Origin of the sequence: Moraxella osloensis, assembly GCF_001553955.1 — a bacterium.
Taxonomy (GTDB): domain Bacteria; phylum Pseudomonadota; class Gammaproteobacteria; order Pseudomonadales; family Moraxellaceae; genus Faucicola; species Faucicola osloensis.
Genome location: NZ_CP014234.1, coordinates 922,745 through 1,036,058, shown reverse-complemented (window position 1 = coordinate 1,036,058; position 113,314 = coordinate 922,745). Strand labels below are relative to the sequence as shown.

At 44.3% G+C, this 113,314-nt stretch carries 119 protein-coding genes and 1 tRNA gene (2 of these 120 cut by a window edge); 78 read left to right on the top strand and 42 right to left on the bottom strand.

Going from position 1 to position 113,314, the window contains the following annotated elements:
• Window positions 1–487: the 3' portion of an IS1 family transposase gene (locus AXE82_RS04595; RefSeq protein ID WP_004282341.1), read on the top strand. It extends 215 nt beyond the left edge of the window; only the last 487 of its 702 coding nucleotides appear in the window; the start codon falls outside the window, past its left edge; it ends in the stop codon at window positions 485–487.
• Window positions 488–628: 141 nt separating this feature from the next.
• Here the strand turns inward: AXE82_RS04595 and mutM are convergent, their stop codons facing one another.
• Complete coding sequence (gene mutM / locus AXE82_RS04590) at window positions 629–1,519, bottom strand: bifunctional DNA-formamidopyrimidine glycosylase/DNA-(apurinic or apyrimidinic site) lyase (RefSeq protein ID WP_062331962.1); 891 nt, start codon at window positions 1,517–1,519, stop codon at window positions 629–631.
• 26 nt (window positions 1,520–1,545) lie between these two features.
• The gene (locus tag AXE82_RS04585) at window positions 1,546–3,894 is read right to left on the bottom strand and encodes a RelA/SpoT family protein (RefSeq protein WP_406946757.1); all 2,349 of its coding nucleotides are present in this window, start codon (window positions 3,892–3,894) and stop codon (window positions 1,546–1,548) included.
• 634 nt (window positions 3,895–4,528) lie between these two features.
• Here AXE82_RS04585 and AXE82_RS04580 point away from each other — a divergent pair.
• Window positions 4,529–5,713: a DUF1615 family protein gene (locus AXE82_RS04580; protein WP_062334776.1), complete on the top strand. Its 1,185-nt coding sequence runs from the start codon at window positions 4,529–4,531 to the stop codon at window positions 5,711–5,713.
• Here AXE82_RS04580 and rlmD read toward each other — a convergent pair.
• A complete protein-coding gene (rlmD, locus tag AXE82_RS04575; protein WP_062331954.1) occupies window positions 5,710–7,221 on the bottom strand; it encodes a 23S rRNA (uracil(1939)-C(5))-methyltransferase RlmD in 1,512 nt (503 codons plus the stop codon). The two genes, AXE82_RS04580 and rlmD, sit on opposite strands and share 4 nt — an antisense overlap.
• 297 nt (window positions 7,222–7,518) lie before the next feature.
• On the opposite strand from rlmD, the gene AXE82_RS04570 reads away from it, so the two are divergent.
• Complete coding sequence (locus AXE82_RS04570) at window positions 7,519–9,066, top strand: CYTH and CHAD domain-containing protein (RefSeq protein WP_062331951.1); 1,548 nt, start codon at window positions 7,519–7,521, stop codon at window positions 9,064–9,066.
• A 277-nt stretch (window positions 9,067–9,343) separates the two neighbouring features.
• On the opposite strand, the gene AXE82_RS04565 is transcribed toward AXE82_RS04570, so the two are convergent.
• The 7 genes from AXE82_RS04565 to gatC all read right to left on the bottom strand — a co-directional run bounded on the left by AXE82_RS04565 (window position 9,344) and on the right by gatC (window position 14,708).
• Complete coding sequence (locus AXE82_RS04565; RefSeq protein ID WP_062331949.1) at window positions 9,344–9,952, bottom strand: nitroreductase family protein; 609 nt, start codon at window positions 9,950–9,952, stop codon at window positions 9,344–9,346.
• A 202-nt stretch (window positions 9,953–10,154) separates the two neighbouring features.
• Complete coding sequence (locus AXE82_RS04560) at window positions 10,155–10,652, bottom strand: L,D-transpeptidase (protein WP_062331946.1); 498 nt, start codon at window positions 10,650–10,652, stop codon at window positions 10,155–10,157.
• 98 nt (window positions 10,653–10,750) lie between these two features.
• Window positions 10,751–11,026, bottom strand: a complete 276-nt coding sequence (locus AXE82_RS04555; RefSeq protein ID WP_062331943.1) for a hypothetical protein — start codon at window positions 11,024–11,026, stop codon at window positions 10,751–10,753.
• A 176-nt stretch (window positions 11,027–11,202) separates the two neighbouring features.
• Window positions 11,203–11,279: transfer RNA gene (locus AXE82_RS04550), tRNA-Pro, on the bottom strand.
• 46 nt (window positions 11,280–11,325) lie between these two features.
• Window positions 11,326–12,840, bottom strand: a complete 1,515-nt coding sequence (gatB, locus tag AXE82_RS04545) for an Asp-tRNA(Asn)/Glu-tRNA(Gln) amidotransferase subunit GatB (protein WP_062331939.1) — start codon at window positions 12,838–12,840, stop codon at window positions 11,326–11,328.
• Window positions 12,841–12,851: 11 nt separating this feature from the next.
• Window positions 12,852–14,348 carry an Asp-tRNA(Asn)/Glu-tRNA(Gln) amidotransferase subunit GatA gene (gatA, locus tag AXE82_RS04540; RefSeq protein ID WP_062331936.1) on the bottom strand — a complete coding sequence of 499 codons (1,497 nt, stop codon included), beginning with the start codon at window positions 14,346–14,348 and terminating at the stop codon, window positions 12,852–12,854.
• Between the two features lie 57 nt (window positions 14,349–14,405).
• Window positions 14,406–14,708: an Asp-tRNA(Asn)/Glu-tRNA(Gln) amidotransferase subunit GatC gene (gene gatC, locus AXE82_RS04535; protein WP_007115516.1), complete on the bottom strand. Its 303-nt coding sequence runs from the start codon at window positions 14,706–14,708 to the stop codon at window positions 14,406–14,408.
• Window positions 14,709–15,342: 634 nt separating this feature from the next.
• Here gatC and AXE82_RS04530 point away from each other — a divergent pair.
• From AXE82_RS04530 to AXE82_RS04515, 4 genes are all read left to right on the top strand, one after another.
• Window positions 15,343–16,374, top strand: coding sequence for a rod shape-determining protein (locus tag AXE82_RS04530; RefSeq protein WP_062331933.1), 1,032 nt, complete (start codon window positions 15,343–15,345; stop codon window positions 16,372–16,374).
• A gap of 165 nt (window positions 16,375–16,539) precedes the next feature.
• The gene (gene mreC / locus AXE82_RS04525; protein WP_062331931.1) at window positions 16,540–17,367 is read left to right on the top strand and encodes a rod shape-determining protein MreC; all 828 of its coding nucleotides are present in this window, start codon (window positions 16,540–16,542) and stop codon (window positions 17,365–17,367) included.
• 11 nt (window positions 17,368–17,378) lie between these two features.
• Complete coding sequence (mreD, locus tag AXE82_RS04520; protein WP_062331927.1) at window positions 17,379–17,864, top strand: rod shape-determining protein MreD; 486 nt, start codon at window positions 17,379–17,381, stop codon at window positions 17,862–17,864.
• 18 nt (window positions 17,865–17,882) lie between these two features.
• Window positions 17,883–18,512 (top strand): Maf family protein, encoded by a 630-nt coding sequence (locus AXE82_RS04515; RefSeq protein ID WP_062331924.1) that lies wholly within the window; start codon window positions 17,883–17,885, stop codon window positions 18,510–18,512.
• A gap of 60 nt (window positions 18,513–18,572) precedes the next feature.
• On the opposite strand, the gene AXE82_RS04510 is transcribed toward AXE82_RS04515, so the two are convergent.
• Together AXE82_RS04510 and rpsU are read right to left on the bottom strand one after the other, a co-directional pair.
• The gene (locus AXE82_RS04510; protein ID WP_062331921.1) at window positions 18,573–19,019 is read right to left on the bottom strand and encodes a GatB/YqeY domain-containing protein; all 447 of its coding nucleotides are present in this window, start codon (window positions 19,017–19,019) and stop codon (window positions 18,573–18,575) included.
• Between the two features lie 130 nt (window positions 19,020–19,149).
• On the bottom strand, window positions 19,150–19,365 hold the full coding sequence (rpsU, locus tag AXE82_RS04505) for a 30S ribosomal protein S21 (RefSeq protein WP_007115522.1): 216 nt from the start codon (window positions 19,363–19,365) through the stop codon (window positions 19,150–19,152).
• Window positions 19,366–19,902: 537 nt separating this feature from the next.
• Between rpsU and AXE82_RS04500 the strand changes: the two genes are divergently transcribed.
• The 7 genes from AXE82_RS04500 (at window position 19,903) to AXE82_RS04465 (ending at window position 27,758) form a co-directional block, all read left to right on the top strand.
• Window positions 19,903–20,403 (top strand): c-type cytochrome, encoded by a 501-nt coding sequence (locus tag AXE82_RS04500; protein WP_062331918.1) that lies wholly within the window; start codon window positions 19,903–19,905, stop codon window positions 20,401–20,403.
• Window positions 20,404–20,654: 251 nt separating this feature from the next.
• A complete protein-coding gene (ybaK, locus tag AXE82_RS04490) occupies window positions 20,655–21,125 on the top strand; it encodes a Cys-tRNA(Pro) deacylase (protein ID WP_062331912.1) in 471 nt (156 codons plus the stop codon).
• Window positions 21,126–21,136: 11 nt separating this feature from the next.
• The gene (locus AXE82_RS04485; RefSeq protein ID WP_062331908.1) at window positions 21,137–21,508 is read left to right on the top strand and encodes a 5-carboxymethyl-2-hydroxymuconate Delta-isomerase; all 372 of its coding nucleotides are present in this window, start codon (window positions 21,137–21,139) and stop codon (window positions 21,506–21,508) included.
• A 306-nt stretch (window positions 21,509–21,814) separates the two neighbouring features.
• On the top strand, window positions 21,815–23,971 hold the full coding sequence (gene fadB, locus AXE82_RS04480) for a fatty acid oxidation complex subunit alpha FadB (RefSeq protein ID WP_062331905.1): 2,157 nt from the start codon (window positions 21,815–21,817) through the stop codon (window positions 23,969–23,971).
• A 30-nt stretch (window positions 23,972–24,001) separates the two neighbouring features.
• The gene (fadA, locus tag AXE82_RS04475; protein ID WP_062331903.1) at window positions 24,002–25,174 is read left to right on the top strand and encodes an acetyl-CoA C-acyltransferase FadA; all 1,173 of its coding nucleotides are present in this window, start codon (window positions 24,002–24,004) and stop codon (window positions 25,172–25,174) included.
• Between the two features lie 213 nt (window positions 25,175–25,387).
• Complete coding sequence (paeA, locus tag AXE82_RS04470; RefSeq protein ID WP_062331900.1) at window positions 25,388–26,710, top strand: polyamine export protein PaeA; 1,323 nt, start codon at window positions 25,388–25,390, stop codon at window positions 26,708–26,710.
• A 136-nt stretch (window positions 26,711–26,846) separates the two neighbouring features.
• Entirely contained in the window at window positions 26,847–27,758 is a 912-nt protein-coding gene (locus AXE82_RS04465) for a LysR family transcriptional regulator (RefSeq protein ID WP_062331897.1), read from the top strand.
• 121 nt (window positions 27,759–27,879) lie between these two features.
• Here AXE82_RS04465 and AXE82_RS04460 read toward each other — a convergent pair whose 3' ends face one another.
• On the bottom strand, window positions 27,880–28,455 hold the full coding sequence (locus AXE82_RS04460) for a DUF2382 domain-containing protein (RefSeq protein ID WP_062331893.1): 576 nt from the start codon (window positions 28,453–28,455) through the stop codon (window positions 27,880–27,882).
• A gap of 149 nt (window positions 28,456–28,604) precedes the next feature.
• Window positions 28,605–29,438, bottom strand: coding sequence for a DUF2382 domain-containing protein (locus AXE82_RS04455; protein WP_062331891.1), 834 nt, complete (start codon window positions 29,436–29,438; stop codon window positions 28,605–28,607).
• Between the two features lie 480 nt (window positions 29,439–29,918).
• On the opposite strand from AXE82_RS04455, the gene AXE82_RS04450 reads away from it, so the two are divergent.
• Window positions 29,919–30,560 (top strand): DUF1294 domain-containing protein, encoded by a 642-nt coding sequence (locus AXE82_RS04450; RefSeq protein WP_062331888.1) that lies wholly within the window; start codon window positions 29,919–29,921, stop codon window positions 30,558–30,560.
• Window positions 30,561–30,646: 86 nt separating this feature from the next.
• On the opposite strand, the gene AXE82_RS04445 is transcribed toward AXE82_RS04450, so the two are convergent.
• The 3 genes from AXE82_RS04445 to AXE82_RS04435 all read right to left on the bottom strand — a co-directional run bounded on the left by AXE82_RS04445 (window position 30,647) and on the right by AXE82_RS04435 (window position 34,393).
• Complete coding sequence (locus AXE82_RS04445; protein WP_062331887.1) at window positions 30,647–31,825, bottom strand: thiolase family protein; 1,179 nt, start codon at window positions 31,823–31,825, stop codon at window positions 30,647–30,649.
• A 214-nt stretch (window positions 31,826–32,039) separates the two neighbouring features.
• Window positions 32,040–33,377, bottom strand: coding sequence for a homoserine dehydrogenase (locus AXE82_RS04440; RefSeq protein ID WP_062331886.1), 1,338 nt, complete (start codon window positions 33,375–33,377; stop codon window positions 32,040–32,042).
• A gap of 173 nt (window positions 33,378–33,550) precedes the next feature.
• Window positions 33,551–34,393, bottom strand: a complete 843-nt coding sequence (locus AXE82_RS04435; RefSeq protein ID WP_007115537.1) for a DsbC family protein — start codon at window positions 34,391–34,393, stop codon at window positions 33,551–33,553.
• Window positions 34,394–34,809: 416 nt separating this feature from the next.
• Here AXE82_RS04435 and AXE82_RS04430 point away from each other — a divergent pair, with 416 nt between their 5' ends.
• The 3 genes from AXE82_RS04430 to AXE82_RS04420 all read left to right on the top strand — a co-directional run bounded on the left by AXE82_RS04430 (window position 34,810) and on the right by AXE82_RS04420 (window position 36,730).
• Window positions 34,810–35,727: a DUF808 domain-containing protein gene (locus AXE82_RS04430; protein WP_007115538.1), complete on the top strand. Its 918-nt coding sequence runs from the start codon at window positions 34,810–34,812 to the stop codon at window positions 35,725–35,727.
• A gap of 83 nt (window positions 35,728–35,810) precedes the next feature.
• Entirely contained in the window at window positions 35,811–36,191 is a 381-nt protein-coding gene (locus tag AXE82_RS04425) for a helix-turn-helix domain-containing protein (RefSeq protein WP_062331885.1), read from the top strand.
• Between the two features lie 20 nt (window positions 36,192–36,211).
• Window positions 36,212–36,730, top strand: a complete 519-nt coding sequence (locus AXE82_RS04420) for an IS630 family transposase (RefSeq protein WP_062331883.1) — start codon at window positions 36,212–36,214, stop codon at window positions 36,728–36,730.
• Between the two features lie 83 nt (window positions 36,731–36,813).
• Here AXE82_RS04420 and AXE82_RS04415 read toward each other — a convergent pair whose 3' ends face one another.
• A complete protein-coding gene (locus AXE82_RS04415; protein ID WP_062331880.1) occupies window positions 36,814–40,617 on the bottom strand; it encodes an Rne/Rng family ribonuclease in 3,804 nt (1,267 codons plus the stop codon).
• Between the two features lie 161 nt (window positions 40,618–40,778).
• On the opposite strand from AXE82_RS04415, the gene AXE82_RS04410 reads away from it, so the two are divergent.
• The 32 genes from AXE82_RS04410 to rplQ all read left to right on the top strand — a co-directional run bounded on the left by AXE82_RS04410 (window position 40,779) and on the right by rplQ (window position 58,953).
• Window positions 40,779–40,991 carry a hypothetical protein gene (locus AXE82_RS04410; RefSeq protein ID WP_062331877.1) on the top strand — a complete coding sequence of 71 codons (213 nt, stop codon included), beginning with the start codon at window positions 40,779–40,781 and terminating at the stop codon, window positions 40,989–40,991.
• A gap of 471 nt (window positions 40,992–41,462) precedes the next feature.
• Window positions 41,463–42,575, top strand: coding sequence for an RluA family pseudouridine synthase (locus tag AXE82_RS04405; RefSeq protein WP_062331874.1), 1,113 nt, complete (start codon window positions 41,463–41,465; stop codon window positions 42,573–42,575).
• Window positions 42,568–43,215, top strand: a complete 648-nt coding sequence (locus AXE82_RS04400) for an HAD family hydrolase (RefSeq protein ID WP_082741410.1) — start codon at window positions 42,568–42,570, stop codon at window positions 43,213–43,215. The genes AXE82_RS04405 and AXE82_RS04400 overlap by 8 nt, the downstream gene beginning before the upstream one ends.
• A gap of 70 nt (window positions 43,216–43,285) precedes the next feature.
• Window positions 43,286–44,851, top strand: coding sequence for an Rne/Rng family ribonuclease (locus tag AXE82_RS04395; RefSeq protein ID WP_062331871.1), 1,566 nt, complete (start codon window positions 43,286–43,288; stop codon window positions 44,849–44,851).
• Between the two features lie 335 nt (window positions 44,852–45,186).
• Complete coding sequence (gene rpsJ / locus AXE82_RS04390; RefSeq protein ID WP_007115544.1) at window positions 45,187–45,498, top strand: 30S ribosomal protein S10; 312 nt, start codon at window positions 45,187–45,189, stop codon at window positions 45,496–45,498.
• Between the two features lie 68 nt (window positions 45,499–45,566).
• Window positions 45,567–46,205 (top strand): 50S ribosomal protein L3, encoded by a 639-nt coding sequence (rplC, locus tag AXE82_RS04385; RefSeq protein WP_007115545.1) that lies wholly within the window; start codon window positions 45,567–45,569, stop codon window positions 46,203–46,205.
• A 14-nt stretch (window positions 46,206–46,219) separates the two neighbouring features.
• Complete coding sequence (gene rplD / locus AXE82_RS04380; RefSeq protein WP_007115546.1) at window positions 46,220–46,822, top strand: 50S ribosomal protein L4; 603 nt, start codon at window positions 46,220–46,222, stop codon at window positions 46,820–46,822.
• Window positions 46,819–47,142: a 50S ribosomal protein L23 gene (gene rplW / locus AXE82_RS04375; protein WP_007115547.1), complete on the top strand. Its 324-nt coding sequence runs from the start codon at window positions 46,819–46,821 to the stop codon at window positions 47,140–47,142. The genes rplD and rplW overlap by 4 nt, the downstream gene beginning before the upstream one ends.
• A 10-nt stretch (window positions 47,143–47,152) precedes the next feature.
• The gene (rplB, locus tag AXE82_RS04370; protein WP_007115548.1) at window positions 47,153–47,983 is read left to right on the top strand and encodes a 50S ribosomal protein L2; all 831 of its coding nucleotides are present in this window, start codon (window positions 47,153–47,155) and stop codon (window positions 47,981–47,983) included.
• An 11-nt stretch (window positions 47,984–47,994) separates the two neighbouring features.
• Window positions 47,995–48,270: a 30S ribosomal protein S19 gene (rpsS, locus tag AXE82_RS04365; protein ID WP_007115549.1), complete on the top strand. Its 276-nt coding sequence runs from the start codon at window positions 47,995–47,997 to the stop codon at window positions 48,268–48,270.
• A 10-nt stretch (window positions 48,271–48,280) separates the two neighbouring features.
• Entirely contained in the window at window positions 48,281–48,610 is a 330-nt protein-coding gene (gene rplV / locus AXE82_RS04360) for a 50S ribosomal protein L22 (protein WP_007115550.1), read from the top strand.
• A 1-nt stretch (window position 48,611) separates the two neighbouring features.
• Window positions 48,612–49,364 carry a 30S ribosomal protein S3 gene (rpsC, locus tag AXE82_RS04355; RefSeq protein WP_007115551.1) on the top strand — a complete coding sequence of 251 codons (753 nt, stop codon included), beginning with the start codon at window positions 48,612–48,614 and terminating at the stop codon, window positions 49,362–49,364.
• Window positions 49,365–49,369: 5 nt separating this feature from the next.
• The gene (gene rplP / locus AXE82_RS04350; RefSeq protein WP_007115552.1) at window positions 49,370–49,783 is read left to right on the top strand and encodes a 50S ribosomal protein L16; all 414 of its coding nucleotides are present in this window, start codon (window positions 49,370–49,372) and stop codon (window positions 49,781–49,783) included.
• Window positions 49,783–49,989 carry a 50S ribosomal protein L29 gene (gene rpmC, locus AXE82_RS04345; RefSeq protein ID WP_007115553.1) on the top strand — a complete coding sequence of 69 codons (207 nt, stop codon included), beginning with the start codon at window positions 49,783–49,785 and terminating at the stop codon, window positions 49,987–49,989. Before rplP ends, rpmC begins: the two co-directional genes overlap by 1 nt.
• Window positions 49,990–49,991: 2 nt before the next feature.
• A complete protein-coding gene (gene rpsQ, locus AXE82_RS04340) occupies window positions 49,992–50,276 on the top strand; it encodes a 30S ribosomal protein S17 (RefSeq protein ID WP_007115554.1) in 285 nt (94 codons plus the stop codon).
• 116 nt (window positions 50,277–50,392) lie between these two features.
• Window positions 50,393–50,761, top strand: coding sequence for a 50S ribosomal protein L14 (gene rplN, locus AXE82_RS04335; RefSeq protein WP_007115555.1), 369 nt, complete (start codon window positions 50,393–50,395; stop codon window positions 50,759–50,761).
• Between the two features lie 7 nt (window positions 50,762–50,768).
• A complete protein-coding gene (gene rplX, locus AXE82_RS04330; RefSeq protein WP_036593426.1) occupies window positions 50,769–51,086 on the top strand; it encodes a 50S ribosomal protein L24 in 318 nt (105 codons plus the stop codon).
• A 19-nt stretch (window positions 51,087–51,105) separates the two neighbouring features.
• Entirely contained in the window at window positions 51,106–51,645 is a 540-nt protein-coding gene (gene rplE / locus AXE82_RS04325) for a 50S ribosomal protein L5 (protein WP_007115557.1), read from the top strand.
• Between the two features lie 18 nt (window positions 51,646–51,663).
• A complete protein-coding gene (gene rpsN / locus AXE82_RS04320) occupies window positions 51,664–51,969 on the top strand; it encodes a 30S ribosomal protein S14 (RefSeq protein ID WP_007115558.1) in 306 nt (101 codons plus the stop codon).
• An 11-nt stretch (window positions 51,970–51,980) separates the two neighbouring features.
• Window positions 51,981–52,379: a 30S ribosomal protein S8 gene (rpsH, locus tag AXE82_RS04315; protein WP_062331867.1), complete on the top strand. Its 399-nt coding sequence runs from the start codon at window positions 51,981–51,983 to the stop codon at window positions 52,377–52,379.
• 73 nt (window positions 52,380–52,452) lie between these two features.
• Window positions 52,453–52,986, top strand: coding sequence for a 50S ribosomal protein L6 (rplF, locus tag AXE82_RS04310; protein ID WP_036593421.1), 534 nt, complete (start codon window positions 52,453–52,455; stop codon window positions 52,984–52,986).
• 11 nt (window positions 52,987–52,997) lie between these two features.
• Window positions 52,998–53,348, top strand: a complete 351-nt coding sequence (rplR, locus tag AXE82_RS04305; RefSeq protein WP_007115561.1) for a 50S ribosomal protein L18 — start codon at window positions 52,998–53,000, stop codon at window positions 53,346–53,348.
• A gap of 2 nt (window positions 53,349–53,350) precedes the next feature.
• On the top strand, window positions 53,351–53,848 hold the full coding sequence (gene rpsE / locus AXE82_RS04300; protein ID WP_062331864.1) for a 30S ribosomal protein S5: 498 nt from the start codon (window positions 53,351–53,353) through the stop codon (window positions 53,846–53,848).
• 14 nt (window positions 53,849–53,862) lie between these two features.
• Window positions 53,863–54,042: a 50S ribosomal protein L30 gene (gene rpmD / locus AXE82_RS04295; RefSeq protein WP_007115563.1), complete on the top strand. Its 180-nt coding sequence runs from the start codon at window positions 53,863–53,865 to the stop codon at window positions 54,040–54,042.
• On the top strand, window positions 54,042–54,482 hold the full coding sequence (gene rplO / locus AXE82_RS04290) for a 50S ribosomal protein L15 (RefSeq protein ID WP_007115564.1): 441 nt from the start codon (window positions 54,042–54,044) through the stop codon (window positions 54,480–54,482). Before rpmD ends, rplO begins: the two co-directional genes overlap by 1 nt.
• A 6-nt stretch (window positions 54,483–54,488) precedes the next feature.
• Entirely contained in the window at window positions 54,489–55,826 is a 1,338-nt protein-coding gene (gene secY / locus AXE82_RS04285; RefSeq protein WP_062331861.1) for a preprotein translocase subunit SecY, read from the top strand.
• 19 nt (window positions 55,827–55,845) lie between these two features.
• Window positions 55,846–55,962, top strand: a complete 117-nt coding sequence (rpmJ, locus tag AXE82_RS04280) for a 50S ribosomal protein L36 (RefSeq protein ID WP_062331858.1) — start codon at window positions 55,846–55,848, stop codon at window positions 55,960–55,962.
• A 155-nt stretch (window positions 55,963–56,117) separates the two neighbouring features.
• Window positions 56,118–56,474: a 30S ribosomal protein S13 gene (rpsM, locus tag AXE82_RS04275; RefSeq protein WP_007115566.1), complete on the top strand. Its 357-nt coding sequence runs from the start codon at window positions 56,118–56,120 to the stop codon at window positions 56,472–56,474.
• Between the two features lie 20 nt (window positions 56,475–56,494).
• Window positions 56,495–56,884 carry a 30S ribosomal protein S11 gene (rpsK, locus tag AXE82_RS04270; protein WP_007115567.1) on the top strand — a complete coding sequence of 130 codons (390 nt, stop codon included), beginning with the start codon at window positions 56,495–56,497 and terminating at the stop codon, window positions 56,882–56,884.
• 10 nt (window positions 56,885–56,894) lie between these two features.
• Window positions 56,895–57,536 (top strand): 30S ribosomal protein S4, encoded by a 642-nt coding sequence (gene rpsD / locus AXE82_RS04265; protein ID WP_062331855.1) that lies wholly within the window; start codon window positions 56,895–56,897, stop codon window positions 57,534–57,536.
• A gap of 29 nt (window positions 57,537–57,565) precedes the next feature.
• The gene (locus AXE82_RS04260; protein WP_007115569.1) at window positions 57,566–58,573 is read left to right on the top strand and encodes a DNA-directed RNA polymerase subunit alpha; all 1,008 of its coding nucleotides are present in this window, start codon (window positions 57,566–57,568) and stop codon (window positions 58,571–58,573) included.
• Between the two features lie 20 nt (window positions 58,574–58,593).
• Window positions 58,594–58,953, top strand: coding sequence for a 50S ribosomal protein L17 (gene rplQ, locus AXE82_RS04255; protein WP_036593417.1), 360 nt, complete (start codon window positions 58,594–58,596; stop codon window positions 58,951–58,953).
• A 161-nt stretch (window positions 58,954–59,114) separates the two neighbouring features.
• Here rplQ and radC read toward each other — a convergent pair whose 3' ends face one another.
• A complete protein-coding gene (gene radC / locus AXE82_RS04250) occupies window positions 59,115–59,792 on the bottom strand; it encodes a RadC family protein (protein ID WP_062331852.1) in 678 nt (225 codons plus the stop codon).
• A gap of 87 nt (window positions 59,793–59,879) precedes the next feature.
• On the opposite strand from radC, the gene coaBC reads away from it, so the two are divergent.
• Window positions 59,880–61,208 (top strand): bifunctional phosphopantothenoylcysteine decarboxylase/phosphopantothenate--cysteine ligase CoaBC, encoded by a 1,329-nt coding sequence (coaBC, locus tag AXE82_RS04245; protein WP_062331850.1) that lies wholly within the window; start codon window positions 59,880–59,882, stop codon window positions 61,206–61,208.
• A 200-nt stretch (window positions 61,209–61,408) separates the two neighbouring features.
• Here the strand turns inward: coaBC and rsmI are convergent, their stop codons facing one another.
• Window positions 61,409–62,254, bottom strand: a complete 846-nt coding sequence (gene rsmI / locus AXE82_RS04240; RefSeq protein WP_062331842.1) for a 16S rRNA (cytidine(1402)-2'-O)-methyltransferase — start codon at window positions 62,252–62,254, stop codon at window positions 61,409–61,411.
• 66 nt (window positions 62,255–62,320) lie between these two features.
• On the opposite strand from rsmI, the gene AXE82_RS04235 reads away from it, so the two are divergent.
• From AXE82_RS04235 to hisD, 7 genes are all read left to right on the top strand, one after another.
• Window positions 62,321–62,878, top strand: coding sequence for a hypothetical protein (locus AXE82_RS04235; protein ID WP_062331839.1), 558 nt, complete (start codon window positions 62,321–62,323; stop codon window positions 62,876–62,878).
• 7 nt (window positions 62,879–62,885) lie between these two features.
• On the top strand, window positions 62,886–63,290 hold the full coding sequence (locus tag AXE82_RS04230) for a YraN family protein (protein ID WP_062331836.1): 405 nt from the start codon (window positions 62,886–62,888) through the stop codon (window positions 63,288–63,290).
• Between the two features lie 92 nt (window positions 63,291–63,382).
• Window positions 63,383–63,640 (top strand): BolA/IbaG family iron-sulfur metabolism protein, encoded by a 258-nt coding sequence (locus tag AXE82_RS04225; protein ID WP_036594190.1) that lies wholly within the window; start codon window positions 63,383–63,385, stop codon window positions 63,638–63,640.
• A 20-nt stretch (window positions 63,641–63,660) separates the two neighbouring features.
• Window positions 63,661–64,941 carry a UDP-N-acetylglucosamine 1-carboxyvinyltransferase gene (murA, locus tag AXE82_RS04220; protein WP_062331833.1) on the top strand — a complete coding sequence of 427 codons (1,281 nt, stop codon included), beginning with the start codon at window positions 63,661–63,663 and terminating at the stop codon, window positions 64,939–64,941.
• Window positions 64,942–64,954: 13 nt separating this feature from the next.
• Complete coding sequence (hisG, locus tag AXE82_RS04215) at window positions 64,955–65,617, top strand: ATP phosphoribosyltransferase (protein WP_062331830.1); 663 nt, start codon at window positions 64,955–64,957, stop codon at window positions 65,615–65,617.
• A gap of 16 nt (window positions 65,618–65,633) precedes the next feature.
• Window positions 65,634–65,981, top strand: coding sequence for a gamma-glutamylcyclotransferase family protein (locus tag AXE82_RS04210; protein ID WP_082741409.1), 348 nt, complete (start codon window positions 65,634–65,636; stop codon window positions 65,979–65,981).
• 272 nt (window positions 65,982–66,253) lie between these two features.
• Window positions 66,254–67,549, top strand: coding sequence for a histidinol dehydrogenase (gene hisD, locus AXE82_RS04205; protein WP_062331828.1), 1,296 nt, complete (start codon window positions 66,254–66,256; stop codon window positions 67,547–67,549).
• Between the two features lie 74 nt (window positions 67,550–67,623).
• Here the strand turns inward: hisD and AXE82_RS04200 are convergent, their stop codons facing one another.
• Together AXE82_RS04200 and AXE82_RS04195 are read right to left on the bottom strand one after the other, a co-directional pair.
• Window positions 67,624–68,736 (bottom strand): lipase secretion chaperone, encoded by a 1,113-nt coding sequence (locus AXE82_RS04200; protein WP_062331825.1) that lies wholly within the window; start codon window positions 68,734–68,736, stop codon window positions 67,624–67,626.
• Between the two features lie 10 nt (window positions 68,737–68,746).
• Window positions 68,747–69,796 (bottom strand): esterase/lipase family protein, encoded by a 1,050-nt coding sequence (locus tag AXE82_RS04195; protein ID WP_062331823.1) that lies wholly within the window; start codon window positions 69,794–69,796, stop codon window positions 68,747–68,749.
• Window positions 69,797–70,098: 302 nt separating this feature from the next.
• On the opposite strand from AXE82_RS04195, the gene AXE82_RS04190 reads away from it, so the two are divergent.
• Window positions 70,099–71,667 carry a TerC family protein gene (locus AXE82_RS04190; protein ID WP_062331820.1) on the top strand — a complete coding sequence of 523 codons (1,569 nt, stop codon included), beginning with the start codon at window positions 70,099–70,101 and terminating at the stop codon, window positions 71,665–71,667.
• Window positions 71,668–71,737: 70 nt separating this feature from the next.
• On the opposite strand, the gene AXE82_RS04185 is transcribed toward AXE82_RS04190, so the two are convergent.
• From AXE82_RS04185 to AXE82_RS04170, 4 genes are read right to left on the bottom strand one after another with little or no spacing between them, the layout of a single operon-like run.
• A complete protein-coding gene (locus AXE82_RS04185) occupies window positions 71,738–72,211 on the bottom strand; it encodes a hypothetical protein (protein ID WP_062331817.1) in 474 nt (157 codons plus the stop codon).
• 44 nt (window positions 72,212–72,255) lie between these two features.
• On the bottom strand, window positions 72,256–73,002 hold the full coding sequence (locus tag AXE82_RS04180; protein ID WP_062331814.1) for a pantothenate kinase: 747 nt from the start codon (window positions 73,000–73,002) through the stop codon (window positions 72,256–72,258).
• A gap of 26 nt (window positions 73,003–73,028) precedes the next feature.
• Window positions 73,029–74,030: a biotin--[acetyl-CoA-carboxylase] ligase gene (locus tag AXE82_RS04175; protein ID WP_062331811.1), complete on the bottom strand. Its 1,002-nt coding sequence runs from the start codon at window positions 74,028–74,030 to the stop codon at window positions 73,029–73,031.
• A gap of 1 nt (window position 74,031) precedes the next feature.
• Complete coding sequence (locus AXE82_RS04170) at window positions 74,032–75,414, bottom strand: DUF4062 domain-containing protein (protein WP_062331809.1); 1,383 nt, start codon at window positions 75,412–75,414, stop codon at window positions 74,032–74,034.
• A 209-nt stretch (window positions 75,415–75,623) separates the two neighbouring features.
• On the opposite strand from AXE82_RS04170, the gene AXE82_RS04165 reads away from it, so the two are divergent.
• Window positions 75,624–76,436, top strand: coding sequence for a sulfite exporter TauE/SafE family protein (locus AXE82_RS04165; RefSeq protein ID WP_062334770.1), 813 nt, complete (start codon window positions 75,624–75,626; stop codon window positions 76,434–76,436).
• A 41-nt stretch (window positions 76,437–76,477) separates the two neighbouring features.
• Here AXE82_RS04165 and ribA read toward each other — a convergent pair whose 3' ends face one another.
• Window positions 76,478–77,119: a GTP cyclohydrolase II gene (gene ribA, locus AXE82_RS04160; RefSeq protein ID WP_062331806.1), complete on the bottom strand. Its 642-nt coding sequence runs from the start codon at window positions 77,117–77,119 to the stop codon at window positions 76,478–76,480.
• 521 nt (window positions 77,120–77,640) lie between these two features.
• Between ribA and AXE82_RS04155 the strand changes: the two genes are divergently transcribed.
• Entirely contained in the window at window positions 77,641–79,791 is a 2,151-nt protein-coding gene (locus AXE82_RS04155) for a 1-deoxy-D-xylulose-5-phosphate synthase (protein WP_062334768.1), read from the top strand.
• 35 nt (window positions 79,792–79,826) lie between these two features.
• Window positions 79,827–80,660 (top strand): inositol monophosphatase family protein, encoded by an 834-nt coding sequence (locus AXE82_RS04150; protein ID WP_007115595.1) that lies wholly within the window; start codon window positions 79,827–79,829, stop codon window positions 80,658–80,660.
• Between the two features lie 263 nt (window positions 80,661–80,923).
• Here the strand turns inward: AXE82_RS04150 and fdxA are convergent, their stop codons facing one another.
• Window positions 80,924–81,247: a ferredoxin FdxA gene (gene fdxA / locus AXE82_RS04145; RefSeq protein WP_062331803.1), complete on the bottom strand. Its 324-nt coding sequence runs from the start codon at window positions 81,245–81,247 to the stop codon at window positions 80,924–80,926.
• Window positions 81,248–81,319: 72 nt separating this feature from the next.
• Window positions 81,320–84,223, bottom strand: coding sequence for a DNA mismatch repair protein MutS (gene mutS / locus AXE82_RS04140; protein WP_062331800.1), 2,904 nt, complete (start codon window positions 84,221–84,223; stop codon window positions 81,320–81,322).
• Window positions 84,224–84,586: 363 nt separating this feature from the next.
• On the opposite strand from mutS, the gene secA reads away from it, so the two are divergent.
• Window positions 84,587–87,397, top strand: coding sequence for a preprotein translocase subunit SecA (secA, locus tag AXE82_RS04130; protein WP_062331796.1), 2,811 nt, complete (start codon window positions 84,587–84,589; stop codon window positions 87,395–87,397).
• A gap of 115 nt (window positions 87,398–87,512) precedes the next feature.
• Window positions 87,513–87,944 carry a hypothetical protein gene (locus AXE82_RS04125; RefSeq protein ID WP_062331794.1) on the top strand — a complete coding sequence of 144 codons (432 nt, stop codon included), beginning with the start codon at window positions 87,513–87,515 and terminating at the stop codon, window positions 87,942–87,944.
• Between the two features lie 68 nt (window positions 87,945–88,012).
• On the opposite strand, the gene AXE82_RS04120 is transcribed toward AXE82_RS04125, so the two are convergent.
• The 4 genes from AXE82_RS04120 to tsaB form a co-directional block, all read right to left on the bottom strand.
• Window positions 88,013–88,813, bottom strand: a complete 801-nt coding sequence (locus tag AXE82_RS04120; RefSeq protein WP_062331792.1) for a class I SAM-dependent methyltransferase — start codon at window positions 88,811–88,813, stop codon at window positions 88,013–88,015.
• A gap of 6 nt (window positions 88,814–88,819) precedes the next feature.
• Window positions 88,820–89,656 carry an undecaprenyl-diphosphate phosphatase gene (locus AXE82_RS04115; RefSeq protein ID WP_062331789.1) on the bottom strand — a complete coding sequence of 279 codons (837 nt, stop codon included), beginning with the start codon at window positions 89,654–89,656 and terminating at the stop codon, window positions 88,820–88,822.
• Between the two features lie 286 nt (window positions 89,657–89,942).
• Window positions 89,943–90,257, bottom strand: coding sequence for a hypothetical protein (locus AXE82_RS12305; RefSeq protein ID WP_228140544.1), 315 nt, complete (start codon window positions 90,255–90,257; stop codon window positions 89,943–89,945).
• An 11-nt stretch (window positions 90,258–90,268) separates the two neighbouring features.
• Complete coding sequence (tsaB, locus tag AXE82_RS12300; RefSeq protein ID WP_228140543.1) at window positions 90,269–90,613, bottom strand: tRNA (adenosine(37)-N6)-threonylcarbamoyltransferase complex dimerization subunit type 1 TsaB; 345 nt, start codon at window positions 90,611–90,613, stop codon at window positions 90,269–90,271.
• A gap of 313 nt (window positions 90,614–90,926) precedes the next feature.
• Between tsaB and AXE82_RS04105 the strand changes: the two genes are divergently transcribed.
• Together AXE82_RS04105 and ubiA are read left to right on the top strand one after the other, a co-directional pair.
• Window positions 90,927–91,751, top strand: coding sequence for a methyltransferase domain-containing protein (locus tag AXE82_RS04105; RefSeq protein WP_062331785.1), 825 nt, complete (start codon window positions 90,927–90,929; stop codon window positions 91,749–91,751).
• A 108-nt stretch (window positions 91,752–91,859) separates the two neighbouring features.
• Window positions 91,860–92,771, top strand: a complete 912-nt coding sequence (ubiA, locus tag AXE82_RS04100; RefSeq protein ID WP_062331782.1) for a 4-hydroxybenzoate octaprenyltransferase — start codon at window positions 91,860–91,862, stop codon at window positions 92,769–92,771.
• A 68-nt stretch (window positions 92,772–92,839) separates the two neighbouring features.
• Here the strand turns inward: ubiA and purN are convergent, their stop codons facing one another.
• On the bottom strand, window positions 92,840–93,535 hold the full coding sequence (purN, locus tag AXE82_RS04095; protein WP_115304579.1) for a phosphoribosylglycinamide formyltransferase: 696 nt from the start codon (window positions 93,533–93,535) through the stop codon (window positions 92,840–92,842).
• Window positions 93,536–93,694: 159 nt separating this feature from the next.
• Window positions 93,695–94,741, bottom strand: coding sequence for a phosphoribosylformylglycinamidine cyclo-ligase (gene purM, locus AXE82_RS04090; RefSeq protein WP_062331775.1), 1,047 nt, complete (start codon window positions 94,739–94,741; stop codon window positions 93,695–93,697).
• A gap of 315 nt (window positions 94,742–95,056) precedes the next feature.
• On the opposite strand from purM, the gene AXE82_RS04085 reads away from it, so the two are divergent.
• Both AXE82_RS04085 and ttcA read left to right on the top strand, forming a co-directional pair.
• Window positions 95,057–96,283, top strand: coding sequence for an AI-2E family transporter (locus AXE82_RS04085; RefSeq protein ID WP_062331772.1), 1,227 nt, complete (start codon window positions 95,057–95,059; stop codon window positions 96,281–96,283).
• Window positions 96,284–96,667: 384 nt separating this feature from the next.
• Window positions 96,668–97,804 carry a tRNA 2-thiocytidine(32) synthetase TtcA gene (gene ttcA / locus AXE82_RS04080; RefSeq protein WP_197931472.1) on the top strand — a complete coding sequence of 379 codons (1,137 nt, stop codon included), beginning with the start codon at window positions 96,668–96,670 and terminating at the stop codon, window positions 97,802–97,804.
• A gap of 241 nt (window positions 97,805–98,045) precedes the next feature.
• Here ttcA and AXE82_RS04075 read toward each other — a convergent pair whose 3' ends face one another.
• Complete coding sequence (locus AXE82_RS04075) at window positions 98,046–98,693, bottom strand: DUF2799 domain-containing protein (protein WP_062331766.1); 648 nt, start codon at window positions 98,691–98,693, stop codon at window positions 98,046–98,048.
• Window positions 98,694–98,945: 252 nt separating this feature from the next.
• Between AXE82_RS04075 and AXE82_RS04070 the strand changes: the two genes are divergently transcribed.
• From AXE82_RS04070 to topA, 3 genes are read left to right on the top strand one after another with little or no spacing between them, the layout of a single operon-like run.
• A complete protein-coding gene (locus AXE82_RS04070) occupies window positions 98,946–99,701 on the top strand; it encodes a ParA family protein (RefSeq protein ID WP_062331763.1) in 756 nt (251 codons plus the stop codon).
• An 8-nt stretch (window positions 99,702–99,709) separates the two neighbouring features.
• Window positions 99,710–100,210 (top strand): hypothetical protein, encoded by a 501-nt coding sequence (locus tag AXE82_RS04065; RefSeq protein WP_062331760.1) that lies wholly within the window; start codon window positions 99,710–99,712, stop codon window positions 100,208–100,210.
• 47 nt (window positions 100,211–100,257) lie between these two features.
• Window positions 100,258–103,023 (top strand): type I DNA topoisomerase, encoded by a 2,766-nt coding sequence (gene topA / locus AXE82_RS04060; RefSeq protein WP_082741407.1) that lies wholly within the window; start codon window positions 100,258–100,260, stop codon window positions 103,021–103,023.
• Between the two features lie 57 nt (window positions 103,024–103,080).
• On the opposite strand, the gene AXE82_RS04055 is transcribed toward topA, so the two are convergent.
• A complete protein-coding gene (locus AXE82_RS04055; protein ID WP_062331757.1) occupies window positions 103,081–103,302 on the bottom strand; it encodes a dodecin family protein in 222 nt (73 codons plus the stop codon).
• Window positions 103,303–103,535: 233 nt separating this feature from the next.
• A complete protein-coding gene (gene hslO / locus AXE82_RS04050; RefSeq protein ID WP_062331754.1) occupies window positions 103,536–104,471 on the bottom strand; it encodes an Hsp33 family molecular chaperone HslO in 936 nt (311 codons plus the stop codon).
• A 357-nt stretch (window positions 104,472–104,828) separates the two neighbouring features.
• Between hslO and AXE82_RS04045 the strand changes: the two genes are divergently transcribed.
• The 4 genes from AXE82_RS04045 (at window position 104,829) to AXE82_RS04030 (ending at window position 108,308) form a co-directional block, all read left to right on the top strand.
• Window positions 104,829–105,896, top strand: coding sequence for a glutamate/aspartate ABC transporter substrate-binding protein (locus AXE82_RS04045; protein ID WP_062331752.1), 1,068 nt, complete (start codon window positions 104,829–104,831; stop codon window positions 105,894–105,896).
• A gap of 152 nt (window positions 105,897–106,048) precedes the next feature.
• Entirely contained in the window at window positions 106,049–106,795 is a 747-nt protein-coding gene (locus tag AXE82_RS04040; protein ID WP_062331749.1) for an amino acid ABC transporter permease, read from the top strand.
• Entirely contained in the window at window positions 106,792–107,463 is a 672-nt protein-coding gene (locus tag AXE82_RS04035; RefSeq protein WP_050324714.1) for an ABC transporter permease subunit, read from the top strand. Before AXE82_RS04040 ends, AXE82_RS04035 begins: the two co-directional genes overlap by 4 nt.
• 116 nt (window positions 107,464–107,579) lie before the next feature.
• The gene (locus AXE82_RS04030) at window positions 107,580–108,308 is read left to right on the top strand and encodes an amino acid ABC transporter ATP-binding protein (protein WP_147285573.1); all 729 of its coding nucleotides are present in this window, start codon (window positions 107,580–107,582) and stop codon (window positions 108,306–108,308) included.
• A gap of 72 nt (window positions 108,309–108,380) precedes the next feature.
• Here AXE82_RS04030 and AXE82_RS04025 read toward each other — a convergent pair whose 3' ends face one another.
• Together AXE82_RS04025 and AXE82_RS04020 are read right to left on the bottom strand one after the other, a co-directional pair.
• Window positions 108,381–109,739: a WS/DGAT/MGAT family O-acyltransferase gene (locus AXE82_RS04025; RefSeq protein WP_062331744.1), complete on the bottom strand. Its 1,359-nt coding sequence runs from the start codon at window positions 109,737–109,739 to the stop codon at window positions 108,381–108,383.
• Window positions 109,740–109,766: 27 nt separating this feature from the next.
• Complete coding sequence (locus AXE82_RS04020) at window positions 109,767–110,618, bottom strand: thiazole synthase (RefSeq protein ID WP_227713382.1); 852 nt, start codon at window positions 110,616–110,618, stop codon at window positions 109,767–109,769.
• Window positions 110,619–110,791: 173 nt separating this feature from the next.
• Between AXE82_RS04020 and gspE the strand changes: the two genes are divergently transcribed.
• The 3 genes from gspE to AXE82_RS04005 are packed head-to-tail and all read left to right on the top strand — an operon-like array spanning window position 110,792 to window position 112,799.
• Complete coding sequence (gspE, locus tag AXE82_RS04015) at window positions 110,792–112,297, top strand: type II secretion system ATPase GspE (RefSeq protein WP_172460486.1); 1,506 nt, start codon at window positions 110,792–110,794, stop codon at window positions 112,295–112,297.
• A gap of 45 nt (window positions 112,298–112,342) precedes the next feature.
• Entirely contained in the window at window positions 112,343–112,609 is a 267-nt protein-coding gene (locus AXE82_RS04010; RefSeq protein ID WP_062331741.1) for a BrnT family toxin, read from the top strand.
• Window positions 112,599–112,799, top strand: a complete 201-nt coding sequence (locus AXE82_RS04005; protein WP_062331738.1) for a hypothetical protein — start codon at window positions 112,599–112,601, stop codon at window positions 112,797–112,799. Before AXE82_RS04010 ends, AXE82_RS04005 begins: the two co-directional genes overlap by 11 nt.
• 10 nt (window positions 112,800–112,809) lie before the next feature.
• Here AXE82_RS04005 and AXE82_RS04000 read toward each other — a convergent pair whose 3' ends face one another.
• Both AXE82_RS04000 and miaB read right to left on the bottom strand, forming a co-directional pair.
• On the bottom strand, window positions 112,810–113,124 hold the full coding sequence (locus tag AXE82_RS04000) for a hypothetical protein (RefSeq protein ID WP_062331735.1): 315 nt from the start codon (window positions 113,122–113,124) through the stop codon (window positions 112,810–112,812).
• A gap of 4 nt (window positions 113,125–113,128) precedes the next feature.
• Window positions 113,129–113,314: the final stretch of a tRNA (N6-isopentenyl adenosine(37)-C2)-methylthiotransferase MiaB gene (gene miaB, locus AXE82_RS03995; RefSeq protein ID WP_062331733.1), read on the bottom strand. Its footprint extends 1,281 nt past the window's final position; 186 of the gene's 1,467 nt are visible here — the last part of the coding sequence; its start codon lies beyond the right edge, outside the window; its stop codon occupies window positions 113,129–113,131.

The following is a 113,314-nucleotide window of genomic DNA, read 5'->3' as shown; positions in this document are numbered from 1 at the left end:
AGAAATTGAAAGAGTAAGTATCGGTAAAGTTCTACGGACACTTAGCCAATCAAAATATCAACTTCGAGCACAGCAAAGTCATTATGAAACCCTTGAAGTAGATGAGTTTTGGACTTTTGTTGGTCATAAGCAAAATAAACAATGGCTAATTTATGCCTATCATCGAGAAACAGGTGAAATTGTTGCTTATGTATGGGGTAACCGAGATTTAGCCACTGCAAAACGACTTAAATTAAAATTGAAGCAGTTAGGTGTAAGCTATACATGTATATCAAGTGACCATTGGGATAGCTTTGTTACGACCTTTAAAGAATGCAAACAGTTGATTGGTAAATTTTTCACTGTGGGTATAGAAGGCAATAATTGTCGATTACGGCATCGAATCAGGCGAGGCTTTAGGAGAAGCTGCAACTTCTCCAAAAAGCTTGAAAATCATTTCAAAGCCTTTGATTTAGTGTTCTTTTATATCAATAATGGATTCGTTTAATGCCAGCATACTTTTTGAAACACCACCAACAAGTTTTGCTAGGTTGTTGCTGAATAGTTCAGGAACATTACATCAATTTTGCCAAGAATTATCAAGTAAAATTGTCTTTGCCGCAGGTTTTTTTACATTAATGCAGAGCCTTTATTTTCTAAGCGTTTTTTTGAGTGATTTTTTCACTGTTTTTTTGTGGGTTATCAGCGGCTGGCAAGTGGGACAGAACGTGCTGGCACGCTGATTGATTTTGACATTGTCGATGGTAGTGCCACAGCTCGGACAATCAGCGCCTTTATGCCCATATACCAGTAACGTTTGCTGAAAATACCCCGTTTGTCCATCGGCTACGGTAAAATCTTTTAACGTTGAGCCGCCTTTTTCAATCGATGTTTGTAGGACTTGTCGAATATGGGCGACCAAGGTGATGAGCTGTTCGTGGCTGATGAGATGGGCAGGGGTCAACGGATGAATTTTTGATAAAAATAGGCTTTCGGTTGCATAGATATTGCCCACACCGACCACAATCTCTTGCGCCATAATCACCGATTTGATGGGGCGCTCAATCGGTTTTTTGCGATTATGGATATGGTGATACAGATAGTCAGCGCTAAAGTCTTCTGAGAGCGGCTCTACACCCAAATGGGTAATCAGCTTGTCTTCATAGTCATCCAGCCACAGTAACATGCCAAACCGCCGTGGGTCATGATAATGCAGTTGGGTGAGTTTTTTGCCCTTATTAAACGTCAAAATCACATGATCGTGTTTACGCTTGTCAAACCCCACAGGATGCTGCTGTAAGCTACCCGACATCCCCAAGTGGATGAGCAGTTTTTTTTGCGCCGCGCCCCCGTTAAAGGTGAGAATCAGATATTTGGCTCGCCGCTCAATGTTGATAAGTTGATAATCTACCAAACTTACCAAGTCATCAGGCACCGCCCAACGCAATTTGGGCTGAAAGACGCTAACTTTTTCAACGGTTTGATTGAGCAAAGGTTGCAGACTCGTCGCTGTCGTCTGCACTTCAGGCAATTCTGGCATACGCCGTGTGACTCCTATTTAAAGCATTAAGACTTGTTATTGACGATACGACGCGCCAAGATAATACCATGTTGCTGCTCTAGTTTTGCCAAAAGCTTGGACAACTGACTTAGCCCCGTCACTTCTATGGTAAAATTCAACCGCGCGATATCATCATCCCCGCTTAGGGTATCGACTTGGCGGATATTGACATTTTCTTGGTCGATGATTTGGGTCAGGTCTTTAAGCAAGCCACGCCTGTCATACGATTCAAGGTATATTTGTACCAATTGGCTTTTGCCTTTATTGCCATACCAAGCGGCACTAATGGCGCGTTCAGGCTCACGCTCCACCAGTCGCTCGTATTCGACGCAATCACTGCGGTGGACGGATACGCCATTGGACTGGGTGATATAACCCGCAATTGACTCACCTTGCACAGGCGAGCAGCAATTTGCCAAGTGAATAGCAATGTTATCCAAGCCATCGACTTCGATTTTATACGCATCTAGCTTGCCTGTGGCTTTGGGGTGAATACTGGGGATAAGCTCAGTATCAGTGACTTCGGGTTCTAAATCTAGATGACGACTGATATGACCGGTCAAATTATGCAATTCAACGTTGCCATTGACTAGCCCTACCAAAATATCATCACTGTTTTTGGCATTAAAAAATTTGACGTAATCATTTAAATCGATACTGTTAGGGTGTACCGACATGCGCGCCAATTCTTTGTTTAGTATGTGCTTCCCTGTTTCGATATTTTTATCACGGTCTTGCTTATTAAACCATTGGCGCAGTTTGCTGCGAGCGCGACTGGTATTGATATAACCTAACGATGCCACTAGCCAATCACGGTTTGGCTCGCGTGATTGCTTGGTAATAATCTCAACTTGTTCGCCTGTTTTGAGCTGATAGGTCAGCGGCACATAGCGTTTGTTGACGCGAGCAGCTTGGGCGCGATTGCCGACATGGGTATGCACATGATAGGCAAAATCAAGCACGGTTGAGCCTTTGGGCAATTCGATGATATCGCCATCACGACTAAACACATAAATCCGCTCAAATTCCCCAAAATCAACGACTTGTTCTTCTTCATCGAGCTCGCCATGCTCATGCTCAACATGTTTATCTAATACAAATTTTAACGGGTCATGATTGTCAGCATTTTCTTGATTGAGCAATAACTGACGCAGTGAGCTGATTTTTTTGGTCAGATAGTCGTCTTTTTTGTTTTTGGTACCTTCTTTGTAGTTGACGTGTGCACACATGCCAAGTTCAGCTTCATAGTGCATGTCAAAGGTACGAATTTGTACTTCCAGCGATTTGTTCTCAGCAATCACCGCGGTATGTAGCGAGCGATAGCCATTGGTTTTTGGGTTGGTGATATAGTCATCAAACTGTTCGGGAATATAGCGCCACAAACCATGCACCAGCCCCAATACGTGATAACAATCGGCATTGTTATGCACCAGTACCCGCAGTGCGCGGATGTCATATAACTGGTCAAACGACAGTGATTTGAGTTTCATCTTACGATAAATCGAGTAGATGTGTTTGACACGACCGGTGATTTCCCCGTCAATCCCTTGGGCAGCTAACGCCTCGCGCAGTTGTTGGGCAACCCGGTCGATATAGGTTTCGCGCTCGCTACGTTTTTCAGAGAGTAATTTGGCGATTTCTTTGTAGCGGTCAGGCGCAAGATAACGAAACGATAAGTCCTCAAGCTCCCATTTAAGCTGGGCAATACCCATGCGATGCGCTAGCGGCGCGTAAATTGTCATGACCTCACGCGCGACCCGTTGCTGACGCTCAGGACTGGCATACGACAGCTCTCGCATCGCAAAAGTACGCTCAGCCAATTTGATTAGCACCACACGCACATCATTGGTCATTGAGATGAGCATATTATAAATGCCCGATAACTGCTCGCGCTGGTTGTTGTTAAAGTGGTCTTCTAAGCGCTTGTTGTTCTCTATCAAATCCGATAGTCGCCCCAGGGCTAGCGTTTCTTGCACCAGCTCTGCGACTTCATCGCCAAAGGTGGCTTGGATTTGTTTGGGGGTAAAAATTTGGATACGCGCAGCACGGTATAACATCGCAGCAACGAGTGTATCTTCATCTTGGTACAGATAACCCAAAATATCCGCAATCCCAATCCCGGTCAAAAACGCATTAGAGCGGTTGCTTTCGGTACTTAAATCTTGATTTTTGAGCAGTTGACAGGCTTTGGTCAGCTCAGGCAGCTCGGTGAGATGGGCGCGTTTTGCCATCGATGCCAGCCAAGCTTCGGTATCAATGGTATGCTCATCGATGATGTGACTGGCAGGCTCAGAGAGAATGGGCAAGTCAGTATGGGTGAAATGACGCTGGCTGGCAGTGATACTCGCAATCATCGTGGTACTATCATGATCAACGTCTTTTCCATCCAAGAGCGGCAAACTTTCTCGTATTTTTACCATGTCAATTCTACACCTTACTTACCAGATTTCCTCAAAGAGCAAAAAAACTAACCTTGTTCATTTAAAATTATCAACTCACTTTCCCTGTGAATTTTTGTGTGATTAAGTTTGATTTGATACTGCGCTAGCAATAATAAAATATGACAGAGTAGTCGCTATAGCAGCGCGTTTTAGCTATGATAGTGCGTTGGTTTTGGGCGTGTTAAGCCTTAAAATAAATGTTAAACGTTAAAATAAAGTAAATGCCATACTCACTTTATATATCTTAACCGTTTTATATATCATAACCGTTTTGGGGTGCCCATGTTTAGCCATTTAACACTAACTTTATTACGCTTACTCATGTGTTAATTTTATTAAGATGTGTCTATTAGCAAACAATTGCAAGTCAACACGTCGATAAATTTTTTGTATCACTCAAATGAGTGTTAGGCAACGACCCAATCAGCGATTTGAGTGAATCTCAATCCAAATTAAGATAAAACTATCTTGTTCAGTATAGGTGAGTTTAATGAAATTACCATCTCATTTTGTTACAAATGCGACTACTGTAGCGTCAGATTTTACCATGACCCGCGCAATAAGCCTTGCGAACTTTGGTAAAACCCTGTCAATGTTGGCGATAACGCTGACTTTATCGCTTGGATTGACAGGGTGTGATTATTTTCAAACGCAAACCGACGCTAACTTGCCCATTGGTGCCAAACAAATTGCCAAACTGATTCCCAAACGTGGACAAGATAGCAAAAGCTGGGCACAAGACATCAACCAAATATTTGATACCCTAAAAATAGAAAAAAACGCGCAAAATATTTGTACCGCTATCGCCATTATCGACCAAGAGTCTAATTTTAAAGCCAATCCGCCCGTCGCGAATTTAGGGCAATCAAGCCTAAAAGCGATGAATGAGGAGTTGGAAGAAAAATTGGGCTCAACGCTAGCCCCATATTTTCGCACCATGCTAAAAACTGAGCCAACGCCTGATAACAGCTTTGAAAAACAAATCGCTAAAGTCAAAACTGAAGAAGAACTTGACGACATTTATCATCAGATGTTTGCGTATTTTTCAAGCAAATATTATGCCAGCAAGCTGAACAGCGTCACCAAACTGGTGGGCGGGGATATCGAAGAAAAATTAGACCCGATTACCACGTTAGGCTCAATGCAGGTGCAAGTAAGTTATGCGCGTGACCATCGCCGTATAAGTGGCAATAACCTTGAACTGCGTAAAGACTTATATAGCCAATATGGCGGATTGTACTATGGTATCCATCGCTTGCTACTGTACAAAGCCAATTATCAAGACCCGATTTATCGCTTTGCTGACTACAACTCAGGGATGTATTCGAGCCGTAATGCGGCTTTTCAAAAAATGCTAAAAGAGTTATCCAAAGCCGAAATAGACTATGATGGCGATTTATTGATTTATGAAAAAGGCAATAAAATCAGTGCCAATATCAGCCAAAGTGAGCAGGCGCTGATATCAATGATACAACAAGGCATGATTAGCCTGACGGAGCGCCAAGTGCGTATGGACTTGGCAAAAGAAAAAAGCCAAGATTTTGAAAATACCGAAACCTATCGCACCATCGGTAGTCTTTACAAAATGAAAACTGGCAAAAACGCACCTACTGCCATCATGCCACAGGTGGTCATCTCTGGGGCAAAACTCAGCCGTGACTACAATACCAAATGGTACGCCGACAAAGTCAACGTACGCTATTTAAATTGTATGAATAAAGCCAAATTTTAGCGTTTCTCAAAGCGTGCAATACTTTCCACATGTCCTGTGTGGCAGAACATATCCATCACGCCCGCATGGGTGAGCTTGTAGCCTTTTTCAAGCAGCACGGCGGTATCGCGGGCAAGCGTAATCGGATTGCACGACACATACACGATGCGTTTGGCATTGAATTTATCCAGATACTGCATCACTTCTAAGGCGCCTGAGCGCGGTGGGTCAATCAGCAGTGCATCGACTTGCCCAACCCAAGGCTCACTCGAGAAATCTTTGGTCAAATCTTGGGCAAAAAAGTCGGTATGGTGCAAGCCGTTGGCGGTGGCATTCATTTTGGCACGCTGTGTCATCTCACTGCTGCCTTCCACCCCAATCACAAAGCCGGTTTCACCCACTTGACGCGCCAGTGGCAGACTAAAATTGCCCAAACCGCAAAACAAATCAAGCACTCGCTCGCCTGGCTGCAACGCTAACAAATCAATCGCCAGCTTGGTCATTTTACGATTGACTGACAAATTGACTTGGGTAAAATCCAGTGGTGAGAATTCAAAGGTGACATCAAACTCTGGCAAGCGATAAAACAAACCGCCCGTCGGTGGCACAGTCAAACTTGATGGGCGCGCATGGGCAGTATTTTCATACAATGGGTCAATACGATGTACCGTGTCGCTACCTTTGGGCTGTAACAATAACTGCCAGTTACGCTCGGCAAAAAAAGCTTGCAGTTTTGCGATATCATCCTCACCTAAATCCACCATGTGACGGACAATAACGGCAATTGATTTTTTACTGTCTGCCACATCATCAAGCGTTTCACCCATCGCTAACTCAAGCTGTGGAATATGGTCACGGGCGTCAAGCGAACTGATGAGCGCTTTTAAGTTCTCAATCTCAAAGCCGACACGCGGGTCAAGCACATGGCATTCATTTAAATTTGCCAAAAAATTGCTGGCGCGCTCACGAAAACCGACCAATGCCGTGCCTTTTTTCTCGACATAGCGCACCCCCATACGTGCCTTGGTGCGATAGCCCAAACGGTCAGCCACCAATGGGGGGAGCCAGTGTTCAGGCTGGATATGGGCTTGGTGCTCGAGCAGCTCTGCCAGTACCGATTGCTTAAATTGAATCTGCCCATCGGGTTGCCAGTGCTGTAAGCTACAGCCACCACACACCCCAAAATGCGGGCAAGGCGGGGTGGTGCGTTCAGGGTTTGGGTTTGCCAACACTGCAAGCGCGTCACCTTCTTCCATGCTTTTACGTGAGCCTGTGATTTTGACGCTCACGGTCTCGTTGGGCAGCGCAAAGCTGACGAATACTTTTTTGCCATGTTTATCGAGGTGATGGTCGGGTTGGTCACCGTAACTTGCCACGCCCCGTCCGTCATGGGCAAGATTGGTCACTGTGAGGGTAACGGGTGGGGCGTCTTGCAAACGTTTACGCACCCGCGCGGTGGGTTTGATTTTTTTGCTTGGGTTTTTGGTGAGTTGGGAAGACGATGTTTGGTCAGCGGTAGCGTTTGACATTTATTAAAAAACCTATTTAATCGAGTGGCAGTGTAAATATTTATTACAAAATTCATCAAAATTTTGTGGTTATGATAGCTTAAAATGGATTTTTTTTATATCAATACCTGACTTTACATCGCTCAAAGAAGAAGGTTTGGATGTGATTGCATAACGGGTCATCACTTATCATAGGGCGTTATGTAAATGCTTTAAAATTTTACCGCTAACAAATGAGCCAAGTGGTTATTTTTAAAAAGCAAAGTTGTGCTATGATGGTGTTTTATCCGTTAGCTATATAGGTTAATCGACACCATCATGCACGAACTAGAACTCAAGTTTGCTGTCCCAAGCTATCAACAAAACGTCTTAAGAAAAAACATCGACACCAAAACTGCACAGCAAAAGCGCCTATCTGCGTATTACTTTGATACCCCCAATCAAGACCTTGCCAAAAAAGGCATTGCCCTGCGTATCCGCTTTGAAGACAGCCAATGGGTACAAACCCTCAAAACAGCCGGTGATGGCGTTGCCAAACGCGTTGAGCTCAATACCGTGCTAAGCCTGACGGGTACGCCAGATACCCTTGATGTTAGTAGCCTTGTGCCTGATATTTCACTGATTACAGAGCAGGCAGTCGTAGCAGAGCTGACTAGCATCATGCCGCTTGATGAGCTCCCTCAAGCCTTAACCGTGCAATATTTTACCGATGTCCAGCGCACCTCTCGCCAAATTAAGAAAAATAACAGCCGCATCGAAATCGCTTATGATATCGGCAAGGTTGGCATAGGTCACCTAAACTCACAAAAACCCGCCAATAATCCTGGGTTAACCCAATCGGATATTCATGAAATTGAATTTGAGCTGCTTGAAGGTGACCCAAGTGATTTGATTGAGGTGGCTAAAACTTGGTGCAAAAAATACAAATTATATTTATCAACCGTTACCAAAGCGCAGCGGGGTAGTTTGCTACTCGCGAATAAGCAATTTGCCGAGCCTGTCAAAGCGGATTTGGCTGTGCTGCAATTACATAAAGGTATCAGCCAATTTGCGTTTTTGCAGGCAGTGGTCAATAACTGCCTAGTGCAGATTTTGCCCAATGCCTCTGCAATTGCTGAAGGCAGTCCTGATGGCAACTTAGTACACCAACTGCGTGTCGGTATTCGGCGTTTGCGCACTGCCCTCAAACATTTCAAATTTGCCCAAGATTATATCGACCCAAATTGGCTGATGGTACTCAAACAAACCTTTAGTCTGTTAGGGGAGTATCGCGATAAAGAAATCTTGCAAATAAAAACCCAGCCCCTGCTAGAATCAGTCGGTGCATCGCATGTCGAGTGGTCAACGGCAGTAGATATCATGCCGATTGACGCCGTCAGAGCCAATGATTTTCAAATTCTGCTCTTAGAGCTGATTGGTTTTACCCATTTGCCCGTACCTGCGGACAGCCCAAAAGCCAAAGCCCCAGTTGCCAAAAAGTTGCAAAAACTATTTACCGCGATTGCCGCGGCGAGTGATAAATTTGCCAGTCTTGATACAGAAAGCCAGCATGGTGTCCGTAAAGACCTAAAAAGCCTGCGGTATGTCAGTGAGTTTGCTGCGCCGCTTTTTGCCAGCCAAAACAATGGCAAAAAAGGAAAAAAAGCGACGAAGCTCAATGCCTTCTTGCAATACTTAGAGCCTGCACAAGACGTACTCGGTGAGTATAATGACAATGTGGTCGGTCATGCTAACTATCTTGAGAAAGCCAAAACCGACCCAAATGCACTATTTGCGGTGGGTTGGTTTAGCGGGCGTGAGCAAGCGAGTAGCGAGCAATGCGCGGTGAGTCTAAAAACGGTTAAAAATGCGCCAAAGTTTTGGTAGTAGTTTGGCTTGATTGTAGGCATGTGAATTAAAGAAAATTGCCTCTGCAGAAAGCACCAATCAGTCAATCACTGTATGACTAGTTAGGTCAGTCATGGATGACAGCATTTAGCCGCTAATTTCGATACCGACAGTAGATAATATGCGGTATATTGTCGGGTTTTTACTGAGCTAATTTTTTAGTTAATGGCAATCAAATTTATATAAAAAAGCCAATACCGTCAGATATTGGCTTTTTGCTTTTATTGTAACACCTATCAAAACGCGTATTGGAAAATTATTTTCCGTAAACTTTTAAGCGTTTTTCAATTGGTTCAAAGGTTTTTTCACCTGCTGGGGCGGCGATACCACCAAATACCATCTGCGCAATGAGTTTCCAGTTGCTATCGATGTTCCATGTTTGTGCCACTTTTTCATCAATCACGCCATTGTAATGCTGTAAGTTTGCACCGATGTTGAGCGCGGCTAAGGCGTTCCAAATCGCATATTGGTGCATCGCACTGGTGTGTTCTGCCCATACTGGGAAATTATGCGCATAAAGTGGGAATTGTTCTTGTAAGCCTTTGACCACTGATTGGTCTTCAAAATATAAGATAGTCCCTGCACCGGCTTTAAACATGGCCATTTTATCGGCAGTTGATTTGAATTTTTCATCATCATTCACCATCGCGCGTAGCAAATCTTCGGTGATTTGCCAAAGTTTTTGATGGTCTTCACCAAACAATACTACCAAGCGGCTTGACTGTGAGTTGAATGAAGAGGGGGTATGTAACACGGCATGTTCAACCAGTTTAACCACCTCATCTTTTGAGACAGGCAATTGGTCATTGAGCATATAGATAGAACGGCGAGTTTCTGCGATATTGTGTAATGTTTCGACTGACATAATCAGCTCCTTTTCATTGTTATTTGATAATCAATCTACCTTATTAATTAAAGTTAAAGCCGATTGATGTGACACGGCTATTATATGCCTAAAATACGAATAAATAAAAACTATTTTGTAATTTTTTTTAACCAATAACTATATTTATTAATTTTTTCTAATATATTATTAAGGTTAATTTTGATAAAGTTAGGGGATAAAGTTAAGGCAAAATTTCGACCGCTGTACCAATATCCACTTGGTCATAGAGTGTGATGATGTCTTGATTGCGCATGCGGATACAGCCATGAGAAAGCGGAATGCCCATCGGCTCGGTACTGGGCGTCCCATGAATGTAAATGTAACGCGCCTTGGTATCACACACCCCTTGCTCATTGGTGCCTTTGTTAAAGCCTTCTTCACAACCATCTAACCACAAAATCCGCGTCAAAATCCAGTCTCGATTGGGGAATGTAGTTGCCAAATAATCGTCATAAATTTCGCCGGTAAATTTTCGTGCCACAAATACACTGTTGATAGGTAAATTATCACCAAATTTTTCGCTAATCACGTGCGCACCGAGCGGTGTGCAGCCAGTATCCTGCAGTTGTCCAATACCATTTTTGGCGGTAGAGATGGGGTAAGTTTGTGACTGGGTGCGGCTAAGACATAAAGTAAGCTGTTGTTTTTCAATTGAAATAATGATTTTTGGGTAGGGCATAATCGACTCGTTCAACATTAAGCTTAGACTATCATAACAAAAAAGCCCATCATATTCATGACAGGCTTTTTAAGAAAAATTTGAAAACATACAAGCACTTATTTGATGTCAGTAGTAGCTACCCACAAGGTAGAATCGGCAATGTTCACAAAGCCATTTTTGGCTAATACCCAGCTAAACTTGATGCCTTTGGGTAGGGTCTGCACGACGGGGCATAGACGATTGGGACAAGAACGTACAATCGCATCTTTGTTGGTTTGTGCTTGGTGACCGCTATCGGCTTGCGCGGTGAGGGGTAAAACCACCCATACCAAAGCCGCAGCCAAATTTGTCAGTTTATACTTAGCAAGGAATGATTTAATGATTGCGCTCATGATTTTTCTAAAAATACAGTCAAATAAATACAGCCAAATAGGGAGAAAATTTTATCAAAAAATTATCTATCAAAACGAAAAAGCTATTGTCATATTCACGTAAAAATACTGTGACAATAGGTATAAAAAAACTCAAAAAAGAAAAAGGCCTACGTAACACGTAAGCCTTTTTAATTTGGTCGGAACGGCGGGATTCGAACTCGCGACCCCTTGCACCCCATGCAAGTGCGCTACCAGACTGCGCTACGCCCCGAAAGGTGTACTATTCTACCAAAAATGACAGAATTTGCAATACCAACTTATCCAATTAATTCTTTTAACAGCTGATTAACTTGCGCCGGGTTGGCTTTACCTTTGGAGGCTTTCATCACTTGACCGACAAGACCGTTAAAGGCTTTTTCTTTACCTGACTTGTACTCATCGACCATCGCTTGGTTATTTTTCAACACGTCTTCGACAATCGCTTTAATCGCGCCTGTATCGGTTTCTTGTTTCAAACCTTTATCGGCAATGATTTTATCCACGGCTGTTTCATCGTCACCGCCTTCGCCAGCAAATAGGGCGATAAAGGCTTGTTTGGCCAGCTTGCCTGATAGCGTATTATCTTTGATACGTTCTAGCAGTTTGGCAAATTGGCTCACTGAAATCGGGCTTTGCTCAATGGTTTTTTCATCTTTGTTGAGCGCGCCGAGCAGGTCACCCATTATCCAATTGGCAGCCAGTTTGGCGTTATCATGACCGACTTTTGCCACTACTTGCTCAAAGTAATCAGCGAGCGAACGGCTAGCGGTTAAAATACGGCTATCGTATTCAGGTAAGCCAAGCGCCGATTGAAAACGCTCACGACGTGCCACTGGCAATTCTGGCATGGCGTTTTTGATTTGTTCAAAAGTTGCAGTATCAATATGCACAGGTAAAAGGTCGGGGTCTGGGAAGTAGCGGTAGTCGTTGGCTTCTTCCTTTTCACGCATCGCAATGGTTTCATCTTTTTGAGGGTCATATAAACGAGTGGCTTGCTTAATAGGAATGCCACGTTCAATATCCTCAATTTGACGCTCAACTTCCCGATTGATTGCCATTTCGATAAAGCGAAACGAGTTGATGTTTTTCAGCTCGTTGCGAGTGCCAAACGGCTCACCCGGTTTTCGCACGGAGACGTTACAGTCGGCACGGAATGAGCCTTCCGCCATAATGGCATCAGAAATACCGAGCCAAGTGACCAACTGGTGAATGGCTTTGACATAGGCAACCGCCTCGGCAGCTGAGCGCATATCAGGCTCCGAGACGATTTCAATCAGCGGCGTACCGGCACGGTTTAAATCCACGCCTGTCATTTGTGGCACCGCATCGTGCACCGATTTGCCCGCATCTTCTTCTAAGTGAGCACGGGTAATGTGAATACGTTTGGGGTATTCGTTTTTTTCACCTTCATTGACCACGATGTCGATATAGCCTGCACCGACAATCGGGTGCGCCATTTGGCTGATTTGGTAGCCTTTTGGTAAATCGGGGTAAAAATAATTTTTACGGTCAAAGGCGTTCATCATACCGATTTCAGCATTGACGCCAAGCCCAAACATCACCGCTTTTTCTACCACATCTTTGTTGAGTACAGGCAGCGCCCCTGGCATGGCTAGGTCGACAATATTGGCTTGGGTGTTGGGTTCTTGCCCAAATAACGTTGAAGCCGATGAGAAAATTTTGGTTTTGGTGTTGAGTTGGCAGTGGATTTCGATACCAATAACCACTTCATAGCCATCAACCAACGGTGCCTGAGCAGAAGCAGGCGCTTGCGGTTTATTTTCGTTTGTCATAACAAGGCTCCTTAGGCTTTGGCGATGGGTGATAGTTGTTGGTGAAAATCAGTGACTTGCTGATACGCATCGGCAGTCTGCAGTAGCGTCTCTTCGTCCCATGCCTTTGCAATCAGCTGTAAGCCGACAGGCAGATTGTCACCATCAAAACCCACCGGATGGCTTAATGACGGTAAACCGGCTAAATTCACGCCAATGGTATAAACATCCCCCATATAAATTTCGGCAGGGCTAAGGCTTGCACCGATTTTATAAGCCGTCGTTGGCGCAGTTGGTGTGGCAATGACATCACAGCTTTCAAAGGCTTTGGCAAAGTCTTGGCTGATGAGGCGGCGCACTTTTTGCGCTTTGATATAATAGGCATCAAAATAACCCGCTGATAACGCATAGGTACCCATCAAAATACGGCGCTGTACTTCAGCACCAAAGCCTTCAGAACGTGAGCGGGTGTATAAATCTTCTAAGTTTTTTGGGCTGTCACAGCGGTAGCCATAACGCACCCCATCATAACGCGATAAGTTAGATGAAGCCTCGGCTGGGGCGAGCAAATAATAAGTGGCAAGGGTGATTTCAGGTTTGGTCAAATTCACATCCACCAAGCTTGCACCCAAGGCTTGGTATTGTTTTAATGCCGCTTCTACGCTGGCTTTAACTTCGCTATTTAAGCCATCGGCAAAGTATTCAGATGGAACCCCGATGCGTAACCCTTGAAGCGGTTTATCATGGCTGGCATTGGCTTGGCGTTTGCTGGTCAAACTAGCGACAAAATCGGGCACCTCTTTGTTGGCAGACGTTGAGTCTTTGCTGTCATGACCTGATAACACGCTCAGCAAATAAGCACAATCCTCTGCGGTTTTACCAAAACTGCCAGCTTGGTCAAAACTTGACGCATACGCCACCATCCCATAACGTGAGACACGTCCGTAAGTTGGCTTAATCCCTGTCAAACCACAAAATGACGCAGGTTGACGAATCGAGCCGCCGGTATCTGAGCCTGTGGCAAAGGGCGCAAAACCTGCCGCAACCGCTGCCGCGCTCCCACCCGATGAACCGCCTGGTACGCGGCTGACATCCCAGGGGTTGTGCACGGCGCCAAAGTATGATGACTCATTGTCCGAGCCCATCGCGAACTCATCCATGCTGGTTTTGCCAAGCATAACTAAGCCTGCATTTTGGCAGTTTTCAACGATAGTAGCGTTGTAAGGCGCCACAAAGTTTTCTAGCATTTTTGAGCCACAAGTGGTTAAAACGCCTTGGGTACAAAAAATGTCTTTATGAGCCAGTGGCACGCCCGTCAAGTCTGCGCCTTTGCCTTCTGCCAATAATTTATCGGCGGCGGCAGCTTGCGCTAACGCTTGTTCAGGCGTGACTGTGATAAAGCTGTTAATGGCTTTATCATGCTGGGCAATCCGATTGAGAAAGTGCTTGGTAAGTTCGGTACTGCTAAAGTCTTTATTTTTTAGACCTGCTGCCAATTGGGCAACCGAAAACGTATGTAGTTCAGACATAATTTTCACTTATAATTAATTAACAAAAATTTGACGAGGTATTCGATGAGCTGTGGCTTATTCAATGACCTGTGGCACAAGGTATAAGCCATCAGCAACGCTTGGCGCAATGGATTGGTAAAGCTCACGATTGACTTCAACCCCATCACCGCCAATAACATCTTCACGCAGTGGCTGGGTCATATCATGGACATTGGTAAGCGGTGCGATATTGTCAGTGTTGACCTCTGCCAAAATATCCATCATCGATAGGATTTTGCTTAGGTCATTGGCATAACTATCTGCCTGCTCAGCGGTCACGCCAAGCCGAGCAAGTTTGGCGATGTTCATAATTTCATCAGTTGAAAGCGTCTGCGACATGATGAGTTCCTTAAGTACAAACAAAAATAAAAAACGGACAAACAAGGCAAATGTTCGATGCGATTTTAAACCAGCCAATTATAGCAACAGGCTATAATAAAAGAGGATAAAACCTGATAAAAACAGTTGCATAAGTTTAGTTACTTTTAATAACAAATTTGAAAAAATAGGGTGATGTGACCTAAATAATTTGTCACAAAAAATTCGTGAATAAAGATAGAATGTGATTAAATCACTATATTTTGCGATATTTTACCGCTATAATCTAGCACTATTCTTACTAAACGCAAATTAATCGCATTAAAGTCACTATCGCCTAAAACTCTTTAAAATCATCGTCAGCTTTTTTTATGTAAAAAGATAGCCTTTTAACTGTTAATCGTTAAGAGTTTCTTGCTATTTTTATGTAAAATATAGCGGCTATAAGCAGCTTGCTTCAGATTTTTTTGCTAGTGAGCAAATAGGGTGGTTTTGAAATATGGGCACTAGAAACATAGGTATTAGAAACATAGGCATTAACAGCTTTTAAATAAACGCTTTTAAAAAATGCCTCGTTGACTCGATGTGCGATTAAACACCCCGCTAATTTCTGCTTTGCTTGCAGTGTAGTTTTGTTATCACTGGGAAATGATACATGAGCCTCTTCGGATTTTTATCAAGTAATATCGCCATCGACCTTGGCACTGCCAATACGTTAATTTTCACCCCAGGTAAAGGTGTGGTACTCAATGAACCAACGGTTGTTGCGCTTCGTAGTAACCGCACCCAAAATCCTACCGTTGCGGCTGTCGGTATTGATGCCAAACAGATGCTAGGTCGTACCCCAGATAATATCACTGCGATTCGTCCACTCAAAGACGGTGTGATTGCCGATTTTGAAGTGACCCAAAAAATGCTCAAGCATTTTATCAACAAAGTGAAAGTCAAACGCTTTTTAGCCAATCCAAACGTGATTGTTTGTGTACCTTGTAAATCTACTTTGGTAGAGCGTCGTGCGATTCGTGAAGCGGTTGAATCGGCAGGCGCAAACAAAGCCTTATTGCTTGAAGAGCCTATGGCAGCTGCGATTGGCGCAGGGTTACCCGTGCATGAAGCCAGCGGTTCGATGGTGGTGGATATTGGTGGCGGTACCACAGAGATTGCGGTGATTGCGCTATCAGGCTGTGTGTATGCCGACTCCATCCGTATCGGCGGTGATGTGTTTGATGAAGCGATTATCACTCATGTCCGCCGTACTCACGGCTGTGTGATTGGTGAAACCACTGCTGAACGCATCAAAACCGAAGTAGGGACGGCTATTGAAGATCCTGAAAACCCCTTGGAAGTGGAAGTGCGTGGTCGTAGCATGGCAGAAGGCGTGCCTAAATCATTTGTGGTGACATCCGCCGAAATCCAAAAAGCCTTAAGCGACCCTATTGCTGGTATCATCTCAGGTGTCAAAGCGGCGCTTGAGCAAACCCCGCCTGAATTATCAGCTGATATCGCAGAGCGTGGTATTGTATTAACCGGTGGTGGCGCACTATTACGCAATCTTGATGAACTGATTTCACGCGAGACAGGCTTGCCCGTCACGGTAGCTGAAGACCCACTGACTTGTGTCAGCCGCGGGGGTGGTAAAGCGCTAGAGTTTATCAATAACAAAGCATTGAATATGATTTTTGTCTGATGTTAGCTGATGTGTTACCGTTAACCGCTATTTTTTAATAGCGGTTTTATTGCTTTATTGACAAGATGATTTTACGATAGTTTTTTTTAAAAGATTTTTGCTACCCTTATCTGTATTGTTACCGCTTGCTGTATTGACTGTCACGATTTTACTTGGATGTTATTTATGTCACTTACCATTTTTACTCAACAACCGCTCGCCATTCGCAAGACCCTTATTGTGGTGTTTGCGGCGATTGTGCTGATGTTATTGGATAGTAAAAATAGCAGTTGGTTTCAGCCAGTACGTACCGCGACCCATGCCGCCATGCAGCCCATCTATCAAGTATCGGCTTACCCAAGTTTTTTTGCAGGCTGGCTTGATAGCACCATGACCGAAAAAGAAGCGTTACGCCGTGAGAATGTCCAGTTAAAAGCTGAGCTTGTCCATGCCAAAGCGCAATTGCAGCAGCAAGACTATCTTGTTGCGCAAAATGCCCGACTGCAAGGGATTTTATCCGCCACCACACCAGACCAGTTTAATTTGCTGTTGTCGCATGTCATTGGTACCGATAGCAATCCACTGCGGCAAATGGTGGTCATCAATAAAGGCAGCAAAGACGGGGTGATTGTGGGGCAAACGGTGATTGATGAAAACGGCATTCTTGGACAAGTCGTCAATGTTTATCCCGATACCTGCCGTGTGGTGTTAATCAGCGATGACCAACAATCCGTTGCAGTGACTATCAAACGTACTGGGCAAAAAGCCATCGTGTCGGGTAAAGGTAATCCGCAGTATTTGGCGCTAGATTATATCTTTAAGGCATCAGATGTACGCATTGGCGATGAGCTGATTTCATCAGGGCTTGGTGGTCGAATTCCTGCTGGATTTCCTGTTGGGCGTGTGGCAAAAGTAGAAGCCGAGCAAGCAGGGGGCTATGCCAAGATTATGGTGAAACCCGCTGCCAATTTTATCAATACGTCTTATGTTTTATTGCTTCAGCAGAAGGTTTAAAATCACCGATTATGGTCGTCGTTCAGCGCAAAAAAACCAAACAGCATTTATATATTGTGATGGCAATCAGTTTTATCATCGCATCGGTACTTAGTGTGTATCCGCTGTCGGCAGAGATTGCGCTATTTCGTCCGATGTGGATGATTATGATGCTGATTTTTTGGCTGATATTTCAACCGACTTTAATCGGCATGGGATTGGCGTTTGTGGTTGGTTTGTTTGCTGATTTACTCACAGATAGCCGAATCGGTCAGCAAGCCTTATGTGCGGTGCTGGTGGCATTTTTTATTAAGTTTGTTAGTGGTTATGTACGTCAATTGTCCTCGAACTTGGTATGGCTACTTGCGGGCGCCTGTTTGCTGATTTATCAATTGGGGTTAATTTTTCTGCATTTATTTACCCAAGGGGTGTTTGCACCCCAATTACTTTATACGGTTGCCGTCAGCACCTTAATTTGGCCGCTGTTAGTCGCTGTCATGCTACGTTATACGCGATAAGCGTATTGAGAAGTTATTATGTATCAATTTAATGCCACTATACCGATTATCTTGGCGTCCACATCACCGAGGCGGCGTGAGTTATTAGATCAAGTTGCGCTGCCACATACTTGCGCGGCAGTCAGCATTGATGAAACACGGCTAGTAGAGGAAGCGGCGATTGACTATATTGGGCGTATGGTGAGTCAAAAAGCACAAGCCGCTTTACAAGTTTTGCCAAAGGCTATGACCGAGTGTGTGGTGATTACCGCCGATACCATTGGCGTATTGCCGGATGGGGCAGTGCTGCAAAAACCTAGCGATTTTGCTGATGCTTGTGCGATGTGGCGGCAAATGAGCAATGCCTCGCACCAAGTATGGACCGCAGTGCAAGTGAGCCGAATGGCGCAGCGTGGCGGTCAATGGCAGATGGATTATGCTGAGCGCACTGTGGTGAGAACTGATGTCAAATTTATCGCACTCACTGACAGCATGATGGCGCATTATTGGCATACGGGTGAACCACAAGACAAAGCCGGCGGTTATGCCATTCAAGGACTGGGCGCTGCGTGGGTCAAAGCGATTGACGGTAGCTATAGCAATGTGGTTGGACTGCCGTTGGTGGAAACGTTGGACTTGCTTTCTCAGGCGATGCAAACCCATCAGTAAAAATAAACTTAAAAAAAAGCCATAAGTACAAATCTTACGGCTTTTTTTAGGATGCATGGATTAAGCCAATGTCGCTTTGACCAACTTTGAAATCAAAGCGGGGTCAGCACGACCTGCGGTTTTGACTTTCAGCGCATTCATCACAGCGCCCATTTGCTGCATTGAAGTGGCACCTTGCTCAGCAATTTCAGCAGCTACCAGATTGGCAATTTCTGCTTCACTCATGGGTTGTGGCAAGAATTGACTAATCACATCAATCTCAAATTGTTCTTTTTGTGCCAAATCTTCCCGACCATTGGCGGCAAAAATCGCGAGCGACTCTTGGCGCTGCTTGGTTTGTTTTTGTAAGATGTCTAGTACACCTGCATCATCGAGCGTTATTTGGCGGTCAATTTCGATTTGTTTTATCACCGCTTGTACGCTGCGTAGCACTTTAACTTTTTCAAGCTCACGCGCTTTCATGGCGGTCTTGACCACATCGGTAAGGGTGTCTTTTATGGTACTCATGGTTTTAACGCTCCTTAATGTTAGCTAATGGCGTTGTTAAAATTGTGGTTAGCAACATAGCATAAAAAAATCCACTTAACAAAGTGGATTTTATCATTTACTGGTATTGGGTGTCTTGCGACAAATTACCTTAGTAAAGACGAGTCGTGCGTACTGATTCACGTGACATTTTCTTTTTGTAACGTTTTACCGCAGCTGCTTTTTTGCGTTTACGTTCTTGAGTTGGTTTTTCATAGAACTCATGTTTACGTACATCTGCTAAAATACCGGCTTTCTCACAAGCACGTTTAAAGCGGCGAATTGCGATATCTACAGGTTCGTTCTCTTTTACCTTTACTGCTGGCATGTAGACTCCTTAAGTCTAGGCTGATTGATAGACAATGAATGTGCTATCAACAAAGCGGGGTTAGTGGGTCAGGAACATTAATCCGGCTGTATAGGTGATTATTAGCCAACCTACCCATGGTTTGGCATCAGCTCAGATTAGGATAAAAATAGGTGCGAATTTTAACTAAATATTGCATGTAAGTCAATGTAAATTTTAGCTTTTTAATAACTTATTAAATTAGAAAATCCTTCTCTTAGCCAATTGCCCTGTTTGAGCTAGCCAGTAAAAAATTTTGCCCGTTATCGTAACAAAATACACAACGATAGTAATGATTTAGCAAGGTGGCTTTAAAATGTTATTTTATTCATACCGCAGTAATGCTAATATAGTCACTAATTCTCATGTGATAACAACATACCACTAGATGTTGTACTAGTCATTTGCCAGGCGACATTAACACGTAAAACATTACCATGCAAAAACAGTTTGTAGGGCTATTAAAAATTTATACATTGATGTGAAACTAGATTTCACCTTATTTGAAAGGAAAAGGTTATGCTACCGATATCAACACGCAATGCCACGCTAGCCAGTCTTATGATTGCCTTGGGTCTTACCATGAGCGCATGTAGTAAGCATGAATCAGCCGAAAGCAAACCAACCGAAGAAATTGCCGCAGAGCAAGGTGAAATCGCTCGTGCAAACCATCCCATGCCAGTAGCTTCACAGCCTGCTTCGTTTGTGCCACCGACAGCCGCCTCAGCCGCTGCCACCACGACGACAGCAACTGCTACCCCAGTTTCTGCTGATGCTGGCGAAAAATTGTTTGGTAGTGTATGTGCCACTTGTCACACAGCAGGCTTGATGGGCGCCCCAAAACTTGGTGATAAAGCCGATTGGGCACCTCGCATTGCGCAAGGTAAAGACACGCTTTATAAACACGCCATTGTCGGCTATCAAGGAAAATCCGGTGTAATGCCAGCCAGAGGCGGTAGCCAAGCCTCGGATGAGGAAGTAAAAGCTGCGGTTGATTATATGGTCTCAAAAGCAAGCTAATAGGTATTGCGCCCTCTATAAAATCAAGGCTATACATTCAAGCCTATGCAATGAAGCTTATGCAGCAATTAGCATTGAGCATCTCACTACATCCAGTCAGTAATAAAGCCATCAGCAGTAAACCAGTCACTAGCAAAATAGTTGGCTGGTTTTTTTATACGTTTTTTATACCCAATGTGCTTTGTTTTAACCCGCAGTTTGGGTATGATGAATGGCTATGTTCAATCACCACACCCTGTTAAGAAACCGCCATGACACCTGCCGTTAATCTTGCCAAAAAACTAAAAATCAACTTCCAGTTACATGAATACCAGCATGACGCGCATAGTGAAAGCTATGGGCTTGAAGCGGCAGAGAAACTACAAGTTAAGCCGAAGCGGGTATTTAAAACCTTGGTGGTACAAGACGACAATGACAAACTCGCTGTTGCCATACTGCCTGTTGAGCATTTACTAAACCTAAAAAAAATCGCCAAAGCCATCGGCAGTAAAAAAGCACAAATGGCAGACCCCAAATTGGTAGAACGTACCACAGGCTATGTGCTAGGTGGGGTAAGCCCGCTAGGTCAAAAAAAACGTCTGCCCACGGTCATCGATCAGTCGGCACAACACTTTGCAACCATTTATTGTAGTGGCGGTAGACGCGGCTTGGAGATTGAGTTGTCGCCGTCGGATTTAGCAGGCGCAGTAAACGCCAAGTTTGCAGATTTAATTCAAGAATAAAGGAGAACACCATGCCCAATGTCATTATTGAAGTGAGTCACGACCATCTTATTAGTCAGCCCGATAGCCTATTAGCGCGGGTCAATGATACGCTATGGCAGTCTGGCAATTTTAAGCTACAAAGTGATATCAAATCACGTATTTACTACCCAAATCACGTATTGGTAGGACTGACCGATAGCGGAGATGAAGCCTTTGTTATGGCGCATTTTTATCTGATGCCAGGGCGGGATGACGCTACCATTCAATCATTGGCGCAGCGCATTGCCGATGCTATCAAAGCGCATCTGCAGGAATTCGAAAGTGAGGTGCCTGTTGGCAGTTTACAGATTTGCGTCAATTCCACTATTCTAAGCACTAACTATGTCAAGCAAATCATTTGATTATTCTAGACGATTCAATGATATGCTTGCTTACTGTGGCTTACCGATAAGATAGTAAGTTTGGCAACAAAACCCGCGGCAGCAGCGGCCCCGTTGCTAGCCAATGACTAAACAGTCATTTGCGCTATTCTCAACTTATCGCAAACATAGTAAACTAGTCAAGATTTTGTTTTGTCTGCGGTATGTAAAAATTTTAATAAGCATCTTTTCACAAGCATCTTTTAAAGACATCATATAAAGACATCGTGCAAAACATCATTTTTTCGGTTTTCCCCGTTGATTTCAACATAACTCAAGGAGTTAGCAATGATTTATCAAGGAAATAGCATCTCGGTATCGCTACTCGAAGACGGTATTGCTAAATTAAACTACGATAATCAAACTGAGAGCGTTAATAAATTTGACCAAGCCACCATCAAAGAATTTGGCGAAGCAGTCACGGCATTAGAACAATCTTCAGACGTTAAAGGTCTCATCGTTACTTCAGGAAAAAAAGTTTTCATCGCTGGTGCGGACATCACTGAATTTGTTGGTAATTTCAAAAAACCAGAAGGCGAGATTGCTTCTTGGGTATTTGACATCAACAAAACATTCAACCGTTTTGAAGATTTGCCTTTTCCAAAAGTTGCGGCAATCAATGGCGCATCCATGGGCGGTGGTACAGAGATGACGTTGGTGTGTGACTACCGTGTCATGAGTGACAAAGCGAGCATCGGTTTGCCCGAAGTTAAATTGGGTATCTTCCCAGGCTTTGGTGGTTCAGTGCGCTTGCCACGTATCATCGGTATCGATAATGCGCTTGAAATCATCGCAACTGGCGAAGCACAAAAACCAGCCGCTGCATTGAAAGTCGGTATGGTGGATGCGGTTGTTGCCGCAGACCAGTTAGAAGCTTCGGCGATTGATTTAGTCAAAAAATGTATCGCAGGCGATCTAGATTGGAAAGCACGCCATGACGAAAAAATCAATCCAGTCAAATTAAACGCCCTCGAACAAGCGATGGCATTTAATTCAGCCAAAGGTGTACTGTTCTCAAAAGCCAATCCAGCGCATTACCCAGCGCCAAAAATCGCGTTAGAGTCCATCGAAAAACACGTGAACCTACCCCGTGACAAAGCCTTAGAAATTGAATCTGCAGGTTTTGCAAAAGCCGCAAAAACCCCACAAGCAGAAAGCCTAGTCGGTCTATTCTTAAACGACCAAGCCGTTCGTAAACTCGCTAAAACTCACAGCGCCAAAGCGCATGATATTAAACAAGCTGCTGTATTGGGCGCAGGTATCATGGGTGGCGGTATCGCTTACCAAGCTGCCTCAAGAGGCTTGCCCATCATCATGAAAGACATCAAGGCAGAGCAGCTTGACTTAGGTATGCGCGAGGCCGTCAAACACCTATCAAGCGGTATGGCACGCGGTAAAGTAACCCCAGAACAAATGGGCGAAACCTTAAGCCGTATCCGTCCTACACTCAACTACGGTGATTTTGGTGAGACTGATATCGTGATTGAAGCGGTTGTTGAAAATCCAAAAGTTAAACACGCGGTATTAAAAGAAGTTGAAGGGCTAGTTAAAGACAACTGTATCCTAGCATCTAACACCTCGACCATCTCTATCACCTACCTAGCTTCGGTACTAGAGCGCCCAGAAAACTTCGTCGGCATGCACTTCTTTAACCCAGTCCATCGTATGCCGCTGGTTGAAGTAATTCGTGGTGAAAAATCCAGCGAAGAAGCGGTAGCGACCACGGTAGCGTTAGCAGAAAAAATGGGTAAAGTGCCCGTGGTGGTAAATGACTGCCCAGGTTTCTTAGTAAACCGCGTATTATTCCCTTACTTCGGTGCGTTTGACTTATTGATCAAACAAGGCGCTGATTTTGTTCAAATTGACAAAGTCATGGAAAAATTTGGCTGGCCAATGGGTCCTGCTTACTTGATGGACGTTGTGGGTATCGACACAGGCGTTCATGGGGCAGAAGTGATGGCACAAGGCTTCCCAGACCGTATGAAACCAGACTACAAAGTAAGCGGTCAGATATTGTTTGAAGCCAATCGTTTAGGTCAAAAAAATGGCGTTGGTTTCTACAAATATGAAACGGATAAAAAAGGCAAGCCAGTTAAAACTGCCGATCCACAAACCGTTGAATTACTAAAACCATTTATCGATGCGCCAAAACAGTTTGAAGACCAAGAAATCATCGATCGCATGATGATTGCATTATGTAATGAAACGGTTCGCTGCTTAGAGGACAACATCGTATCGACGCCTGCAGAAGCAGACATGGCGATGATTATGGGTATCGGTTTCCCGCCATTCCGTGGTGGTCCATGCCGTTATATCGACCAAATCGGCCTACAAAATTACCTAGCCCTTTGCGACAAATACGCAAGCTTAGGTAAAGCCTATGAAGCGCCACAAATGATCCGTGATATGGCGGCAAATGGTAAAACTTTTTACCCACAAGCGTAATCGACGATTATAAATTTTAAGGAGAATAGAATGACTACATTAAGTCCAAAAGATGTCGTGATTGTCGATGGCGTTCGTACCGCAATGGGCAAATCAAAAAATGGTATGTTCCGCAATGTACGCGCTGACAGCATGTCTGCGGAGCTCGTTAAAGCTTTGGTAGCGCGTAACCCGTTTGATACCAAACTTGTAGAAGATGTCATCTGGGGCTGTGTCAACCAAACCCTAGAACAAGGTATGAACATCGGTCGTAACATCGGTTTATTGGCTGAATTACCCCGTACCACAGCAGGTCAAACGGTCAACCGTCTATGTGGTTCATCCATGCAAGCACTTCACACCGCAGCGGCACAAATCATGACCGGTCAAGGTGATGTGTTTATTATCGGCGGTGTTGAGCACATGGGTCACGTGGGCATGATGCACGGTATTGACATCAACCCAGAGGCTTCAAAATACTATGCAAAAGCCTCTAACATGATGGGTTTAACCGCTGAAATGCTTGGACGTATGAATAACATCAGCCGTCAAGAACAAGATGCGTTTGGTGTAGAATCACATCGCCGTGCGTGGGAAGCGACACAGCAAGGTCGTTTCAAAAACGAAATCATCGGCATTGAAGGTCATGACGAAAACGGTAACCTACAACTTTGCACCATCGATGAAGTGATTCGTCCTGATGCCAACATGCAATCATTTGCGGCATTACGTCCCGTATTTGATCCTAAAGGTGGTACAGTGACAGCCGCCACCTCATCAGCCTTGTCTGACGGTGCATCTGCGATGCTTATCATGTCTGCACAAAAAGCCAAAGACTTAGGGTTAACACCGCGTGCCCGTATTCGCGGTATGGCAGTTGCAGGCTGTGATGCCGCTATCATGGGTTACGGTCCAGTACCTGCTACCCAAAAAGCCTTAAAACGCGCTGGCATGAGCATCGACGATATGCAAACCATCGAACTTAACGAAGCATTTGCCGCACAGGGCTTATCGGTTCTTAAGGGCTTAAACCTACAAGACAAATTAGACATCGTTAACCTAAACGGTGGTGCTATTGCATTAGGTCACCCACTAGGCTGTTCTGGTGCACGTATCACCACCACACTTCTAAATGTGATGGAACAACAAGACACCCAACTCGGTCTTGCCACCATGTGTATTGGTCTGGGTCAAGGGATTGCCACCATTATTGAACGTGTATAATTATTTTGTTATCAAAAAAGCCCTTGATTTCAATCAAGGGTTTTTTTACGCGTAAAGTTTTTTACCCATATTTTTTACTAATTTTTTATCCCTTCTTCTTTATCACTGTTTGCTTACTACTATTGTTTTACTATAAAATCTAAGAAATTTTTTACCAAATCTGTTATGTTATCTAGATAAAAATAGATAAAAATAGATAAATATGGGTGTATTGTGAGTTTATTTCAAAATCTACTAATTATTTGTATATTAGTGTTGATTTCCAGTTTTTTCTCCATTTCCGAAATCGCCTTGGCAGGGGCTAGGCGCATCAAGCTAAAGTTGTTGGCAGAATCGGGTGACAATCGCGCCAATAAAATTTTGCATTTACAAGAAAATTCTGCCGAATTTTTTGCTACCTCACAAATTGGGCTAAATGCCGTGGCAATTTTGGGCGGTATCGTCGGTGAGTCTGCGCTTCGCCCCTACTTTATTGACCTTATTTCCCCATTTTATCAAGGCAAAATGCTTGATAATATCGGTTTTATAATGTCATTTTTGTTTGTCACTTTGTTGTTTATTTTGTTTGCCGATTTGATTCCTAAACGCATTGGCATGATTAACCCAGAACGCGTGGCGTTAGCGGTGATTGAGCCTGTACTACTGTCAATCAAATTATTTAAGCCGCTGGCTTGGATTATCAATGGGCTGGCAAATCTGATTTTTAGAATTTTTAAAGTCAACATGGTGAGAGAAGAAAATATCACCTTTGATGACGTTTCGGCTGTGGTGGATGCAGGGGCGCAGGCGGGGGTATTGCTCAAGCAAGAACATCACTTTATCGAAAACGTCTTTGAGCTTGAAGAACGCAACGTGCCCTCTAGCATGACCACCCGTGAGGATGTGGTGTATTTTACCCTTGGCGAGTCTGAGCAAAGTATCCGCCAAAAAATCGCAAGTTACCCGTATTCAAAATTTTTGGTATGTAAAGATAGTATTGATGAAGTGATTGGCTATGTTGATACCAAAGATATCTTGGTAAAACTTCTTAGTAACCAGTCGCAAATTTTGCTCAATGAAACTACGATTCGTAATGTATTAATCATCCCCGATACCTTAACCTTATCTGAGCTGCTAGACCGTTTTCGCTCCAGTAAAGAAAAATTTGCTGTGGTGATGAACGAGTATGCGCTCATTGTCGGTGTCATTACGCTATCTGATATCATGATGACAGTGATGGGGGACTGGGTCGCACCGATTGAAGATGAGCAGCAGATTATCCAGCGTGATGAATTCTCATGGCTGATTGAAGGTACCACCCCGATTGAAAATGTCAAACATGCGCTCGGTATCGAAGATTTTCCTGATTGGGATAATTATGAAACTTTAGCGGGTTTTATGATGTATAAACTGCGTAAAATTCCCCGTCCTGCGGATTTTGTTGAATATCAAGGTTATAAATTTGAAGTAGTCGATATTGATCATCATAAAATTGACCAATTACTCGTGACCCGTTATATAAAAGACGACGAAAATCTAATTATCAGCGATAGTTAGTCAAGGTGAATAGGTAATACTGCCGCTTTGAATTGAAATTGATTAACTTTTTTCACGTTTCTTGTTAAAGTAGTTCATGGTTTCACCAAATCGTGAACTTTTTTCTTTTGGGCTTGGCAAACGGTAAAATTATTTTATGCTTGAAATCCGCCACCTTCAATTATTGACCGCGCTACGTGAGCAAGGCTCGCTTGCTGCCGCGGCTGAGGAATTGTATGTTACTGCATCAGCAGTCTCCCATCAGCTTAAAGAAATCGAAAATTATTATGGTGTTAGCCTCGTCAATCGCCGCTCAAGACCGCTAAGCTTTACCCCGGCAGGCAAAGAAGTACTCAAGCTTGCGGACAGTGTGCTACCGCAATTTAATCGTACCACTGCCAACCTTAAAAGACTGGGTCGTGGTCAAACGGGGCAATTGCGTTTGGCCTCAGAATGTCATAGCTGTTTTGATTGGTTGATGCCTATTCTTAATCGTTATCGCAGAGAATGGCAAGACGTTGAGCTGGACTTTAGCTCAGGCTTTGAACCTGAGCCTCACCAAATGCTACTCGATGAAGAAATTGATGTGCTCATCACAGCCAGTCGCTTACCCTTGGAGGGCATCAGCTATCTGCCGTTATTCCAATATGAAAGTCGCTTGGTGTTGTCACCGACACACCCATTAGTCGATAAAAAATCGCCGATTTTGCCAGAAGATTTGATTGATGAAACGCTCATCGTCTATCCTGTGGAAGCCAAGCGGCTAGATATCATCGCGCATTTTTTTGCGCCTGCAGGACTTGCGCCCAAGAAACTAAGAACCACAGAATTGACCGCCATGTTAATTCAGCTGGTTGCCAGTGAACGAGGGGTTGCCTCGTTACCGAATTGGGTGGTCAATGAATACGAAAAAAAAGGCTGGGTAATATCAAGGGCGCTGGGGGAAGGCGTGTTTTGCCAGCTTTATGCGGCGACCCGCAGCACAAGTAAAGAGGTGGCTTATATTCAAGGGTTTTTGGATTTACTGCCAGAGATTACCCATAAATCGATATTACCCGCCCATCATTGAGTTTAATGGGTTAGACCTAATCAATTGAAAATGCTGGGTGTGGCATTATGACACTTATGTTGGTGTATGCCACACCCAAATTACATACCCACACACGCCAAAGAGAGCAAGTAGAATGGGATTACTTTGAAACTAGGTTAACCTCTTCAGGTGAGATATGCGTTGTCGCCAATACTGTTGGTTCATCGTATTCAACTTTTTCAGTAACCAATTCCTCATGGCGCAGGGTTACAGGAATTTGCGTTTCATGACTGACATTTTGAGTCATTAACTGTACTTTTTCCGCCACAATGGTTTCAATATTTACTTTAGCTATTTGTTGAAGTAGAGGAATCTCAATCGCGGTATCGCCTAAAGTAATGGCTTGCCCATTTACCATCAACTGTGGCACATTGACGTTATTAGTAACTACGCTGACTAAATTATCTTGAGAGGCACTAGGCTTTGCAAATACATGTTCAATCACTAACACTTCTTGATTGAGTGTCACAGGAACGTTAACCGTTTGGCTGATGATTTTTTTTGATAATTTAATATTGTCTTTAACAAACCGCTCAATTTGCACTTGGGGGCGTTCAGCTAACAGTTCTAAGGTGTTGGTGGTATCTTCACGAAGATCGACGGTTTTGACAATGTTATCATGAGTATGGCTATCAGGGGTGTTTAGTTCAGTAGTATTCATCATCGGGTTTTTCATCGAGTGTTTTCCATTGCAAAGTTATTGTTCCAAAATTTTATAATAATATATGACAACCACAAAAAAGACAGATGAAATCATCTGCCTTTTTCAAGCCAATGGCAACACCGTTGGCAGAAGTTAAACTTTATTTTTAATGATATTAATTATCAAAGTTTACGGGGCGCATTTGGATCAAATGCAGGTGATACATTACCATCGACGGTATCAACACCTGTTACACGCTCAACGCCATCTTTTTGTACATCTAACTCTTCACGGCGAACGGTTTCATTAAAGGTCTCAGTGCGAGTTTGTGCCACTTTATCTACGTTAACTTCTTCAGTGACATAAGTTTGTTTGTTGACATTTGCACGTTCTGCTTCAAGTTCAACCTCAATAGTAGCATTGTCATTATCACCAATGCTGCGGTCAGTAGGTCTGTTAACTGGCGTACGCTGAATATGCGCTTGTTCTTCAGTTAACTCAACATTGACAGTGCGGGGCTCAGACACAACATGTTTACCAACTTTTAATAAACCCGCTACGATTTTGTCTTTATTGACTGAAATGCGTTCTTCAAGTAACTGTAATGTATTAGGTGATTGGTAATCGTTATCAGTAAGCTTAACAGGTGTGGCCGCACGGTCAAATACGTGACGGTCACGAACCGTTTGTTCTTCAATACTGTAGTTGTAGTCAGGATCGTAGCTATCCATTGTTTCAACAGTATCTCGGCTGAGCGAATCAAAGTATACATTGTCGTCTTGAATACGAGCTAGACCCGCTGGTACTAAAACTTCTTTCGAGCTAAACCAGCCACCTACATCTACAATGAAGTAGCGAATGCGGCCTGTGCTCTCATCAACTAAAGCACCTTGAATACTACCCACTTTGTCGCCATTGGCGCCATAAGCGGTTTTACCAGTTGGATCAAAATAATCGTTACCTAAAAGGTCAACGTGGGTGTCTTGGATATCGCGTAAACGTATTAAACTTGCCATGGAAAAATCTCCTTTAGATATCTTATTGTTTATTTTTTATTAAGGTAGTTAAGTTAAAAACTAAATAAATATAAGATAATTTTTTATAGTTAAATGAAAGTTGTTATAATAAAATTTTTAAAATTCAACAAATTAGATGTTTCACAGCTACTTGGTTGTTGAAACAGATACTTGATTGTTGAAATCGCCGATGAGAAAAACGATGAAAAATGCCATACGCTTAATCGTTCGACTTGCAAACAAGATTACTGAAAAAAGCTCCCATTAAGTAGTAGGATTTGATAAATTTTTGTTTAGAGGGTGTAATTGGCAGTTGTCTTAAGTAACTTTTGCAACCAAGCGTAAAAAAAATTGGCTTTTAGCAATAAAGTAAAAACATATAAAAAAATTGGGTAGAGCACATTGCGCAAACCATGGCTGTAAACCCCAATAATGCATTATAAAAAATGCGTTATAAAAACATAGCACTAGGTGATTTTAATGAAAAAATATCAGGGCAAAATAACCTGCTGGCAGGATGATAAGGGCTTTGGGTTTATTGAGCGAACGGATAACAATTTGCAAGACCCAGCTATTTTTTTTCATATCAGCGAATACCGAGCGAACCAACGCCCTGTGCTTAATGAAGCGGTAGTTTTTGAAATAGGGCAAGGCAGAGATGGCAAACCCTGCGCTGTCAACGTGCAGCAACAGACGTTTGTCAGACAAAAAATTGCCCAACAGAATGCCCGCCAAGTTCGTCAAGCTCAAAATGACCTTAAAAATCAAACATTACTCACGTGGGTGGCTATTGGGGTGCTGTTTTTTGTGTTACTGACCGCTGTTGTACTGGTTAAGCACTTACCCTTATGGATTATTGGTTGGTATTTTGCAATAAGTTTGGCGACCTATCTGCTGTACGCGCATGACAAAAAAGCTGCCAAAAATGGTGATTGGCGTGTGCAAGAAGCGTCACTTCATAAATTGGCTTTTGCTGGGGGATGGGTAGGGGCGGCGTTTGCCCATTGGTTATTGCGCCATAAATCGACCAAACCAGAATTTCGTAGGGCTTTTTACTTGACAGTGATCGGCAATCTCTTAGCTTTGGTAATCATCAGTTATATCAACATGAAAATCAGATGATTGCTTAATAGTTCGATTGTTATAGATCGATTGTTAAGCAAAAAAAATCCCTAATATAGCTTAGGGATTTTTTTAGCATGAGACAATTAGATTAATTCAATCGCTAAGGCAACGGCTTCTCCGCCACCGATACATAGGCTAGCAATGCCTTTTTTGCCGCCTGTGCGTTTGAGTGAGTTGATGAGTGTGACTACGATACGCGCACCTGATGCCCCCACGGGATGACCTAATGCACAAGCACCGCCTTCGATATTAACCTTAGCATGGTCAAGGTCATTTTCTTGCATAGCAAGCATGGTTACCATGGCGAATGCTTCATTGATTTCCCAAAGATCAACGTCTTCTTTAGTCCAGCCAGCTTTTGCTAAAACTTTTTTCACACACTCGATGGGCGCGATGGTAAATTCGCTTGGGTGTTGTGAGTGGGTAGCTTGGGCAACGATACGTGCAAGTGGTTTTAACCCTTTTTCTTTGGCTTTGTCTTCTGACATCAATACAACGGCGGCTGCCCCATCAGAGATTGAGCTTGAGTTAGCGGCAGTGACGGTACCATCTTTTGAGAACGCAGGTTTTAAGGTTGGGATTTTGTCTACATTAGCTTTACCGGGTTGTTCGTCCGTGTCAATGACCACATCGCCTTTACGAGTTTTCACGGTGACTGGAACGATTTCGTTTTTGAAGTGACCTTCATTGATGGCAGTATTGGCGCGTTTTAGCGATTCGATAGCAAATGCATCCATCGCCTCACGTGTGATGCCCCGTTTATCTGCCATTTCTTGCGCAAATGCACCCATTAACTTGCCGGTATCAGCATCTTTAAGACCATCTAAGAACATGGTATCTTTGATCTCGCCATCTCCCATGCGATAACCACCACGTGCCTTTGGTAGTACATAAGGGGCGTTGGTCATTGATTCCATACCACCTGCTACCACGATATCAAACTCACCACTACGAATTGAGTTGGCACCTAGCATGATAGCTTTCATACCAGAACCACAAAGTTTGTTGACATTGACTGCGCCTGTGGCATCTGGGATACCTGCTTTACGCATCGCTTGACGCGCTGGGCTTTGTCCTGCACCGGCGGTTAAGATACAACCCATGATAACTTCGTCAATCTCTTCTGGTTTTACGCCAGCACGGTCAACGGCTTCTTTAATGACGGTTGCACCAAGCTCTGGCATTGATACTTCGTTCAAATCACCTTGGAATCCACCCATTGGGGTGCGAACGCCATCTACGATTACGACTGAATTTTCCATATTAAATTTCCTTTGAGTTAGGGTTTTTGGTGTCACAAGCAAACTACGACCTAAATCATTACGGTCTATAAACAAGGCTGTAAACGCCAACCATGCCAATCACAATAGATGTTTTAAGTTTTGCTAATGCGATACATTTCATATTATCATAGTTAAAATGTAAATTAAACTACTGAAAACACTGTAAAATATACCAATTAAGTCTACCCAAATCTTACTGCATCAACTCATCCAACCGAATGCGTATCACCTTATCGGTCACGGTATCTAACGCTTCAATTTTGGCAATCGCTTCATTCATATTGCGCTCAACAACGGGGTCAACCATAATAATGACAGGCAAGTCAGTGCTAGTATCATCATGTGCTGGCTGTTGCAAAATTGCATCAATACTAATTTTAGACTCACTTAAAATGCGGGTGACTTCCGCTAGTACACCCAAATCATCTTTGACTTGTAGACGCAGATAGTAGCCTGTGATCATTTCATCACTTGATAATATGCGTGTGTTATTGAGTGTCTCAGGCTGGAATGCCAGATGCGGCACCAAATTGGCGGTTGAATCATTGGTCTCTGCAAGGGCGCGTACCATGTCCACCACATCTGCCATCACAGCGGATGCGGTCGCGCCTGCACCAGCACCCGAACCGTAATACAAGGTTTGTCCGACAGGCTCTGCGTCAACCATGATGGCATTTTTTACCCCATTCACATTGGCAAGTAACACCTGTTTTGGAATCAAAGTCGGGTGTACACGTAATTCAATACCTTCTTCACCACTGTCTAAAATACGACGTTTGGCAAACCCTAAATGCTTGATACGGTAGCCAAGCTCGTTGGCATAACGTACATCTTGCTGGGTGATTTTGGTAATGCCTTCACAGTAAACTTTGTCAAATTGTAGCGGGATACCAAACGCAATTGACGCAAGTAGCGTTAATTTATGCGCAGCATCAATCCCTTCGACATCAAATGTCGGATCGGCTTCGGCATAACCCAGCGCTTGGGCTTCAGCGAGGACATCTGCAAAGTCGCGCTTTTTATCGCGCATTTCAGTCATGATAAAGTTGCCTGTACCATTGATGATACCTGCAAGCCAATCGATTTTGTTGGCAGCTAAGCCTTCACGCAAGATTTTGATAATCGGAATACCGCCGGCAACCGCGGCTTCATACGCCACTTTGACGCCGTTGGCATCTGCCTTGGCAAAAATCTCATTGCCATGTTCTGCCAATAATGCTTTGTTGGCAGTCACAATATGTTTGCCATGCTCGATTGCCGCTAAAATCACCTCTTTAGCCGTGGTGGTACCGCCCATCAATTCCACCACAATATCCACATCATCTTGCTGAATGATAGCAAGCAAATCGGCAGATTGTTTGATGTCTGTTGGAATATCGGTACGGTTGCGACGCGTCCCTACGTGGGTGATTTTAATCTCACGCCCTGTGCGACGTGTCATTTCATCAAGGTTGTTTTGTAGTAGTTCAACCACCCCAGTACCCACAGTACCAAGCCCTAAAATCGCTAATTGAATAGGTCGATTATTCATAAAAATAATTCTCAAATGTCAAAAATATAAAAATAAAAGTTCAAAAGTTGTCTAGCTAAATATACCATGCTAACTTGTGATTGGTAAGGTATAAAATCCAATTGCCCAAAAAAATTAAAATAAAAAAACCAGCTAATGAGTACTAGCTGGTTTGTATTCCATCAGGGGTGAACTTATTTGAGGTTGAGCGCCTGTGCCAATTCAGCAGGTGGCACATAACCGCCAAGTTGATGACCTTCTGTGTCAAACACGGCTGGGGTGCCATTGATACCTAAATTTGCGCCTAACTCATAAATTTTACGTACGGGGTTACTGCAAGTCGGTGCATTGATAGGCAGGCCCAATTTGGCATCGGTTAAAGCTTTTTTGCGGTCACTGCTGCACCAGATTTTTTCCATGATAGGCATGGTTTGTTCACTACGTGGCCAAGGTAGATAACGCACTTCGATACCCAGTGCATTTACTTCATCAATTTCACTGTGGAATTTACGGCAATAACCACAATCTGCATCGGTAAACACATAGATTGCCGCTTTCGTCTGCCCCTTAGCAGGGAAGATAATCATGTCTTTTTTATCAATAGTGGCAAGACTGGCTTTCGCATCTTGCGCTTGCAAGTTCGCTGAGATATGCTCAGGTTTGGCACCACCGACTTTGATGATATCGCCTTGTACTACATATTGACCTGTCGCATCGGTGAAAAACGCCGGTAAACCTTCGGCTTTAACCCAATAGATATTTGGCATACTGGTCGCTGTCACCGAGGTAATCTTTGCGGTGATACCTGATTCGGCTAAATTTGCCGCCAGCATTTGCTGTAGCTGTGATTCATTTTTTGTCACGGTGGCTGAGCTGCTACTCGCTTCGTGTTTCTGACTTTCAGAATTGACGGGTGTGCGCGATTGGGCATTATCACAACCTGCCAAACCAACAATGCCAGCCACGGTGATGACACTGGTAATTAAACGGGTAGCTAATGAGGTTTTAGAACGATAAGTTGCAAAACGAATGAGCATGAGAAAACCCACAGAACGTTAATATAGGTTTTTATTTTACCATATTGTTATGGCGTATGAGCGCTACCCCTGTCAACTTATTGTTAATAATCTATCAGGTCTACTAGGTCGGGGCTCACATTTTTGCCCGTTCCAATCTTTCTGCTCGTCTCAATCTTTCCGCTTGTTTCAATCTTTTGGTGCGCTAAAAGCAACCGGCTCAAAGCCAAGTTCTATTAATGGATTAAAAGGTTGTTTAACAAAGTTTGCTTAACTAGGTTTTTTAAAAAAATTCAGCGTTTAAGCAAATAACTTTTGATAAGTTGCAATACAATTTAAACATTGTGTTTGAATGACAAATTTGTAAACTAATAAATCGTCAGCTAGTTATAACTATTATTATTTTTTCATCTTTTACTATTTTTTAGGAATTTATCATGGCAATTGCTAGTTTGTTAACCTTACTCGATGATATTAGTGTCATCCTAGATGATGTATCGGTGATGACAAAAGTCGCTGCCAAAAAAACGGCGGGCGTGTTGGGCGATGATTTGGCACTCAACGCCAATCAAGTATCAGGGGTAAAAGCCGATCGCGAGTTGCCTGTGGTGTGGAGTGTCGCCAAAGGCTCTTTAGTCAATAAAGCGATTTTGGTGCCACTGGCTTTGATTATCAGTGCGATTTCGCAAGCCTTGGTGACCGGGTTATTGATGATTGGTGGTTTATATCTGTGTTATGAAGGGGCAGAAAAAGTGGTGCACAAATTTTGGCCACATTCTGGCAGTAATGACCCCGAGCAAGCCGAGCGGGTAGCAGCCAATGCCGATGAAAGTGTGGATTTGGTGGCGCATGAAAAAGAAAAAATTAAAGGGGCAGTGCGGACGGACTTTATTTTATCGGCTGAAATCATTGTGATTTCCCTCGGTACCATTGCGGCAACGGTGCCTTTACTGGATAAGGCAGTAACACTGGTAGTAATTTCACTCATCATGACAGTGGGTGTGTATGGCTTTGTTGCCATGATTGTCAAGATAGATGATTTGGGGTTGCACTTACAACAAAAGTCGTCATCAGCGGCACAAAATATAGGTAAAGCCTTATTAGCCTTTGCGCCTATTTTGATGAAAGTGCTATCAATCGCCGGTACTTTGGCGATGTTCTTGGTCGGTGGTGGTATTTTGGCGCATGGCTTTGGTGCGTTACATCATGGGATTGAGCATTTAGGTGACTTGTCAGGGGCGTTTTCAGGCTTAACCACTAACCTGTTAAATGCACTGGTTGGTTTGCTAGCAGGTTTAGTGGTAGTTGCGATCATGACAGTCATCTCAAAAATTCGTAATAAACCTGCCCATTAAACAAGCCCGCCCATTCATTGTATCCAAAATTTGTAGCTATAGTTAAAACTGTAATATAATAAGCATTTTAAACCAATACCACCATGCCCAAAATATACAACCAAGACTTACGAGACAGAGCCGTCAACCACTGGCAAAAGACAGGCAACAAAAGCAAAACAGCTAGGTTGTTTGAAATCAACCGCAACACCCTTGATGACTGGATAAAGCTCTATCAAGAACAAGGGAATACCAAGCCAAAACCCTTTGCACCTGTTGGCGTAAAACACATTATCACTGACCTAGTCGCCTTTGAGGACTATGTTAAATCACAAGAATTTGACACCGCAAAACAGCTTAGAGAACAATACTTAAAAGACCATCCCGATGTTGGTATTTCCTATAACGCCTTTTTACAAACCTTACGTCGAATCAAATGGAGTTTTAAAAAAAGACCCCGCTGTTTAAGCAAGCCGACCCCATAAAGCAAATTGGGTTTACACTGATGCTAGGTTTACTGCTTTTAACCTTAAGTATCACGGCTGACAACATACTGTTTATGGATGAAACAGGATTTTATCAAAGGCAATATTACACCCGCAGTTGGTCGCCTATTGGCAAGCCTTGTTATGCCAAAATCGATGCCAATAAAGGCAAACGCTTAAACTTAATAGGGGCGATGCGATTAAATGACTTTAAACTCATCGCACCTGTTACCTTTGAAGGTGGTTGTAAACGAGTGACGGTTGAAAATTGGCTACACACGTTGGGGCAATCTTTGCCAAAAGATGATAAGGGAAATTATCCAAAACGTGTATTGGTGTTGGATAATGCCAGATTTCATCATGGTGGCGATTTAAAGCAAATTGCGGAACTTTATAATATTGAACTGACGTACTTACCGCCTTATTCACCTGAACTCAATCCAATTGAGCAGTTGTGGGCAGTCATCAAGCAAAAGGTTCGTTTAACGCTAAGCAAGTTTGATACGCTTAAGGATTGTGTTGAAAGTTGCTTGGTATAATTCGGTTTTAACTATAAAATAAAAAAGCAGTTCATGTTGAACTGCTTTTTTTACTGTTATACATATACGCAAACACGATTGATTTACTGATTGTGCTGCGGCGTTACCGACTCATCGTGAGAGGGCGCTACGTCAGTTTGTGCGGTGGTCGTCGATTTTTTAGTGACAACAACGGCATTTTCCACCTTTTTACTGGTACGCGTTTTGGGTTTGGCTGCTGGTTTTTCGCTCGCCTTAGCTTTACGCGTACGGGTTTTCGGTGCTTTTGGGGTTGCCAAGGTCAGCATACCAACGGTTGCCGGTTTCATTTGTTCTGCCACACTTTCAATCATATTCTTATAACTTACGGGTGTGGTTTTACGTTTTTGCGCCGCTGCTTCTGCGCTATCTTCTATGTCCATTGCTTCAACACCTTCGCTGTCAGTATTAAAGGCTATTGCTGGTTCATCAGCTGTTGGCACTGAGTCAACGCCCTGATTCACTATAGCATCATCCGCTATTATTGTCGCATAGACTGGCTCGGTTGGTTGGTTAGCGACTGGCGCATTGTGCGCTTGTAAGTAAGCTTCGACCAATTTACCTTGCTCAATCAACGCATGACCTTTATCGCCCAAGCGCGCCACAATCCATGCGCCTACGCTACCTGCTTGATATGACAGGTGGTTTTGGCTGGGTGAGGCTGATTGAGTTGAGGCTGCTTCTACTTGACCGGTGACACTGTCAGTTTGATTGGGGGTAGGCTCAGCAACTGACGGGTTTGAGTCAGTCGGCGCTTGAGCGACAGCGGTATCAATTATGGCGCCGCGTGGATCATTGATGGCGCGTTTAGTCACTATTGGCAGCGCAGCGTCAGTTTTGCCTGCTTGGCATTGGAACTGACTGGCGGGCAAAATGGCCGTATGATAATCATCCAAGTTTTGCGCGGATAAACTGGCATAACCATAATTTCTAAAATACTGCCCAAAACGCTGTTGTTCAGCCACTACGACATTATCTTTTGCTGGGGTAGTGGTGGTAGCAGCTTGATGATTAAAAGCGTCGATGGCTTGGATAAAGCAGCTAACCACGCTGTCAGTTGCCATTTTTTCAGCAGCATTATCTAAGTACTGGTTAATAAACTGACTCACCGTACCTGAAATTTTTGTCACTGAAGGGGTCTCTACAGAGGCAACTGGGCTAAATTGCGCTTGATAAGCCTTGTACACTTCGCGTGGGTCATTTTTGGCACGACCTTGGCTCGGTGTCACTGCTAGCTCTGCAGTGGCAGGTTCAGCTGATGGCGCAGATGGTGTAGATGCTTTAGTAAGCTCTGCTACCTCGTCATTTGACACTATAACGCTGCTAGCGTTAACTGGCGTCTCAATTACCTGTTCGGGTGTTGTGGGCTCGGGTGTCGTAGCCGAGGCTATTGGCTGCACCTCAGGCTTTGCAATTTCCCCTTTGCTGGCATCTAGGGAGAGGTGCGTTGTTTCAACCGCAGCCATAGGTTGCTGTTGTTCAGTTTTAAATACTTGAACTTGCACACTGTTGGGGTCGCGTTGTCTGGTGCCTTTCGGTTTTTCTGCTCTGGATTGGTTGTTTTTTCTACCATCGACAGCGGCAACAGCGGTATCAGTCGCTGTCACATCAATGACTGCTGCGCTACTATCCTCATTCGCTAGTGTAGCACGACGTTCTTTGATGCCGCGGCTGTCACGGCGACTATTCGGCTCGCGTTTTGGCAGCTCACTAGTTTTGGCCGTTTTTGAGGTATCGTTTGACTGGTCTTTATTGCTGTCAGTGTCCTGTGATGAAACTTCCGCCTCACTCGTTTCAGATTGATAACGGTTTGGTTTTTTAGCCTTTGGTTTGCGGTTACCACGTTTACGGCGCTCGGCATCTTTATCGCTTGATTCAGCCGTGGCTGAAGGTTGTTGAGACGCTTCTTGATAAGGATTGGCACTAGTTTCACCGGTGTCAGCTGTCACCGCAGGGATGCTTGCCGTCAGTGCCGCGTGATTGATTTGACCTTGCACCCCCAAGCTTTGCGCGCCGGTATTGACGAGACTTTCAATCGCCGAAGCGGCATCTTGACCGCTAAAGTGTGGGGTGACTTGGGCTTGCTGGGTAGGGGCAAACAAGTTCGATAGCCAAGCGACTGCTGAAGTCGCAGGGACAGTGGCAGCCGGCTGCACGGGCTTTGGCGCGGCAGCTTTGGCGGCAGTCGTATTGTTGGCAGTTTGCTGAGGTTTGTTGGATGGCGTTGCAGGGTTAGGCGTGTTATTGACGGCGTTGCTAGCACTGCTCCAGGCATTATGATTACCTGTCGGGGCTACACGGCTGATTTCATTGTCATCGGTGTGCCAATTGCTAGTATCGTAGCCACGGTCTTTATATTCTTGTTGTTGGCTTTCGGCGACACGCTCATAGCTCGATGGCGCAAACCCATCACTGTTATAAGTGATATTAAACTCGGGGGATTCAAGATGGGCATGCGGCAAGATAGTAATGCGCGTGCCACTTTCTTGCTCAAGATACACCAGCGTCTCACGTTTTTCGTTGAGTAAAAATGCCGCGATATCGGTTGGCACTTCAGCTTGTATTTCGCCATGACGCTCTTGTAACGCCCGTTGCTCGATTTGACGCATGATTGATAAAGCAAGTGAACGCAAGTCACGAATCATACCGGTACCGTGACAACGCGGGCAGAGGTAACCTGTCGCTTCTTCAAGTGACGGACGCAGGCGTTGACGACTCATTTCCAGTAGTCCAAAACGTGAAATTTCGGCGAATTGGATACGCGCGCGGTCGTTTTTGGTGGCTTCTTTGAGACGATTTTCCACTTGTTTTTGGTGGTCATCGGTTGCCATGTCAATAAAGTCAATAACAATCAAACCACCCATATCACGCAGGCGTAACTGGCGGGCGATTTCATCTGCCGCTTCCAAATTGGTATTAAACGCCGTTTCTGAGACATCCGCGCCTTTGGTAGCTTTTGATGAGTTGATATCGATTGATACCAGGGCTTCAGTTTGGTCAATCACAATCGAACCGCCGCTTGGCAAACGTACTTCACGCTGGTAGGCGGTTTCGATTTGTTTTTCAATCCCAAAACGGGCAAACATCGGCTCATAGTCCGTGTATTTGCGCAGTTTATTCGCTTGCTGCGGCATCACCGCTTCAATAAAATTCGCCGCTTCATTATAAGCGTATTCATTGTCGATCCAAATTTCTGTGATATCATCACGCAGGTAGTCGCGTAAGGCACGGGTGACTACGCCCGCTTCTTGGTGCAACAGGCGAGGTGAGGGGAATTTTTGGCTTTGTTGTTGGATGCCTTTCCAAATGTTTAATAAATGGTCAAGGTCATGTTGCAATTCATCCGTGGTTTTACCAATCCCTGCGGTACGGATGATAACGCTCATGCCTTTAGGTAGTCTTAGCTCACTTAGCGCTTGCTTCATCTCATCGCGCAGCTTGCCAGAGATTTGGCGAGAGATACCGCCGCCACGCGCGTTGTTGGGCATCAATACCAAATAACGACCCGCCAATGAAATAAAAGTAGATAACGCCGCGCCTTTATTACCGCGTTCTTCTTTTTCCACTTGCACGATGAGCTCATCGCCTTCTTTAATCAGTTGTTTGATGTTATTGGTAGAGCGAGGGTCGCCTGCTAGATACTCTGGGGCGATTTCACGAATCGGTAAAAAACCTTGACGTTGCGAACCGTATTCCACAAATACCGCTTCAAGCGATGGCTCGACACGGGTCACATGACCTTTATAAATATTGGCTTTTTTTTGCTCGCGGGTACGGTTTTCTAAATCGAAATCATACAAGTGATTGCCATTGCACAGGGCAACACGGATTTCTTCGGCGTGGGTAGCATTGATGAGGATGCGTTTCATGTGTTTTCTCCTAAACACACAAAACATACGAGCGTAGATATGTTGCTATCAAACATTACTATCAAATATTAGATGAAACAACGTCAAACAGTGTTGACTAGACTCGCTGATAGCAAGCGTAAGTGGCTTAATAACAAGGTTTGTTGTTCACCAAAAATTGCATGATTAAGTTGGATTATTGCCATAGCGAGGTTGTAAGCCTGTTAGGTAAATACAGCCATCATGCTGGATTGGGGTTGTTGCCCAAAACAATGTCTGTTTTAGGACAAATGAATAAACCCTTTTTCCCTATTGGTCAAAAAGTGTTAGCGTTAGGTTTCGCTTTAAATGGCAAGCCTGATAAGTTAGGTTTTACAAAGGCGTGGGCAATTTAAAATAATAAATCGTCCAAAACCGTAAACCTTTATCTCAAAATCGCAACTACTGAGTTCATTTACCTAGGCGCATAATACGCTAATCGTTATCAGCAGTTTTGTGGTTGTAAGGCACAAAACCCACCATTTATCTGTTATCTCTATATATCACTAATCTTTACAAACTATTTGAACATGTTTTCAAATGACAATTATCTTCGTTACTCGTATGTCGTGTGCTGATATTGATTAAAATCAGTCTTAAAATCTATAAATATTGGCAGTCTAGTGCGCCCTATCGTAAGTCATACCGCCATGAATAAATCTCGGCTGTATGGGTACCACCAAAAGCGACAGTTTAATTATCCCGCTTACACTACGTTGTAATGAAGCTTAACAGGGTTTAAGTCGAATTGATGGCGCGAATTCATAGCGGCACAGGCACTAAACTGCTAAACTATAGCAAATTTTTATGTAAACGGCTATCAAAATATGACAGAGCACTCGCAGTCTCCCAAACGTCCCGCCCATCCTAGCAAAAAACGCGACACCCCATCGCGGCAATCGGCTCATCAAACCGCGAAACGCACGCCCAGCAAAAAAACGCCCAGCAAACAACCGCCTAGCAAACAACCGCAGTCTGCAGATGACGATATTTTAGATTTTGCTAAGGTCAATTACCTGACCGTCACGCGCCAGCAGCATGACCAACGTGTTGATAACTTTTTGTTGGGTCGTCTTAAAGGGCTGCCGCGCTCACACGTCTATAACATGATTCGTTCCGACGAAATCCGTGTCAATGGCAAACGCTGTAAACCCCACGACAAACTGCAGCGTAATGACGTGGTGCGCATTGCACCCATCAAGCTTGCCACGCGTGAAAAACCCGTGATTAGCCCTGACTTTGCCCAAAGCTTGCTTGAGCGCATTGTGTATGAAGATGAGAGTTTAATGGTACTCAATAAACCATCGGGTATGGCGGTGCATGGCGGCAGTGGCGAGAGTTTTGGCGTGATTGAAGCCATGCGAGAAGCAACGGGTAAAAAATACCTTGAGTTGGTACACCGCATTGACAAAGATACCTCTGGCTTGCTGATGATTGCCAAAAAACGCTCAACCCTTAAAGCTTTACAAGAGCATTTGCGAGAAAAAACCTTGCAAAAAACCTATCTGTGTTTGGTGGTAGGTTGGATAAGTACCGAAACACAAATCATTGATAAACCGCTACTAAAATACACGTTGCCTGCCACGCAAGAAGGCAAAAGCGGTGAACGCCGTGTCAAAGTGGACGTAAAATCTGAAGACAGTAAGCCAAGCCAAACCCAAATTAACGTGTTGCAAAAATTTGAGTTAAATGGTCAAAAAGTCAGCTTAATTGAAGCCAAACCGCTCACAGGTCGTACCCACCAAATCCGTGTGCACTTGGCGAGTATCGGGCATCCACTATTGGGTGATGATAAATACAATCCGAATGTGGCTAAAGGCGATAAAAGCGTGCGCCGCTTGTGCTTGCATGCTTATCAGCTTGCTATTCCAGAATATGAAACAATTACAGCCGAATTGCCAGAGGATATGCAAAGTTTGATAGAGAATCAACATGATTAACATGAAAAACAAATCCCTAATCATTTTTGACTGGGACGGCACACTGATGGATTCTGTTGGCTTAATCGTCGATGCCATGCGCTATGCCGCCGAAAAGCACGGCTTAACCGTCACCGATGAAGCGACAAAGTCCATTATTGGCATTGCGTTAGTCGATGCGTTTCCCATCCTGTTTCCCAACGACAGCGATAAATATGATGAACTTTTAGCCACTTACTCTGAGTATTATGTCAAGCATTGCGACAACGACAAACTGTTTGATGGTATTAAAGAATTGATTCAAGATTTACACGCGCAAGGTAAAACACTAGCCATTGCAACAGGCAAGAAACGTAAAGGGCTGCAGCGTGTATTGCCAAACTCTGGAATTGAAGCCTTTTTCATAACTACCAAAACCGCTGACGAAACCGCAGGTAAGCCAAATCCCTTAATGCTTGAGCAAATCTTGGTAGAAACAGGCACAAGAATAGAAGACGCTGTTTTTATCGGTGATAGTATTCATGACATCCGTATGGCAAATAATATTGGCATGGACAGCATAGCAGTGAGTTACGGCTGTGAAAAAGCCGATGTTTTGGCAAAAGAACAGCCAACCAAGCTTGTGACCACAATCAATGAACTAAAACAACAGCTCATTTAGTTTAGCTTTGTGCAGATAACTAACTTCGAGTAGAATAACGGCAACTAAAAATTTGATAAAGCTGTTAATAATGACCGAAGAACTACTCATCAACATCAGTCCATCTGAGAGCCGAGTCGCCGTGCTCGAAGATGGGATACTCAACGAAATCTTTATCGAACGCCATAGCAAACTTGGCTCAGTGGGCAATATCTACCTTGGCACAGTGGTGCGCGTACTGCCAGGGATGCAGGCGGCGTTTATCGACATTGGGCAATCACGCACCGCGTTTTTGCACGTCAATGATATGCAGACCCTGCGTCCTAAGCTCTCAGCCATTGAACCGCACAAACCGCAAAACCCGGCGATTGACAACACCTTAGACCCTGACACCACTACGCTTGCGATGACCACAACCACCTATCAGCCACCGCCTAGTGAGTTGATAGAAAACCGCTTGTATGAAGGACAGCGTATCTTGGTGCAAGTGATTAAAGACCAATTAGGCAGTAAAGGCGCACGACTGACGACGGATGTGTCATTGCCTTCGCGTTATTTGGTGTACTTGCCATATGGCGAACATATCGGTATCTCTCAGCGGATTGATGGCGATGAGCGAGAACGGTTAAAAACACAGCTTGGCGAGCTGGTGCACCAAGTCAATCTACAAGGCGGATTGATTGCCCGTACCGCTGCCGAAAATATCCCGCAATCCAAACTTGAAGAAGATATTTATTATCTACTACAGCTTTGGCGTATGGTACAAGCCCGCCGTGAACAAACGCCGACCCATCGCCGTTTTGAGCTAATTTATCAGGATTTGTCGCTACCTTTGCGCGCGATTCGAGATTTGATTGGTGAGCAGACTGAAAGGGTGACGGTCGATAACGCCCGAGTGTTTGACGCTATTCGTCATTTTGCCAAAGAATTTGTCCCTGCCATTTTCCCACGTATTCAATTGTATGAAGGCGAGCAGGCGTTATTTGATGTTCACCGCGTTGAAGATGATTTAAAAGACGCGCTCAATCGCCGTGTTAATCTCAAATCAGGCGGTTATCTTATTATCGACCAAACTGAAGCCATGACCACCATTGATGTCAATACAGGCTCATTTGTCGGAGGGCGTTCCCTTGAAGATACGGTGTATAAAACCAATCTTGAAGCCACTCACGCCATCGCCCGTCAGCTGCGACTGCGTAATTTGGGCGGGATTATCATTCTTGACTTTATCGATATGCAAGAGCAACAACACCGCGATGAGGTATTAGCAAGCCTGCAAGAACAGCTCAAACGCGATTATGCCAAAACCAACATCAGCCAAGTCTCAGCGCTTGGGCTGATAGAGATGACTCGTAAACGCACGCGTGAGAGCCTACAACAACAGCTTTGCGAGCCGTGTCCAACCTGTGGCGGTAAAGGCTTTGTCAAAAGCGCCGAAACCGTGTGTTTGGAGATTTTTAGAGAACTCATGCGCTGCGCCAGAACCTACAACGCCCCTAAGAAATTTACCGTGGTCGCAAATAGCGGGGTAATTGATTTGCTTGAAACCATTGAAGCGGATACGGTGGCAGAGATGGAATATTTGCTGGGTCGTCCGATTAACTTAGAAAGTGATAACCGTTTTAATCAAGAACAATATGATATTTTGCTAGATTAGCCTATTGCTTTTACCCAAAAAATCGGTATAATACAGCCCACTTAACTTATTGCAGGGCGACGAAGATGATTCGTCAATTCATAAAAGAATAAGCCCTTTAATACAGTCGCTCCATTGATTGCGACACGAAATTAAAAAAATACAGTTTCACCGACTATTAATAATGCTATCTATGTATTGCAAGTTAGTAGTTTGAGTGGGACCGAAATTTTTTTATTTTCAAAAAGTGCCTGTCAAAAACAGGTAAAAAATGCAAGTTAGGTGTTTACTCAATAACAGCTTAACACCCAACGCAAATTAACCCATATCAAACTTTATATTAGGAGCTTACTGGCATGGCTAACCAGAAAATCCGTATCAGACTTAAATCTTTTGACCATCGTCTGATTGACCAATCAGCTCAAGAGATTGTTGATACCGCAAAACGCACAGGTGCACAAGTTCGTGGTCCAGTACCGCTACCAACTCGCATTGAACGCTTTAACATCTTAACCTCACCACACGTGAACAAAGATGCCCGTGACCAATACGAAATCCGCACATTCAAACGTATGGTAGATATCGTTCAGCCTACTGACAAAACAGTCGATGCACTGATGAAGTTAGATTTGGCGGCGGGTGTTGATGTACAAATCGCATTAGGCTAACCCCTTAGGTTTCATCCTTAGGACTCAGACCTATATTGAATAACAGTAAAAATTAAGAGGTTAACAACATGGCGATCGGTTTAGTCGGAAAAAAATGCGGCATGACTCGTATCTTCACAGAAGCAGGTGTTTCAATTCCTGTAACTGTTGTTGAAGTTACTGCCAACCGTATCTCTCAAATCAAAACACAAGACACAGACGGCTACCAAGCTATCCAAGTAACAACTGGCGAACGTCGTGATTCTCGTGTTAATGCAGCTCAAAAAGGTCACTTTGCAAAAGCTGGCGTTGCTGCAGGTCGTGGCACTTGGGAATTTCGCGTCGAAGATAGCGAACTTGAAGGCCGCGAAGCAGGTAGTGAAATCGCTGCTGACTTGTTCCAAGTAGGTCAAATCGTTGACGTAATTGGTACCAGTAAAGGTAAAGGTTTCCAAGGTGGTATCAAACGCCACAACTTCCGTTCACAAGATTGGACACATGGTAACTCAGTATCTCACCGCGTTGTGGGTTCTACAGGTCAGAACCAAACACCGGGTCGTGTATTTAAAGGCAAAAAAATGCCAGGTCAAATGGGTAACAAACGTGTGACCGTACAAGGCTTAGAAGTGATTTCAGTTGATGCTGAAAAAGGTATCCTAGTTATCAAGGGTGCAATTCCTGGTGCCAACGGTGGCGACGTTATCGTACGTCCATCAGTTAAAGCTTAATCAAGGGGATTAACGTGAATCTAAATACAGTAACAGGTTCGGCGGTTGAGCTATCAGACGTAGCATTTGGTCGTGAATTCAACGAAGCACTTGTACACCAAGTAGTTACCGCTTATTTAGCGGGTGGTCGTCAAGGTAGCCGTGCTCAAAAAACGCGTGGTGAAGTATCTGGCGGTGGTAAAAAACCATGGCGTCAAAAAGGTACTGGCCGTGCACGTGCAGGTTCCATCCGTAGCCCAATTTGGGTCGGTGGTGGTCGCGCATTTGCAGCCAAACCACAAGATTGGTCACAAAAAGTGAACCGTAAAATGTACCGTGGTGCCATGCAATGCATTCTTGCTGAATTGATTCGTCAAGACCGCTTGGTATTGGTTGATGACATCAGCATTTCAGCACCAAAAACCAAAGAGCTTATCGCTAAACTTAAAGACTTAAATGCCCCTAAAGCATTAATCGTTACCAATGAAGTTGACGAAAATCTTTACTTAGCTGCTCGCAATATTCCATACGTCAGCGTACTAGGTAGCACTGAAGTTGATCCAGTTAGCCTAATTGCGTTTGACAAAGTCATCATGTCTGTCGCAGCCGCCAAAGAAATTGAGGGAGTGTTAGCATGAATAACGCAAGACTATATCAGGTACTAAAAGCACCTGTATTTTCAGAAAAATCTCAAATCTTGGGCGATACTTTAGGTGTGCAAGTGTTCAAAGTTGACACCAACGCGACAAAAAAAGAGATTAAAAAAGCCGTAGAATTAATGTTTGAAGGTGTTGAAGTAGTTAAAGTTAACACTTTGAATGTTAAAGGTAAGACAAAGCGATTTGGTCGCACGGTAGGTCGTCGTCAAGACTTCAAAAAAGCCTATGTGACCTTAAAAGCTGGTCAAGATGTTCAAGTAGCCGACGTAGCAGAACAACCTGCTGCTGACAACGAATAAGGATTACACAATGCCTATCGTAAAAGCCAAACCGACATCACCAGGTCGCCGATTTGTCGAGAAAGTGGTGCATCCACACCTTCATAAAGGTCGTCCTTATGCAGCATTAGTAGAGTCAAAAGGCAAAACTGGTGGTCGTAACAACAACGGTCGCATCACTACCCGTCATATCGGTGGTGGTCATAAACAGCATTACCGTGTTGTTGACTTCAAACGTAACAAAGACAACATCCCTGCTGTTGTAGAGCGTATTGAGTACGATCCAAACCGTACTGCACACATCGCACTACTTAAATATGCAGACGGTGAGCGTCGTTACATCATCGCACCAAAAAAATTGCAGCAAGGTGATACCGTTATTTCTGGTGAAACTGCACCAATTCGCCCAGGTAACTGCTTACCACTGCGTAGCATTCCAGTGGGTACAGTGATTCACAATATCGAACTTAAAATCGGTAAAGGTGCACAGATCGCTCGTTCAGCAGGTGCTGCGGTTCAATTATTGGGTCGTGATGGTATCTATGCAATCGTTCGTTTACGCTCAGGCGAAACTCGTCGTATCCACGTAAATTGTCGTGCGGTTATCGGTGAAGTATCAAACACTGAAAATAACCTTAAATCATTGGGTAAAGCAGGTGCAAACCGCTGGCGTGGCGTTCGTCCTACCGTTCGTGGTACTGCAATGAACCCGGTTGACCATCCACACGGTGGTGGTGAAGGTCGTAACTTCGGTAAACACCCAACCAGCCCATGGGGTCAGAAGGCTAAAGGCCTTAAAACACGTTCTAACAAACGTACTGACCACATGATTATCCGCCGTCGTCGCGTCAATAAGAAATAAGGAATAATTTCATGCCTCGTTCATTGAAAAAAGGTCCATTCATCGATGCGCACTTGTTTGCCAAAGTTGAGAATGCGTTAGAAACTAACTCACGCAAACCAATCAAAACTTGGTCACGTCGCTCAATGATTTTGCCACAAATGGTCGGCTTAACTATTTCTGTTCATAACGGTCGTACACACGTACCTGTTATCGTAAACGAGCAAATGGTTGGTCATAAACTTGGTGAATTCGCCCCAACCCGTACATATCGTGGTCATGGCGTTGACAAGAAATCTAAGAAATAAGGTGCTCATCATGGAAGTAACTGCAAAATTACGCGGTGCCGCCATTTCGGCACAAAAAGTACGCTTAGTTGCTGACGAAGTTCGCGGCAAATCAATTGAGCGTGCATTAGATATCTTAACCTTTAGCAATAAAAAAGCCGCTAAATTGGTTAAAAAATGCTTAGAATCTGCGATTGCTAACGCTGAGCATAACAATGGTTTAGACATCGATACACTCCGTGTTTCTACCATTTATGTGGATGAAGGTATTACGTTAAAACGTGTTTTACCACGTGCCAAAGGTCGTGCTGACCGTATTAGCAAACGTACTTGCCACATCACAGTTAAGGTAGGAGCATAATATGGGACAGAAAGTTCATCCAATCGGCATCCGTCTTGGCGTAATTCGTAAATCAAACGCTAACTGGTATGCAGATCCAAAAAAATACTCTGAATACTTAATCAACGACTTACAAGTTCGTAAGTATTTAGAGAAAAAGCTTAAAGCAGCGATGATCAGCGGTATTAGCATCGAACGTCCTACGGGCGCAGCTAAAATCACTATCGCTACTGCACGTCCTGGTATCATCATTGGTAAAAAAGGCGAAGATATTGAAAGCCTACAAAAAGAACTTACCAAATTAATGGGTGTACCAGCACAAGTTAGCATTGAAGAAATCACCCAACCAGACTTAGACGCACGTCTAGTAGCTGACGGTATTGCTTCACAACTTGAACGTCGTGTTATGTTTCGCCGTGCTATGAAACGTGCTGTTCAAAACAGTATGAAAGCTGGCGCACAAGGTATCAAAGTTGAGCTATCAGGTCGTCTTGGCGGCGCTGAGATTGCTCGCTCAGAGTGGTATCGTGAAGGTCGTGTACCTTTGCATACATTACGTGCTGACATTGACTACTCAAATGTACGCGCAGAAACCACTTACGGTACTATCGGTGTAAAAGTTTGGATTTTCCGTGGTGAAGTGCTTGACGGCATGAACCGTGTATATAATCCAGTCAAAGAAGAAAAGCAAGCACGTGCACCTCAAAAACGTCGTGCTCGTAATGATCGTAGCGACCGCCCACGTAGTGAGCGCCCAGCTAAAGACAGAGGTTAATCGATATGTTACAACCAAAACGTACCAAGTTTCGTAAAGTACAAAAAGGACGTAATACGGGGTTAGCTCACCGTGGTAGTAGCGTATCTTTTGGTACAATCGGACTTAAATCAGTAGAACGTGGTCGTATGACTGCACGTCAAATCGAAGCTGCTCGTCGTACGATTTCACGTCGTATCAAGCGCGGTGGTAAAATTTGGATTCGTGTGTTCCCAGACAAACCAATTACCGAAAAACCACTAGAAGTTCGTATGGGTAAAGGTAAAGGTCCAGTAGAATACTGGGTATGCGAAATCAAACCAGGCAAAATGCTTTATGAAATCGAAGGGGTTTCTGACGAGCTAGCAACTGAAGCGTTCACGCTTGCAGCTGCCAAGTTGCCTTTCAAAACCACCATTGTTAAACGGACGATAATGTAATGAAGATCAGTGAACTTAAAGACAAATCAGTCGAAGAGCTGACCCAATTACTAGACGAAAAGCAATTAGAAACATTTCGTCTTCGTATGGCAAAAGCCACTGGTCAGTTAGGCAACACCCATGAGATTAAAGCAAATCGTCGTACGATTGCTCAAATCAAGACTCTTATCTCTGAAAAACAGAACACCGAAAACCAAGGGGCTTAATCATGAGTGAGCAAAATACCAACCAAGCTAACGCTACTGAACAAAGTACAGTCACTGGTAAAGTTGTCAGTGACAAAATGGATAAAACCATTACTGTACTTGTTGAGCGCCGTATTCGTCATGCCAAATATGGCAAAATGATTCGCCGTTCGACCAAACTACATGCTCATGATGAAAACAATGAGTGTGGCGTTGGTGATACAGTTCGTATCAAATCAACACGTCCACTATCAAAAACCAAATCTTGGGTGTTAGTAGACGTAGTAGAAAAAGCAGTTAATATTTAATTTAACTTAAATAGATAGTTATAATTGCAAAGCAAGTCAGTAACTGCTACAATACGCCACCTTAAAAATGGCTTATTGTGGCAAAGACTTGTTTTGCCAATTTATGGAGTAACGCGATGATTCAGACTGAAACAATGCTGGAAGTTGCAGACAACAGTGGTGCAAAACGAGTTATGTGCATTAAAGTACTAGGTGGCTCACATCGTCGTTATGCATCAGTAGGCGACATCATTAAAGTGACTGTGAAAGAAGCAATTCCACGCGGTCGTGTCAAGAAAGGTGATGTAATGAACGCGGTAGTCGTACGCACGAAGTTTGGTGTACGTCGTCCTGACGGTTCAGTACTACGTTTTGATGATAATGCAGCTGTGTTGTTGAACAACAATAAAGCACCAATTGCAACACGTATTTTTGGACCAGTAACCCGCGAACTACGTGGCGAACAATTTATGAAAATTGTTTCATTAGCCCCAGAAGTATTGTGAGGAAAACATGGCAAAATTACGTAAAGGCGACCAAGTGATTGTAATTGCTGGCAAAGATAAAGGCAAGCAAGGTACAGTACTAGCAGTAAAAGAAGACCGTGTAAAAGTTGAAGGCATCAACATCGTTAAAAAACACCAAAAGCCAAACCAACAGACTGGCGTTGAAGGTGGTATTATCGAGAAAGAAGCATTTTTACACATTTCAAATGTTGCAATTTATAATGCAGCAACCCAAAAGGCAGATCGTATTTCTTACCAATTGAATGACGAAGGCAAAAAACAACGCGTTTATCGTTCATCTGGTGAAGTTGTGGCGACTGCATAACCATCTAAGGGTATCAGTAATGGCAAGACTTAAAACACAATATAACGAACAGCTTAAGCAAAAAATTCAGCAAGAGCTTGGTTTAGCCAACGTTATGGAAATCCCTAAAATCACCAAAATCACCCTAAACATGGGTGTGGGTGATGCGGCTCAAGACAAAAAAGTTCTTGAAGGTGCATTAGCGGATATGACGGCAATTGCCGGTCAAAAACCTGTAGTAACCAAAGCTCGCAAATCAGTTGCAGGCTTTAAAATCCGTGAAGAATGGCCAATCGGCTGTAAAGTAACGTTACGTGGCGAACAGATGTACGAGTTTTTAGATCGTTTAATCTCAATCGCTATTCCACGTATCCGTGACTTCCGCGGTTTTACAGATAAAGCATTTGATGGCCGTGGTAACTATTCACTAGGTATCAAAGAGCAAATCGTTTTCCCTGAAGTTGACTTTGACAAAATCGACCGTATTCGTGGTTTAGATATTACCATTACGACTACCGCAAAAACTGATGATCAAGGTCGTGCATTGCTTAAAGCATTCGGCTTCCCATTCAAGGGCTAACAGCAAGGATAAGGCAATATGGCAAAGAAAAGTATGATTAATCGCGAATTTAAACGCGAAGCGACTGTTGCTAAATATGCTGAGAAGCGTGCAAAGCTTAAGGCAATTATCAGCGACATCAACGCAACTGACGAAGAGCGTATGGACGCAATGCTTGCATTACAAGCACTGCCACGTGATGCTTCACCCGTACGTTTACGTAACCGCTGTGCATTGACAGGTCGTCCACACGGTTATTTCCGTAAATTTGGTCTTTCACGTAACATGATTCGTGAAAAAGTAATGCAAGGTGATGTACCTGGCGTTCATAAAGCAAGCTGGTAAGGGGAAACAATATGAGTATGCAAGATACCGTTGCTGATATGTTGACTCGTATCCGTAATGCACAAATGGCTCAAAAAGCGTCTGTGACTATGCCAAGCTCAAAACTACGTAAATCAATTGCTGATTTGCTAGTGAAAGAAGGTTATGTTGCGACCGCTGAAACTCAAGAAGTTGGTACAGGTAAAACTGAATTAACCATCGAGCTGAAATATTTTGAAGGTAAACCAGTCATTGAGACGATTAAACGTTATAGTCGTCCAGGTTTACGTCAATACCGTGGTAAAGATGCCCTACCAAGCGTCCAAAAAGGTCTAGGTGTAGCAATCATCTCTACCAATAAAGGCATCATGAGCGACCGTGAAGCTCGTGCAGCTGGATTAGGCGGCGAAGTTATTGCGTTCGTAGCTTAATTAACATTAAGAGGGACAGGCATAGTTTGTTGTGCCTGTTCGTTTTTTTATCACTTTTATAGGAATTACCCGTATGTCTCGTGTGGCTAAAGCCCCTGTAGCACTACCAAATGGTACAAGTGTTACTTTGAACGGTCAGCAGGTTGAAGTTAAAGGTAGCAAAGGTACGCTAACTTTACGCCTGCATGATTTGGTCGAGCTAAAACAGGAAGATAATCAACTTATTCTTTCACCAAAATCTGACACCAAAGACGGTTGGATGCACACTGGTACAGTTCGTGCATTATTAAGCAACATGGTTAAAGGTGTTACTGAAGGCTTCGAACGTCGTCTACAATTGATTGGTGTTGGTTATAAAGCCGCTGTTGCTGGCAATAAAGTTAACCTAAACTTAGGTTACTCACACCCAATCGAATATGTACTACCTGAAGGTGTTACTGCTGAAACCCCAACTGCGACTGAAATCGTGTTAAAATCTAGCGACAAACAAAAGCTAGGTCAAGCAGCAGCAAACATTCGTGGCTATCGCCCACCTGAGCCTTACAAAGGCAAAGGCGTTCGTTATAGCGATGAGTATGTCGCTCGTAAAGAAGCTAAGAAAAAATAAGGTGAAATGACATGTTTGATAAAAAAGCTGCTCGCCTTCGCAGAGCGAAAAAAACCCGTGCACATATCCGTGGTTTAGGCGTAAATCGTCTATCTGTTAATCGTACTAACACCCACATCTATGCACAAGTTATCTCACCAACAGGTGGTGAAGTGTTAGCCCAAGCTTCAACGTTAGATACTACTTTACGTGCTGGTCAAACTAGCAACATCGAAGCTGCAACTGCCGTTGGTAAATTAATTGCAGAACGCGCTAAAGCTGCCGGTATTACTAAAGTTGCGTTTGATCGTAGCGGTTTTAAATATCATGGTCGTGTTAAAGCATTAGCTGAAGCCGCTCGTGAAAATGGATTGGAGTTCTAATCATGGCAAAATTTGAACAAACAGACGGTTTAGTAGAGCGCTTAGTCACAGTTGGCCGTGTATCTAAAGTTGTAAAAGGTGGTCGTATCTTTTCTTTCACCGCACTCACAGTGGTAGGTGATGGCAATGGTCGTGTTGGTTTTGGTCGTGGTAAAGCGCGTGAAGTGCCTGCAGCGATTCAAAAAGCATTAGAAGCTGCCAAACGTAATATGATTACCGTTGATTTAGCGGGTACAACCCTTCAACATCCTATTACTGCTAGCCACGGTGCAAGTCGCGTGTATATGCAACCAGCCTCTGAAGGTACAGGTGTTATCGCCGGTGGTGCAATGCGTGCAGTATTAGAAGTTGCAGGCGTAGAAAACGTATTAGCAAAATGCTATGGTTCAACCAATGCCGCTAACGTTGTACGTGCAACTTTCAACGGGTTAAAAGAAATGTCTTCTCCTGAAAAAGTTGCGGCAAAACGCGGTAAATCAGTTGAAGAAATCTTGGGCTAAGCTAAGGTGATAACATGAAAAAAATGAAAGTTACTCAAGTAAAATCGAGTGCCCATCGCCTAGCAAGCCATAAAGCTTGTTTGAAAGGTTTAGGGTTACGTCGTATTGGACATACTGTCGAAGTTGAAGATACCCCTTCGACCCGTGGTATGGTAAACCGCGTTAACTACTTAGTTAAAGTGGAGGAAGTATAATGGGTCTACGTTTAAATGAATTGAGCCCAGCTGAAGGTTCAAGAAAAAATAAACTTCGCCGTGGTCGTGGTATCGGTTCTGGTATCGGTAAAACCGGTGGTCGTGGTGTCAAAGGTCAAACTTCACGTACAGGTTCTGGTATTCGCTCAGGTTTTGAAGGCGGTCAAATGCCTTTATACCGTCGTTTGCCAAAGTTTGGTTTCACCAGTAAACTTGCAATGGTAACGGCAGAAGTACGTTTATCAGAATTAAACCAAGTTGATGGTGACGTGGTAAGCGTTGAGTCTTTAAAAGCAGCGAATATCATTCGCCACGATATGCAACGTGTTCGTATCATCCTTTCAGGTGACGTAACCAAAGCATATACTTTTAAAGGTGTTAAAGTGACTAAAGGTGCTAAAGCGGCTATTGAAGCAGCTGGTGGTACTGTTGAGGAGTAATCCTACATGACTAAGCATTCAACATCGATGAATCCTCTAGCATTTATTCGTAAGTACGATGAATTATTTAATCGTTTACTATTTTTGTTGGGTGCTTTAGTCGTCTATCGTTTCGGTTCACATGTACCTATTCCTGGTATGGATCCAGAAAGCTTATCGAAATTTTTTCAAACCAATGAAAATACTATTTTAGGTTTGTTTAATATGTTTTCTGGTGGGGCATTAGAGCGGATGTCAGTCATGGCACTCGGGATTATGCCTTATATTTCTGCTTCAATCATTGTCCAAATGATGACGGCGGTTATACCATCACTGGATGCATTAAAAAAAGAAGGCCAAGCCGGTCAACGCCAAATCAACAAGTATACCCGCCAATTAACCCTTGCATTAGCCTTGGTTCAATCAATTGGTATGTGCACAGGTTTGATTAGTCAGAATCTCACATTGACCAGTGGTCTTGGTTTTTATATTCCTGCGGTAACTTCGCTCGTTGCAGGGTCAATGTTTTTGATGTGGTTAGGTGAACAGATTACTGAACGTGGTATTGGTAATGGTATTTCAATGCTAATTTTAGCGGGTATCATAGCGACTTTTCCACAAGTGGTCACGCAGTCAATTAACTCTGTCCAGCAAGGTCAAATGAATATGATTGCCTTGTTGATATTTAGTTTATTGGCGTTAGCGGTGGTCGCGGGGATTGTGTTTATTGAGCGTGCCCAGCGCCGTATTCCTGTCAACTATGCCCAAAAGCAATCGCAAGAACGAAAAATATATGCACAGCAGCAATCGCATTTGCCATTAAAAATTAATATGGCAGGGGTTATTCCAGCGATTTTTGCTAGTTCATTGTTGTTATTCCCAGCGAGTTTGGGACAGTGGGTGGGTCAATCACCCAATCCCAATATTTTTCAAAGCTTTTTGCAGAATATGGCATTGGTGTTGTCACCAGGTCAGCCGCTGTATTTGGTAATCTTTGCAGCCTTGATTATTTTCTTTTGTTATTTTTATACCGCGTTGGTATTTAGTCCAAAAGAAGTATCAGAGAATTTGAAACGAAGTGGGGCTTATATTCCAGGCATTCGTCCAGGTTTACAAACTCAACGTTATTTAGATCATGTGTTAAATCGCTTAACCTTTATTGGGGCGATTTATATGACAATTATTTGTTTGATGCCGATGATATTGCAATCTGCGTTTGGTATTCCTTTTCATTTAGGCGGTACCTCAGTACTGATTTGTGTGGTCGTAATTATGGACTTTATTGCCCAAGTTAAAGCGCACTTAATGACTCACCAGTACCATGATTATTCGCTGATGCAAACCATGGAAGTCAAGCATTCATAACTACTACTAGGAGCTGAAAATGAAAGTTCAAGCATCTGTAAAAACAATCTGCGGTAGCTGCAAAATTGTACGCCGCAAAGGCGTTGTTCGCGTTATTTGTAGTGCAGAACCGCGTCATAAACAACGTCAAGGTTAATCTAAATTGTTAGATTGGACTTGAAATCAGGTAGCGGATACTGTATTATCCGCTACTTGTCGTTATTTTGAGACATTTGTAGATAACCAAATGTCTCAAAATGCTACATCAGTAGATGATTAATTCATCTTTTCCTTATAATTGGAGAAATGTCAATGGCTCGTATTGCCGGTGTAAACATTCCGGACAACAAGCACGCTATCATTTCACTCACTTATATTTTTGGTATTGGTCGTACCACTGCTGCTAAAATTTTAGAAGCGGTAAACATTGCGCCAACTACTAAAATCAGTGAACTAAATGATACTCAGCTTGATGCTGTCCGTACCCAAGTTGCAGAATATGCGACTGAAGGTGACTTGCGTCGTGAAATCTCGATGAATATTAAACGTTTAGTAGACTTGGGTTGCTATCGTGGCTTGCGTCATCGTCGCGGTTTGCCTGTTAACGGTCAACGCACAAAAACAAATGCGCGTACTCGTAAGGGTCCACGTAAAGCAATCAGAAAATAATTAACTTAGGAAGCTAAAAGATGGCAAAAGACACTCGTAGTCGCAAAAAAGTGACTCGCCGCTCGGTAGCTGAGGGCGTAGCGCACATCCATGCGTCTTTTAATAACACCATTGTAACGATTACCGATCGTCAAGGTAATGCTTTGGCTTGGGCCACCGCCGGTGGACAAGGCTTCCGTGGTTCACGTAAATCAACACCATTTGCTGCACAGGTTGCGGCTGAAGTTGCTGGTAAAGCAGCACAAGAATATGGTGTCAAGAATGTTGATGTCTTGGTTAAAGGTCCAGGACCTGGTCGTGAGTCTGCGGTAAGAGCATTAGGTGCATTGGGTTATAAAATAAACAGCATTAGCGATATAACCCCGATTCCTCATAACGGAACTCGTCCACCGAAAAAACGTCGCGTATAAGGAGACTTTCATGGCCCGTTATCTAGGTCCAAAATTAAAACTTTCTCGTCGTGAAGGTACTGATTTACAATTAAAATCAGGCGTAAAAGCGTACGAAGAAAAAACCAAAAAAGCTGACCGTGCCCCTGGTCAACATGGTAATCCACGTAGCAAAACGTCAGAGTACTCTGCACAGCTTCGTGAAAAACAAAAAGTAAAACGCATTTATGGTGTATTAGAGCGTCAATTCTCAAACTACTATAAAGAAGCTGCGCGTATGAAAGGCGCAACTGGCGAAAACTTGCTTCAAATGTTAGAACGTCGCCTCGATAACGTCGTTTATCGCATGGGTTTTGGTGCAACTCGCGCAGAAGCTCGCCAATTAGTTAGCCACCGTGCTATTCTATTAAAAAAAGCGGGTCGTGATGAGTTTGTTCGTGTGAACATTCCTTCAATCCAATTGCAAGATGGTGATGTGATTGCCGTACACGAAAAAGCCAAAGAACAATTACGTATCAAAAACGCAATTGAATTGGCGGCTCAACGTGGTACACCTGTATGGTTGGAAGTTGATAACAGCAAATTGCAAGGTACTTTTAAACAAGCGCCAGAGCGTGCTGATTTACCAACCGAAATCAACGAAAGCTTAATCGTTGAGTTGTACTCTAAATAATTAATTTTACTATAAAGTCGAGGTGACAAATGATGCTAAATGCTACTGAGTTTCTTACACCGAATGCCATTCATGTGGACACGGTCAATGAAACACACGCCAAAGTCACGCTCGAACCGTTAGAACGAGGTTTTGGGCATACATTAGGTAATGCCCTACGTCGTATTCTATTATCTTCATTGCCTGGTGCAGCTGTAATCGAAGCTGAAATCGAAGGCGTTGATCATGAGTATTCAACCCTCGAAGGGTTGCAAGAAGATGTGCTAGATCTATTGTTAAATTTAAAAGGTTTAGCGATCCAATTGCATGATCAAAATGAAGTATTCTTGACCCTTGACAAACAAGGTCCTGGCACTGTACTAGCATCAGATATTGAGTTACCTCACAATGTAGAGATTATCAATCCTGATTTAGTTTTAGGTACATTAAGTGATCGTGGTCATTTAAAAATGCGTTTGCGTGTAGCAGTAGGTCGTGGTTATGAGCCTGCCAATGTACGTAAAGATTCTGGTGATAACAAAGTTATTGGTCGTTTAAAATTGGATGCTAGCTATAGCCCAATCTTACGCGTGGCATACCAAGTTGAAAATGCCCGTGTTGAACAACGCACTGACTTAGACCGTTTGGTTATTGAGCTTGAAACCAATGGTACCATCGATCCAGAAGAAGCGATTCGCAAAGCAGCAACGATTTTGCAGCAGCAAATTGCCGTATTTGTTGACCTTGAAGCGGAAGCCACCCCAGAACCTGTTAAGGAAAAAGAAGAAGTTGACCCTGTGCTACTTCGCCCAGTGGATGACTTAGAATTAACGGTTCGCTCAGCAAATTGCTTGAAGGCGGAAAATATCTATTACATTGGCGATTTGGTACAACGCACCGAAACTGAGTTGTTAAAAACCCCAAATCTCGGTAAGAAATCATTAACTGAAATCAAAGACGTCCTTGCTTCTAAAGACTTAGAGCTTGGTATGCGCCTTGAAAATTGGCCACCTGCTGATTTACGTGTTGATGACCGCTTCTCTTACCGTAGCCGTTAAAATTTAAAGGAAGTTTGACCATGCGACATCGTAACAGTGGAGTTAAGTTGGGTCGTACCAGCAGCCATCGTAAGGCCATGTTCCAAAATATGACCAACTCACTATTTGAACATGAACTCATCAAAACTACTCTTCCTAAAGCTAAAGAGCTTCGCCGTGTGGCAGAGCCGCTAATTACTTTGGCAAAAGAAGATTCAGTTGCTAACCGTCGTCTAGCGTTTAACCGCTTACGTAATAAAGCGACTGTAGGTAAATTATTCACGACACTAGGTCCACGCTACAAGGCGCGTCCAGGTGGTTATCTGCGTATCATCAAGTGTGGTTATCGCGATGGCGATGCTGCGCCGATGGCATACGTTGAATTAGTAGACCGTGACTAATCATACTGATTAAAAAAACCCCATAGGTTCGCGCTTATGGGGTTTTTGTTTATAGTGATAAATCCTCAATTTACCTTTGGAAAAATGATGCAGCTGAGTTTTGATGTGCTAGTATTGATGATGATTTGGGTGGTAATAATGGTTAAAAACCGCGTCAAACGCTAAGGCATCTTGCCTGTTTCTTGTAAAGAAAGCGTGCCATCTTGACCCACGATAATATGGTCAATCAAAGTCATATCGACAAGCTGACACGCTCTTGCCAAACTGCGGGTAATCTCTAGATCTGCCTGTGACGCTGTGGCAGAGGTGCTTGGGTGATTGTGGGCGATAATAAGCTGACTTGCCCCATATTTTAACGCACAGCGCAACACTTCCCGTACACACACCGAGCACGATGAAATACCGCCTGTGAATAATACCTCATACTGGATTAAGGTAAGTTGATTGGTCAAAAACAGTACTGCAAACACCTCGCGATTGAGCGGTCGCAGCTGCGTAGTCAGATAGTCTTTGACCAACTGACTAGCGTTAAGGGTAGGGGCTTGTTTGACTTGGCTGGCAAGGTAGCGTTTGCCCATCTCAAGGCTTGCCAAAATCTGCGCGTATTTTGCCATGCCGATACCATGACACGCCATGACTGCTTCACTAGGCGCGGATAATAACTGAGCGAGACTGCCAAATTTTTCAATCAAGCCACGAGCCAGTTCGATAGCGGATTGGTCTTTGGTACCTGTGCGTAAGAATATTGCCAAAATCTCACTATCTGATAGGCTCTCAGCGCCTTTTTGCAGTAGCTTTTCTCTGGGGCGCTCGTCTTGGTGCCAGTCTTTGATTGCCATAGGCATTTCCTAATAAATGATGATTAATCATACCTAAAATGGCAGAAAATTGTTACTATAGGCAAAATTTTTTAGTGCTTTTATCTTATGAAAAATATCCTTCTTGGTATCACAGGCGGTATTGCTGCCTACAAATCCGCCTCGTTTGCCCGACTATTGATTAAAAATGGCTATGACGTCCGTGTTATTATGACGGCAAGCGCACAAGCTTTTATCACACCGTTAACGCTGCAAGCCTTAACGGGTAACCCCGTGCATATCGACTTATTGGATGAGACCGCTGAACTGGGAATGGGGCATATTGAACTGGCAAAATGGGCGGATTTGCTGATTATCGCCCCTGCTACCGCGAATACGATTGCTAAACTGGCCATGGGAATAGCGGATGATTTACTCACTACCGTCTGCCTTGCCACCACGGCACCGATTTTGCTGGCACCTGCTATGAATCAGCAAATGTGGCAACATCCATCGGTCAAACTTAATTTGCAGACATTAACCGATTATGATTATGAAATCATCCATCCAGCCAGTGGTGAGCAAGCCTGTGGTGATATCGGTGAGGGAAGATTGCCAGAGCCAGAGCAGTTGCTTGAATATGTGCAATATTTCATCGCAAGACAAGTCACCCCACAAGTATTGGCGGGTAAAAATGTGACAATCACCGCAGGTCCGACGATTGAAGCCATAGACCCTGTGCGCTATCTATCCAATCATTCCACAGGTAAAATGGGTTTTGCACTGGCAAAAGCGTGCCGCAATGCCGGCGCGAGGGTAACCTTAATCGTTGGGGGTAAAGTACCGATGCCAACGCCACTACTGGTCAATCGTATCGATGTGTTATCGGCAGAAGAAATGCTAATGACCGCTCGCCAATGCGCCAGTGACGATATATGTGAATGCCATCACCATGATCACCACCGTGACCACCATGACCACCATCATCATGACCATCACCACCATCATGACCATGATGAATTTGGCAATGATATGGAAGTCGAACCTAGCAGCACAGCGACCGATATTTTTATTGCCACGGCTGCGGTCGCTGATTATCGCACGCGTGATGTCGTGCCGCAAAAGATTAAAAAAACGCAAGATCAGATAGCACTGGATTTGGTGAAAAATCCTGATATTTTGGCGACCATTGCCAAAGAATTCCCTGAGGTTTTTGTGGTGGGATTTGCGGCAGAAACCCAAGATATCGAAAAATATGCTCGTGGCAAACTTGACGCCAAAAACTTAGATATGATTGCTTGTAATGATGTATCCCGCACCGATATCGGTTTTGGCAGTGATGATAACGCCATGACGGTGTTTTTTAGGGATAAAGCAGCAGGGGTGACACTAGAAAAGGCCAGTAAAGATAAAATCGCGGAACAATTGGTTGCCTTAATTGGAGAGCATTTGCATTAACCACCCAAAAAAGCTGGGTACAATCACGCAGCTTTTTTGCATTAAATAACTCTTTTGCATTAACTAAAGTGCGTCTTAGGTTGTTTTAGCTTTCAGCCGCTAATTAGTTTGGTGCTAATGATTAGTGGTAGTTGCGATTTTAGCGATGGCTAGTATCTCTCATCGCTTGATGGGGTAACGCTGATGAAAAGTATCAGCGTTTATTCTACTATCCGTTGTAATTGTAAAGCTCTGTCATACAAAGCATTTTTCTTTGCGCCTGTGATATCGCTTGCGAGCTGTGCGGCCTTTTTCACCGACAAATCTTGCAATAGTCGTTTTAGCAACGCATCGTGCTCATTATCATTATTCTGTAATTCATTTGCCCCAGCGACCACCAGTACCATTTCCCCTTTTTGCTGATTGGCATCGCTTGCCACAAACGCTTTTAATTCGCCCAAAGTCGATGGATAAATGGTTTCAAACGTTTTGGTTAGCTCACGGCAAAACGTCACTTGTCGATTGTCGCCAAGCACCGTAATCATGTCATCGATACACTCAACAATACGATGGGGCGCTTCATAAAAAATCAGCGTAGCGGTTAAATCCTTGATTTTAGTCAATTCGCTTTGGCGTCCTGCGGTTTTGGCAGGCAAAAAGCCATAAAAATAAAACTTATCGGAAGGTAATCCTGCCACCGATAAGGCGGCTATGGCAGCACTGGCGCCGACAACCGGCGAGACTTTAATCCCAAATTCATGACAAGCTTTGACCAAGCGAAAACCTGGGTCGCTAATGAGTGGGGTGCCGGCATCACTGATAAGGGCGATATTTTGACCTGACTGTAATATCTCAATTAATTTAGGGGTCTGTACTTCGGCATTGTGGTCGTGATAAGCCCAAGTTTTGGTGGGTATGTTAAAGTGATTGAGCAGTTTGCCCGAGGTACGGGTGTCCTCACAGGCGATGATAGCCACGCTTTTTAGGCAGTCGATGGCGTGGGCGGTGATATCGGATAAATTACCAATCGGGGTGGCGACGATATAGAGTGTGCCGTTTTGCTGCATGATTTTCTCAAATTTTGCTAAATATTGGTGGTATTATAAGGTTTTCTGCGGAAAAAAGGATTTGTGATGAAAACAATTTGCTTTGCTATTTTAAGTGTAAGTTTAATTACAACCGCAGAGGCTTGTATGCCACCGATACCTGCAGATGTGTTGGTCGGACGAATTGCCAGTATCGAAAAAGGCGGTGAATTGCAACGTGAAAGCCAAGCAAAGCAAGGTTTTGGCTTAAAATTCACTGATTATCACTGGGTATTTCGCACGTGGCGTCAACGGCTTATTTTGCCATCGGCGCAGCGTTTTGAAAGTGTTTTTGCCATTACCTCATTAAAATCCAACGATATCGTCGTGGCATTAGCCAGTTATTATGATGGGGGTAAACCGCATAATTACCGCATTGATAGTGTGGCAAAGCTGACTTGTCAAAACAACCAGCTGATTTTACAAAAGCCGTTGGTGATACCCGTCAGTTGGAATCGACAACAGCAACGATGTGGGATTGGTCAAAACTACGCAGGGATTTTGGATGGCTTTATCGACAACAACCAAGCCTATTATTTGGCAAAATTACAGCAAAAATACCCAACTTGTGCCGCTTTAGAAAAAGCCTTTGCAACAGTAAAATAACCCAACAATGAAACTCACCGCCCCAAAACAGCGCCAAGGCGACTATTATGAAACCCTCGCCAAACACTACCTTGAAGCGCAAGGTTTAACGTTTTTTGCCAAAAACTGGCACTACAAAAACTTGGGCGAGCTTGATTTGGTGATGCTTGAGCTGACACAAAAAACCCCTTGCCTCGTCATTGTCGAAGTGCGTCAACGAAAAGCCAGCCAATTTGGTACAAGTTTAGACAGTATCACCCCCGCCAAACAACGCAAAATCATTAAAACCACCGCAGCTTTTTTACAAGCGCATCCACAATTTGATAACTTTGATATTCGCTTTGATGTGGTAAGTTATGAAGGCGTTCAAGTTGCAGGGCAGGCTGTTATGCCCATGCCTACATGGATTAAGGACGCTTTTAGCGTAAATTAAGCATTTTGTATAACGTATAAACTTAGCAAAAATTATGCTATGCTACGCAGCAAAATAGTATAATTTTACCCCTCTTTTATTAGGTATTTCCCATGAACGCACAAGATTTAATTACTTTACTACAACCCCATTTTCCGAGTGGCAAAATCGAAGCCGCCAATCAAGGCAACAAATTTGATGTGCGCGTGGTGGATGACAGCTTTGAGGGTAAACGTGCTGTCGCGCGTCAACAAGCCGTATTGGGGTTGGTGTCTGATAAATTTGCGTCAGGTGAAATCCATGCACTCAATATCCAAGCGTTGACCTATGCCCAGTGGCATGAGATGCAAGCCAAACAAGCTGCGCAATAAGCCATTTTTAGGAGAAACACATGGATAAATTTTTAATCACGGGTGGCACCCAAGTTAAAGGGGAAGTGGCCATCTCTGGCGCGAAAAATGCGGCATTGCCCTTGCTTGCGGCAATGATTTTGGCAGAAACCCCAGTCACCCTGCACAATGTACCGACACTCAAAGACGTCAATACCTTGGTCAAATTGATTGCGGGCACGGGTATCACCATCGAAAAGAACGGCGATACGGTAACTTGCGATACCAGTACCATCAATAGCTACTATGCCCCGTATGAGCTGGTCAAAACCATGCGTGCATCGATTTTGGTATTGGGGCCTTTGCTTGCGCGCTTTGGGCAGGCTGAAGTGTCGCTACCCGGTGGCTGCGCAATTGGCTCACGCCCTGTCGACCAACATCTAAAAGCCTTGGAAGCGATGGGAGCAACCATCACTGTTGAAAATGGCTATGTCAAAGCCAAAGCACCTTTGGACAAAGATGGTAAACGCAGTCGGCTAAAAGGTTGTCATTTTACCTTTGATATGGTCACGGTTGGCGGTACCGAAAATACCATCATGGCAGCGGCATTGGCGGAAGGAACTACGCACCTAGAAAACTGTGCGCGTGAACCAGAAGTGGTTGATTTGGCTAATATGCTTGTCAAAATGGGCGCAAAAATTGAAGGCATTGGCACCGCTTATATGACCATTGAAGGCGTTGACAAATTAAATGGCTGTGAGTATTCAGTAGTACCAGACCGTATTGAAACAGGCTCATATCTTGCGCTTGCCATGATGACAGGCGGCGAAGTGACTGCCAAAAAAACCGAAGCAAGCTTGATGCAATCTGTGCTTAAAAAATTTGAAGAAATGGGCGCCCAAGTCACGGTTGGCAGCGACTGGATTAATGTCAAAATGGCAGGTCGTCCAAAAGCCGTTGATATCCGTACATTACCACACCCTGCTTTCCCAACCGATATGCAAGCCCAGCTCATGACAGTTTGCTGTATTGCAGAAGGCACCAGTACTATTATTGAAAATATTTTTGAAAATCGCTACATGCATGTCCCTGAGCTGCAACGTATGGGCGCCAATATCAAAGTCGATGGTCATACCGCTGTTGTTCAAGGCGTCGATAAACTCAATGCCGCGCCTGTCATTGCAACCGATTTACGCGCGTCTATGTCGCTGGTAATGGCAGCGGTGGCAGCCCAAGGCGAGACCTGTATCGAGCGCATTTACCACATTGACCGTGGTTATGAGTATGTGGAAGATAAACTGCGCGGCTTGGGCGTCACCATTGAGCGGGTAAAAGGCGAATAACAGGTATAAGACAATGACACAAGCAAATGATGCCAATTATAATGGTCTTACCTTAGCGTTATCTAAAGGGCGAATCTTAAAAGATACCTTACCCTTGCTAAAAAAGGCAGGTATCGAACTACTTGAAGACCCCGAAGAATCACGTAAACTTATTTTCCCGACCACGCATGCTGACGTGCGGATTTTGATTTTACGCGCCAGTGACGTGCCAACCTATGTGGAACATGGGGCGGCAGATTTTGGTGTAGCGGGTAAAGATGTGCTGATGGAGCATGGCTCAAGCAATTTATATGAATTGCTTGACCTACAAATTGCCAAATGCCGTTTGATGACGGCAGGTAAAGTGGGGCTACAATTACCCAGTCGTCGTCTTCGAATTGCCACCAAATATGTCAATGTGACGCGCGCGTTTTTTGCCAGTCGCGGTGAACAAGTGGATGTGATTAAACTCTATGGTTCCATGGAACTTGCGCCATTGGTAGGCTTGGGTGATTTGATTGTGGATGTGGTCGATACCGGTAATACCTTAAAAGCCAATGGTCTAGAGCCGCGCCAAGAGATTTGCCAAGTCTCTTCGCGTTTGATTGTCAATCAGGTCAGTTATAAGCGTAAATTTGCCCTGCTTGAGCCCATCATTGAAAGCTTCAAGCAAAGCATCGCTGATAATTCCCAGTAACGGTTCAAAAATTACCATGATGCAGCATCTTTTTGTGTATGGCACACTAGCGCCCAATCGCGACAACCACAGTATTATGACACCCATCAACAACGGCAGTTGGCAAGCTGCGACTATTCATGGGCATTTGATGCCAGATGGCGGCTGGGGCTCGGCGCTCGGATTTCCTGCAGTCATCCCAGATGAACAAGGCGACATGATAGCGGGCTTGGTGTTTTCGTCGGATGATTTACCCAATCATTGGGCGCGGCTAGATGAGTTTGAAGGTGAAGCCTATCAGCGCATTGAAGTAACCGCCACGCTTGACAATGGTGCGAAAATCCAAACCTTTGTGTATGCACTCGACAATCTACAGCATTATTGAAGCTGGCTATGCCGATTAAAACATGAAAGATGAAAACATGGAAAATCAAGACATTGAAAATTAAAAAAGACGTTATTAAGACGTCTTTTTTTAACTGGGCGAATTTTAACTGGGCGAAAACTAAAAGTGGTGACGGGTTTGCTCGGTTTAGCTGATTTTGATGCGCCGATTTGGATGAGTTGGCAAAGCTGTGCAGGCTAAAAATCCGCTTTCATCCATGAAAAAATTTGTTATGCTATGGGTTAGTCATTTTTTATTGTTAGGGGAATACCATGCGATTGTTAAATAGCCAACAAGCCAGTTTTGAGCAGGAATTGACAGAGCTGCTTGCTTTTGAAACGGTAAATGATCCAGCGCTACTGGCTACGGTCGATGATATTATTGCGCAAGTGCGTCAGGGTGGGGATGAGGTGGTGTTAAAGCTGACCCAACAATTTGACAACCATCCTGCCAAAACCTTTGCTGAGCTAGAGATTTCACAAGAAAAGCTCAAACAAGCATTTGATGGGTTAAATCCTACAATCAAGCAAGCGCTTGAACTGGCGGCACAGCGCGTCACATCTTTTCACGAGCGCCAACGGCAAGAAAGCTGGACGTATCAAGATGCGCTAGGCAATACGCTTGGACAACAAGTTACGCCACTCGATAAAGTGGGTATTTATGTGCCAGGTGGGCTGGCAAGTTATCCATCGAGTGTCTTAATGAATGCGTTACCCGCAAAAGTGGCAGGGGTCGGGCAAATTATCATGGTGGTGCCTGCCCCTCATGGTGAACTAAATCCCTTGGTATTGGCGGCCGCTTATTTGGCGGGTGTGGATAAAGTCTTTACCATTGGGGGCGCGCAAGCGGTGGCAGCGTTGGCTTACGGTACTAACACCATCCCGCAAGTTGATAAAATCACAGGACCTGGCAACAAATACGTGGCAGCCGCCAAACGCGCCGTGTTTGGGCAAGTGGGCATTGACATGATTGCAGGCCCCTCGGAAGTACTGGTATATGCCGAAGGTGTGGCAAATGATAAAGCCGACTGGTTAGCCATGGATTTATTGTCGCAAGCTGAGCATGATACTGTCGCGCAAGCGATTTTTGTCACCCCATCTGAGCCGTTACTTAAAAAAGTTGCGCAGGAAATAGAAAAAGCCTTAGTAGATTTGCCAAAAGCTGACATCGCTAAAGCGGCGATTGCCAACCGTGGCGCGCTGATTTTGGTGAAAGACCGCGCAGAAGGTATTGAGGTGATTAACCGCATTGCGCCTGAGCATTTGGAGTTATCGGTAGATGACCCAGAAGCGATGCTCAAAGATGTCCGCCATGCGGGCGCTATCTTTATGGGTCGCTATACCCCTGAAGCGATTGGCGATTATTGCGCTGGCCCTAATCACGTGTTGCCAACGTCAGGTACCGCACGCTTTAGTTCACCGCTTGGCGTGTATGATTTTCAAAAGAAATCTTCGATTATTTATTGTAGCGAGCAAGGTAGCCAAATGCTGGCAAAAACCGCCGATATACTGGCGGTGGAAGAGAATTTGGATGCCCACGCGCGTTCAGCCCGTTACCGTGTAAAATAAGCTCAAACGCGCCTGTGGCAATTCAACAGCTTATGGCAATTTAACAGGGCGTTTAACTCATTTTAACTGGGAAGTTAACGCTGCTTTGTCAATACATCTAGGCGTAGCCGTTCTTCAGGCGTAAACATCGTCTGCTGTAACGCCACAATTTGTTGTTGTGCTTGCGGCACATTACCCAATTTGCTCAGTATTTGGTTAGACTGTGTCTGATAAGTTGCCACACGCTGCGCAAATTGTGCTTCAGATTGGTCAAGCTGCTCAAGCCGTTTGACCGCTTCAGGCGAGACGTATTGACTACGCATGGCATTGATTTGGCTTTGCGTTGCCCCTTGCTGCTGCATTTGCTGCGTTTGCGCTAATAACTTGTCAATATTGCGCTGCTCGGTTAGCTTTGTCTGTAGATTTGGGTCTTTAACACTGGCGATATAGGCGGTTTGCGCCTTATCAATGATAGCTTGGCGCTGGTCATTGCTCAGTTGCGCGTTTTGGTTGGCTTCGACGACCGTCATGTTGTAGTCATTGAGGGCTTGTTCATCCCCAAAAAAGGCTTCACGGGTTTTGGCGTCAAAATAGCGGGCTTGCAGCTGTTGTACTGCGCGTAATTGGTTCTTAATCGCAGATAAATCTAATGCGCTGACATTGGGGTTTTGCTGTGCTTTAGGCTTATCTAGCTGGCTGACAGCAGTCAAATAGGTGAGATAATTTTGAAAAATGTTAACCGCTTGGCTTGCGGCAGGCTCAGGCGTATGTTCACGAATATAGGCAATCACCCGTTGTTCAATCTGGGTTAAGGGCTCTTCCCCTTGTGCGGACAAAAAATAATCAAACAGTCGGCGCAAACCCGCGGTCACCACCAATTGCTTGTTTTCATCGATAATAATTTCGCCATCGACTTGGGTGCCTTGTAGTGATTTGGGCAGCGATGTGGCCAGTGATATGGGCAGGGGGTTAGCGTTCGCGGTGATGGAGGACGCATTGGCGAGCGTTGCGGTTTGATGGGACGGCAATCCACTAGATGGACTGGTACTGGCAGCATCCTGCGGCAAAGGATTGGCTGTTTTGACAGCGTCCTTAGGTTTTAACCACAGGATGCAGGCTATCAATAATGCGATGATGCCACTGGCTAATACGATTATTAGCCAGTTTATCGGTCGTTGGTTTGTGTTAGGGTTGTTTGAAGGAACCATAGGCATAAGCTTACAACGATTGACCTTTTAAGCGATTGACTTGGTTGCGATAGACAGTCAATGGATTGGTGTCTAGCAAACTGACAATGCCAAATACCTGATTGACTGAATCCATATGATTCATTTTATAGTTATCACGAATCACTTCACCGAGACGACTTGAGCAGGGTGAGACAAGACCATCATTGGCTTCGCCATTGAATGATAAACCCGTCAACCCCAACACCGTATCAGACGGATCGACAAGCATGGTCATAGTTTGGGCGCCACTAAATGAGTAATAACGTACATTATTGACCACCGTGTTTTTTGGGTATCCACAATAACTGGTCGGCATGGCTGCAGGGAATTTTTGGTTAAATTTGGCCGCATAATTGGTGGTGAGTGAATTGACGGCTGCCCAGCCATCTTGCTGCTGCAGTTGATTGAGTGGCACGCCAGATCCGATGTCCATCACACCGCCCACCAATTCAAAAAACTTGATTGCCATTAAAGAGGCGGTGTTAAATTCGCCAGCGGGTAAGCCATCAGCCGCGCTGCCTTCAGTCACCATTTTGACTGTCCAATCCGCCATTTTTGAGCCTTGCTCAGGGCTAGAAATCGCCGTCACAGACGAGACTAGCGATGGCGCAACCCCCGCGACATAGCGAATATCAATCCCACCGTGGCTATGACCGATTAAGTTAACCTTTGGGCTGCCGGTGATTGCAATGATGGTTTTGACTTGTTGGAGTAGCTGCTCACCGCGCACTTCGGTGTCATTGACACTTGATGTCTTGGTCACATATACGCTTGCGCCATTTTTGGTGAGATCTTGAGGGATGCCATTAAAATAATCGACCAAACCAAACATTTTGCTCCAGCCACCAAGCCCATGAGCAAGTACGATAGGGTATTTGGTTTTTGCAAAATTTGAGGTGGCATTGAGGGAAGTGACTGCGACACAGCCAGTGGCATTGGCACAGTTGTAATAGCTTGAGGCATAAGAAGACGCAGAAAATGCGATGGAAGAAAAAAGCAATCCTTTGGCGGCACGGCGCATAAAGCGATGATTTGACATATACTGATCCTTGTAAAGTCATAATGAAGTTTCGCTGTCCTATGGATTAATTTAACCTAAATCAAGAATTTGTGAATCAAATGAAATGACCGATCAGTATATTTTTCTGCAATGTCAGTGGATGCAGTATGTAGGTAAGGTTAAAGACCAAGTGTTGTATTGGCACAATTGGCATGCCATCTAAAAAAGCAGACACAAATTGTCATTGATTTTTTGCTATGATTTGCTAAGGTAACGGCTGATTTTTCGTTTTTGCTGTTTTTATTTTTTGCCCCTCATAACAAGAGAATAACTGACCCACTATGTTAGAACTACTATCTGACCCGTCAGCGTGGCTAAGCCTTGCGACGCTTGTCATTCTTGAGATTGTTTTAGGTATTGATAATCTTGTCTTTATTGCCATCTTAGCCAATAAACTCCCGCCGCATCAGCGCGCTAAAGCCCGAAATTTAGGTCTTGGCTTGGCATTGGTCATGCGGCTGTTCTTATTGTCGATTATGTCATGGCTCATTACCTTAACCGATCCTGTTCTCACATTAGGAAGTTTTGATTTATCGGTTCGCGACATTATTTTATTGGTAGGCGGGGTGTTCCTGCTGTTTAAAGCAACTACGGAGTTGCATGAGCGGCTAGAAGGAAAACCTGAGCATACCAACCAAAGTAAAGTGCAAGCAGGGTTTATTGCGGTTGTCGCACAGATTGTGATTTTAGATGCGGTGTTCTCGTTTGACGCGGTGATTACCGCTGTAGGTATGGCAAAACACCTTGAAATCATGATGGCGGCAGTGATCATTGCCATGGCATTGATGGTGGCTGCCTCTAAAGCGCTCACCGAGTTTGTCGGTCGTCATCCAACCGTGGTGATTTTGTGTTTAAGTTTTCTACTGATGATTGGCTTTAGTTTGATTGTTGAAGGACTAGGCTTTCATATGCCAAAAGGTTACTTGTACGCGGCGATTGCGTTCTCAATTTTGATTGAAGCGTTTAACCAAGTAGCCAAACGCAATAAAACCAAATATGAAAATCAAATTCCGATTCGTGACCGTACCGCGGATGCGATTTTACGCTTAATGGGTGGTAAAACCGAAGAAGCGGTTACCCCAGAGAATAATTCAGAACATTTTGATTTTGATAGTATGCCATTTGCGCAAGAAGAGCGTTATATGATTAGTGGCGTACTAGCGCTCAATGAGCGCGATGTACATACCATCATGACGCCGCGCAATGATATCTCTTGGGTCAATATCAACGGTAGCCGCGAAGAAATGCGCGCGCAATTGCTTGATACGCCGCATAGCTTGTTCCCTGTGTGCCGAGATACCATTGATAAAGTGCTTGGGGTAGTACGCGCCAAAGACTTTTTGGATTTGCTTGATAACAATGTCGCAGATATTGAAACCGCCATTAAACCCTTACTTAACAAGCAGCAGCCTGTGTTTGTGTCAGAGAGCATTGACAATCTAAAACTGCTCAATATGCTTAAAAAAGCCAAAGGTAATTTGGCGATGGTGATTGATGAATATGGTCAAGTCGCAGGGCTAGTGACACCGCTTGATGTGCTAGAGGCGATTGCAGGTGAGTTCCCTGATGAAGATGAAACTTTAGAAATTATCCCGTATGACGATTATTGGATAGTGGAAGGTACCGCAAGCTTGCACCAACTACGTTTGGAGCTTGACGATCCAGATTTTCTACTCGATGCCGATCAGTTCACCATTGGCGGGTATTTGATTTCGCAGCTGACCGATGCCCCAGAAGTCAATCAAACCATTGATATCGGTGCCTATAAGTTTACCATTCTAGAAACTTCAACATCGCGCATTTTGAAATTAAAAGTTGAACGTGAAGCCCCGATGGTGGCAACGGTTTAAATCACTGATTGGGTATAAAAGAAGGGGTAATTAACCCCTTTTTTTTATTACTTTTTTAGGGATATAACAATCAAGGAATTTGCTGAATCGTCAAGGTGATAGTAGGCACATTGCTCATTGACGTGGCAGCAGATTGACTGGACACAGGCTTGGATGATAGCGCAGTCAGAGTAATATCCATATTGGCAAAACGCTGTGTTTGGCGCAAGTCACCGCGCAAATCCCCAATCGATAGGTTGAGGGTTTGTGGGCGAGCGGTGGTAGTCATAGCCGTGACCGCTACTGTGGCATTACCTGCCCAAATACACTGTACGCCTGTGGCACAGCGGCTATCATTGAGCACTTTATCAAAAGTCAGATTTAGCTGGTGTTCTTTAACAAAGATGTTTTGACCCAGTGCAAGCGTGACCGTGCGAGTGGCATTGGCTGGCTGGTTGACTGTTGAAGGCGTTGGTTTGGCGGGCAAGGTGGGCGCAGTCATACAGGCGGTTAATAGGCTCGTAGTGAGTAAGGCGATACTTGTGGTTTGAATGATTTTTTTCATCAGTAATTTCCTTTTTTCTTAACGGTTAATTTTATTTCTGGTTTTTAGTTTTGATTTTTAGTGTTATTTTTAGGGGCAAAAAAACGCTGTAGTCCCGCCAATACCAAGTCTTGCCGAATTTCCACGCTGGCTGATAGGTGCGGCTCAAAAGTATGGGCATCACCGCCTGTCATGGTGATTTCAAATTGAGGGTAGCGATGAATGGTTTCATTGATGGCCCCGACAATGGATAACATAATACCATGATGCACCGCGTCTTGGGTATTGGTGCCTGAATCTATACTATCAAAAGTGCCATCAATAATACTAATCTGGCGCGTTCCCGAAAATAGTGACTCGCGCTGCAAATAGATACTGGGGAAAATATAGCCCCCCAAGTGATGACCCTGATCGACCAAATCAATGGTCACGGCAGTGCCGCAGCCAATAACGCATTGTTTTTTGCTAGGCTCGATGATGCCGAGCATTTGTAGCCAGCGGTCAACGCCAAGTTGGGCGGGGTTATAGTCGCTCGACATCAGCGCGTGCTTGGCATGGACTTGGGCAAATTCAAACGGTTTTTGCAATCGCTCTAGGCTTTCTGCAACGTGATTATTGACGGCTTGTCCGAGCACGGATGACACCCCGATAAAATCAGGATTGAGTCGTTCAAGCCGAAAGGTCAACCCTTTGAGCAATTCGGCAGGCGCTTGCAAATGCTGCTCAGCCGCATGATCGAGCACTTGACCGCTATCGTCCGTGAGCCAATATTTTAAGCGGGTATTACCCAAGTCTAGCCAAAGTTTTGTCATAAATAATAGCCTTTGAATGGGATGCTTTATTTGTGTTTATTTGCCTGCAACGATGAAACGGCTGAATCCAAAACTTGAATGGTGCCTGTCCAAATCGTTTGTATGCTGCCATCTGCTTGCTCAATGAGTAGACAGCCTTGCGCATCGATACCTGCTGCAATGCCTGTGATTGATTGCTCAGATAAGGCGTTATGAATTTGCAAATACTTGTTTTTTAATAGGTCTTTTTGGGCAAAATCATGGATAAATTGTTGGCTCGCTTCAGCCGCTTGCAGCTGATTAAATTGCCCAATCGCATTAGTTATGGCATCGCGAACGGGCTGATAAAACTCACGGGGTTGTAAGCGCTGCGCTGTCAAATCTTGCAGGCTTACCGCTTGGTAGTTTAAGCCTTCTTGGGTTTGCTCGGTCAGCACAGGGGCATGGGCAATATTGACCCCCACACCGATAACGATGCCTAGCATGTGACCTGCGACATTGACTGGCTCTATCAAAATACCCGAGAGTTTTTGAAATTGGTCAGGTAGGTTGGCTTGTGGTTGATAAAAACCCACATCGTTCACCCATTTGACACCAATGGTTGGCAAATGCTTTGCCAGTCTTGTTTGGTTGATGTGTTCTATGATAGGGATTTGACTGAGCTGATAACCCACGCACAATGACAAGCGACCATCTAATCGATAAGATAAGCAAAGATTTTGCTGCCAAGCATAGGCTTGTGTCGGCACATACAGCGATAAATAAACATTGCCTAGCGGTGATTGCCATGTTCTGCCATGTTGACCACGTCCGCCTGATTGGGTATCAGCAGTGAGTAAATGGGGGCGGCTAAAATGCGGTCGGTTATGGTCGGTGGGCGACTGTGCTTGATAACTGAGCACTATCCACTCAATCAGCTGGCTGTTGGTTGAGTGGGTGCTGGCTAAATGGGTATGATTAAAATCTTTTTGACTTTTTTTAGTATGGTCGTAGTGAATTATTGTGGTTATTAATCTTGATTGTCCATCAAACTTTTTTAAATTTTTCATTTTAGTTGCTAATATTTAATTTACTAATGATTATGGGCATGGTTAAACTAACGCTTTTGGCATATTCAGCACAATGTATATAAATTTCAATATTCCCTTCACCTTCATGTAATGGAACTAAAATTAAATCCTTAAATTCTGTACTATCCTCATGAATTAATTCGTTTATAAAAATATGTAATTCATTATCTTTAACCTTTTCGATATTGCTACTTTTAAAATTGGGAAGTATCGAACTTGGAATTTCATAACCATTAGATAGGAAAAATTCTTGTTGATTAGTTAAATTCCGCATTTGCTTCGCCAAAGGCATTTGTGCCTCTCTGAAATGCTTTTCATATTTTTCTTTAGCTTCATCTAACAAATTACGATTCAAATAAGGAACTGATTTTTCTAATATTTTACTAATAAAATTTTCTTCTTCTTCCAGTTCATTATCGTCTTCAAATATCTCTACAGTATTGGGAAACTTAACTTTTACTATTATGCTGGTTGCTTTTATATTTCCAATATTTCTTATACTTAAACTTAGTTTTTGGCGGGAGTTTTTAATCAAAAATAATTTCTTTAGAAAGAAATTGACGTTAGTAATTAAGTCACTATCAAGCTTTTCTAAGCTATGATTGTAATCATCAATTTCCTTTTGATTTACGAAATTCAGAAGATGGCTAGGTACATTTTGAATTGGTTTTTGTTTCTCATAATAATTAAAATTTGAAGTGTCAAATGAAAATTCTAATTGTTCATTATCATTGATAAAAATAGAAATTTTAGGTAATCTTTTAGTCTCATCATCTTTTAGTTTAGTGTTTTCTTCTCTTAACTTCCTGTTTTCTTCACTAAGTAAAGCCAATTCTTCAGCAATATTTTCATTTTGACTATTTCCACGCACCCAACCTACTAATTGATTATCTCTAATGATATCATTCAAGCTCTCGTGAATTGCTAGTTTGATGTCTTTAGTATCAGTAAAGAAAGCAGACATGAAATCTAAGACTGTTTTTCTAAATTCTTCTAGTTTTTCAGGATTTTCTGTTTCGATTTGAGTTGCTTTCAATTCTTTTTTCGCTTCGTTATTCATAACGACTGCGAATAATGGTTTGCCAATTTCTTGTGCATATTCATATTCTAATTGTGTGTAGCTTTTACCTGATTCTGGCTCCATAGAACCATACCTTCCACCCAAAATAAGCATATAAATATCTGATTCGTTAATCCATCTTTTAATTACTTCCCATTGGCTCTTATTTGATGATGTGAATAATTCCATACCAGCAGGAATGTGACCTGCCTTTAAAATGGCTTCAACCGCAGATTGCCTTTCAGCAATCAAATCAGTAAATGTTGAACTAACAAAAATCTGATATTTTTTATGATTACTCATAACCTTGACCTTTTATTCTTTAATATGAACTTCCTGTTTATCTTTAATGATATCCCAACGACAATGCAACAAGCAGTTTAACCAAAAATTTATTTGCCACAAGTTTTCGTTAATACTTATACCAATTTAAGGCACAAAGATAATAATAAATGCCGACAAAATAAATTTTGCTATACTAACGCTATTTTTAATCAAAGGAAATGCAAAAAATGATGTATCTGTGGTTTTTGCTGGCCGGGGCATTTGCTGGCATTTGTGCCGGGCTATTTGGTGTCGGTGGCGGATTGATTATCGTACCCGTGCTGATGGCGATTTTTAAAGCTTATGGCTATCCAAGCGATGTTATTACCCATTTGGCGGTAGGGACATCGCTTGCCACGATTGTGGTGACATCGATAAGCTCCATGCAATCGCACAATAAGCGCGGTGGCGTGCGCTGGGATGTATGGCGTAATATGTCGATTGGCTTGGTGGTTGGTAGTTTTGTTGGTGCTTATATCGCAGATTTATTGCATGGCAAGGTCTTGGCGTTTTTGATTGCAGGCATGGCGCTGTTTATGGGGCTAAAAATGCTTTTGGCTAAAAAATCAGAAGTTGTCGCGACCACTCACTTGCCATCTGCGCCTGTGCAAACAGGGGCCGGGGGCTTGATTGGCGCAGCATCGGCGATTTTTGGTATTGGCGGTGGCAGTTTTACCGTGCCGTTTTTGAGCCGTTTTGGTTTGACCATGCAACAAGCGGTGGGTACGTCAGCAGCCTGCGGCTTACCGATAGCCATTGCAGGGGCGCTTGGGTTTATGTTTTTTGGCAAAGATGTACAGGGCTTGCCCGCTGAGGCGATTGGCTTTGTGCATATCACTGCGTTTTTATGTATTTCAGTGATGAGTTATCTATTTGCCAAGGTGGGGGCAAAATTGGCGCACCAATTGCCTGCCAATATCTTAAAGCGCATGTTTGGTGGTCTGCTGCTGATTGTGGGGGCAAAAATGATGCTGGGCGCGCTTGAGATTAATTTATGGTAACAATAAACAATAGGTTTTGTGTCATTTCATGAGCGTGAATTTTATAATCCATTCTCAATCATATGCCCCATACGCTCTTTTTTGGTGTTGAGATAGGCTTCATTGTGGGGGTTGACACCCACCAACAGCGGCACGCGCGCTACCACCTCAATACCAATATCATTGAGATAGTCAATTTTGTTGGGGTTGTTGGTTATCAGCTTTACCTTATCCACACCGACATGCTCAAGCATCGGCTTGCACATCTCATAGGTACGAGCATCGGCAGGTAAATCGAGCAGCAAATTGGCATCAAGCGTATCATGTCCTTGGTCTTGCAATGCATAGGCACGGATTTTGTTGGTCAGTCCAATCCCGCGTCCTTCTTGGCGCAAATATAAAATCGCCCCGCAGCCGCCATTTTTAGCATAAGCTTGAATCATCTGCATGGTGGCGTTGAGCTGGGGGCCGCAGTCGCATTTAAGCGAACTAAAGGCATCCCCTGTCAAACATTCGCTATGAATGCGTACCAATGGGATTTTGGATTTATCGGCCGTGGGCAAGCCAACCGTCAGCATGACGTGTTCATGTTTGCGATTGCCCAGCGCATCGCGTGACGTGTCGTCCGTATCTTCAAACACATGAATATCAAATAGCCCATGCGCTGTTGGTAAGGTTGCTTGCGTGATAAATTGATACGACACCCACTACTCCAAAAAAATGACCAACTGATCCAAACAACTGAACCAAGTCAGTAAACCCAAAAATAAAAGTGCCCTTTACATGAAGGCATTGATTAAAATATCAAGAAGGATAGCGTCATTACGCATCTTATCAATAAGCCGCAAGCTAGGCTGGTATGCTATATGACGCGACTTTTTTCTCAAATTTTATAAAAAATTCAAGGCGCTAAGCTAAACTTTATAGAAGCTATAAGATACAATCTAAAATAGCGAGGTTTGATGTTTAATCAACAAAAAAATGCTATTATGCCACATTCATGCGCCACATTGGCAATTCAAAGCTGGTAATGCCAGCTTAGCCACCTAGATTTTCAAGCGCCCAACGCTTTGGCAGTCTGTCAATTTTGTGCCGGTATTTTGTGCCAATTTTGTGCCAACAATAAGGTGTTAATAGTCATTGTGCGTTTTAACTATTTATTTTTTCACCTGTGTCAACAGGGCTCATCGAGTCCCTGTAAGCAATGAAAAGTGTCAGCCAAGATATGTCAAAAACTAAAATAGCTAACCAAAACTACTCATTAAAAACCTTTGATACTATCCCTATGCTAAAGCCGCATACGCCGCTGCTCGATGGTGTGGATAGTCCTCACGACCTAAAAAAATTCAGTACCGCGCAATTGCAGCAATTAGCCGATGAACTGCGCGAGTTTTTGCTGTATACAACGGGCGTCAGCGGCGGGCATTTTGGCTCTAACCTTGGCGTCGTTGAGCTTACCATTGCACTGCATTATGTCTTTAATTCACCCAAAGACCAAATTGTCTGGGACGTAGGGCACCAAGCCTATCCCCACAAAATTTTAACGGGTCGCCGTGACAAGCTTACCACCATTCGTAGTCAACATGGGCTGACTGCCTTCCCCGAGCGTCATGAGTCTGAGTATGATACTTTTGGCGTTGGGCATTCATCGACGGCGATTTCTGCAGGGCTCGGCATGTCGCTTGCTATGCGCTATTTAGGCAAACGTGACAAAGTAGTTAGCATCGTCGGTGATGGTGCTATGACAGGCGGCATGGCGTTTGAAGCGATGAATGACGCGGTGCAGCAAAATGCCGATTTGATTGTGGTGCTCAACGATAATGACATGTCAATCTCACAGGCAACGGGCGGATTTTCTAAACATTTAGCCACCCTATGGCAGCGTGGTTTGGCAGTCGATATCGATAAAAACGGTGATGCGATTTTTACCAAGCGCGTCATCTCCAGTGAAGACCGCCGTATTCGTCATTATTTGCACATGGCAAACGAAGCTTTAGATGATTGGACCTCGCGTCTGCCCAATAAAATTGTCGAAAAATTGGCAGAAAAAGGTATTCCTAAACCGTCTCAGTTAGAGACATTACCTGAGAAAATCGCCAATAAACTCATTGATGAAGTGTTCCCCGAAAACTTGTTTAAAGCCATCGGTTTTCAGTATTTTGGACCATTTGATGGGCATGATGTTGCCAAATTGGCTCAGGTATTTGAACGGGTCAAGCAACTAAAAGGGGCAGTACTCGTCCATGTGCATACGGTGAAAGGTAAAGGCTTTTTACCGGCAGAATGCGACCCGATTACTTATCATGCCATTACCAAACTTAAGAAAATCAACCCAGCGCAAGAAAAATCTGTGCCAGTTGACAGCCAAAAGCCCGTAACTACTGTAGCTACTCCCGCTAAAAAATACTCGCAAGTGTTTGGTGAGTTTATTTGCGATAAAGCCGCAACCGACAAACAACTGATGGCGATTACCCCTGCGATGGCTGAAGGCTCAGGCATGACCGAATTTGCCCAGCGCTTTTCAAGCCAATTCTTTGATGTGGCGATTGCCGAGCAACATGCAGTGACCCTAGCGGGCGGTATGGCAACCCAAGGCGTCAAACCGATTGTCGCGATTTACTCCACATTTTTACAACGTGGCTATGACCAACTGATTCACGATGTGGCTTTGCAAAATCTCAACGTGATGTTCGCCATTGACCGTGCAGGCTTGGTCGGTGAAGACGGTGCGACCCATGCGGGGGTGTTTGATATCGCCTTTATGCGAACTGTGCCTAATATGGTGATTGCTTGTCCCAAAGATGAGAATGAGTGCTATAACTTACTTAATACCTGTTATGAGCATATTGGACCCTCTGCGGTGCGTTATCCACGTGGTAATGGCATTGGGGCAGAAATTGATAAAAACCAAGCGATGTATCCAATCGGTAAGGCAGCGCTTGAGCAGACTATCGAAGCCACTGGAGAAGGTGCGAGCAACGTGGCGAAAAAAGTTGCGGTGCTTGCTTTTGGTACCATGGTAAAGACAGCGGTTACGGCGTGTCAAAACTTAGCCGAAACTTACCCAACGACGACGTTTTTTGTTTATAATATGCGGTTTGTTAAACCGTTAGACAGCGAATTACTGGATACGCTATTGGCGCAAAACTGCTCCATTGTTACCCTTGAAGAACACCAAGTCATGGGCGGTGCCGGTAGTGCGGTCAATGAATACCTCGTTGCCCAAGCAGCAAAAACAAGCCAAGCCTTGCCAACGCTACTTAATATCGGTATCCCCGATAAATATATCGCGCATGGCAGCCCTGAGCAGCAATTAGCCGATTGTGAGCTAGATGTCGCGGGTGTGGTCAAACAGATGCAAACGATTTTGTCATAAATTTTAGATTTTTATCCTTCAACAAAAGGTCAATTATGGAACCGATGGTCGTCATGGCAGCCCGCGCTGCACAAAAAGTAGGTCAAGAGATTTTAAATGCACACAACAATCGCCACAAGCTAGAGTTCACGATTGAAAGCAAAGGCTTAGATGGTTTGGTGACCCAAATCGACCGTTACAGCGAAGAATTATTGATTGCGATGCTCAAAGAAAGCTACCCAACCCACTCATTTTTGGGCGAAGAGTTTGGGCTGCAAGAAGGCAAGGGCAATGATAAAGACTGGTGCTGGGTTATTGATCCATTAGACGGTACTCACAACTTTATTCATGGCTTACCGCATTTTTGTGTCTCAATCGGGGTGCAAAAAAATGGCGTCACCGAACATGGTATCATCTATGACCCAGTGCGTGATGAGATGTTCTCAGCCAGTCGTGGTAAAGGCGCGCGTCTCAACCAGCGCCGTATCAGCGTCAGTGAACATAAAACCATTGATGGCGGCTTTTTTACCACAGGGCATCCGCTTGAGCGTAACCGCGCAGAAGGTAAAGTATCGTATGCCAAAGAGCATTTTGAAAGCTTACAAAAAATCTGCGAACAAGGCGGTCAAGTGCGCCGTGTGGGTTCAGCCGCATTAGATTTGGCCTATGTAGCAGCGGGACGGTTTGATGGTTATTTTGAAATGTCTATCAAACCTTGGGATATCTGTGCCGGTGAATTGATTGTCACTGAAGCGCGCGGTACTGTGGTTGACCATACAGGCGCGCACAATGCCATGCAAACAGGCTCTATCTTTGCGGCAAATATCAAACTGTTAAAACCATTGATGCAAACCGTGGTGCCAGTTTGGGGCAGTGCCGTGAAAGGCTGATGTGACTGTGACACTAAAAACGCGCTAATCCATAGCGCGTTTTTTATTTCATAATCAATTCGTAAAAAAAATCTAAGCTAAAGAGGTTAAGTTAAGCAGATAGACAACAACGTTGGCATAATAAGAGATGAGAATATAAAAACGGCAATCAATATTCACTGATTGCCGTCCTCGTTCTATATGCTGTTTTATAGCATGTTGTTTATAGCATCTTATTTATAGTATCTTGCTAAAAATCCCCTAACTGGCGTATATTAGAAGGGCTATCTTTCAAGATATTGTAGTTTATTGGGTACGCCATCCCATTCTTTGGCATCGGGTAGTGGGTCGTGCCTGGCTGAGATGTTTGGCCATTTTTCAGCGAGTTCTGCATTCAGTTCGATGTATATTTCTTGACCTTTTGGCACTTCATCTTCTGAGAAAATCGCATTGGCAGGGCATTCTGGCTCACACAGCGCACAGTCAATACATTCATCAGGATGGATGACCAAAAAATTCGGACCTTCATAGAAACAGTCCACAGGACAGACTTCAACGCAGTCAGTATATTTACAACGAACACAGTTATCAGTAACGACGAAAGTCATGGCGGTGGCTACCTTTTTTTAGTTGCACAAATGTTAAAAGCATAAAAAATACAATCGTATTATTTTAGCGCGTTACGCTTTTTTTAACAATTCCTTTAATGAATAAATAAATTCTAACGCCTGTTTCGGCGTCAGTTCGTCAGGGTTTAGGGCGTTTAGTTGTTGAGTAAGTTTATATTCATCAGCCTGCAACGTTTGATAGTCAGCCGCGGTACTTTGCAAATCCAGACCCATTTGTTTCTCGTCTTTTGTTGGATAGGGTAAAGGATGGTTTGGCAAACTTTTTTGTTCGCTGTGGTTATCCAAATAATATTGCGCTTGGGCTAATAAGTCTTGCGGCAAACCTGCCATTTTGGCAACATGCAAGCCAAAACTGCGATGCGTCGCCCCAGGTGCGATTTTATGCAATAGCAGCAACTGCCCGTTGATTTCTTGGGTGACAAGGTGCTGATTAAACATTTTGGGGTGGCGCTCAGCCAGTTCAGTGAGCTCAAAATAATGGGTAGCAAATAGGGTCAAACAGCCGATTTTTTCTGCTAAATAATTCACGCACGCATGCGCAATCGCTAGACCATCTTGAGTGCTGGTGCCACGACCGACTTCATCCATGAGTACCAATGAGTTGGCATTGGCTTGGTTCATGATATTGGCGGTTTCGATCATCTCGACCATAAAGGTTGATTTACCACTTGCCAAGTCATCTGCCGAGCCAATGCGGGTAAAAATCCGCTCAATACGACCGAGCGTCACCGACTGCGCAGGGACATATGCACCACAACAAGCAAGTAGTACGATAAGCGCGGTTTGACGCATGTAGGTCGATTTACCGCCCATATTGGGCCCGGTGATGAGCATTAAGCGTTCAAGTTGGGTGGCTGTTCCCATGACACAGTCATTGGCGACAAATGGGTCAAGCGATGCCGTCTGATGGTGAGCTTGGCGCTGTTGACCTGCTTCAACCACGATATGGCGTCCGCCTTGGATATTGAGGCTTGCGCTATCATCAGTGGTATTAAACAACGGGCGGCACCAGTTTTTACTATGATGAGAGCGATTCTGCAAACGCGTTAGGCTGACCCAGTTGGCAAGTACATCCAAATACCCAATCGCTTTGGCAAGGCGCTGCACCTCGCCAAGCTGTGATTTGAGCTGATTGAGCAGATTTTCATAGATACGCTTCTCAAGGGTCAACGCTTGCCCTTGAGCCGATAGATAGGATTCTTCAATGGTTTTGAGCGCTGGCGTGATAAAGCGTTCAGCATTTTTGAGCGTTTGACGGCGGGTAAAATATTCAGGCGCGTTCTTGGCTTGTAGGGCGCTGAGTTCAAAATAAAATCCGCTGACTTTATTAAAGCCCACTTTGAGCATGGGCAGGTTGTTTTTTTGCCGCTCTTGCGCCGCCAATGCTTCCAAAGTTTGCTCGATATTACCATGCAGATTTTGCCATTCATCAAGCTGTGGGTCATAGCCCTTTTTTATCATGCCGCCATCACGAATGTGGGCGGGCGGCTCATCGACAATCGCTTGCTCTAGCAAGGCATGGATGTTGGCAAAGCTATCAGTTAAGGCTAAGTCAGGCAGCTGTTTGCTAAGCATGGCAAGCAAAGGCGTCTCGGCAGTTAGCGTCGTTATGGTGGTAAAATCAAAATGTTGCTGCAACTGCTTTGACAACGCTAACGCTTGCGCCAAGCTCAGACGCAATTTGAGCAAATCGGTCGGTTTTGCTGAACCCAAGCCAATGCGTCCCCCAATCCGCTCGATATCGCTGATTTCGCTTAAGGTTTGTTTAAGCAATTCAAACGCTGCTATCGGCAATTGCATCAGTTGTTCAACCGCATCAAGCCTGCGGTTAATCAGGGTGACATTGCGTAGCGGTCGGTGCAAATGATGCACCAAAGCGCGTTTACCCATCGGCGTTTGGCAGTGATCAATCACCGATAACAGCGAAATACCCGATGCCAACACGGGTTTAAAAATTTCCAAATTTTGCTGACTGATGGTATCAAGCTGCAAAAAATCGCCGTTATGCTCGAGCTGCAGGCTACGAATATGGCGTAAATCAGCTTGCTGGGTCTGTTTGCCGTAATGCAGCACAACCGATGCCGATGAGATGGCAAGCGGTTTTTGCTCAATGCCAAACCCTGCCAGCGTGGTGACGCCAAGATGCTGGGTCAGATGTTCAAGCGCGTTATTGGGGAGAAAATAACTGTGCGGCTGTGACAAAATCGGCGGCAGGCTAGCTGTTGGGCTATTTGCGCTCAGACAATCCTGCAAAAAATGTCGCCACGCCTCAGACAGCTGTTCATCTATCAGCACTTCACTGGGATCAAAGCGGGCGAGCGCGTTAGCAAGCTCGCTTTGTAGCGCAGTATGACTGTCGCAGTTAAGCTCAGTGACACGGATTTGCCCTTGCGCCAAATCCAGCTGCGCCAATCCCACCGACATTTGCTGTTTGGCAAAGCTGATAGCGACGACTGTTGGTGTTTGTCCTTGGGTGATAAGGCTATCATCGGTCAGCGTTCCTGCGGTTAAAGTACGGACGACTTTACGTTCCATAATCTTAGCGGCATTGGCTTTTGTTTTGCTGGTTCTTGTTGCCGTGTTTTTTGCTGTGCTTTTGGCTGCAGTGTCTGTTGCTACAGTGTTTTCTTTAAGGCTGTCTTCAGGCCTTTCTTCTTCGACTTGTTCACAGATCACCACGGTTTGCCCGGCATTAATCAGCCGAGCAATATAGCCGTCTGCCGAATGAAACGGCACGCCTGCCATCGGGATGGTGTTGCCCTGTTTATCTTTGCCACGTCGGGTCAAGGTGATGCCCAAAATATCGGCAGCAAGCTTGGCATCATCGAAAAACAGCTCATAGAAATCGCCCATCCGGTACAGCACCAAGGCATGCGGATAATCCGCTTTTAGGGTGAGATATTGCTGCATCATGGGGGTGTGATGGTCAAGATTGTGAGGCATGGTCTGGGTCATAATGGTTAAACGTTATGAAATATGGTTTTGATATTGTGCTCGCCCATGTGTTGCACCACTTTTAGTTTAAGGTTACTTAGCGGACACACCGTCAGCGGCATTTGCTCCGCTATCAAGCTTAAAATCTTCCAAGAAAATTTCAACAATGAAAATCTCGAAAATAAAGTTCAATTATGGGGATGGATTGATAAAGATAAAGGTAATAGAGGCAAGCGGTTCAAACTTACAGGCTGTCATAACCTTGTATCTAAAAAAAGCAAACCCATATATAATAGCAAAATTTATTTTGAATACCTTTATTAACCATCATCGTATTAAAAGTCATCGCACTTATTGATTTGAGCACTTTAGGAAAATCCTCGTATGTTAGGCAAAATGATAGGCAAGGTTATCGGCACCAAAAACGACCGTGAGCTTAAGCGAATGCGTAAGTTGGTCGACAAAATCAACGCCTTAGAACCCAAAATCCAGTCCCTCTCTGACGAAGCATTAAAACAGAAAACTGCGGAATTTAAAACCCAGTTTGCGCAGGGTACTAGCCTAGATGCCATTTTACCTGAAGCTTTTGCGGTCTGTCGTGAAGCCTCAAGACGTGTCCTTGGCATGCGTCACTACGATGTACAGCTCATCGGGGGTATCACCCTGCACGAAGGTAAAATCGCCGAGATGCGCACGGGTGAAGGTAAAACCTTGATGGCAACGCTTGCGATATATCTCAACGCGATTAGCGGTAAAGGCGTGCATGTGGTTACCGTCAATGACTATTTGGCAAGCCGTGACGCCGAACTAAACCGCCCGTTGTTTGATTTTTTGGGCTTGACTGTCGGCGTGATTTACTCACAGCAAGACCCGATGGAAAAATTTGAGGCCTATGCCGCAGATATTACCTACGGTACCAACAACGAATACGGCTTTGACTACCTGCGTGACAATATGGTATTTAGCCTAGATGAGAAAAAACAGCGCGGACTCAACTATTGTATCATCGATGAGATTGACTCGATTTTGATTGATGAAGCGCGTACGCCGCTGATTATCTCGGGTCAAGCCGAAGACTCATCGGCTATGTACAGGCTGATTGATACCATCATCCCGCGCCTCAAACGCTCAGAAACCGAAGAAGGCAACCGCGAAAACCGTGAGCAGGATTTTTGGATTGATGAAAAAAATCGCCAAATCGAAATCAGCGAAAAAGGCTACGAGAAAATCGAAAAATTCTTGGTGGAAAAAGGCGAGCTTGGCGAAAATGAGAGCCTATATAGCCCAACGCGCTTGCCACTACTAGCCCACGTCCAAGCCGCGATTCGTGCGCACCATTTATTTGTTAAAAACATTCACTATATCGTGCATGAAGGCGAAGTCATCATTGTCGATGAAAACACAGGGCGTACCATGCCCGGTCGCCGCTGGTCAGAAGGGTTGCACCAAGCGGTTGAAGCCAAAGAACAGGTTGAAATCCAAGCCGAAAACCAAACGCTCGCCACCACGACATTCCAAAATTATTTCCGTCTGTATGACAAACTCTCAGGCATGACGGGCACAGCGGATACCGAAGCTGCGGAGTTTAAACAAACTTACGATTTAGATGTGGTGATTATCCCAACCCACAAACCGATTCAGCGTATCGACCTTGATGACCAAATTTTCTTAAGCAAAATGGGCAAATATCAAGGCATTATCCGCGAAATTAAACGTATCAAAGAAAGCCACGCGCCGATTTTGGTGGGGACGGCGACGATTGAAGCCAGTGAAGTATTGTCTGAGCTACTCACCGCCGAAGGCATTGCCCACAACGTGCTCAACGCCAAACAGCACGAGCGTGAAGCCGATATTATCGCGCAAGCGGGTAGGCCTAATGCGGTCACTATTGCCACCAACATGGCAGGTCGCGGTACCGATATTATCTTGGGGGGTAACTGGCAAGCCGAGCTCGCCAAAATCGACAACGTCACCCCTGAAATGAAACAGCAAGCCCATGCCGAATGGCAAGTGCGAAACCAACAAGTGCTAGAGGCGGGTGGCTTACATATCATCGGTTCTGAGCGTCACGAATCACGCCGTATTGATAACCAATTACGCGGTCGTGCCGGTCGTCAAGGTGACCCTGGGGAGTCACGCTTTTTCTTGTCGCTTGAAGATGACTTGATGCGGATTTTCGCTGGCGATCGCGTGGTCAATATGATGCGCGCCATGGGGCTAAAAGAAGACGAAGCCATTGAGCACAAAATGGTATCACGCTCGATTGAAAACGCCCAAAGGAAAGTGGAAAACCGCGACTTTGATGCCCGTAAGAGCCTACTCAAATACGATGACGTTGCCAACGAACAACGTAAGGTTATCTATAAACAGCGCGATGAACTGCTTGCCCAAAGTAATCTACAAGCAGCTATCGAAGCGATGCACTACGATGTGTACAATGCCTTGATTGACCAATTTGTGCCACCCGGTTCGATTGATGACCAATGGGACATTGATGGGCTTGAAGACGAGCTTGAAAGTGAGTTTCGTATTCATATGCCAATCAATGACTGGCTAGATGCCGATCGCCGTTTGGATGAAGAAGGTTTGCGTCAAAAAATCATTGAGGCTGCGTTACTCAACTACCGCGCTCGCCGTGAGCAAATGGGTGAGGAAAATGCCGCCCAACTTGAGCGTCACTTTATGCTATCTAGCCTAGATAAGCATTGGAAAGAACATCTAAACCAAATGGATCAACTGCGTAAAGGTATCCATCTACGAGGCTATGCGCAAAAAAATCCTGAGCAAGAATATAAATCTGAAGCCTTCTCATTGTTCCAAAGTATGCTCGGTGCTATTAAGTCTGAAACTGTGCAAGATTTAGCGCGTGTTCATATCCCAACGCCAGAAGAAATCGCTGAGCTTGAGCGCCAGCAACGTGAACAAGCCGAGATGATGCGTCTGCATTTTGAGCACCAAGAAATGAATGGCGTGACTGGTGAACTGAGTGACGATGAAGACATGATTGCGCGTAACCGCCAACAACGCACGCGAGCCACGTATTCATTTGGTCTAAGCAGCTCAGCCGCGGCAACCGCGAGTCCAGAGATGGCCGAAAATGGTGACAATCCGTATGCCAACTTAGCGATTAGCCGAAATGCCCCTTGTCCATGTGGTTCAGGTTTAAAATACAAGCAGTGCCATGGCAAAATTTAAAGTGATATCATTATCATCTTTGAAGTAGCCGCACCGTGGCTTCAGCAATTTTTACAATATAGGCTATCAAGTACGTTGTCGGATTGAGCGATTTATTGATAGTAGAGGAATACCCATGCAAAACACACTAGCAAAAATCACCATGCTGAGTTTAGTATCGGCGCTTACGTTGACAGCTTGTGATAAAAAGACTGACAGCACAGACAACAACGCGGCGGCAGCATCAGCGGCAGAATCACAAGCCGTACCAATGTCAGCTGCGCCTGCCGATGAAAAAAATAGCGCTACTGTGACCGACGCCAATGCCACCGTAGATGCCGGTCCTGACGCTACCAGCGCCAGTGGCACAGCAGCGACCGCTGTTGATGCGATGCCAGTGAGTAGTGCCGAGGCAGAGGCTGCAGATGACGGCGGCGCGGATAATTCAGACATGGATAAGATTACGGAAAATGATACCGTCATTGACAATGCGCCTGCTTCGCCCAACGCACCAAAAGCCACCGATGATGTAGCGCCGGCCGTCGGTAACCAAAAGGTTGGTCAATAACAACTAAACCCACAAAAAAAGCTGACACCCATCAGCTTTTTTAACAGGGCAACTAGACGCTATTCAAACTAAATGCTGTTCAAATAATTATCAAAACGCACGATATCATTTGATAGGCTTAGGTTAGGCGATTGATCCGCAAGAAAAGGCGCTGATTTAGGTCGTTTCACCACTACCATACCCTGTGGGGTTATTTGTGCCAACGCCGCCGACAATAATTGTTGGGCTTGCGCAATCGACGGCGGGGTCGTTACAGTATGCAACACCTGCATATGTTTATTAACCGCTGATTTATAGCTATCAGCAGGAAACATCGGATCCAGATAGACACGGTCGACTTTTGGCAATTTAGCCAGCAATTCTATCGCATCGCCATGATAAATCGTTAATCGACTCATCAATTTTTGCCAGTTGCGATGCTGCGCCATTTTTTGCTGTTCCAGTTGCAGTAGCAAAAACATGAGTGGCTGCTGCTCTAGCAAAGTCACACTGGCACCGGTACTTGCCAAGATTAGGCTATCATGCCCAAACCCTGCGGTGGCATCAATGACAGTCATGCTGGCTTGTAGCTGCATGGCTTTAAGTAGCAGCTCAGTTTTTTTGCCCGCTTTGACCACCCGCTGTTGTAGGCTTTGCCAATTTGGGCTGACTTTCATGCCCGCTGCGATAACAAAAACATCACCTACCTCATCAATCAGCACACTGTTATCATCGACTGATTTCAGCCATTTTTGAGTTACTTTGCTAGTAATCTTTTGTGGTTGTAAATTGACGGATAAAGGGGTGAGTATGGTTTCGACGTTTGCCAAACGCTGCTCGCTTGGCAAAGTGTCAACATAATACAGTTGGATTGATTGATGAGATAGCATTGCGAATTAAATATAGCCCAGCATACCAGCGATGAGTACCAGTACGCCTACCACGATGCGCCACCAAGCAAATAAGGTAAAATCACGGGTACTGACCCAGTTAACCAACCATTTGATGAAAATCATGGCAAAAATAAATGAGACGACCACACCCACTGCCATGATGGTCCAGTCTTCAGTGGTGGTTAAAATATGATGGTTTTTGGTCAGATCTAGTAGCCCAGCACCCACCAATACAGGAATCCCTAAAAAGAAAGAATACTCCGCAGACGCCTTACGTGATACCCCCAAAAATAGGGAACCGATAATGGTAGACCCTGAGCGAGAAGTACCAGGAATCAAGGCAAGACATTGAATCAAGCCAATGATAATCGCCGTTTTAATATCAATATCTTCCGCTTCGGCATATTTGACCGTATGTTTGTGTTGTTGGCGCTCTGCCCAAAAGATAATCAAACCACCGACAATCAATGAGATTGCCACCACGGTTGGGTTAAATAACGCCGCTTTTAACGCTTTATCAAACATCAAACCTATCAGCATAATCGGGATGGTGGAAATAATCAGCGAGATGCCCAGTTGACGCGGGTTTTTACGCTCAGGGTCTTTACCCGTAATAAGTCCCATCAAGGCACGCCATAGCCGTCCCCAGTACAAATAAATTACCGCTGAAATCGCACCCAGCTGAATGACGACAATAAACAAGTCGGCTTTGTCTTTGGTCCAAAAATTTAACAGGGAATCGGCAAGAATTAAATGCCCGGTACTTGAAATCGGTAAAAATTCGGTAATGCCCTCAACCATGCCCATGATGATGGCTTTAAAAATCAAAATAAGATCCATAACGTATCCAACAATGTTAGTTATTAGGGCGTGTCCCTATTTGGATAATGAGGCTAAAAATAGACTAAATCGCCAGCAAAACAAGGCAAATTGTGCAGATAATATTGGAATATTGTCAAACAATTTAACGCAGTTTTGCCAGATTTAGGCATTTTTAGGCCATTAAAAATACTTTGTTCCGAATTAGGGACACGCCCTAACAGTCAAAGCTAAAAATTTTTGCGCTTATCACAAGCTAAAGGGTAGCGAGTCAAACTTAACACAATATGAGTAATCAGCCGATAAATTAAGTCTGTTTTTGTTCGGCTAGGGTTTTCCACGCATTATTTCTTAAATAAACCGGTAACGCCAGCTCAGCAGGGACGGATTGATGCTGCTGATACAAGGCTAGCCCAAGTTTGGCAATGATAGCCGCTGAGGGGCGAATATCGGCAAAGATGGCTTGACCTAGCTGCGCATTGACCAAGGTTGCGCCATTCCCTACTAAGGCTAAGTCTTTATCTATCACACTGTCATAATCAAGCAAATGCTCAGTAGCGCCTGCCACAAGCTGCATGATACCATCACTCATGGCGTATTCACCCGCGTATACTTGGTTCATGCGCGCATCTGTCAGCGCCAATACGTGGGGGGGTTATGTAGTTCAAATGCCGCCTGAGCGATAGCTTGCAGGCTTGATACCGGCAAACAAGGCATATCATGGGCAAAAGCGATGGCTTGCGCTACCGCCGTATTAATGCGTATGCCACTAAAAGCCCCGGGTCCTCGATTAAAAGCAATCGCAGTGAGTTGTGACCAATCAATCGATGATGCCGTCATCAGCGCGTGTATCATCGGCAAAATTTGCTGGGTTTGTAGACGATTCCCCGTAAGGGTCTGTTCAGCGACGACATTACCTGCTAAGTCCACGAATGCCACCGAGCATTGGTCAAACACACTTTCAAGTGCCAAAATCATAACAAATTGCCTTTACCGTTTGCAGCAATCATGCGCTTAAAGCGCACAAATTTTGCCTAAAAAATTGCTTGGTATGATAACACTAAAAACAAATTTGAGCACAATTTAGTTAACATGGATTTAAGCAAAAATGCCCTCAATCTCGTCAATAAAATGCTATAATTCTTACTGTTTTTAGGGATTTAAAGTCAATGTATTAAAGTTAATTGGATAGGCAATTTGCCTTGCGGGGTTGATTTGCTCACACAAGATGATTATGACTATGCAGGGCTGATTAATAGTGTTAAAGTTGGCTAATTTGTTGTTTTAGTCGATGATGTCCTGTACTGTCACCCCTGTTTTTGAACAATTTGCCACCTCATACGATGCCGCCACGCCGATTCAATCGCAGGTGGCAGAGCACTTGGCGCAGCTCATTGTGCGTTGCCATAGCGGCGTAACCGATATGTGCGTGGTGGATGTGGGCTGTGGCACAGGAAAATTGACTGAGGCGGTGATGTCAAAGTTTTTACAAAACGCAGCGCTAGCTTCCGCTCAGTTATATGGCGTCGATACTGCTGCCAGTATGCTTGCAATTTGGCAACAGCGAGTCGCGCATCTTTTGTCGATGCCGCTGTCATCTACCCCAGTCTCGTCGCTACCAACTTCCCCAATGACGCTGCACAGCCAAGCGCTTTGCGCCAATATGGCAGATATGGCATTGGCAAATCAATCTGCTGATTTGGTGATGAGTAGTTTTGCCCTTCATTGGACATCGCCAAGCGTTATCGCAGAGCTTGGGCGCATTGTCAAAACCAAAGGTCAGCTGCATTTGGCGATTCCGGTGGCAGGCTCTTTTCATGAAGTCCGTCAGCGCTTTCCCAAGTTGCCTGTTTTTGATTTTTTACCCAGTCACGCTTGGCTAGCGGCGATAGAGACCTTGCGGCAACAGCGTCAAGGCACGCTAATGTATCACACCGAGCAATCGTTTGATTTTTCTTATGACAATTTAAAAAGTCTGTTAAAAAATCTCAAGCAAATGGGCGGCGCCGTCTCTGGCAAAGACAGCATCGATACGGCGACATTTAGACGCTATTTGCAAGACCCATCGCCGATTGGGCTGGATTATGAGCTGCTGATGATTGGCTTACAGCTGTAAGGGTAACAAATTTATCGACGATTTGGCTAACATTTAGCGTTACACTATTGGTTAGCCTCGCTAGCTTCAACCTTCTATTCCCTTTTGATTAGTTTAATTAAACATGCTATGACTACACACACTCTGTCTTTTAAAGATAAGCTACAAGCCTATATTCACTTGACCCGATTTGATAAGCCTGTGGGCATTGAGCTGGTGTTTTGGTCGACTTTATGGGCGGTGTTTTTGGCGGCAAAAGGGTTTGAGCAATTCCCACCGTGGCATGTGGTGGCAATCTTTGCGGTGGGTGCGGTGTTGATGCGAGCGGCAGGCTGCGCCATCAATGACTTTGCTGACAGAAAAGTCGATGGGCATGTGTCGCGAACCAAAGGTAGACCGCTGGCGGATGGTCGCTTGACGGGTAAAGAAGCGGTTTGGACGTTTTTAATTTTATCTTGGGTGAGTGCAGCACTGTTGGTATTTTTGCCCGTGCAGGTTTTTATGTGGTCATTTGGTGCGGTGGCGCTGGCGTTTATCTATCCGTTTATGAAACGCTTCACCCATTTGCCGCAACTGTTTTTGGCGGCGGCTTTTGGTTGGGCGATTCCGATGGCGTATGTTGCGGTATCGCAAGTATTAACGGGGCAGACCGAGGTTGATATTTGGTGTTGGCTGCTGTTTGTCGGCTATATGTGCTGGACGGTGGCGTATGATACCCAATATGCGATGGCAGATCGTGAGGATGATTTAAAAATTGGGGTCAAATCCACCGCGATTTTATTTGGTAAATATGATGTGTTGATAATTAGCCTCCTTCAAGGGGTGTTTTTGCTCAGTTTGGCGGGCGTGTTTTGGCATTATTTTGGCGCGCTTTCAGTATTGGCGCTGCTACCTATCGTTGCCATGTTTTATCGACAAAATAAACAATGTCTCACCTATGACCGTAAGCTTTGCTTTAACGCATTTTTAGATAACGTGTGGGTAGGGCGCTATGTATTTTTGCTAATCGTGATATTGAGTGTATCCACGCTTCGAGGGTAAACTGTAATAAACATAAAAATGCCTAAATTTGATTGTAGGCGTTTTTTTTGACTATAACTATAATCTGACTACAGCCATAACTTAATAGGCAAATTGAGTCCAAGGCGGTTGGTGAGTTGGTTATTGTTAAGCGACACAATCCGCTCAGCAAATAATCCCACCACCATAGGCAGCAATTGGTGCTCCATCGCATGAACGCGCTGCTGTAATTGGCTAGCATTTTCAGCGGCGTTGACGCAGGTCACCGCTTGGGCGATGACTTCCCCTGCATCGAGTTCGCTCGTTACCAGATGCACGCTGCAACCATGATAGCGCTCGCCTGATTGTAGCACGCGTGTATGGGTATCTAAGCCTTTATAATTGGGTAGCAGTGATGGGTGCAGATTTATCATCGGCACGTTTAAACCATCCTTGCTGGTCACCCCATCAATAAACAGCGGCGTTAAAATCCGCATAAATCCTGCCAATACCACCAAATCAGGTTGCCATTCATTTAACACAGCAAGGGCTTTTTGCTCAAAACCGACACGGGTATATTTTTTGCCATTATCGTCACGCTCAATCACCGCGGTTGCAATATTGGCTTGCTGCTGCTCATTGGCAAGGCGAATGCGCTCAAGTGCGTAGGCATCGGCTTTATTACTAATCACGCCCACGATTTGAATGTTCAATAGTTGCTGTAGCTGCTTATCAATTAATACTTGCAGGTTACTGCCACTACCAGAGACGAGGACGGCAATTTTTAACGGGGTAGGGTTTGTCATGTTCAACTTCATAAGGATAGCAACGCAATAGGTTGGAAAAACTAAGGTGCGTAAAAACGCACCTTTTAAACTAGCTTAATGGTAAATTAGCTTAATCGTAAACTAGCTTAAGGGTAAATTAGCCCAATAATAAAATACCCTAATGACTCGCTGATAAAATTAGCGATAGGTTACCGCATCAGCTGTTCTTTCAACGATTTGACCCAATTTCCATGCGGTTTCGCCTTGTTCATTGAGTAAGTCAATGGCTTGGTCTGCTTTATCTGCCGGCACCACGACGACAAAACCCACGCCGCAGTTAAAGGTACGGTACATTTCCATCTGCTCGATATGACCTTTTTGCTGAAGCCATTGGAACACAGGCGGGAATGTCCAAGAACTTACATCAATTTGCGCCGCCAAATGGTCGGGTAATACGCGTGGTATGTTCTCCGTCAAGCCGCCACCGGTGATATGCGCCATCGCATGCAAGCTTGCGTTGCCCAAGGTTTTTTGCAGTTGTCCAATGGCTTTGACATAGATTTTTGTCGGTGCCATTAACACGTCTTTTAATGCTTTGCCGTCTAATTGTTCAGTAGCAACATCGGCACCGCTGACTTCAATGACTTTACGCACCAGTGAGTAACCATTTGAATGCACGCCGCTAGAGGCGATACCGATTAACACATCACTGTTGGCAACGTTTTTACCCGTGATAACTTCCGACTCTTCAACGACGCCCACACAAAATCCTGCCAAATCATAGTCGTCATCTTGGTACATCCCTGGCATTTCAGCCGTCTCGCCACCGATGAGCGCACAATTTGCCAATTTACAACCCTCACCAATACCGCTGATAACCGTTGCTGCGGTATCGACGTCCAGTTTTCCTGTGGCATAATAATCCAAGAAAAATAATGGCTCGGCGCCACAGACTAGCAGGTCATTGACACACATCGCTACCAAGTCTTGACCAATGGTGTCGTGCTGCTGCAGTTGTAAAGCCAGTTTGAGTTTGGTACCGACACCATCAGTCCCTGAGACCAATAAAGGGGATTTATAGCCTTGCGGAATACGGCACAAGGCGCCAAATCCACCCAAACCACCGACGACTTCAGAGCGGCTAGTTGCTTTGGCAACTGATTTAATGCGCTGAACTAACGCTTCGCCAGCATCGATATCGACGCCAGCATCTTTATAACTTAACGAAGTGGGTTGTGTAGTCATGGTCTTCCTATCGCCAGAATCATTGGGAAAAGTAATACGCGCATTATACCCAAATTCCCATCAAAAAGAAAAATAATCCATCGTTTTGCTAGCTGGCTAATATTAGGCTGTTTATCGTTCATAACGCCTTCTAGCCCCACAAATGTGATAGGGCGTTATAACATAGCTTTAAATATTTGTATGAGTTGTGCAGTTTGCGCTATCTATTTTTGTCAAATTACCTAAAATTAGTCAAAAATACAACGATGGCAGTGACCGTCTTTTATTTGACATTACCCTTATATTTTTGGCGTATTTGGCTTTTTTGAGGAACCTATGTATAACCCATCCCCTTATCAATTTACGAAAGATGTGTTTTTCAAACGGGTATTTATATCGCTGTTTTTGGTTGCAATAGGCTATATCATTTATCAATTACAATCAGTGATTTTGCCATTTTTGGTGGCATTTATTTTATCGTATGCGATTAATCCGCTGGTGCAAAAATTACAGGATAAGGCGCACATTCGCCGCTGGGTGGCGATTTTGCTGGTATATTTGTCCACTGCGCTGATGATTGGATTGATACTCTGGTGGCTCATTCCACTGGTGTGGGAGCAGTTACAATCGGCATGGAAGTATGTACCGACGGCAATTGATTATTATAACAATACGTTTCGAAGCTGGGTGCGTTCTCACACGCCCATACGCTTACCTGCCATGCAAGTACGTGATATGTCAAAAGGCTTGGTCGATTTTCTCAAAGAAAACTACAATATCACCGATGTGCGCTCATTTTTTACTAATTTAATTTTATCAGGCATGAGTGTAATCAACGTGGCGGGCATTGTGGTACTGGTGCCGATTTTGATGTTTTATTTTTTATATAATTGGGATGAGCGCTTGATAAAAATCCGTCATATGATTCCCAACCGTTATATTCCATCGGTCTATCGTATCGCTAAAGAATGTGATGAAGCGTTGATGTCATTTATCAAAGGTCAGATCCTGGTGATGGTGCTGCTCGGTATGGTGTATGCGGTGCAACTGCAACTCATTGGACTTAAAGTCGGTCTTATCATCGGTATGATGGCGGGTATCGCAAGTTTTGTGCCGTATCTTGGCTTTACCCTTGGCTTTATTGCGGCGATTATTGCAGGGCTATTTCAATTTGGCGTGGACTGGGTACATTTAGTGCTAATTGTCGGTGCTTTTATGGTAGGGCAGGCGGTGGAAGGTTATATTTTGCAGCCGTTGTTGTTGGGTGATAAAATTGGTCTATCTCCGCTGTGGGTGATGTTTGCGGTCCTTGCAGGGGCATCACTGGCAGGTATTGCAGGTATGCTGATTGCTTTGCCGCTCGCGGCTGTACTCAAGGTGCTATTCCAACATGCGTATGACAGTTACCGTGAGACTGAGTTTTATAAAGGCGATGCCCAGTATAGTTTGTTTAAAGAAGAAAATTTGATGGATGTCAAATTAGAGCAACAACAAAAACAAATCGCCGAAAAAATTGAAAAAGCCAACACCAGTTGGATAGCGCGGATAAAAAATATCTTCTAAAACAGCAAGCTGTCATTCAAATGACTACAAGCGCGTAATTTTGCCGTATAATAGCTGACTATCTGATAAGCGTTTCCTATCTGATAAGCGTTTCTTATCCGATAGGCGGCTATAGATACGCTCAATCAAGAGATACGCTCAATCAAGCATTTATTGTGAGGGGGTTGGTCTGCCTGACGTTAAATGCTTTTTTATTTGCAATTTTTCCAATAAATAAATGACGCGTCGTTGATATGCGATAGCGTCCTCATAGGTTTATTTATTGGTTTATCATCAGTTAGGTATCTTATGCAATCAAACAATTCTGTAAACCCAGCGGCAACCATGTCTGCCGCTGAATTAAATCCCCAATTATCAGCCCAACTATTAGATAGTGACGTAGACATGCTTGATGATAATGATTGGGATGATGACGCGTCAGACAATGATGCTTTAGACAATGAAGCGTTAAACGAAGCGTCAAACAATAAAGCGCAGCAGACCTTGGGCAATGCCAAAGGTAACAGCCAAGGCGATGACATCAAATCCGCGCGTTTTCGCAAGCTACAAAAAAAATTACGTAAGCTGGTCTCTTGGGCGATTCGTGACTACAACATGATTGAAGACGGTGATGTGGTCATGGTGTGTATTTCAGGCGGTAAAGACAGTTTTACCTTACTGGATATTTTATTGTTCTTAAAGAAAATAGCACCGATTCAGTTTGATGTGATTGCCGTCAATCTTGACCAAAAGCAACCTGACTATCCTGAAGATATTTTGCCCAACTATCTGACCAAGCATGGCATTCCGTATTATATTTTAGAAAAAGACACCTATAGCGTGGTCAAGCAAATCGTACCAGAAGGTAAAACTTACTGTTCTGCGTGTTCACGTCTGCGCCGTGGTTCGTTATATGGATTTGCCAAACAAATCGGTGCAACCAAAGTGGCACTCGGTCATCACCGTGATGATATCATGGCGACGTTTTTCTTAAATTTATTTCATGGCGGTAGTCTCAAAGCCATGCCACCAAAACTGCTATCGGATGATGGGCAAAATATTTTGATTCGTCCGCTTGCGTATGTGGAAGAAAAAGACATTATCAAATATGCCAATTATAAGCAGTTTCCGATTATTCCTTGTAACCTGTGCGGCAGCCAAGAAAACCTACAACGGGCGATGATTAATGACATGCTGCGCGCATGGGACCAACAATACCCGAATCGCTTGGATTCGATATTTGGCGCGATGCAAAATGTCGCACCGTCACAGCTCGCTGACCGTGAGTTATTTGACTTTGAAAATTTGCAGTTACAGCGTGATGAGCATATCCGTGTATTTGAAGGGGAAAACATCCAAGCGGGGCAGATTGATGAGCAGCTGCAGCAAAAAGGGGTGCCGATTGCCCCAAGCGTGCAAACCTTTGACCCCACCCAGTTTCAGAAAAACAAAGGGTCTCAAAAACCCAAAGCGCCTCAAAAATCCAATGCCAGTCAAAACACTGAGAGCCAAAAAATACCGACAATCAATCCTTTGGTTTGATAACTAGGCGGGTCAAGCACACGGCTATTTTGGCTGCTGTAATGGGTTAAGCTATTGATTTAATAAGCTACTGGTTTAATAAAAAACTTCGGTTAAAAACACCCGAACTTCTTTTTTAGTTTTAACCTGTAAATTATTGTCATCACGCATCGGGTTCCATCGTTCAATGAGATTGTGCAACGAGATTTCAAAACAAAATTTCACGATAAGTTCGTCCCGTTGTTTTTTATTTTAGCCGCGATTATTTTTTTGACCCTATGTTTGCATCATTGCTAGGGGTAACGGGGCGAGGCGCTACAGGTTGGCTTGATTTAGGCTGATGGGTATCGCTGTATTTTGGGTGGCGGTTGTTAGGTGCAATGCGGGGATGATACGGACGTGACCACACCCCTGAACCACCGTAACCAAAACGACTACCGTAGAAGGGTGAGCCCCAAAATGGATCGGTGTTGTACCACAGTTGATTTAGCCTTTGCTCACGTTGGTAGTTGAGATAACCTTCGTCATGCGCTTTTAATAAATCAAGCGTCATCGATTGTGGGCATACATCATTGTAGTCGTAGCCCTCACGGCCAAGCTGGTAAGCGCGTAGCGGCGTGCAATAACGTTTTAACCCTTCTTCACGACCTTGTCGCCACTGTTGCTGGTCAGGCACGGTATTGGCTTTAGCGCATTGCTTGATATGCTTTTGAATATAATCTTGACTGCGACCCAGTAAACCGTCTTGATAACCAATCGCTTGCCAATTGCTTTGTTGGCACTGAGTGGGTGTTAATCCGCCGCCTAAGGTAGCACAACCTGCCATCGAGGCAGTGACAGCAAACAGCCCAAGCATTTTTTTTGAGGTGGTTGCTAGGTGATAGGTCTCTATGAATGAAAGCATCGTCATGGTGGTGCCTTTGAGGTTTACGTGAGGTTTACGGTCGCTATTAGTCAGTCAAAAACTGGCTAAACCGATTAAACCGTTAATGAATTGATATTTTTTAATTTAGCAGATTATTTATATAAAAGCATTTATCAATGGTTAAAATTTTGTTAGGCTACTTAATACAACCAAATGAATAGCGTCAAATTAACAGGGTCAAATTTTTGAGTTAATGTGGTGATATTGCATTAATTTTTTATCAACAGGGTGAGGGTCATGCAAAAAATTTTAATCGCCAATCAAAAAGGGGGATGTGGTAAAACCTCGATTGCGGTGAGTCTAGCGGCGGCATTGGCAAACCAAGGCAAAACAGTGGCATTGGCAGATGCAGACCCCCAAAAATCAAGCCTACAGTGGCTAAAAATGCGCCCAGCGGACGTACCTGCTATTATCGGTATTGACTGGCGCGATAGCAATGATATCGGTGATATCCCAAAAACCTTGGGTAAAAACGACTGGCTGATTATTGATGCCCCAGGTGCGTTATCAGGCACTAAAGCCGAGCAGCTGATTGCCGAATGCAAGGCGATTTTAATTCCTGTTTTGCCCGCTTTTTTTGATATTGACAGTACCAAACGCTTTTTAAAAAGCCTAGAAGACATTAAGCGTATCCGCAAAGGTAAAGTCGATATTTATCTAGTTGCCAATCGCGTGCGTAGTCAATTGATGCAGGACAATGAGCCGACCGAAAAACTGATGGCGTATTTTGCTGATATTGGGCAGCAGCCCCTGGCTTGGCTATCTGAGCGTAGTATTTATCAAGCCTTGGCAGAGCGTGGCTTGACGATTTTTGATAAAAGCCAAAAACCGTATCGCGACATTCAAGCCCAGTGGCAGCCGATTATGGATATGTTAGCTTCCGAGCCGCAGCCGACTGACAAAATTGACGCCAAATCCGAAAACAAAGCTGACACCAAAACTGAAGCAAAAACGTCATCTAAAAAATCCAAAAATAGCAGCTGGTACGAGTAATATAATCAATGGGAATATGGATAGCCATCGCCATCGGGGTGTTTATTGTCGGTAGTATCATGGGGTTAAAACCCTCTGCTCGCGAGACCATGCGTGATAATCTGCGCATGGCAGCCAGACGCGTGGGCGTGCAGCCAAAACTGGTCGCATGCCCTGATTGGATTATCGGCGATACAGGCGAACGCGGTAAAGGCATGATGGCGCAATACGGCGTGGTGATTGAAGACGCAAAGATGCGCCCCTGTGATTATCAAGTGATTGAGGGCAAATGGCGACCCTTTACCGGGCATTATCCCGCCAATTTTGCGCTTGATAATCGGGCGGTGGATTTACCGGCATCCATCGCAAGAGCCGTTAAAGGTTTAAGCTGTAAAGCCAATTTTGTGTGTATTTATTGGCAAGAAAATAGCCAACTGGGCATGAAATCAGAACTTGAAACCACCGAAAAAGACCTAATCATGTTAAAAAGTAAATTGCATGATTATGCCAAATTGGTGCAGAATAACTAACTTTTCGTATTTTAACTTACCCTTTTTAATGATTTTGTGAACCCAACATGAGTAAAACACCGACAGCGAGAAAGTCAACCAAAACCACGGATACGGCTGATACAAAAGCAGACACCCAGTCGGCTGAAAGAGCTGCCGAAAAAGCCGCCGCGCCCAAATCAAAAGCATCAAAAGCATCAAAAACAGCGCCTAAAACGTCGGGGCAAGGCAAAGCCTTGGTGATTGTAGAATCTCCTGCCAAAGCCAAAACCATCAATAAGTATCTGGGAAATGATTTTATCGTCCGCTCTAGTGTGGGGCATGTACGTGATTTACCTGTGTCGGGTTCTGGCGGAGCAAAAACCGACGATAAGTCGGATACCAAACTCACCAAAGAGCAAAAAGCGCAGCAAGCCTTGGTACGGCGTATGGGGATTGACCCCGAGCACGACTGGGTGGCACATTATGAAATTCTACCCAGCAAAGTTAAAGTCATTAAAGAATTAAAATCCCTTGCCAAAGACGCCAAAGAAATTTATCTTGCAACCGACTTGGATAGAGAAGGGGAGGCGATTGCCTGGCATCTCAAAGAAGTCATCGGTGGCAGTGATGACAAATACAGCCGCGTGGTATTTAACGAAATCACCAAAAACGCGATTCAAAATGCCTTTAAAAGCCCCACCAAGCTCAACTATGACCGTGTCAACGCGCAGCAAGCCAGGCGATTTTTGGACCGTGTCGTCGGCTTCATGGTATCGCCATTGCTATGGCAAAAAGTAGCGCGCGGACTGTCGGCAGGGCGAGTACAATCTGTCGCCACGCGTCTAGTGGTGGAGCGTGAACGTGAAATTCGCGCTTTTACCCCAGTGGAATATTGGGAAATCCACAGCAATACCCACAGCCAGCAAGCCAAACAAGAGACCATTCGCCTAGAAGCGGTAAAAAAATCGGGCAAAACCCTTGAGCTAAAAAACGAAGCACAGACCCATGCCGTCGTTGCATTGCTTGAACAATCAGATTTTATCGTAGCGGATCGGGAAGAAAAACCCACCCAATCAAAACCCCCTGCACCCTTTATCACCTCGACACTGCAACAAGCCGCCAGTACTCGCCTTGGTTTTCCAGTCAAAAAAACCATGATGCTGGCTCAGCGCCTGTATGAAGCCGGTCATATCACCTATATGCGAACCGACAGTACCTTTTTGTCAGCGGATGCACTCACCAGTGTACGCGGTTTTATTGACAAGCAATACGGCGCAAAATATGTCCCAAAATCGCCCAATGTGTATGGCAACAAGCAAAACGCCCAAGAAGCGCACGAAGCCATTCGCCCCTCAGACGTACTTGTACAATCTGCCTCGCTAAAAGACATGGAGCGCGATGCCCAGCGTTTATATGAGCTGATTTGGCGCCAGTTCGTGGCGTGTCAGATGCCACCTGCGCAGTACCAATCCATGACGTTGATTGTCAATGCCGGTGAGATTGAGCTTAGAGCCAAAGGTCGCGTGATGACCTTTGATGGGTATACCAAAGTACAGCCCCCTGCCAAAAATGAAGACAACCTATTACCTGATGTAAAAATCGGGGAAAAACTGGTGGTTGATAGTATCGAGCCTACCCAACATTTTACCAAGCCACCGGCTCGCTATACTGAAGCAAGCCTAGTCAAAGAATTGGAAAAACGTGGGATTGGTCGTCCGTCCACCTATGCTGCTATCATCTCAACCATTCAAGAACGGGGTTATGTCAAGGTAGAAAATAAACGTTTATTCGCCGAAAAAATGGGTGATATCGTCACCGACAGATTGGTCAACAGCTTTCCGCATTTGATGGATTATGCTTTTACCGCAGGGCTGGAAGAAAACCTAGATGCAGTCGCTGAAGGTCAGCAAAACTGGAAAAAAGTGCTGGATGATTTTTATGGCGATTTTAAAGCCAAGTTAGAGCGTGCCAAAGACGAAGACGGCATGAAGCCCAATGACCCAACCGATGTCCCAGATATTCATTGTGACCTATGTCAGCGCCCAATGCAGATCCGTACCGGCTCTACAGGGGTATTTTTGGGTTGTACCGGCTATAATTTACCCCCCAAAGAGCGTTGTAAAGGCACCAAAAACTTGATGCCTGTAGAAGCCTTTCATAGCCAAACCAGTAAAGAGAGCCAAAATCTCGGTGAGGACGACGCGAACAATAACGACGAAATCCAAGCGCTACTTGAAAAAAAACGCTGCCCGAAATGCCATACCGCGATGGATGGGTACATCGTCGATGGCGGGTTAAAACTTCATGTCTGTGGTAACAATCCTGACTGTGATGGCTATCTATTAGAAAAAGGCGTCTTTGAAACTGCAGGCAATGATGATATGCCTACCATACCCTGTGATAAATGCGATGGGCAAATGGTGCTCAAAACTGGGCGTTTTGGTGCCTATTTTGCCTGTCAGCAGTGCGATAATACCCGTAAAGTGCTCAAAAATGGCGATGCAGCGCCGCCACGCATGACCGCAATCCCTATGCCAGACCTCAAGTCACAAAAATTTGATGACCATTATATTTTGCGTGAGGGGGCAGCAGGGTTGTTCTTGGCGGCGTCAAAATTTCCCAAAGTGCGGGAAACTCGCCCACCAAAACTGTCAGAATTACGCGCGATAAAAGACCAGTTGGAAGATAAATTTCAGTATTTATTTACCGCGCCAGATACCGACAATGAGGGCAATCCTACGATTTTGCGTTGGAGTCGTAAAAATGCCGAGCAATATATCGGCTCAGAAAAAGACGGCAAAGCGACTAAATTTGCCTTGGTTTATCGTAAAGGCAAATGGGTGGAAGAATAATGGCAACCAACAAAAAACCCTAGCATAGGCTAGGGTTTTTATGGATAAATGAAATCTTTATTTTAAATCAGTGCTGTCATCTTCAATGACAAAGCTAACAATCATCATCACGTTATAGCTAGTGATATTACCATCGCTAATGCGTACTTTTTGCTCTTTAATCCAAGCACCTTCAACGTTATTAACCGTTTTGTTGACTTGTGCAATCCCTTTTTTGATGGCATCTTCAAAGCTTACCGTTGAGCTGCTACTAATTTCAATATTTTTTGCCACTGACATAACGATATCCTTATTTTCTATTGTATTATTTTCCTAATTAATTTTTTAGTCTAAAACTTATCAAGTTTAATTTAACTTATCTAACCTGATGCTTATAACTTATCAAAAATGTAGAAAAAACACCAAAGTTTACTTGTAACTTTGGTATGGATTTTGGCTACTACATCGACTAGAAGCGTAACCAATGTTACGCAATTTTAAATGATGTAAAGGTAGCTATATAAGCCATTAAATTAAGCAAAAATTTGGTTAATGGCGTTTTTATCAAAGTAATATACATGCGCGCAGAAACCACAATCTAACGCCAATTCACCCCCATGCTCATTAGCGATTTCTAAGGCAGCTGGTTTGCCCAACTGAAAAATTGCCGATTCACTTTTTTGCTGTGAGCAGGTACAAGCAAAGGTCAACGGCATAGGCTCAGCCGTCACCACATCTTCTTCATGATACAAGCGATATAAAATCTCATCGGCTGGCAAGGTGGTTAATTCTTCAGCTTTTAACGTTTTGGTTAGGATTTTTAAGCGGGGGAACAAATCATTGTCCACTGCCTCAACCTCTTCTTCTGTGGTACGTGGTAGCAACTGTAGCAAGATACCGCCCGCTTGCTCACCATCACAAGCCAAGTTGATTAAGGTAGGAATCTGTACGGATTGCTGCTGATAGTGTGCCAAACAATCCGCTAAGTTATCCGCCACACGCTCAACAATGCCTTGATAGCCTTCTGCTTGTGTGCCATACGTGGCATCAGGCTGGATATTAATAAATACCACCCCTTCACCGACTTTACCAAGTTTGGCAAAGGCATCATTCGCCGTTTGCGCAGATTGCCACGTGCCTGTCCACTCTGCAAGACCGCGGATGTGACCTTGGTGGTCGCACTCTGCCATCGCCCAAGTTAAGCTGTCCTGTTCAGGGTCAGTGGCTGCGCCTGAATTTTGCAATTGAATGGATAGACGACCTTCGATTTTTAAGGTGCCAATCAGCAAGCTTGCCGCAACCAACATTTCCCCAAGTAGTTTTTGCAGGGCAACTGGGTAATTTTTTTGCTGCAATATCGTCTGCAGGCTGTCTTTGATGCGTACCACGTCACCGCGTACGGGGCTTTTCTCAAAATAAAAACGTTGGCGCATATCAAAATCATGAAGTGCTTGAGTCGCTGTTGTCATAAATAACCTATCTTAAGTGAATTTTAATCAATTTATTGAGCTATAAATGGGGATAAAATAGAAAATAGCAAAAAAATTGTCGGGTAAGAAAAAAATATTTTTTGTAAATCTATTGTCACAACACAGACAAGTAAATTACTATAAACACACATTTTAAATCTTTTGAGTATCCTAAACTATTTTTTATCAGTCTTTGTGCAAAGTTTTGCCAGATTTTAATGGGTGCGATGAGGGATAATAAAGGACAGGGAAGGATAAACACAAAGAGATGGGGGGAGTCTTTTCACTCGATTTGGCATTGACAGCCACACAGCGAAAAGATTAACTAAGAACGTATCATACGACAAGGATCATAGGATGATTTTAATCTCTAAAAAGCCAATCGCCTTAGCAACCGTTGCTATTATGGCATTAGGTCTTGCAGGTTGTAACAAAGCCAGCGACAACAAAGCGGCAGGGACTGAAGGAAGCCAGCCAGCGGCAGCAGCTACTGGTGAAAAAACGCTCGATAAAATTAAAAAATCAGGGGAAATCGTACTGGGTTACCGTGATTCCTCAATTCCATTTTCTTATATCGCAGGTACGCCAAACCAACCTGTGGGTTATGCCCATGACCTACAATTAAAAATTGTTGATGCAGTCAAAAAACAACTGAATATGCCAGACCTTAAAGTGCGTTACAACCTCGTAACCTCACAGACCCGTATCCCATTGGTACAAAATGGTACGGTTGACTTAGAGTGTGGTTCAACCACTAACAATGAAGAGCGCCAAAAACAAGTGGCTTTCTCAAACGGTTTCTTTCAGATTAGTACTCGCTTATTAACCGCTAAAGATTCGGGTATCAAAGATTTTGCGGATTTAAAAGGCAAAACCTTAGTGACTACCGCAGGTACTACCTCTGAGCGTCTTATCAAAAAACTCAACGATGACAAAAAAATGGGCATTAAAATCGTTTCTGCCAAAGACCACGGCGAATCTTTCTTGATGTTAGAAAGCGGTCGTGCGGCAGCCTTCATGATGGATGACGTACTGCTCGCGGGTGAAAAAGCCAAAGCCAAAGATCCCGATAAATGGGTCATTGTTGGTACCCCACAATCGTATGAAATTTACGGCTGTATGATGCGTAAAGGCGATAGTGAATTCAAAAAAGTAGTCGATGATGCGTTGGTTGCGACTTATGCATCAGGTGAAATTAACGACATCTATAAAAAATGGTTCATGTCACCGATTCCACCAAAAAACATCAACTTGAACTTCCCAATGTCTGACAACTTAAAAGCCTTGTTCGCAAACCCACATGACCGCCCGCAACCAAAACACGTCGCTAATGCAGCTGCATCTGCTACCGTCAACGCCGTAGCAACGGGCGCTAGTAATGTGGCATCTGCAAGCAATGCAATTGCCAGTGCAGCAAAACCCTAGTTTGATGAGTTGAGTTTGATGAGATAACAACAAACTAGGTTAGGAAGGTTTACTATACAACATAAAACTGACGTCATCACCTATCAATTGTGGTTGCGTCAGTTTTAGTTTTTGGGTAAATCAATTTGCTAGACAGGATTTTGGGGGTGGCAATGAATTATAGTTGGAATTGGGGCGTGTTGCTGCAACCAACAGGCGTAGGCAACGAAGTCTACTGGCAGTGGCTATTGACAGGCTTTAAATGGCTGTTGGTCATTGGCGGCAGTGGGTGGCTGATTGCCTTAATTATCGGTACGATTTTAGGTATTATGCGTACTTTACCAAACAAAACTGCCAGAGCGATTGGTACGGCTTATGTGAGTTTTTTTCGTAACATTCCGTTATTAATACAGTTATTCTTTTGGTTTTATGTGGCACCTACTTGGCTGACACCTGCCTTACAAAAATGGTGGTTTCAGGAGTTGGACCCAAATACCTCGGCGGTGATTTCGGCAAGTATAGGTCTTGGGTTATTTACAGCTGCGCGCATCGCTGAGCAAGTGCGTACGGGCATTGAATCGTTGCCAAAAGGGCAAATCAATGCTGCCTATGCGCTCGGGTTTACCTTGCCACAGACGTATCGCCATATCGTCTTGCCACAGGCGTTTCGGGTGATTCTGCCACCCATGAGCTCTGAGCTTACCAACTGTTTTAAGAATGCCTCGGTCGCTTCATTGGTCGGGGTCACTGAGCTGATTAGCCAAACCAAAACTATCAGTGAATATACCCAAAACAATATCGAAGTGTATACCTTTACCACGATTATTTATTTATTGTTTAATTTGGTGTTGATTTATTTTATGACTTGGCTTGAGAAAAAATTACGCATCAAAGGTCAAATCGATGGGGGTGGCGCATGAATATGATGGAATTACAAGCCGCAATGCCAGGGTTGATGGGTGGCTTATGGATCACCTTCAAAGTGTTGTTTTTAGCTATCATTGGCGGTTTGGCGCTGGGTACGATTTTAGCCTTGATGCGGTTGTCAGGGATAAAAATTTTAGCCGTGCCTGCCAAGCTGTATGTCAACTTTTTCCGTTCAGTGCCGCTGCTACTGGTATTGCTTTGGTTTTATTTTGCTGTACCGATGGTGTATAACTTGGTGACGGGCACGTATTTGACGTTGGATACGGCGTTTACTTCGTGCGTGGTGGCATTTATGGTGTTTGAAGCGGCGTATTTTTCTGAGATTGTACGTGCGGGTATCCAGTCGATTGGCAAAGGACAGGTCAATGCTGCTAAAGCCTTAGGTATGACTTATGGTCAGACCATGCGCTTTATTATTTTGCCACAAGCGTTTCGCAAGATGTTTCCGCTACTTCTACAGCAGTCGATTATTTTGTTCCAAGATACCACCTTGGTGTTTGCGATTGGCTTGGTGGATTTCTTCCGAGCCTCGTACGTGCGCGGTGACTTGATGGGGTTATTAACCCCCTATATCTTGCTGGCAGGGGCGTTTTATTTTGTGGTCAGTCTAACCGCATCGACCGCTGTCAACCACCTACGCAAACGCTTTCGCATGGCTTAATCAATATTGAATAAAGGAATAATAACATGTCAGTAGTTACTAAAATTGATGAAACCACCTGGCTCAACGAATTTGGTGGCTTGGTATCAAACAGTGGACACGCCAGTCCCGATATCATGATTGATGTCAACAAAATCAGTAAATGGTATGGCGACTTTCAAGTATTGACCGACTGTACCGCGCATGTGCACAAAGGCGATGTGACCGTCATCTGTGGTCCATCAGGTAGCGGTAAATCAACTTTAATCAAAACCGTCAATGGGCTTGAAGCCTTTCAACAAGGTGAAATCTTGATTGATGGCATATCGGTCGGCGCCAAAGAAACCGACTTGCCAAAACTACGTAGCCGTGTAGGGATGGTATTTCAGCATTTTGAACTGTTTCCACATTTATCCATCTTAGAAAACTTGACCTTGGCACAAATCAAAGTACTGGGTCGTAGTCAGTCTGAAGCGCAGAAAAAAGGCTTGGGTTATCTTGACCGCGTGGGCTTGTCAGCACATGCCAAAAAATATCCTGCTGAGTTGTCAGGGGGTCAGCAGCAACGGGTAGCAATTGCGCGTGCGCTTAGTATGGACCCGATTGCAATGCTATTTGATGAGCCAACTTCCGCGCTTGACCCTGAGATGATTCAAGAGGTACTTGAGGTGATGATTGAGCTTGCTAATGAGGGTATGACCATGATGTGTGTGACGCACGAAATGGGCTTTGCGCGCCAAGTCGCCAACCGTATTATCTTTATGGATCAAGGTCATATCGTTGAAAACTGTAGCCGTGAAGAATTCTTTGCCGGTGCGCGTAGCGAGCGTGCGAAAGATTTCTTGTCAAAAATCTTAAATCACTGAAGATAAGATAAAGTTTATTTCATTAAAAAACGGCAGTCATTGCCGTTTTTTGTTATAAAAGTTTGGCACAGCTTAGTTCCTCATGAGCGATTCAAACTGCCTAATTTCCTCTTCCATATAAGTGAGTAATCGTTGGCTATGGGGCAATATTTGGCTACAGGTGACGATACAAAACTCGATTTTATCCACGTAAGTACACAAGGTGATATTCATCGCTTGGTCATTGAGCACAATCGAGACAGGATACAGCGCCTGCAGTTTTGCCCCTTGCCAATACAATGGCTGATGCGAGCCTGGTACATTTGAGATAATCAAGTTAAAACCGCGATAATCGGGAAACAGACCCGTAAGTACCTGCAACCCTGCACGGCTATAAGCAATCCCACTATAAATAATCGACGAGGCTTGCTTCATCCGTGAAAAGCGTTTTTTACTATTTTTGGTGCTGCCATTAATCGTCTTTAACCGTGCAACAGGGTCGGCAAGGTGAGTGGCAAGATTGGCTAAAATAAAGGTAATTTGATTGCCAACGTGTTGGCTTGCGCTATCGTTGTCATCACGCAGGGATAAGGGTACAAAAGCAATCAAAGGTTTTTTGGGTAAGCCATTGATGTCGAGCAAATAACGGCGTAACGCGCCCGAACAAATCGCCAAAATCACATCATTGACGGTCACAGCGTAATGTTTGGCGATGGTTTGAAAACGAATAAGCTCATAAGATTGCGCAGAGATACGCCGTGAGCTTGATACCGGTTGGTTGAGGGGACTATCTGGCGCTTGGGTGGTGGTAATGTAGTCTTTGTGAAATCGCTCTACCACATTTTTAGCTAAGGCTTTGATGGCGGGTGGGATAGCCAGCGCTTGCTCTTTGACGACACGCAGAATGGATTTATCTTCTGGTATCAAAGCATCGAGTTGGTGACGATGACGGGTCATTAGCGACCAAATTGGCAAGCTAATCCGCTCGATTGGCGATTCTGATAGCGATTTTTTGACCAAACGGATCGCCGCTATCCCATCGACCATAGAATGATGAATCTTAAAATACAACGCGAAACGATTGCCTTCAATCCCCTCGATGATGTGACATTCCCACATCGGTTTGGCACGATTGAGTAATTTGCTATGCTCTTGGGACACATAAGTCAATAGCTCACGGATACGTGCTGGTTTTGGCAAGGCGATATGGCGAAAATGATGGTCGACTTCAAAGTTTTCATCGGTTTTCCACCATGCTAGATGATATAACACTTGGTTAAACGGAAAACTCGGCGGCGTTTTTTGCGTGACCATTTGCTGCACCAAATCACTGACAAAAGTATCACTTGCGCCATCGGGAATCTCAAACAAGAACAGCCCACCAATGTGCATCGGCTGATTGCGATTTTCAAGTAAGATAAATAACTGGTCAATGGCGGTGAGCAGACGCATGGGATGTCCTTATCAATCAATAAAAAATTAGCGGAAAAAATAGCCAGTCTGTGGCGAACTAGCTTGTGCCATATAACGTGCTGGCATACGACCTGCCAAGAAGGCTTCACGTCCAGCCATTACCGCATGTTTCATGGCAGACGCCATTAATACAGGGTTTTGCGCATGGGCAATCGCGGTGTTCATCAGCACACCATCACAGCCCAATTCCAAGGCAATAGCGGCATCACTGGCGGTACCCACACCTGCATCCACCAAAACAGGCACTTGGGTCTGCTCAATGATTAGACTTAAGGTATGACGGTTGAGCAATCCTAGACCTGAGCCAATCAAACTGCCCAATGGCATAATCGCCACACAGCCCATGCTCTCTAGTTCTTTGGCAACAATTGGGTCATCTGAGGTGTACACCATCACATCAAAGCCATCATCAATCAAGGTTTTAGCGGCTTTCACGGTTTCGATGACATTAGGATACAAGTTTTTTTCATCGCCCAATACTTCAAGTTTGACAAGGTTGTGCCCATCCAACAATTCACGCGCTAACTGACAGGTACGAACGGCGCTAGCCGCGTCAAAACAGCCAGCGGTGTTGGGCAGAATGGTGTATTTTTCGGGAGAAATCACATCGAGTAGATTGGGTTCATCTTTTTTCTGCCCGATATTCACGCGGCGAATGGCGACAGTGACGATTTGGGCGCCACTGGCAGCGATGGCTTCGCCTGTTTGTGCCAAATCTGTATATTTGCCAGTACCGACAAGCAAACGAGAGGTAAACGTGCGCGAACCGATGTGTAGCGGGTCGTTTGCGGTTATCAGCGTATTTTGGCTTGAAGAATTTTGGGCTGCAAGATTTTGAGTTAAAGTGGTTTGGGTCATTGTCATCCCTTTTTAGAGTTTGATTGTCATGGTTATCAATCAGTAAAAAATGCTTTAGTATAACAAAATATAGCTTGTCTCAGGGTCTTTTTGTGCGCCTTGGTAGGATTTGTCTTGTTGATAAGCTACAATGGAACGCATCTTTTCTTGGCTTATTTCATTCGATAATCCCTATGCTAAATCCGATTGCCTTGCCCTATAGTTTTGCCAAACGTCATCAACTGCTGCTGCAATACTCGCAAGATTTGACTGCCCCGCCGACGTTATTGATGACGGCGGATACCCCTATGGAAGCCATCAACGAAGCCAACCGTTTTGCCAGTCAAGCAGGGGTGCCACTGCCATTTACTTTTGCCATGGCACAAAGTGACGATTTTGAAAAGCAGTTAGCCGCGGTCTATGCAGGCAACACTGGGGAATCTCAGCATATTGCCGCTGGGCTTGAAGACCATCCCGATTTGATGAGTCTGGCTGACAGTGTCCCTGAGACGGAAGACTTGATGGACCAAGAAGATGACGCGCCCATCATTCGGCTGATTAATGCGCTACTGTCTGAAGCCATCCGCCTAAACGCCTCAGATATTCACATCGAAACCTTTGAAAAACGGCTATCGGTGCGCTTTCGGGTGGATGGGATACTCAAAGAAATCGTCAGTCCAAAACGGGAACTGTCACCGCTACTGGTATCGCGTATCAAGGTGATGGCAAAAATGGATATCGCTGAAAAACGGGTGCCGCAAGATGGACGCATCTCATTACGTCTGGCTGGGCGAGAGGTGGATGTGCGGGTATCGACCTTGCCATCAAATTTTGGTGAGCGTGTGGTGATGCGGCTCTTGGATAAACAAGCGGGTCGGTTAAATATGACCTATTTGGGGTTGTCAGACAATGATTATAGCGAGCTTAAACGCTTAATCCATCGCCCGCATGGCATTATTCTTGTCACAGGTCCGACAGGTTCGGGCAAAACCACGACGCTGTACGCGGCGTTGACGGATTTGAACGATAACACCCGTAATATTTTGACCGCTGAAGACCCGATTGAATTTCAGCTAGATGGTATTGGGCAAACCCAAGTCAATAATAAAGTGGATATGACCTTTGCCCGTAGTTTGCGAGCCATGCTACGCCAAGACCCTGACGTGGTGATGGTGGGGGAGATTCGCGATTTAGAGACCGCAGAAATTGCGGTGCAAGCGTCACTCACAGGTCACTTGGTACTCTCAACCCTGCATACCAACACCGCGATTGGTGCGGTGACGCGGCTGCAAGATATGGGGGTTGAGCCGTTTTTGCTGTCATCGAGCCTCATTGGCGTGGTGGCACAGCGACTAGTGCGCACCTTGTGTCCGCATTGCCATACATGGACGCTTGCCGATGCCTATCAAACGCAGATTTTTACTGAAATAGGCGAAGTCGGAGAGATTAAACTGCCAAAACCTGTGGGCTGCGAGAAGTGCAATCAATCAGGATTTCGAGGACGTACCGCGATTTATGAAGTGGTGCCTGTCGATGACAAACTGCGACAACTGATTCATAGTCAAACAGCCGAATTTGAGTTAGAAGCGTATGCGCGCAGCAAAACACCATCCATTCGCGCCGATGGACTCAAAAAAGTATTGGCAGGCAAAACCACACTAGAAGAAGTGTTACGGGTGACAAAAGAAAAAGAGATGTGATATATTTTTCTAGTGTGAATGAAAAAATGAATGTAGGTCGCTAAATTGATACAAATAACTTTTGACCAAAATAAAGCTGAGAGTAATAAAATCAAACATGGTGTAAGTTTTGATGAAGCAAAAATTGCATTACTTGACTCCAATGCGCTAGTACGTGAAGATTTTGACCACGATGAACCAAGATTTGTATTATTAGGCATGGCAAATCGCTTATTAGTTGTTGTCTATTGTTATGTGGATAATGATGATATGATTCGGTTAATATCTGCACGAAAAGCAACCAAAAACGAGGAAAACCAATATGCAAACTGAATACGATTTCTCAAATGCTCAAAGAGCGACACAAATTCCCCATCTTAATCGGTTGCGAGAACAACAGCATTTGCTAGACGAAGATGTGAGTGATTGGCTTGTAACCCAAGATGATGATACTAAAAAACATATCAGTGAAATGATTCGCCAAGTCATGGCAATTAAAATTCACACACAATCTACTGTTTAAATGATGTGTTTTAATCACTGATGCAATGAATAACTTGCGTTTTTTCAATTGACAAACGAATAAAGTGTTCGATTTTCTGACAGTGAGTGATAGATTGCTTACGGTTATTTTTCGCAAAATAGTCTGCCAAATTCTTTAATTCAACGACCAGTGATTTAGCAACATTCGGATAAATCACTGGGTCATTATAAAAGTTATCTAGTAGCCAAGGAAGCGTTGTAAAGTTAGTGTTACCTTCGGCTAAACGTAAAATACGTTCGTCCTCATGCGAAATTTGACAATTGATTTGCCCATTGTCACAATCAAACCACATGTCAAATGCCATTATCTTAACCCAACACTTCCATCAACTCACCTTCCACCAAATGCGGACTCATGGCACGCGTGACTTTCACCATCACCAGTTTACCAATCAACGCGTCATCGCCTTTGAACAATACCGTTCGCGTATTATCTGCCGTTCCCATCAAAAATTCAGGATTGCGGTCGCCATGTTGCTCCACCAGCACACGCAC

Excerpts from the sequence above, each read along its gene's own strand:
- mutM (WP_062331962.1), bottom strand. The coding sequence starts at position 1,519 with ATGCCAGAATTGCCTGAAGTGCAGACGACAGCGACGAGTCTGCAACCT.
- AXE82_RS04585 (WP_406946757.1), bottom strand. The coding sequence starts at position 3,894 with ATGATTGCGAGTATCACTGCCAGCCAGCGTCATTTCACCCATACTGAC.
- AXE82_RS04580 (WP_062334776.1), top strand. The coding sequence starts at position 4,529 with ATGACCCGCGCAATAAGCCTTGCGAACTTTGGTAAAACCCTGTCAATG.
- rlmD (WP_062331954.1), bottom strand. The coding sequence starts at position 7,221 with ATGTCAAACGCTACCGCTGACCAAACATCGTCTTCCCAACTCACCAAA.
- AXE82_RS04570 (WP_062331951.1), top strand. The coding sequence starts at position 7,519 with ATGCACGAACTAGAACTCAAGTTTGCTGTCCCAAGCTATCAACAAAAC.
- AXE82_RS04565 (WP_062331949.1), bottom strand. The coding sequence starts at position 9,952 with ATGTCAGTCGAAACATTACACAATATCGCAGAAACTCGCCGTTCTATC.
- AXE82_RS04560 (WP_062331946.1), bottom strand. The coding sequence starts at position 10,652 with ATGCCCTACCCAAAAATCATTATTTCAATTGAAAAACAACAGCTTACT.
- AXE82_RS04555 (WP_062331943.1), bottom strand. The coding sequence starts at position 11,026 with ATGAGCGCAATCATTAAATCATTCCTTGCTAAGTATAAACTGACAAAT.
- gatB (WP_062331939.1), bottom strand. The coding sequence starts at position 12,840 with ATGACAAACGAAAATAAACCGCAAGCGCCTGCTTCTGCTCAGGCACCG.
- gatA (WP_062331936.1), bottom strand. The coding sequence starts at position 14,348 with ATGTCTGAACTACATACGTTTTCGGTTGCCCAATTGGCAGCAGGTCTA.
- gatC (WP_007115516.1), bottom strand. The coding sequence starts at position 14,708 with ATGTCGCAGACGCTTTCAACTGATGAAATTATGAACATCGCCAAACTT.
- AXE82_RS04530 (WP_062331933.1), top strand. The coding sequence starts at position 15,343 with ATGAGCCTCTTCGGATTTTTATCAAGTAATATCGCCATCGACCTTGGC.
- mreC (WP_062331931.1), top strand. The coding sequence starts at position 16,540 with ATGTCACTTACCATTTTTACTCAACAACCGCTCGCCATTCGCAAGACC.
- mreD (WP_062331927.1), top strand. The coding sequence starts at position 17,379 with ATGGTCGTCGTTCAGCGCAAAAAAACCAAACAGCATTTATATATTGTG.
- AXE82_RS04515 (WP_062331924.1), top strand. The coding sequence starts at position 17,883 with ATGTATCAATTTAATGCCACTATACCGATTATCTTGGCGTCCACATCA.
- AXE82_RS04510 (WP_062331921.1), bottom strand. The coding sequence starts at position 19,019 with ATGAGTACCATAAAAGACACCCTTACCGATGTGGTCAAGACCGCCATG.
- rpsU (WP_007115522.1), bottom strand. The coding sequence starts at position 19,365 with ATGCCAGCAGTAAAGGTAAAAGAGAACGAACCTGTAGATATCGCAATT.
- AXE82_RS04500 (WP_062331918.1), top strand. The coding sequence starts at position 19,903 with ATGCTACCGATATCAACACGCAATGCCACGCTAGCCAGTCTTATGATT.
- ybaK (WP_062331912.1), top strand. The coding sequence starts at position 20,655 with ATGACACCTGCCGTTAATCTTGCCAAAAAACTAAAAATCAACTTCCAG.
- AXE82_RS04485 (WP_062331908.1), top strand. The coding sequence starts at position 21,137 with ATGCCCAATGTCATTATTGAAGTGAGTCACGACCATCTTATTAGTCAG.
- fadB (WP_062331905.1), top strand. The coding sequence starts at position 21,815 with ATGATTTATCAAGGAAATAGCATCTCGGTATCGCTACTCGAAGACGGT.
- fadA (WP_062331903.1), top strand. The coding sequence starts at position 24,002 with ATGACTACATTAAGTCCAAAAGATGTCGTGATTGTCGATGGCGTTCGT.
- AXE82_RS04465 (WP_062331897.1), top strand. The coding sequence starts at position 26,847 with ATGCTTGAAATCCGCCACCTTCAATTATTGACCGCGCTACGTGAGCAA.
- AXE82_RS04460 (WP_062331893.1), bottom strand. The coding sequence starts at position 28,455 with ATGAAAAACCCGATGATGAATACTACTGAACTAAACACCCCTGATAGC.
- AXE82_RS04455 (WP_062331891.1), bottom strand. The coding sequence starts at position 29,438 with ATGGCAAGTTTAATACGTTTACGCGATATCCAAGACACCCACGTTGAC.
- AXE82_RS04450 (WP_062331888.1), top strand. The coding sequence starts at position 29,919 with ATGAAAAAATATCAGGGCAAAATAACCTGCTGGCAGGATGATAAGGGC.
- AXE82_RS04445 (WP_062331887.1), bottom strand. The coding sequence starts at position 31,825 with ATGGAAAATTCAGTCGTAATCGTAGATGGCGTTCGCACCCCAATGGGT.
- AXE82_RS04440 (WP_062331886.1), bottom strand. The coding sequence starts at position 33,377 with ATGAATAATCGACCTATTCAATTAGCGATTTTAGGGCTTGGTACTGTG.
- AXE82_RS04435 (WP_007115537.1), bottom strand. The coding sequence starts at position 34,393 with ATGCTCATTCGTTTTGCAACTTATCGTTCTAAAACCTCATTAGCTACC.
- AXE82_RS04430 (WP_007115538.1), top strand. The coding sequence starts at position 34,810 with ATGGCAATTGCTAGTTTGTTAACCTTACTCGATGATATTAGTGTCATC.
- AXE82_RS04425 (WP_062331885.1), top strand. The coding sequence starts at position 35,811 with ATGCCCAAAATATACAACCAAGACTTACGAGACAGAGCCGTCAACCAC.
- AXE82_RS04420 (WP_062331883.1), top strand. The coding sequence starts at position 36,212 with ATGCTAGGTTTACTGCTTTTAACCTTAAGTATCACGGCTGACAACATA.
- AXE82_RS04415 (WP_062331880.1), bottom strand. The coding sequence starts at position 40,617 with ATGAAACGCATCCTCATCAATGCTACCCACGCCGAAGAAATCCGTGTT.
- AXE82_RS04410 (WP_062331877.1), top strand. The coding sequence starts at position 40,779 with ATGATTAAGTTGGATTATTGCCATAGCGAGGTTGTAAGCCTGTTAGGT.
- AXE82_RS04405 (WP_062331874.1), top strand. The coding sequence starts at position 41,463 with ATGACAGAGCACTCGCAGTCTCCCAAACGTCCCGCCCATCCTAGCAAA.
- AXE82_RS04400 (WP_082741410.1), top strand. The coding sequence starts at position 42,568 with ATGATTAACATGAAAAACAAATCCCTAATCATTTTTGACTGGGACGGC.
- AXE82_RS04395 (WP_062331871.1), top strand. The coding sequence starts at position 43,286 with ATGACCGAAGAACTACTCATCAACATCAGTCCATCTGAGAGCCGAGTC.
- rpsJ (WP_007115544.1), top strand. The coding sequence starts at position 45,187 with ATGGCTAACCAGAAAATCCGTATCAGACTTAAATCTTTTGACCATCGT.
- rplC (WP_007115545.1), top strand. The coding sequence starts at position 45,567 with ATGGCGATCGGTTTAGTCGGAAAAAAATGCGGCATGACTCGTATCTTC.
- rplW (WP_007115547.1), top strand. The coding sequence starts at position 46,819 with ATGAATAACGCAAGACTATATCAGGTACTAAAAGCACCTGTATTTTCA.
- rplB (WP_007115548.1), top strand. The coding sequence starts at position 47,153 with ATGCCTATCGTAAAAGCCAAACCGACATCACCAGGTCGCCGATTTGTC.
- rpsS (WP_007115549.1), top strand. The coding sequence starts at position 47,995 with ATGCCTCGTTCATTGAAAAAAGGTCCATTCATCGATGCGCACTTGTTT.
- rplV (WP_007115550.1), top strand. The coding sequence starts at position 48,281 with ATGGAAGTAACTGCAAAATTACGCGGTGCCGCCATTTCGGCACAAAAA.
- rpsC (WP_007115551.1), top strand. The coding sequence starts at position 48,612 with ATGGGACAGAAAGTTCATCCAATCGGCATCCGTCTTGGCGTAATTCGT.
- rplP (WP_007115552.1), top strand. The coding sequence starts at position 49,370 with ATGTTACAACCAAAACGTACCAAGTTTCGTAAAGTACAAAAAGGACGT.
- rpmC (WP_007115553.1), top strand. The coding sequence starts at position 49,783 with ATGAAGATCAGTGAACTTAAAGACAAATCAGTCGAAGAGCTGACCCAA.
- rpsQ (WP_007115554.1), top strand. The coding sequence starts at position 49,992 with ATGAGTGAGCAAAATACCAACCAAGCTAACGCTACTGAACAAAGTACA.
- rplN (WP_007115555.1), top strand. The coding sequence starts at position 50,393 with ATGATTCAGACTGAAACAATGCTGGAAGTTGCAGACAACAGTGGTGCA.
- rplX (WP_036593426.1), top strand. The coding sequence starts at position 50,769 with ATGGCAAAATTACGTAAAGGCGACCAAGTGATTGTAATTGCTGGCAAA.
- rplE (WP_007115557.1), top strand. The coding sequence starts at position 51,106 with ATGGCAAGACTTAAAACACAATATAACGAACAGCTTAAGCAAAAAATT.
- rpsN (WP_007115558.1), top strand. The coding sequence starts at position 51,664 with ATGGCAAAGAAAAGTATGATTAATCGCGAATTTAAACGCGAAGCGACT.
- rpsH (WP_062331867.1), top strand. The coding sequence starts at position 51,981 with ATGAGTATGCAAGATACCGTTGCTGATATGTTGACTCGTATCCGTAAT.
- rplF (WP_036593421.1), top strand. The coding sequence starts at position 52,453 with ATGTCTCGTGTGGCTAAAGCCCCTGTAGCACTACCAAATGGTACAAGT.
- rplR (WP_007115561.1), top strand. The coding sequence starts at position 52,998 with ATGTTTGATAAAAAAGCTGCTCGCCTTCGCAGAGCGAAAAAAACCCGT.
- rpsE (WP_062331864.1), top strand. The coding sequence starts at position 53,351 with ATGGCAAAATTTGAACAAACAGACGGTTTAGTAGAGCGCTTAGTCACA.
- rpmD (WP_007115563.1), top strand. The coding sequence starts at position 53,863 with ATGAAAAAAATGAAAGTTACTCAAGTAAAATCGAGTGCCCATCGCCTA.
- rplO (WP_007115564.1), top strand. The coding sequence starts at position 54,042 with ATGGGTCTACGTTTAAATGAATTGAGCCCAGCTGAAGGTTCAAGAAAA.
- secY (WP_062331861.1), top strand. The coding sequence starts at position 54,489 with ATGACTAAGCATTCAACATCGATGAATCCTCTAGCATTTATTCGTAAG.
- rpmJ (WP_062331858.1), top strand. The coding sequence starts at position 55,846 with ATGAAAGTTCAAGCATCTGTAAAAACAATCTGCGGTAGCTGCAAAATT.
- rpsM (WP_007115566.1), top strand. The coding sequence starts at position 56,118 with ATGGCTCGTATTGCCGGTGTAAACATTCCGGACAACAAGCACGCTATC.
- rpsK (WP_007115567.1), top strand. The coding sequence starts at position 56,495 with ATGGCAAAAGACACTCGTAGTCGCAAAAAAGTGACTCGCCGCTCGGTA.
- rpsD (WP_062331855.1), top strand. The coding sequence starts at position 56,895 with ATGGCCCGTTATCTAGGTCCAAAATTAAAACTTTCTCGTCGTGAAGGT.
- AXE82_RS04260 (WP_007115569.1), top strand. The coding sequence starts at position 57,566 with ATGATGCTAAATGCTACTGAGTTTCTTACACCGAATGCCATTCATGTG.
- rplQ (WP_036593417.1), top strand. The coding sequence starts at position 58,594 with ATGCGACATCGTAACAGTGGAGTTAAGTTGGGTCGTACCAGCAGCCAT.
- radC (WP_062331852.1), bottom strand. The coding sequence starts at position 59,792 with ATGGCAATCAAAGACTGGCACCAAGACGAGCGCCCCAGAGAAAAGCTA.
- coaBC (WP_062331850.1), top strand. The coding sequence starts at position 59,880 with ATGAAAAATATCCTTCTTGGTATCACAGGCGGTATTGCTGCCTACAAA.
- rsmI (WP_062331842.1), bottom strand. The coding sequence starts at position 62,254 with ATGCAGCAAAACGGCACACTCTATATCGTCGCCACCCCGATTGGTAAT.
- AXE82_RS04235 (WP_062331839.1), top strand. The coding sequence starts at position 62,321 with ATGAAAACAATTTGCTTTGCTATTTTAAGTGTAAGTTTAATTACAACC.
- AXE82_RS04230 (WP_062331836.1), top strand. The coding sequence starts at position 62,886 with ATGAAACTCACCGCCCCAAAACAGCGCCAAGGCGACTATTATGAAACC.
- AXE82_RS04225 (WP_036594190.1), top strand. The coding sequence starts at position 63,383 with ATGAACGCACAAGATTTAATTACTTTACTACAACCCCATTTTCCGAGT.
- murA (WP_062331833.1), top strand. The coding sequence starts at position 63,661 with ATGGATAAATTTTTAATCACGGGTGGCACCCAAGTTAAAGGGGAAGTG.
- hisG (WP_062331830.1), top strand. The coding sequence starts at position 64,955 with ATGACACAAGCAAATGATGCCAATTATAATGGTCTTACCTTAGCGTTA.
- AXE82_RS04210 (WP_082741409.1), top strand. The coding sequence starts at position 65,634 with ATGATGCAGCATCTTTTTGTGTATGGCACACTAGCGCCCAATCGCGAC.
- hisD (WP_062331828.1), top strand. The coding sequence starts at position 66,254 with ATGCGATTGTTAAATAGCCAACAAGCCAGTTTTGAGCAGGAATTGACA.
- AXE82_RS04200 (WP_062331825.1), bottom strand. The coding sequence starts at position 68,736 with ATGGTTCCTTCAAACAACCCTAACACAAACCAACGACCGATAAACTGG.
- AXE82_RS04195 (WP_062331823.1), bottom strand. The coding sequence starts at position 69,796 with ATGTCAAATCATCGCTTTATGCGCCGTGCCGCCAAAGGATTGCTTTTT.
- AXE82_RS04190 (WP_062331820.1), top strand. The coding sequence starts at position 70,099 with ATGTTAGAACTACTATCTGACCCGTCAGCGTGGCTAAGCCTTGCGACG.
- AXE82_RS04185 (WP_062331817.1), bottom strand. The coding sequence starts at position 72,211 with ATGAAAAAAATCATTCAAACCACAAGTATCGCCTTACTCACTACGAGC.
- AXE82_RS04180 (WP_062331814.1), bottom strand. The coding sequence starts at position 73,002 with ATGACAAAACTTTGGCTAGACTTGGGTAATACCCGCTTAAAATATTGG.
- AXE82_RS04175 (WP_062331811.1), bottom strand. The coding sequence starts at position 74,030 with ATGAAAAATTTAAAAAAGTTTGATGGACAATCAAGATTAATAACCACA.
- AXE82_RS04170 (WP_062331809.1), bottom strand. The coding sequence starts at position 75,414 with ATGAGTAATCATAAAAAATATCAGATTTTTGTTAGTTCAACATTTACT.
- AXE82_RS04165 (WP_062334770.1), top strand. The coding sequence starts at position 75,624 with ATGATGTATCTGTGGTTTTTGCTGGCCGGGGCATTTGCTGGCATTTGT.
- AXE82_RS04155 (WP_062334768.1), top strand. The coding sequence starts at position 77,641 with ATGTCAAAAACTAAAATAGCTAACCAAAACTACTCATTAAAAACCTTT.
- AXE82_RS04150 (WP_007115595.1), top strand. The coding sequence starts at position 79,827 with ATGGAACCGATGGTCGTCATGGCAGCCCGCGCTGCACAAAAAGTAGGT.
- fdxA (WP_062331803.1), bottom strand. The coding sequence starts at position 81,247 with ATGACTTTCGTCGTTACTGATAACTGTGTTCGTTGTAAATATACTGAC.
- mutS (WP_062331800.1), bottom strand. The coding sequence starts at position 84,223 with ATGACCCAGACCATGCCTCACAATCTTGACCATCACACCCCCATGATG.
- secA (WP_062331796.1), top strand. The coding sequence starts at position 84,587 with ATGTTAGGCAAAATGATAGGCAAGGTTATCGGCACCAAAAACGACCGT.
- AXE82_RS04125 (WP_062331794.1), top strand. The coding sequence starts at position 87,513 with ATGCAAAACACACTAGCAAAAATCACCATGCTGAGTTTAGTATCGGCG.
- AXE82_RS04120 (WP_062331792.1), bottom strand. The coding sequence starts at position 88,813 with ATGCTATCTCATCAATCAATCCAACTGTATTATGTTGACACTTTGCCA.
- AXE82_RS04115 (WP_062331789.1), bottom strand. The coding sequence starts at position 89,656 with ATGGATCTTATTTTGATTTTTAAAGCCATCATCATGGGCATGGTTGAG.
- AXE82_RS12305 (WP_228140544.1), bottom strand. The coding sequence starts at position 90,257 with ATGAACCAAGTATACGCGGGTGAATACGCCATGAGTGATGGTATCATG.
- tsaB (WP_228140543.1), bottom strand. The coding sequence starts at position 90,613 with ATGATTTTGGCACTTGAAAGTGTGTTTGACCAATGCTCGGTGGCATTC.
- AXE82_RS04105 (WP_062331785.1), top strand. The coding sequence starts at position 90,927 with ATGATGTCCTGTACTGTCACCCCTGTTTTTGAACAATTTGCCACCTCA.
- ubiA (WP_062331782.1), top strand. The coding sequence starts at position 91,860 with ATGACTACACACACTCTGTCTTTTAAAGATAAGCTACAAGCCTATATT.
- purN (WP_115304579.1), bottom strand. The coding sequence starts at position 93,535 with ATGACAAACCCTACCCCGTTAAAAATTGCCGTCCTCGTCTCTGGTAGT.
- purM (WP_062331775.1), bottom strand. The coding sequence starts at position 94,741 with ATGACTACACAACCCACTTCGTTAAGTTATAAAGATGCTGGCGTCGAT.
- AXE82_RS04085 (WP_062331772.1), top strand. The coding sequence starts at position 95,057 with ATGTATAACCCATCCCCTTATCAATTTACGAAAGATGTGTTTTTCAAA.
- ttcA (WP_197931472.1), top strand. The coding sequence starts at position 96,668 with ATGCTTGATGATAATGATTGGGATGATGACGCGTCAGACAATGATGCT.
- AXE82_RS04075 (WP_062331766.1), bottom strand. The coding sequence starts at position 98,693 with ATGACGATGCTTTCATTCATAGAGACCTATCACCTAGCAACCACCTCA.
- AXE82_RS04070 (WP_062331763.1), top strand. The coding sequence starts at position 98,946 with ATGCAAAAAATTTTAATCGCCAATCAAAAAGGGGGATGTGGTAAAACC.
- AXE82_RS04065 (WP_062331760.1), top strand. The coding sequence starts at position 99,710 with ATGGGAATATGGATAGCCATCGCCATCGGGGTGTTTATTGTCGGTAGT.
- topA (WP_082741407.1), top strand. The coding sequence starts at position 100,258 with ATGAGTAAAACACCGACAGCGAGAAAGTCAACCAAAACCACGGATACG.
- AXE82_RS04055 (WP_062331757.1), bottom strand. The coding sequence starts at position 103,302 with ATGTCAGTGGCAAAAAATATTGAAATTAGTAGCAGCTCAACGGTAAGC.
- hslO (WP_062331754.1), bottom strand. The coding sequence starts at position 104,471 with ATGACAACAGCGACTCAAGCACTTCATGATTTTGATATGCGCCAACGT.
- AXE82_RS04045 (WP_062331752.1), top strand. The coding sequence starts at position 104,829 with ATGATTTTAATCTCTAAAAAGCCAATCGCCTTAGCAACCGTTGCTATT.
- AXE82_RS04040 (WP_062331749.1), top strand. The coding sequence starts at position 106,049 with ATGAATTATAGTTGGAATTGGGGCGTGTTGCTGCAACCAACAGGCGTA.
- AXE82_RS04035 (WP_050324714.1), top strand. The coding sequence starts at position 106,792 with ATGAATATGATGGAATTACAAGCCGCAATGCCAGGGTTGATGGGTGGC.
- AXE82_RS04030 (WP_147285573.1), top strand. The coding sequence starts at position 107,580 with ATGATTGATGTCAACAAAATCAGTAAATGGTATGGCGACTTTCAAGTA.
- AXE82_RS04025 (WP_062331744.1), bottom strand. The coding sequence starts at position 109,739 with ATGCGTCTGCTCACCGCCATTGACCAGTTATTTATCTTACTTGAAAAT.
- AXE82_RS04020 (WP_227713382.1), bottom strand. The coding sequence starts at position 110,618 with ATGACCCAAACCACTTTAACTCAAAATCTTGCAGCCCAAAATTCTTCA.
- gspE (WP_172460486.1), top strand. The coding sequence starts at position 110,792 with ATGCTAAATCCGATTGCCTTGCCCTATAGTTTTGCCAAACGTCATCAA.
- AXE82_RS04005 (WP_062331738.1), top strand. The coding sequence starts at position 112,599 with ATGCAAACTGAATACGATTTCTCAAATGCTCAAAGAGCGACACAAATT.
- AXE82_RS04000 (WP_062331735.1), bottom strand. The coding sequence starts at position 113,124 with ATGGCATTTGACATGTGGTTTGATTGTGACAATGGGCAAATCAATTGT.